The following is a 115,343-nucleotide window of genomic DNA, read 5'->3' as shown; positions in this document are numbered from 1 at the left end:
AGACTCGACAAAACAGGCAAGGCGGATATTTAACGGCAGGCTTTACATCATGACCTATGCAAACATAGTCTTTTCATACGGCATAGACCGATTTGCAGGTGATTTTGGCTTCATCGATGGATTGATACTGGCCGATGTGCCTTACAGGGAATCAAACAGATTCAAAAAACCCTTATCAAAAAAGGGCATAGGCTTTGTGTATTTTGCAACGCCAGAAAGCAGGCAAGAAGAATTGGAAAGATTAAAAAGGGACGCAAACGACTTTATATACTTTGTCTCAATAAGGGGAACAACGGGGGGTGAGTTCAGATTGGATGATGAGACAAAAAGAAAGATAGAGTTTCTCAAAGGGGCAAAGCATAAGGTCATTCTGGGTTTTGGGATAAGAAACAAACAAGACATAGAAAATGCCTGCAGATACGCAGATGGGGTTGTTATAGGAACAGCCGCTGTTGAGGCGATGAGGGGAGATTTTGAGACCTTTCTTTTGTCCCTTAGGGGCTAAAGAAGTTTGCGGGCAATCTAAGTGCATACTTTTCGGCCTCTTTTAAGGATGCCGATGACAATCGCACAAGGTCGGCATCCCTTGCCCTCTGAATGGCCTTCTTTATGCTATAGGTCGTGGGCTCAGCCAGGATAGAAAAACCCTCTTTAGCAACCTCGCCAAGACAGCCAACATCGGTTGTTATGATGGGCAGACCCACACTCATAAACTCGAAGAATACCCTCGGTATAACCTCGCTGCCCACGCTCGATACAACACCCACATCGAAACTGCTCATAATATCCACTATATCGCTGCGCCTCTGATCAATCAAAATCAGCCTATCCCCAACATTCAACTCCTCAGCAAGCCCAAGCAGTTCGTTTTTCTTTAGACCCTTCTCCTGCCCCACTATAACCAAAACGGCATCATCGATACCCGCAAGGGCAAATCCCTCTATGAGCAGATCAAATCCCTTAACCCTGTCCAATCTGCCCACCGCACCGAATACGAATTTATCATCTATCCCCAACTCCCTTCTAACCCTTCTGCGCCCATCCAAAGAGAAGGCAAAGCGCTCCCTATCGACGAAGCTTTTGTGTATGATTACCTTTTCAGCCCTTTTGGGCGGTATGTCTTCCTTTAAAAACTCACAAGGCAGAATAAGAGTATCTATGCAGTTTGGCGGTGTTCTTAGTTGCTTGTCCTCCCCAAACACCCTAAAAAGCCTAAAGTTTAGCGATTTTTTTAGTAAACAGGCAAAAAAAGAGGCATCGCCCCTTATGGTCAAAACAACATCGGGGTTAATCTGCTTTAAAACCTTACTCAAATAGAAAAAACCACCGAGGCTGCTCAAAGGGTTTTTGTTTCTTAGGGGCTTAATCGGCACAACATTCTTTAGGCTTTTATAGACATAGCTATCCTTAAGCGATAAAACAACCGTATCGTGGAATTCCCTTGCAAGATGTTCTATGTTTAAGGCGTAATTCGTTAAGGCGCTATCCCACACCTCATCCAGAATAAACGCTATCCTCATGCCTTGCCCCTTGTTTCTTTCTCCCTTTCGCCCGATATGCCAAACCGCCTCTTTAGCTCACCAAGCACAGCCTCAGGCGGCACATCCTTTTCGGCAAGCCCCACAAGCAGGTGAAAGATAAGGTCTGCAGCCTCATAGACAAGCTCACTCTGGGAGTCGTTCTTAAGAGCAATAATCACCTCGCTTGCCTCCTCACCAATCTTTTTGGCTATCTTATCCGTCCCGCCCCTAAAGAGATTGGCCGTATATGAACCCTCAGGAAGCTCCTCCTTCCTCTTTTTAAGAAGGTCATAAAGCTTGCTTAATATGTCATCGTTCTCCTCTATCCTGTAAATTATACCGTCGAAATCCTCAATTACGGGCTCTATCTCCCTCACCTCACCCCTGTAAAACTCCCTGTAAAAACAGCTGCGGTGGTTTGTGTGGCATGCCGCACCCTTCTGCTCAACCCTATAAAGCAGCGTATCCTCATCGCAATCAAAGAGGATTTGTTTTATCTTCTGCGTATGGCCGCTTGTTTCACCCTTCATCCAGAGCTTGCCCCTTGAGCGGGAGAAGTAATGGGCATATCCGCTTTTTAGGCTCATCTCGATAGCCTCTTTATTGGCATAGGCAAGCATAAGCACCTGGTTGTTGTAAAAATCCACCGTTATAACCGGAATCAACCCCTTCTTATCAAACTTTAGTATATCAGTTAGATTCACCCTTTAACTCCTCCTTGTATGTCTGTTTTATAAAACCCCTCATCCTTTCAAACATAACCCTTCTGTATAGCTTGCTATCCATCCAGTTGGGCTTTGGTCTATAGCCAAACAACGTCTCACCCTTAAAAAACTCAGCCGCCGCTGTGCCGCTTTGCCAGTCCTTATACCTCATATAGGGGTTTTCATGGCATTGAGCGCACCCCTTTGGGCATTTGCTTATTGTATGCGGAACAAACGGCATTATAGCAGACATGTTGTCCACATCGTCAAAAACAAGCTTGCCGTTTTTGTCCTTATATGTCAACCTATACTGAAACAGCGGTCTCCCTATGTAGTATTTGCCGTTTTTGTCTTTAAGAAGCACAAAATACGACCATCTCCTTGCAAGCCAGCCGCTATACCAGATACCCTCTTCCAACTTACCGCTTATATAATCAGGCATAAGAGGCAGAAGCGAACCGTCCCTTAAGGCCCTCCTTAAGAAACGCTCAAGGTAGGGATCCTCCTGATATATCAAATCCTTCCACATGGAATAGTTCTTTGTCTTATCCAAATAGAGATTGAGCTGAAAATGCTCAGACTGCCAGGCGGCATGACATGCAGAACAGTGGAGGTTTTTATGGTATTTATGGGCCTGTGTGTTGGGGTTAAATTGAACAACATCAACAACACGGCCATTTACAAGCCTCATCATATAACCCAAAGGGGTCTTTCTTACATACGATGGATTCGGTTTTTTACTGTATCCACCGTGGCAATCCGAACAGCTAACCTTTACGGCATCCAGCTGTCTTATATACAGCCTGCCATCTCCCATAACATCGCTTTTTTTATGACAATCCACACACATCAGGCCTGCCCGGGCATGCACATCTTTTAAGAGATGGTGCTGGCCTATACCGAATATCCTCCTTTTGAAATAACCGTTGGGCATGATAGGTGAACGGAAGGAACTATGGTAATCCTGAGGAAACATACCAAAATAATCGCTCCCCACAAACTCGTTATTATGACAGGCAAGGCAGTTTGAATCCTTAGGGTGGGCATTAAACCTGTGTATTTTAGAAAAGCCGAATTTGCCCCTCAAAAGCCTGTCGCTTCCCTGGTATCTGCCAGAAAGCGAATACTCCATATGGCATGCAGCACACCCCTTTGCCCTGTGCGTGCCTGCGGTCGTATAGCTGTTATTCTGCAGATGACACCTTAGACATTTACGCCTAAGCAGGTCATCCACAAGGTCTTGCGGTTTTTTTATTATGGACTTTGGTTTAGGTATCTGCTTTAGCCCACTCTGTGCAAAAACACCATAGATCGGGTTCACTGTATCCTGTGCATGCCAGACAAACCGTGTTATATTAATGGCAGATGAAAGCGTGTAATGGAGTGAGTGTTTCAGCCTATCTATATCCGCACGGTGACATGAGCCGCATTGGGCATCGACAAACTCCATCGATGAGGGATTTTTTATTATGGGTTTGTGAGACTTCAAAGGCATCTTTGTATTCTTTGGCAGATGACAAACGGTGCAGCTGAAATTATGCACATCGTCTATCTTCTCTATCCTATGACAGGATGTGCAGTGGGAATAGTCTATGGAGTATGCATAGCTTACAAATAGAAATAAAAAAAGCACAACTATCTTGAACACGGTGTTCTGCCTTCCATAAACAATCTCTTCGAAACATCAAAGTTCAAATAGATTTTATCCGAATAATGCCTATGGCACAATATACAACCGTAAGCCGAGACGATCCTTTTCAAATCAGACCCGCTGAAAGCATGCTGTTTTTTAAAAGAAACACCCTGAAGCTGTTTGCCTTTGCTATCCACAAAGCTATCCAGCGGATGGTCTATGGGAAGGGATGATGACTTTGAATCAAAGAACGGTTTAAAAACGATGCTTTTACCCTTTATATCCATGTTTCCCCTGCCAAGACCCAGGGTGGTCGCATTGAAATGGCAATCCGCACATCCCCTGGCCTTAAGCTGCGTTGTATGGGGATCCCAGGAGGCATAAAACAATCTATGAAACCTCCTTATAGGTTTAATGCCGCCACCGTAAACGGTAACAAATGACTGGCACCCCGGTGCAAAAAGGGCAACCTTGCCATTTTCGTTCCACCCTAATGTCGGATGGGCAAATCGGTTAAACGAGCTAAACTCCCTATAGGCGCCCATCTCAGGCTTATGGGATAACCAATCAAACTGTCTTTTATTCTTGAATGCCGCAACATGGCAACCATAACAGGCGGGCATCCATTGAGAGTGGCAGGCCTGACAAGAAAGCTTTTTATGGATCTTCAATGTGTGGTATGGCTTATTGCTCATTAGCGTTAATTCAAACCTCTTGCCGTCCCTCTTTCTGTAAAAAAACACCCTGCCGTCTTTGGTTTTCTGCAGGTTGTATATGGGCCTGAAGTCCTTTCTCGTGTAGGCTATCTGGATGTCCTTTGATAGCGGAACCGACCCGTTGGTGTCGGCAAGCTTAAAGGCCAGATCGTTGGGTTTGCCAAACTGGGGCTTGTGGCAATCCTCACACTGTATAACCACCTGCTGCTTAAACCTCTTATGGTCATAGCCATCACCCATGATGCCGGCCTCTGTATGGCAATCTATACAATCAAGACCGGCCTTTCTGTAATGCACATCCCCTTTGAGCTTCAAATAATACCTCCCACCGCCTATAATCTGATGGGAGAACCCCCCGTTCTTATAAGGCGTTCCATATCCTGCAGATTGAAACTGCCCAAAATATGCAAGGCCTATCCTATTCGACCTGTTGTGGCACTTTAAGCAATTCCGTGAGGGTATCTTAACGGTTAAGATGGTATGGGGGGTATTCTTATTTTTAACGCCGTGGCAATCTATACACCCACCGCCCCTTATTCTGTTTTTGGGGAATATGGACTGCTTCTGGTCTATGTGGCATGCCGCACACATTTTTCTGAAGTAATCTATCTCAAATGTTCTATTGTCGCTGCTCTTTATTTGCGATATGGATGGATAACTCTCAATACCTTCGTATTTCCTGTTCAAAACGCCTATTATTCCCCTGTTCGTCTCCATAATTGAGTGGCTAACCCTATCTATAATATCGGCATGGCAGTCAAGACAGTACTTCTTTGCATTCTTAAGGCTGGCCGGATTCAACACCATGCCCCTGTGCGCCTCATCTTTTGTGGTGGCATATTTGTTGCCCCCGTGGCATTTGGCACAACCAAAAACAGAGATGGGATGGGATCTGCCCACATCCTTAATGTCGCTGTGGCAATTCAGGCATGAGTCAACCTTCGGTGCTGGCCTATTGGTGTTTCTCCTATACTCAAAAGCAACAACACCAATTATAAACAAGGCACTTATGAAAACAAAAACCCTAAACCAGGCTAATCGCAGCATAGGCAACCATCCAGATAAAAAGCAGAAGATTTAACCAAAACCTAAACCTGCATAGCCTCTTATACAAAAACAGCACAACAAAAGGGAAAAAGCCCGCAAACATAGCCAGATCCACATCAACATTAAGCTTGAGCATATTCTCAACACCCTCAAAGAACCACGGGCCGCTCAAATGCCCAACAGCCATACCAAACGGCACATCGTAAGGCATTTTAAATACAAACACAGCAAGCAGGCTCAACGCCAGCGACACAACCACAAACTCCATTCTGGCCGTAATCCTCTTTGAGTGCAAAAACAACGGATAAACCAAAAACAGGGGCAGGATAATCGCATGCCACAAAAAAAACCTCCAGTAAAAAACAGCCCCATCCTTAAAAAACACAACAGCCCATTTGAATATACGACTATCTGCCAGCATATTTTGAGAAACCAACGCCGCAGATTGGCCGTTTTGGTCAGCCTTCAGAACATAGCCGCTAAACAAAAGAAAAACAACAACCACGGCCGCTATAGCACCAAAGGAAAAATCGACATCCCTGCAGCTCTTTTTTGGATACATGTACAGCTCAACGACAACATGCAGAACAATAAACAAAAGCAACAATTGAGAGGAGAAGTAATGAAGGGACCTTAAAAATCCACCGTAAGGCAAAATATGGGTAATCCTCTGCAGGCTATCGAAGGCCTTTGCCGGGTAATACTCAAATGCAATGGGTATACCACTAACAAGGGCTATTATGAGAAAACCCTGTGCTAACCAGGCTATAAAATAGTCAATCTTCATCCTATAACGAGGTTATTATGAACGACCCTGCAAGTCAATACCTTAAGAGGCTTTCTGGCAGGACCCTTAACCCTCTCACCCTTAATATCAAATACGCTGCCGTGGCAGGGACACTCAAAGCGATTGGATGTGGGGTTGTAATTTACTATGCAACCCATATGGGTGCAATGGGCATCATACGCCTTATAACCTTTTTTGGTCTTTACAACAAACAACGGCGGGTTATCTATAAAAACAACATCCCTATCGATGCTGCTTAGCGGTATACTAATGGTTCTATCCGACGACTTAGATGCAACAAAACGATAAAAGGGGAAAGCCAAACTCGCAAGCCCCGCTGCGGCTGTGAAGCTCAAGGCTTTCCCCAGAAATTCCCTTCGTGTTTTAGCCATACACCCTTAGCAGCCCTCTATCTCTTCCTCTTCGCCTCCGGCAGTCGGTGCCTCAGCAGCTGGTGCTGCCTCCTCCTTCTTTGGTTCAGGTATCCTATTTATATCCCCTCCGGTGATATTAATCAATATCCTATTGTAATTATCCCAGGCGGCCTTGCACCACGGATTCTCCTGAACCGCCTTCTGGGCATAAAGCTTGGCGCTGTACAGATCATCCTTGTTGTAAGCCTGGGTTGACATCTCTATGTATTTCTGGCACAAAGCCTGATTCATGTTATAGTGCTCAGACTGTGAAGCCTTTGTTTTTACCATGAAACCGCCAACAATCAGGGAAACGATTATAGCTATAATAATGCCTTTAACCTTCATTCCTCCACCTCCATTTAATAGTTCAAGCTAACATAATACACATTGGGTTGGGTGCCCTTATCCTCCTGGAGCTTCCAAACCTTCTTTGCATCCCTCAACAATTTGGAAACCTTGCTATCCTTATCGTTCAAGTCGCCAAAATTTCGAGCCTCTCCAACGCAGGTTGCCACACAAGCCGGTTCAAGACCATTGCTGATTCGTGGCAGGCAGAATGTGCATTTATCAACAGCCGTTAGCTCCTCGTTATAATACCTTGCGTTATAGGGGCAGGCCTCCATGCAGGCCTTGCACCCTATACACATGGAGGGCTCCACAAGAACTATGCCGTCCTCTTCCCTTTTATAACTCGCACCTGTTGGGCAAACCTCAACACAGGGAGCATTCTCGCAGTGGTTGCAGAGTATCGGCATAAAAACCACCTTGGGGGTGCCGTCCTCCTTCTCAGACTCAATCTCCAAAACCTCAGTCCTGAACATCTCCCTGTTTAAGGGCACATTCCACTCGGCCTTGCAGGCGCTATAGCAGGCCATACACCCTATACATCTATCCTGAACAATAACCATTGCATATCTATGTTTCCTCTTTGTCTTTTCCATAAATTACCCCCTGACCCTCTTTATCTTGACGAAACCGTTATTTAACGCAGCAGAACCGCTGATCGGGTCAACACCGTCGCTGCACAGCATAGAATCGGAGACACCCTTCTTGTAAGCCACCTCAAGAAATTTAGATATATGACCAAAACCGTGGGCTATAAACAGGCAATCACGCCTTATCCTCTTTGTGGGTTTTACCTTAACCGGCCCAACCTCGACCTTGGTCTTGACATTGTAAAGCATAACCTCATCATGCTCACTCAAGCCCAAGCGCCTTGCCTCCTCCTCGTTGATCCACACCTCGTTCTCGGGGTATATCTCAGCAAGCATGCCGTTATTTTGCGTTCTTGCATGGGTATGCATAGGAACCCTTCCAAACAGCAGCCTATAGGTGCCAGGCTGCTCAGATGTCGGAGGCGGTGTGTATTTGGGAAGAGGATAATACGAATCACCTTTCTCCTTATAAAACCTATCGAGCTTTGTGGAGTAAAGCTCGATCTTACCCGTTGGCGTTTTAAACCTCAACGGCTTGCCTGCTGCCTGCGGGAACGGTTCGACGCCCTCATATACAACTACGCCCTTCTCTTTAAGCTCTTTTTGCTTATCCTTAGGCAGCTGGGAAATAACCTTCTCTATCCTTTCCTCTAAACTCTCCTTGAAGTACTCACCGCATCCCATCCTCTCTGCTATACCCTTTGCAATCTCCCAAGCCCCTTTTGTATCAAACAGAGGCTTAACTGCAGGCTCCCTTATTGCTATAAACGGATAGGCATCTTTTTGTATGTGGGGCAGATCGTATCTTTCCAGATATGTGGATTCTGGGAGCACAACATCGGCAAACATGCTTATATCGTTGGGTATTATGTCTATATCAACGATTAGATCCAGCTTTGGCAAAACCTCATCAACCAACCTATTCATGCCTATGGCCGTTGAGCCTATGGGGTTTGTGCCATACAACAACCACGCCTTGATGGGGTATGGCTTACCGCTTAATGTGGCCTCTATTATGCCGTTTTCCCTGCCCAACGACTTGGGAGCAAGCGGAAAGAGGCTTCCAGCACCGTCTGCCCTTTCAACCGTTGGTCTTGGCGGTTCATCCTCCTTTGGAGGCCTGAATTCAACCTCCCTTATATCGCAGTCACTCCTGTTGTAATTGGCTATTATGTATTTGTACTTGCTCCTTTCCCAGATTCCACCAGGCACACCCCAATTACCAGCCAAAGCGTTGAGTATGGCTATTCCCCTTGAGGTCTGGGTATCGTTTCCGTATCTTGAGAATCTCCTTGGCGGCACTGCCAATACATGGGGCATATTCTCGGCATATTCCCAGGCAATAGCCTGGATGGTTTTTGCATCTATTCCGGTCTCAGAGGATGCCCACTCAGGTGTATACTGCTTTATGAATTCAGACAGCTGACCAAAGCCATAGCAATACTTCTCAACAAAATCTAAATTCACCAGATTATCCCTGATCAACACATGGATTATACCCAATATCAAGGCAAGATCCGTTCCGGGTTTTAGGGGCAACCATCTATAGGCCTTGGATGCCGTCTCAGAGAAGCGTGGATCCACATAAACAAGCTTTGCCCCCCGTGCTATGGCCTCTGTGGCATCCTCAGCCTCCCTTACCTGAAGGGAGCCTAAAAGGTTTCTTCCAAAAGAGATGATGTATTTTGAGTTCTTAAGGTCAAATGTGGAATGACCCGATACACCCGTGCCGTATGTCAAAACCCAGCCAACCTCCCTTGAGCCCATGCATTGGGAGTAGGCGGGTATTACGACATTGGGCGTGCCCAAGGCGTGAGATAGGATAATGAACGGCTCCTCACCCGTGCCGTGCAAGAAGCTAACCAGGCTTTGGGGTCCGTATTTCTCCTTTATGGTCTTTAGCTTCTCTGCTATGTAATCAAAAGCCTCATCCCACGAGGCCTTTTTAAACTTCCCTTCTCCCCTCTTTCCCGTTCTGATTAAGGGATATTTCAGCCTGTTCGGGTCATACAAAGAAAAGATACCCGAATTGCCCTTTGCGCACAGATGCCCCCTGTTGTTGGGGTTATAAGGATTACCCTCTAACTTATGAACAACGCCGTTTCGAGTGTGAGCTATCACGCCGCAGTTCCAAAAGCACATCTCGCAGAAGGTAAAGCTCGTCTTACCCTTGTCGTATTTGAGCATCTTCTTGTTGTATGCATCGATCTTGGAGTTGGCCTTCGAGCCTTTGGGCATACCGCCTATGGTCGCAGCTACAGCTGCGGTTGTCAGTGATGTCTTTATAAAAGCCCTTCTTGATATATTTTTAGCCATGTTCTTCCTCCTCTAAGCGGAGAATACGACTTCCAAGTGTATACATTAAACCTAAAACCCCTATAGAACATATAAAGAGGCTTATCTCCGAAATCGACGGTGCATAGTGGAGTATCTCAGGCTTGGGGAAATAGACGCCATTCACAGGCACAACCTGCCCGGCGATTATGGAGTCATACCTCATAAAGAATATGCCCACTATGGCAGAAAACGCACTAATAAGCGATAGAACGGTTGATCTGAAGCGGCTAAACAGAAGCAGGATAAATGGTATCAAAATACCCATAATAACCTCAAAGAACCAGAAGTTAAAGGCCAGCGACCCTGCAACCAGCTCCCTTGCCGCCTCATAGGTCATGGGCTGTCTTCCATAGAGGAGGCCCACCGTTCTCCAGACCTTTGCAAACGCTATGGCCAGTATCACTATAAATAGCGTCTTTGAAAAAACCTCAAGCGTCTGCTGATATTTCTCATCAGATAAATCACCTCTGTTTACAAACAGGATAATCAAACCCACCGCTGCACCCAATCCAATGGCCGACAGTATAAAGAACAGCGGTATGAAAGGCCCATGCCAGAACGGCCTTGCAATGTTGGCAGAAAAAACAAAACCCATATTGCTATAGGCGCTTATACCCACGATAAACCCTAAAATGCTTGCTATGAATGTGTATTTCTCCTTATTGGCAATAAGCAGAAGCACCTCTATTATCAATATGGGCAGCTCCATTGCATACAAAACAGACATCCACCATATAGGAGATGTCCAGTGAAACGGCACTATGTTGACAACGAATCTCAAGATCTGCAGCCTGTATGGGCCACCCAGATCCCAAAATATGATGAAGAAACCGGCGATTAGTGAGCTTAAGGCTGTCCACATAATCTTTCTGGATAGAACATGAAACCTCTCAAACTTAAATAGATGACCAAAAGCCGCCAAAAGGCTCAATCCTGTGGTTATACCCACAAAGAATGAATAGCCTATTATCAGAAGACCCCACGAGATCTCCCTGCTTACGCCATAGCTGGCCTCCTGACCCTTAAAATAGACACTGGCCATCCCAATGAAACCTATGGCAAAAAGCACGGCATAGAATATGGGCCACTTACCCAAATGAAAACCCTCTTTTTTTAAGATTCCCTCCGACATAGTTCCCCCTCTTTTATATCGTTTATAAGATCAAGGGTGATACGAAGCAGTTTACCATAAATCTTGCTCCTTTGCTCAACGCAGCTATAAAGCCTGCCTATCCAGTCGGTATGCTTGTTAATCATAAAGCAGGCCTCATCAACCATACCTTCATCCAAAAGCCGACAGATAAAGGCGATCTGCAATGAAACATGGTCTGCAGGCATCTTGAACTCATCTTCATTAAAATCAAAGCCGCATGATCTATAAAAATCCTTCAGCTCAATCGCAACATCACCCATCAGGCGCCCCTTTTGCCACCAAGATTCATAAGGGACACACTGGATACTCTCCCTGTTTACATCAAACAGGGCTATGTAATGGGCCTGCAGATCCTCCAAACTCAAACCTTCCAACAACCCTTCCACCTCTTCTGTGGAAATGTTCACCAACCCAAACAGATTCTTCAAATCCTGCCTGATATCCTCATCAGGATAAAAAAGCAGATCGGCACACAGGCCCAACGCCACCGATAGCCCTTTTACATCTAAAGAAAAAGCCCTTCTTCCAGCCAAGAAAGAAGGGCTTGTGTTCGGTCTATCCATACCCGCTTACTTTACACCCTTGCCCATACCTTTTGGTGCACCCTTCTCTATAGGCTCACCGGCCTTCTTCCAGGCCAAGAATCCACCCTTCAGGTTATAGGCCTTGTATCCCAGCTGAACCATGTCGTATGTGGAGATTGAGCCCCTTCCACCGGTCTTGCAGTAAACTATGTATGTCTTTGTCTTGTCGGGGAACCACTTCAAGGCCTTAAAATCCAACAATCCCCTGGGTGCCCAAACAGCTCCAGGAACATGCCCCGCCTTATACTCTGGCAGGCTCCTGACATCAACAAAGATAGCACCTTTCATGTTGGCTGCCTCTTGAACGCTGACCTGCTGGATATGCTGCTTGGCAATCTCCATCTTCCTCTTTGAAACAGGGGTTCCAGCTTGAGCGTTATAGCCACCAAAAGCTATAACCACCGCCATTGCCACGGAAGCATAAAACTTTTTCATAACACCACCTCCTTACAGGTTTAGTTTTCAGGGTGATTTTATATCTAAACTATGGTTTTGTATGTGATTTACATCACAGGAGGGTCAGTTGGAGTCGCAATAGTACTCCAACTTCTTCAAATCCTTTAAAACTATCTGCCTTTGGTGTATATCCAATATACCGTTTTTTCTGAGCTCTGAGAGCACCCTGCAGACCGTCTCCCTGCACACGCCGCTTAGGGATGCAATCTCATTCTGGGTTAACGGTATGATATTGCCGTCCTTATCGCTGAGGATGTAATTCTCATCCATCAAAACCTCATAGATCCTCTTCTTTGCATTACCCAGGGCGACCCTGTGGAGTATGTTGGCCTTTGCAGAAAGCCTCTCGGATACATGGTGGAGTATCCTGGGGTATAGTTCGGGATATTTCTTTAAAATCGACTCCATATCCCTGCGGTTTATGTAATACACCGTCGATCTGTCCACCGACTTGATGTTAGAAACGGCCCTTCCCAAGACATATGCGGCAAGGCAGAACGGCTCCTTTGGTCTTATATACCACAAGGTCAACTTCTTGCCGCTTTCATCATCCCTGTAAACCTCTATCTTGCCGCTCTTTAGTATCATAAACCTATCAACAATATCGCCTTCAAGATAAACTATCTCGTTCTTTGAGTAATGTTTTATTCTAACCCGCTTCTCTATATCTTCTATCTGCTTAAAATTGTTGAATATATCTATCTCTTTTAAAAAAGCTCCTATTTCACCCATCTTACCCCCTTAGGGTGTAATTATACAAAGCAATAGAATTTCTTCAAACAGAAATCAACCGATCTTGATCAATATAACGCCCAAGACAACCAAAAGCGTGGCAAAGAACCTCAAAGAGCCATAGGGCTCCTTGAGTATGAATATACCCATCAAGACCCCAAATAGTGAACTTATCTGTCTTGCGCCAGCCGTTGCAGATACACAGGCAAGCTGCATAGCATACCTATAGCTTAAAAACGATAGGGTCAAAAACACACCGCCTGCAATAACCAAACCCATTGATCTGGATACGCAGTAAAACACCTCTTTTCTTAAAATCCGATTACGGAGTATGTTTAGGCTCATATAGATAAACATAAACACCACAACCCAGTATGTATAGATAAAAAACTCCTTTTTGCCCACACCGATCTTATCCACAACAGCGCCGAATGAATATATAAACCCGGCAAAGGCGGCATAGCGAATGTGTTTCTTCTTTAGATCGATCTTTTTAAACCTCAACTGGCTCAAAGGCACATTCAACTGCAACAGGTATGTCCCAACCAAGGCTAAGGCTATCCCTGTAAATGTAATCACAGTAATCTTTTCGCCTATCAAGACATATGCAAGAAACGGTATATACAAAGGGGCGGTAATACTCAGCGGATAAACAACAGAAAGATCGCCCTCTGCCATAGCATAGGCCTTACCCGTATATACCTGATAGAGCGTAAAGAAAATGGCGGCCAGGGCTGCAAGTATAAGCGTTTTTGAGCTTAAATTATGAAAGATTGCACCCCCACCAAACAACAATGAATATGCAGACATTACGATTATGGAGAAGGCAAACATGCTCCAGAGGTATATAATTTTAAGTTTGCTGCGTTTATAGAGGAAGTTGTATGAGGCGTGCATAAGGGCTGAGAATATAACAAAACTTAGAGCAACAAAACTCATCCTTAGTCCTTTAACTATTGCTTAGGTTGGATTATACAAAGATTTAGTTGCAATTGCAACTTATTAGCAGATATGGCCGTTTTTTATCTTCTCAAAAACAGCCAAAACCTGAGCCTTTGTCCTTTCTATGCCGTCTGAGTTGTCTATAACAATATCTGCCAATCTCTTCTTCTCATCCACAGGCATCTGAAGCCTTATCCTCTTTAGGGCCTCTTCCTTGGATAAGCCGTTGCGCTGCATGAGGCGCTTAAGCTGGGTATCCTCATCAGCCCAGACAACGATCACACAATCAAACAGCGAGGCCAAGTTTTTCTCAAACAACAGCGGCACATCATATATAACTATGGCATTTTTATCCCTTTTTTCTATCTCATCGAGTAATTCCTTTCTCTTCTTTTCAATCTGGGGATGAACAATGCCCTCAAGGAGTCTTAGTTTTTCTCTATCCTTAAGAACAATTCGGCCAAGTTTTTTTCTGTCTATATTACCCTCCTCATCCAGCACGCCATCGCCAAATGCCTTGATTATTTCAAAATAGGCCTTCTCGCCCTTGGCATAAACACCATGGGCAAGCTCATCGGCATCAATTACATAACAACCAAGCTGACCAAACATAGCACCTACAAAGGATTTACCCGTGGCAATAGAGCCCGTTAACCCTATAAACTTCACAACAACCCCTCCAACGGACAACCGCTGCAGTCTGGTCTGGTTTTGCAGAACTCCTTGGCGTTGCGCACAATCAATGCGTGATACTCCTTAAACAGCCCAACATCGCAAGGCAAATTCTCCATAAAGATCCTCTGTATCTGGTCATATTCTGCCTCATGGGCAATGCCGTGTCTTTTTAGCAACCTCTTTGTATAGGCATCAACCACAAATATAGGCCTATCAAAGACATAAAGCAGTATAGAGTCGGCCGTCTCCTTGCCGATACCCTTAACCGACAAAAGCATCTTTCTAAGCCTGGCCGTATCAAGCCTATTTAGTCCATCAAAACCACCGTGCTGACAAAAGAAGGCGGCTATGTTTTTCAGATAGGAGGCCTTCTGGTTGAAGAAACCCGCAGGCTTTATGTTCTCCTTCAACACATCAATGTCTGCACTGTTTATACCATCCAACGAGCAGAGATTAGACCTTTTTAGGTTTTCTATGGCCCTTTCAACATTACGCCATGCGGTATTCTGGGTCAAAACGGCACCTATAACGATCTCATCCTTGGTATCTGCAGGCCACCAGTTCTGATTCGAATACCTATCCAAGAGCCTATGAAAAATATCAATCAACACACCCCTCACAACCCCAATTATACAAAAAACCTCTATACCTTAAAGGCCTTTTTGTGTATACTGCATACGGGGTATAAAGATGAACTTTCACAGCAGATCAATTGTCCATTTAGATAACCTTCACCACAACTTTCAAAAGATAAGCGAATTTGTGGGCAAAAACACAAGCATAATACCCGTGATAAAGGCTGATGCTTACGGACACGGCATCATCAGGATAGCAAAGGAGCTATCGATCTATCCCAATGTGGCCTATTTAGGCATAGCCCACATAAAAGAAGGCGCTATGCTAAGAAAGAGGGGCATAAAGAAACCCATATTAGCCATGAGCTGTCTGGATTCCTTCGATATAAACACGATGCTTGAGTTCAACATAACGCCCGTGGCCCACAACATCTTCCTCTTAGAAAGGCTCATAGAGCATGCAAAAAACAACTCCATAACCATAAAACTCCATCTGAAGTTTGATACGGGTATGGCCAGGCTTGGCATAAGGGAGGAGGAGGTTCAAAAGGCCATAGAGCTGTGCAGGAAAAACTCAAAATACCTAAAGATAGACGGATTGATGTCGCACTTCAGCGACTCAGAATCAGACGCAGACTGGACAAGGCTCCAGCTAAAAAGGTTCAAAGACATAGTATCGCTATTCAACGATTATGGCATATATCCAAGACTCACCCACATAGCCAACTCAGGGGCTATACTATCATCAAAGGAGACACATCTAAACTGCGTAAGGCCGGGTCTTGCCATGTATGGGTATGCACCATCGGAGCCGTTGAAAAAAATTATTGACCTAAAGCCTGTTTTAGAGATACAATCACAACTGATTAACATACACATTCTTAAGAAGGGTGAAGGGATAAGCTATTCGAGAACCTTTGTGGCAGAAAAGGATATGAGGGTGGGCGTGGTGGCGTTTGGCTATGCAGACGGACTCCCCCGCACTATATCCAATAGGTTTAGATGCCTGGTAAATGGGCAGTTTTCAAGATCCATAGGGACTATTTGTATGGATATGTTTATGTGTGATTTAAGCGATATAGACGCTAAGGTCTCAGACGATGTGGTAATATTGGGCCAGCAGAACGGGCTCAGCATAACGGCAGACGAGCTTGCTAAAAAGGCAGGCACCATAGCGTATGAGATATTGACAAATATTGGCAAAAGCATAAGGGTAAAGAGGGTCTATAAACAGTGATGGAGATGATTGCCGCTATTGGCAGGTTTACCATAGACCTCATACGGGAGATGGGCGGTGTGTTCATCCTCTTTGTATCCACCATAAAATCGCTATTTGAGAAACCGAGACTCCATTTAACAGCAGAGCAGATGTATTTTATAGGCGTAAAATCCACCCTCATTGTGGCACTAACCTCGATGTTTGTCGGCATGGTCGAGGTTTTGCAGATCTATCACGGATTCCACAAATTCGGGGCAGAGAGCATGATAGGATACACCGTTGCCGTCTCGCTGGGCAGGGAGCTATCACCCGTTTTAACGGCATTGATGATCGTTGCAAGGAATGTGTCGGCTATGGCAGCAGAGCTTGGCACCATGAGGGTGACACAGCAGATAGACGCCTTAGAGGTCATGGCTGTAAACCCCATAAACTTCCTTGTGGCGCCGAGGGTTATAGCAACAACGGTTATGCTGCCAGCCCTGGTAAGCCTATCAAACGCCATAGGAAACATAGGCGGATACATAGTGGGCATTAACATATTGGGGCTAAACCCCACAACATACACAAAGAACATACAAATTTACATAGAAACAACGGATCTAACATACGGATTGATTAAGGCCGCCGTGTTCGGTCTAATTATATCGCTCATCGGTTGTTATATGGGGCTTGAGACCAGGGGCGGCTCAAAGGGTGTGGGTATATCGACAACAAAGGCCGTGGTGGCAGCAAGTATTTCTGTCCTTGTGGCCGATTACTTCTTAACGGCGTTCCTGTTTTAGTTATGATAAGGGCTGAGAATCTGACAAAGAGCTTTGGCACCCAACGGGTGCTTGATGGCCTAAACCTGACCATAGAGAGGGGCAAGATAACGGTTATCATAGGCAAAAGCGGAGCAGGCAAAAGCGTGCTTTTAAAACACCTGATAGGGCTTTTAAGGCCCGATGAAGGCAAAATCATGTTTGAGGATAAAGATATAACAAAACTATCCGAAAGGGAATTAAAGGCTGTCAGGTTGAATTTCGGTGTCCTGTTTCAGGATGCGGCACTGTTTGATTCCTTAAATGTTTTTGAAAATGTTGCTTTTCCCGTTATTGAGCATAAACTTATAAGGGGAAAGAAGCAGTTAAAAGAGGCTGTAAAGGAGACATTGAGGCTGGTAAATTTAGAAAACATAGAGCATAAGATACCATCTGAACTATCTGGAGGTATGAGAAAGAGGGTGGGGCTTGCAAGGGCTATCATAACCAAACCCAAGGTCATATTCTTCGATGAGCCCACAACAGGCCTGGACCCCATCACATCCATGGCGATAGCAAAACTGATAAAGCAGATGCAGCAGAAACTATCGACCACCTGTTTTATAATCAGCCACGACCTCTCTTTAACATTCAAGATAGCCGACAGGATAGGCTTTCTGCATGAGGGTAAAATTATGGAATTTGGAGACAAACAAACGATCATAAACTCAAAAAACCCCGTGGTAAGGGAATTTCTGGAAAGTTATTTCACAGGAGAAGAAGATGGGTAATAGAAAAGCAGAGGTTATTGTTGGTCTGTTTATATTGTTGGTTTTGGGTGTTCTGACTTGGCTTACAACACAGATGGGCAAACTAAACCTAAACAAGAAACCCACATACACCATCTATGCAACCTTCAGGGATGTATCGGGTCTGGATCTAAACACCAAGGTCAAGGTGGCGGGCGTTGATGTCGGATACATAAAAAACATAGGGCTAAAGGACGGCAAGGCCGTCGTGGTCTTAAGTATTTACAAGCAATACAAAATACCCAAAGACTCAATAGCCATAATAAAGAGCAAGAGTCTATTGGGTGAGAAATACCTGCAGATAAAATTCGGAAACTCCAGTCAATACCTATCAAACGGCGATTACATAGCAAGCACTGTATCACCAACAGATTTAGGGACGCTCATTACAAACATAAACAAGGTATTCAACAACCAGAACAGGCAAAACATCGCCGAAGCATTAAAAGAAATCAGGGTCTTATCACAGCATCTAAACGAATTGGTCGATGAGAATAGAAACGCCATAAAATCGGCCATAGATAACTTCAACACATCGATGGAGACCTTAGCCCAGATATTGAAGGAAAACAGGCAGGATGTAAGGCTGGCTATAGAGAATGCAAAACAGGCGATGAACAAGCTCAACGAGACGCTTGAGAATGTTTACCTCTTAAGCGCCAACCTAAGGCAGGGCAAGGGCAGTTTGGGCAAGCTACTTGTGGATGATGACCTATATAACAACATAGACAACGCCTCACGATACATAGAAAGCATCACCAAAAAGATAGACAGCGGCAAGGGCACCCTGGGCAAACTCGTAAACGATGAGGATGTTTACAATAACCTCAACGACACACTCAAAAGCATAAAGACATACCTAACAAGGGGCGACCAGATAGCCCTGAATATATACGCAGCCAACGAGGCAAATTTCAGGGATTCATACAGCAAGGGTTATGTGTATGCAGACATATACACAATGCCGGATAAGTTTTACAGGGTGGGTGTCGTGTCTGAGAAGGATTACAAAAACACAACAGACCCATCCCACGACGACACAAAAGCCAGATTTATCGCAATGATCGGAAAGCGCTATTACAACATCGTTTTAAGGGGCGGCATAATGGAATCCACCTTCGGATTTGGGGCGGATTACTACATGTTAAACGATCAGCTCAAGGCAAGCTTAGATGTCTTTGACTTCAACCATACAAACGACATAAGGGACAAAAGGGCCCATCTGAAACTCCAGCTAACATACAGGCTCTTAAGGCACTTTGACCTATTTGGAGGGGTTGATGAGATACTCAACTCCAAAACCCGTTCGGCCTTTGCGGGTATCGGCGTTGAGTTTTCAAGCGACGATGCCAAATACCTCATATCGAAGGCACCATCCATATCGCCTAAATAAACTCAAGGGGGCGGTTGTTTGATATAGCCCCGCAGCGATAGGCATAATCAAAAAAAACCTCTATGGCTTTCCTCTTCTCCTGTGTCAAATCATAGGATAGGTTTGATGTTAGGTATTCAAAGCATCCCTTCTCATCAATGAGGTGAGAAAACTCAGAGCAGATGGTTTTTGTTAGCTTTTTGCCCACCTCCTTGGACAGATAGAACTTTTCCTTGATTTTATCATCTAACTCTTTGTTTGTGATCCACACGGCAAAGACAAACGGCAACTGGGTAAAATCAAACCATTCCACAGCCAGATCCAAAACACCCTCCTGGGTGTTTTTTAACCTTTCTAATGCCCTATCACCGATCACCAACTCACAGTCGGCATCACCGTCATAGACATAATCCACGCTTAGGTTGTATTTAAACCTAAAAAGCACCTTTATTAGAGCGACTGAGGTTTTGGAGTTTCTATCAAGCTTAACACGCCTTATCCGGTTTATCGGTTTCTTTAAAAACATAACAACGCTTTTGACCCGTTTATCTGTCGATATACAGCCATCGGATAGTATTCTATATTTTTCGGAGTTTACATATTCCACAACAGACACATTGCTTATATCGACGGCTCCACTAAACAGAAGCCGAGCGCACTGGCTCGGCACCGCAGATATAAATTCAAAATCGTTTTCTATGATACCCTTCTTTAGGGCATAATAGAGGGGAACGGCGTTTAGGAATTCAACTAAGGCTACCTTCATACCCTTCTTGGAACCTTCTTAAGCCATCCTTGCGGGGCTTCTATCTTGCCGGTTTGGATACCTGTATAGTATTCGTATATCCTCTTTGTGTAGTTACCAACCTCGTTATTGCCCACGATTATCGATGTGCCATCCTCAAATACATACTCACCAACAGGCGAAACAACAGCCGCCGTTCCAAATCCGCCCGCCTCAACTATAGCACCGCTCTTTACACCCTCAACAAACTCATCTATTCTAACCCTTTCCTGCTTCACATCTATGCCCATTCTGCCAGAGAGTTCCATAACGCTCTCAGAGGTTATGGAGCGCAAGATCGTGTCGGTAAACTCGGGTATAACGACCGTGCCGTCTGATGTTATGTGGAAATGGTTCATGGCACCCGCTTCTTCTATATACTCGTTGTTTACATCCAAATACAGCACCTGACTTGCACCAAACCTCTTTGCAAACTCACCCGCCTGAAGGCTTGCGGCATAGTTGCCAGCAGCCTTAGCAGAGCCTGTGCCCCCGGGGGCGGCCCTGTGGAATCTCTTTGTTATCAAAAGTTTTATGGGTTTTGTAAAGCCCTGAGGATAATACGGTCCGCTTGGTGAGAGCATAACCATGAACTTATAGCTTACCGAAGGATGAACACCCAAGGAATCCTGTGTGGCAAAGATAAAAGGCCTTATATAGAGGGATGCACCCTCCTGCTTTGGAAACCACAACCTATCCACATCTATCAAGGCCTCTATGGCCTCTATCTGTATATCCTCATCTATCTTCGGTATGCAGAGTATCTCGGCCGATCTATTCATGCGCCTGGCGTTTTTATCTATTCTAAAGGTGTATATCTCGCCATCCTCATGCTGAAAGGCCTTTGCCCCCTCAAATATGGCCTGTCCATAGTGCAAAACAATTGCACCGGGTGGCAGCTCTACAGGGCCATACGGCACTATCCTGGGATTTTTCCACTCACCATCCTCATAGTCCATCACAAACATGTGGTCTGTCCTTAGAAGGCCAAACGGCAGGGGCTTATCTGGCACAAACTCCTCTGTTCTCCGTTGGCTTTTTGGTTTCAATTGATAATCTATCTCCATCCTCCACCTCCATTACAAATTTCTCCTATAATAGGATTTATGTGGAAAAAGTCAAAATAAAGAAAGTACCCCTTGGGATGTGGGAAGGTAAAATCCCAAGGGGCACCGAAGGTGGGCAAATGTGAGACATTGGATTGCAGCTCTATTATATAAAAATGGCATTACCAGTCAAGAATAAAAAATATTACTTGACAATCGCCTGAAAAGTGCTATTATGCATTTTGAATAAAATAAGGGGGGTTATAGTGATGATTAATGTTAGAGACTTGTTAAATAATACGGATTTAAAGGCAACACCCCAAAGGCTGGCAATCTTGGAGGAGATCCACAAGGCAGGCCATATCGATTTAGAAACCATTTACAGAAATATCAGTGAGAGATTCCCCTCTGTTTCTTTAGCAACGGTTTATAAAAACATACACACATTGCGGGATAAGGGCATAATAAAGGAATTGGCCATCAAGGGAGCCAAACCAAAATACGAGATAGCCGCCCAGAAACCGCACCACCACCTCATATGCAAGGTCTGCGGAGAGGTGATAGATGTGGAGATCGATACGAGCTTTCTAAAAGACCAGCTAAAGGATTTAAAGGATTTTGAGATATCGAATTGCGATATATACTGCTACGGCGTATGTAGCAAGTGTAAAAACAAGTCAGATTCCTAAGGCTTTTTTCAGATAATAGGCCGTATAGGTATTAAAGTTTTTGGCAACCTCAACAGGACTGCCCCAGGCGACTATTCTGCCGCCTTTATCGGCACTATCCGGACCTACATCGAGGATATAGTCTGCACTTTTCAAGATGTCGATGTTATGCTCTATAACAACGACACTGTTGCCCTCATCGACCAATCTCCTTAAGACCTCTATGAGTTTTTTGACATCGTCCATATGCAAACCAATTGATGGTTCATCCAACAGATACAGCGTATGTCCCGTCGGTGGTATGATTAAATTCTTGGCTATCTTTATCCTTTGGGCCTCACCGCCAGAAAGCGTTGTGGCCGGCTGACCAAGCTGAAGATAACCCAGGCCCACATCCCTTAAGATCGAGAGTTTTCTTTTTATTTTGGGGACATTCTCGAAGAACTCATACGCCTGATTTATTGTCATCTCCAGCACATCGTAAATGCTTCTGCCCTTATATTTCACATTGAGGGTCGCCTCGTTATAACGCCTCTCTCCACACACATCGCACTTGACATAGACATCGGGCAAAAACTGCATCTCTATCCTTATATACCCCTCACCCTTGCATTTTTCGCACCTTCCACCCTTGATATTGAAACTGAACCTTGAGGCTGTAAAACCCTGAATCCTGGCATCCTCCGTCTGGGCAAATAGCTCCCTTATATCGGTAAACACCGATGTATATGTGGCAGGATTACTCCGTGGCGTTCTGCCTATGGGTGATTGGTCGATCTTTATTATCTTATCGATGCGCTCAAGCCCATCTATACCCCTGCAAACATCGCTCTTTAGCCCCATCTTCGCCCTTGAGGCGTATTCATAGAAACAGTCAAAGATAAGCGAGCTCTTACCAGAGCCCGAAACACCGCTGACACACACAAATACACCAAGCGGCAGATCAACATCGATACCCTTTAGGTTGTGTATATTCGCCCCCTTTATCCTTAAAAAATGGAGCGGTTTTTTATAGTTCTTTCTGGGCTCTATGGTTAGTTTTCCGCTTAAATATTTACCCGTCAGGGATTTCTCGTTCTGCTTTATCTCATCCACACTGCCAGATGCAACAACCTCGCCCCCGAGCCTGCCGCTTGCAGGCCCCATATCGATCACATAGTCGGCAGATTCAATAATAGCAGGGTCATGCTCAACCACCACGACCGTATTGTCGTTATCCTTCAGGTGCTTAAGCGTCTCTATGAGTCTAAATGTATCCCTTGGGTGTAAACCTATTGAAGGCTCATCCAGCACATAGGTAATCCCGCTTAAGCTGCTGCCGGCCTGTGTGGCGAGTCGGATGCGTTGTGCTTCACCGCCAGAAAGCGTGGAGGCAGCCCTATTCAAAGAAAGATAATCCAAACCGACATCCATCAAAAACCTCAATCTAACCTCTATCTCAGATAGAACCCTTTTTGATATTTCAAGCTGCATGGGTGTCAGATGCTCTCTTAGCCCAACAAAGAAGCTATATGCCTCGGAGACCTTAAGCCTGCTAACATCCATAATGTTCTTGCCCATAATCCTAACAGACAGACTCTCTTTATTAAGCCTATCCCCCTTGCAGACAGGGCATACAACCTCCTGCATCAGGGATGTTATCTCGCTTTTTACCTTTGAGCTTTCGGTCTGGTTAAACTGCTCAAGCAATAGATTTATAACCCCTCTAAACTCCCTCCTTACGGTCTTGCCCGATGCAATCTCAAACTCCACAACCTCGTTGGATTTACCGAACAGCACGATATCCTGATGTTGCCTGGGCAGCTCCTCAAAGGGTGTGTATATGTCTATGCCAAACTGCCTGCAGGCCTCTATAAGAAACCTCTGATAGAAGTAATACTTAGGCCTCCTCCACAGCTTAACCACACCCTCCCTGATAGAGAGCGATTTATCCGGCATAACTTTATCCAGATCAAGCTGATGCTTCACACCCAAACCATAGCATTCAGGGCATGCACCCAAGGGGGAGTTAAAGGAAAAGCTCTGGGGTGTTATGGGCTTGTAATTTATGCCACAATAAGGGCAGGAGAAATGCTCAGAAAACAACTCAACATCTTCTGTTTCTATATCCTTAACGGTAAGGATACCACCCCCTATCTTTAGGGCAAGCTCCACAGCCTCTGCTATCCTGCCCCTTGAGCCTTCCCTCACCTTTATCCTGTCAACGACAAGATAGATGTCGTGTTTTTTGTTTTTATCAAGCTCTATATCCTCCTCAAGCAGTCTCTCAACCCCATCAACTAAAACCCTAACAAAACCGTCTTTTCTGAATCGCTCAAACTCGGCCTTAAAAGTCCCCTTTTTATTAATGGCAACAGGGGCAAGGATCAAAAGCTTCTTGCCGATTTTTGAGGCTATCTCATCGACTATCGTTTGTAGGTCTTGCTTTGTAATTCTTCTGCCGCACGAATAGCAATAGGCCTCACCCACATGGGCAAACAGCAACCTCATATAGTCGTAAATCTCTGTTATCGTTCCGACGGTGGAGCGAGGATTAACAGAGATACTCTTCTGGTCTATGCTTATGGCTGGCGATAAGCCCTCTATGCTTTCAACATCGGGTTTTTCTATCTTTTCTAAGAACTGCCTCGCATAGGCGCTTAAGGATTCCAAATACCTCCGCTGACTCTCCGCATATAAAACATCGAAGGCCAGTGTGGATTTGCCGCTGCCTGAGGGGCCTGTTATGACGGTTATTTTGGATTTCGGTATATCGACATCTATACCCTTAAGGTTATGAACCCTGGCTTTGCGTATCTTGATAAATTTCATTTTAGAGTTCGGAGTGTTCTTCGAAGTCTAAATCTTCCTCTGCTTTTTCGCTGTATGAATCGGAGGCGTAATAATCCTCATTATCCTGCAGATTTCTAAAGGCGGCCAACTTGCCTTCAAATTGCAGCTTAATCGTTCCCTGTGGTCCGTTTCTGTGCTTTGCTATTATTATCTCGGCTTTGCCCTTGTCGGGCGAGTTTTTATTGTAAACCTCATCCCTATAGATGAATATAACAAGATCGGCATCCTGCTCAATAGAACCCGACTCCCTCAAATCTGCAGGCGTCGGCCTTTTATCCTCCCTGCTTTCAACAGCCCTGTTGAGCTGGGAGAGCGCTATAACGGGTATCTCAAGCTCCTTGGCCAAAATCTTTAAAGACCTCGAGATCTCAGAAATCTGCTGCGTCCTGTTGGTGATCTGGCTCTGACCCTCTATAAGCTGAAGATAGTCCACAATAAGCAGGTCTATATTCTTCTCCATCTTCATCTTCCTGGCCTTGGTGCGTATGTCTATAGAGCTTAAAAGGGACGAATCATCCATGTAAATCCTTGCATACTTTAGCCTATCAAGCGTCTTTACGACCCTATCCCACTCGTCATTCTCAAAGAAACCCGTTCTTAGTTTACCCATCTCAACCCTGGACATGGACGAGATCATCCTCAAAAGGAGCTGTCTGACGGACATTTCCAACGAAAAGATGCCGACGCTTTTTTGGTAATCCAATGCAGCATTGAGGGCTATGCTCAAAGCAAACGATGTCTTACCCATGCCGGGGCGTCCTGCAACGATTATCAAATCGCCCTCTTGAAAGCCGTTTGTCATTTTATCTAAATCTATAAAACCGCTGGGGATACCCGTTATAATGCTCTTCCTTTCCTTTAGCCTTGAAAGGAACTCAAGCATATCCTCGGATGCCTCTTCGCTGGACTTATACTTGGTGGAGCGGTTGCTTACCACCTCAAACAGCCTCTTTTCTGCTATATTCAATACATCCTCAATATCCTCAGGCTCTTCATAGCACATCGTTGCAATCTCTGTGGACATGGAGATCAACTGCCTCAAAACCGACTTCTTCTTGATAATATTGGCATAGTATTCCGTATTCGCAGGAGCAGGAAGAAACTCCGTAATGCTGGTTATATAGGATGGGCCAACCTTATCTAAAAGCCCCTTTTCCTTTATGGCATTGGAAACCGTAACAAAGTCGAAGGGGACGCCGTTTGCGTAAAGCTCCTTTAAAACCCTGAAAATTATAGAATTCTTCCCATCAAAGAAATCGTCTTCACTTATTATCTCTATTACATCGGTAAATTTGGAATTATCCAGAAAGAGAGAGCACAGCAGTGCCCTCTCTGCCTCTATGGATTGAGGGTAGGCTCTTACGGCATTACTGCTCTTCATTTAGAGGAACGACTTTGACCTTAACGGTCGCCTTAATATCCCTATAGATGGCTATCTCAACCTGGTGCGTCCCCACTTCCTTTATGCCATCCTTGGGCAACCTTATGCTCTTTTTATCAAACTCAGCCTTATCCTTCAGCTGCTCGTATATCTCATTGGCCGTAACAGAACCAAAGAGCTTGCCCTTCTCTCCTGCCCTTGCTGCAACCTCTATCTCAAGACCATCCAGCGCTTCTTTCACCCTGTTTGCCTGCTCGATCTTCTTTTCAATCTTTCTAAGGATAGCCCTTCTTTTCTCCTCAACAAGCTTTAGATTGCTTTTGGTTGCAGCCAAAGCCAGACCCTTGGGTATTAGGTAATTCTTGGCATAACCGTCTTTTACGGTCTTTATATCGCCTGCATAGCCCAATTTATCCACATCTTCAAGGAGCACTATCTTCATTGCATCCCCCTTTAGCCTTTGAGTTTTCTGCTAATAGTAAACGGCATCAAAGCCATAACCCTTGCCCTCTTGATGGCCTTGGTCAACATCCTCTGGTGCTTGGCGCATGTTGCCGTGGTCTTTCTTCCTATGATTTTATACCTCTCCGTCACATACCTCGATAGCGTATCCACATCCTTGTAATCGATCTCCTCTATCTTGTTAGAGCAGAAATGGCAAACCTTCTTTTTTGGGTATCTGAAGTATCTCTTTTTCTTCTTGTTATCCGTCATCTTAAAAACCTCCAATCAACATTAAAATGGTATATCCTCATCCTCAGCAGGCATATCAACAGGAACCTGCTGGGAGCTATCTGCTCTATCCTTAAAGGACAAAAATTGAAAATTATTAAGAACTACTTCGTGTTTTGACCTCTTGTTGCCGTTTGGGTCTTCCCAGGTTCTATAACGCAATCTCCCCTCAATATAAACCAGCGACCCTTTTTTAAGGTATTCTGCTATTGTCTCTGCTTGCCTGCCAAAGGCCACCACATCCACAAAAAGGGTCTCTGTTTTCCTGTTGCCCTGCTCATCCTTACCTATCGGCGTATTTACGGCAATGCCGAAGCTTGCAACCCCCAAACCTGCAGGCGTATATCTCAATTCAGGATCCCTGGTCAGATTGCCTATGAGCATTATTTTATTCAGATTTGCCATCGTCTTCCTTCTTCTGATATGCCTTGATATCCTTCTTTAACATGTAAGTCGTTAAAAACCTCAAGACATCCTCTTTGATCCTTAAATACTCCTCGATCTTTTTGGGAACCTCGGCCTCTGATCTGTAATGAACCAGGATGTAATAACCCTGCTTGAACTTCTTGATGGGATAGGCCAAATTCCTCTTCTGCCACACCTCGTTCTTCAGAATCTCTCCGCCCTCGGCCTCGATCCTCTCCTTAACACCGTTAATAAAGGCCTTCAACTCATCCTCACCCATCGTGGGCCGAACGATGTAAAGCAACTCGTAATACCTCATCCACAACCTCCTTTTGGACTTTTGGCCTCCTGCTAAAAAGCAGAAAGCAAGGATATAGCCTTGTTATGATATACAAAAACAGCTAAAAATCAACATCTTTTAAACCGGGTGTTGACGATAAACAAAAGAAATTGCTTTTAACATTACAGGATAACAACAGCCTGGCTATCTCGTTGATCGTTGACCCCGTGGTAAAGACATCATCCACTATAACCACACGCCTATATGAGGGCGTTTTTGTTAAACCGAATGCCCCTTTAAGGTTAACCTCCCTCTCTTTGGCCGACAAACCGACCTGATGCTTGGTTCTTTTAAGCTTCCTCAAAAGGTAATAATCAACCTTTATGCCTGTGATATCAGAGAGCGCCCTGGCGATAAATACGGCTTGGTTAAAACCCCTCTTGAGGATATCCCTTCTGTGCATAGGCACAGCAAGCAAGCAATCAACACCATCAAATATGCCGCTTTGGATAATCTCTTTTTTGAAATGATAAAGCAACTCCGCCAGACGGTAATACCCCTTAAATTTTAGAAGTTCTATAACCCTCTTTACATTCTCATCTTTATAGTTAAAAAGGGAAAAACCCCTAACAAAAAACCGCTTCTTGGATAGGCAAACAGAACAGACCGCCCCCTTTGCACCTATGGGGCGTGAACAGACCTTACACCTGTTAAAATCGCTTCTTAGGCTGCATAGACAGTCATTGCAAACCAAACCGGTCGTTCTTGCCCCGCACAACAGGCATTTAGGGGCAAATACAATGTCCAGACAGCTATTTACCAGACTCGATAATCTTCCTGCAAGCAATGCAATACTTGGCCGTGGGCTTGGCCTTCATTCTCTCTATTTCTATCTCCTTGCCGCACCTTTTGCAGATGCCGTATGTGCCCTTCTCTATATCATACAAAGATTCTTCTATCTCAATGAGATGCTTTCTATCCTTCTCTATCAGATCATAGATAACCTGGCGGGAGTAAACAGCAGAAGAAAAATCCCCCTCATCGCCCTTTAGTTGAATAGAGTTGACCCTTTCAAGGTTCTCTTTGATTCTTGAGCTTATCTCCTTTTTCAGGCTCAACAGTCTGTCTTTCAATTCCTCCATTGTTGCCTTATCCATATCTTTCCTCCACTAAAAAACTGTAAGAGAATGAACAATATTTTATCTGATTTGTCAAGTGATTTTTATGCAGAAGACCAGATGCTTATTAAGGGAAGCTTATTTTAAAAATGAACTGAAAAGTTAGGTAAAAATAACCTTCAGCAAAAAACTTTATTCTAACCAAACAATTCACTCAGGGGGTTTTGAGCAGCTTGCCTTCCAATTCAGCTGGGATTGAGACTTTTAAGCCGTTTTTCTGTTTTTCGTAATAGATGATATCTATATCTATTTTTTCTGCCAGCATCTCTTTGTGTTTGTATGTGATAGGCTTTAAGCTTACAGGAACATTCCCGATATAACCATCAATGCCCTTTTTCTCATCTTTGGGCATTGAAGGCCTATAATTCAAACCAAACTCCCTGGCAACCCTCTTTAATACAGCCTCCTGAAACCTCAGCCCTATAAAGGTTTTAACAACTACTAAATCTTTAACCCATTTTTTGATCATATCTTCATCAATCCGATCAATTGTTTCCTTAAAACTATCGAGCATCTTCAAAATTTTCTTTGTCGCTTCGTTTATGGAATCCGGATATCTCTCTAAATACCATTCTTCCCATTCCTGAAGCGTTTTTCCTGGGAATTCTTTTATAAGCTCACTCACCTGCCCAACGACTTTGGGCCTTGTTGCTTGAGCATTCTGGTTGGCCAAATTAAGTATCTGGGTCGCATACTTGGGAAATTCTATGTCCTCTATCTCCAACAACCTGCGTATTTCCTCAATCTCTATCTTAAGCTCCATGACTGCTCTCTACCGTGCAACCCCTGTCTCCCCAAAGGAAACACCCATATCACGGTTGCTTTCTAATTTCAAAAATCTCTCCTTCAAATCAAAGTCTAAATCTCTATCTATAGCAGCTAACCCTGCCTTGATCAGATGAGCATTAATAAATATCTTATTCTTGAGATACACATAAGCGCTTACAAGATCACCTTCAGCTATATACCCCTCATCGAACTTAAGATACACCTTTTTTTTCAATACATACTGTCTTAAATAACTTAAAGCCTCATCCAAATTTACTATTATAACCCCCCTTAGTTTTACAACAAGCCCTGTATCCAATTTCAATCTTCCATCTTTTAAAACATCGATTACTTGATACAATTTATCTTTACCAAACTTTAATTTACCCGGCTCAATTACGGGTTTTGCATCTTTTATCCTCGGCCTATAATCTACATCTTTTAGAATTATTGGATTACCCCTTTTGATAACTTCAATCCTCTTCTCAAATATAGATGCATCCTTCACTCTTAATTTTTTTTCTATAGTCTTTAAAAAATCCTTATTTATCTCATAGCCTATGGCATTCCTGCCTAATTCTAACGCCACCCTTGCCGTTGTTCCGCTTCCCAAAAAAGGATCAAGAACCGTTTCGCCAACAAAACTAAACATTTTTATCAACCGTTTAGGCAACTCATCTGGAAACATTGCTTGATGACCTACCTGTCTTGCCCCTCCAAAATACCAATGTCCAGAAAAATACTCCTTCCACTCCTCTTTGCTAAGCTTAGAGTCCTCTTTAATCTCTTTTGAGACCTTTTTACTTTTCCCGGGCTTCTTAAACACAAGTATATGTTCATAATCTATCTCTATCATACCGTTGGGAGGATAGGGATATGAACCCATAACATTCGCCCCGCCTGTCGTATTCATAGTGGTTTTCTTCTGCCACATGATAGAACCCATATAATCAAACCCAATGTCTTCGCACTGGGCAATTATCTCTGCATGGAGGGGTATAATTTTATATCTTCCGTAAACTATGGATCTTGCAAATTGATCTCCTATATTGACAATCAATCGCCTGCCTGGCTCCAACACCCTGTATGATTCTATCCAGACCCTATACAGATCTTTAAGGTACTCATGAAGGGTCTGTCCATATCCAATCTGATTGTTAACACCGTAATCCTTTATTGACCAATAAGGCGGTGATGTAATTATTAAATTTACGGATTGATCCTCTATCTCTATCATTCTGCGACTATCGCCTATTATTATCTTGACCCAATTTCTCATGTCCATTATCTATTTGTATACCATTCCATCCAACAAATCAACCACCCACCTATTCCTTGGCTATACCCAACATCCTTTTTATCTTTCTTATAAACTCCCCTGCCTTTAGGAGTTCCTCAAGTTCAAGCTCAATAGCTCTCTTTGATACTGCGCCCGTCTCCTTGCCCACAACCTCTTTGCCGTTCATAAAATAGGTCAAGGGTGTTGACATTATGTTATATCTTGTGGCAATCTCAGGATTTGAGGAGACATTTAAAACATAAAACTCTATTCCCTTATCTGAATAATCCTTCTCAACTTGCTTCATTAGCTTTTCCATCTGTCTGCAATACGGGCAGTGGTTGCTAACAAACATCAACACATATTTTCCCTTTGTTTCTGGCAATTCCTTTATGCTCTTCATAAAAAACCCTCCCAAAGATCAATTCCGCCACTATTAGCAATACCAAATTTATAGTAAATTTTACAGGATAATCTTTACATGCCTAAATAGGCCTTCTTTATGAGCGGGTCGTTTAGAATACCGTCTCTGTCTGTCTCCTTCAAAATACTCCCAAGCTCCAATATGTAAACCCTATCTGCAACCTCCGAGGCCTTATGGGCATTCTGCTCAGAAAGCAAAATGGTTAACCCTTCTTTATGCAATCTATCTATAACATCAAAAACTATATCAACAAGCTTGGGCATCAAACCCAAAGAAACCTCATCCACCATAAGCAACTTAGGCTCGCCCATCAAGGCCCTTGCCATTGCAAGCATCTGCCTTTCCCCACCAGAAAGGGTGCCTGCGGCCTGATTCAGCCTCTCTTTAAGCCTGGGGAATATCTCATAAACCCTCTTTAGCCTCTGCTTTATCAAATTCTTATCCTTCTCCTTATAAGCACCAAGCAAAAGGTTGCCATAAACACTAATCGAGGGAAAAACCCTCGCACCCTCTGGAACAAAGGATATACCCATCCTTGCTATTGCATGCGTGGCAAGGCCGTCTATCCTGTTGCCCAAAAACACAATCTCGCCTTCCTGTCTTTTTACAAAGCCCATGATGGACTTAAGAAGCGTGCTTTTGCCTGCACCATTTGCGCCGACTATAGCCACACATTCCCCCTTTTTAACCTCGATGGAAACGCCATCTAACGCCTTTATCTTGCCATAACTAACACAAAGATCCCTTATGCTAAGAATACTTCCTTCCAAGGTATGCCTCTATCACCTCTTTGTTATTAACAACATCAACAGGAGAACCCTCGGCAATCTTCTTGCCGTGGTTAATCACCATAACCCTTTTACACAGCTCCATAACTATGGGCATATTGTGCTCTATTATAATGATGCTCAAACCATCCCTATTTAAATCCACAACCAACCCTTTAAGCTCATCTATCTCTGAAAAACTCAACCCCGAAAACGACTCATCAAGCAGGATAACCGATGGATTTAAGGCCAATGCCCTTGCTATCTCAAGTCTCCTTTGAAATCCCAACGGAAGTTGAGAGGCAGGCCTATCCCTAAACTCAATCAGTCCGGTTCTTGAAAGGATTTCATCAACCCTTTCTATATTGCGCCTCTTTCTCCACCCCTGAAACATCAAAAGCGCATTGTCATAAAATTTAACACCGCATGCCACAGCCACATTCTCAAGAACCGTTAAGCTCCTAAAGGGTCTTACAACCTGAAAAGTCCTTCCGATGCCTAACCTTGCAAGCCTGTGGGGACTAAAAGAGGTTATGTCATTCCCTTTGAAAAAGATCCTCCCTTCGGAGGGTTTCAAAACCCCGCTGATTATGTTAAATAGCGTGGTCTTGCCGGCACCGTTGGGCCCAACTATACCGAATATCTCACCCTCTCTTACCGAAAAGTCTATACCGTCCAGCGCCCTTAGGCCGCCGAATTGTTTGGTTATGTTTAGGCCTTTGAGAATCTCCTTATAATCCCCCATACAATTCCCCTCTTGCCGAAAAAGCCATCCGGCTGAAACCTCATCATAAACACAAGCAACAAGCCGTAAAGCAGCATTCTGTAATCATGAATAAATCTGAAAACCTCAGGCAGTATAACCAACAAAATCGAACCGAATATAGGCCCTATGATCGTCGCCTCACCGCCAACCATAACCATGGCAAGTATTGTCACAGATACAGGGAAAGAAAAATCGGCAGCCGATATAAAGCTCATAAAACTCGCATACAAAACGCCGCTAACACCGGCTATAGCAGAACCAATGGCAAAGGATAGAAGCTTAAACCTAATCGGCGACACGGAGCTTACGCTTGCTGCAAGTTCATCATCCTTGATGGCAAAGCTTGCAAGCCCAGCCCATGAACGCTTAAACCCGTAACTGATGGCTATGGTAATAGCAACAAAGCCATACACTATCGACATAAAGGCGAAATTCGAGATCATCTCTCCCCTAAATGTGGGAAACGGTATTCCACCTATGCCCATAGCACCGCCGAAATAGTCAAAGCTATTGAATATACCCTGAACTATGAAGTTTATGCCTATTGTGGTAATGGCAAGGAAATCCTCACTAACCCTCAAGCTGGGAAGCCCCAAAAACACACCCACAAGCGTGGTTATGACAACGGCAAGAACAGCGCTTCCTGCAAAGCCAAGACCGTATTTGGTTGTCAATATAGCAAAGCTGTATGCCCCTATTGCCCAGAAAGCCGCATGTCCCAGCGATATCTGACCTGCATAACCCACAATGATGTTCAAACTCAAGGCAAGAATCATGTATATGCCAACCGTTATAGCAAGCGTTATCAGATAACCACTCATCTTTTAAAAATCCCCACTATTCCAGAAGGCTTTATGAGAAGCATAACCACCATAAAGATAAAAGCCAGCGAATCCCTCGGCAGGGGCACATTAAAAACACCGATAGAGATGGTCTCTAACAACCCTATAATCAGCGCGGCAAAGAAAGCACCCCAGATATTGCTCATACCACCCACAACAATAATGGCGAGCGATTTGTATGCCGGCACATCGCCCATCGATGGATAGACGGAGTTAAAGTAAGCACCAACAAGCAAACCGGCAAGGCCTGCAAAGGCAGAAGAGAAGGCAAAGGCAAGCATTATCATCCACCTTGAGTCTATAGAAACGCTCTCTGCCATCTCTATATCCTCAGAAACGGCTTTTAATGCCAAACCAAGACGGGTTTTTTCGGTCATAAACCATATAAAGAGTATAGACGCCACACTAACCAAAAGCACAACGGCCTGAGAATTGCTCACAACCAGGCCGCCTAAATGATGCTCACCAGAAAACATAGCAGAGGGGAAGGACTTTATATACGGTCCAAAGATCAGCCTAATCCCCTCCTCTATGCTGATAAACACACCTATACTTGCTATCAGGGATATAATCGGAGAATGGTTAAGCAGCGGTGTATAGACAAGCTCCTCTATCAAGACACCCACAACCGCCCCTGTTGCCATAGAAGCCAAAGCAGCAATCATAAAGCTATGGGTAAGCATAAACACATAAAGCCCCGCATAGGCACCAACCACATAAACACCTGCGTGCGCCACATGGATAATGCGCAAGATGCCATACACAAGGGCAAGCCCTATGGCTATTAAGGCATACACGCCGCCTATGGTAAGCCCGTTAACAATCTGCTGAAAAAACACGCTCTCCCCTCTTATAAACCGAATGAACGGGATTCACGCCCACATGATACGGTATGAAAAGATAGCTATTCTCCTTCAACAACACAAAATCGGCCTGTTTGCCTACCTCAAGCGAGCCAACCTGTTTCTCCCTTCCAAGCACATAAGCGCTATTCAGGGTTGATGCGACTATAGCCTCCCTCGGCGTAAGACCCATGCCAAGCACGGCCAGACCAATAGCAAAGGGCATGGACTCAGAATAAGAACTGCCCGGGTTAAAATCGGTGGCTAAAGCCACACCGACGCCGCTATCGATAAGCCTTCTTGCATCAGCAAACCCTTCTTTTAAGCTAAAGGCCGTTATGGGCAGAAGCGTTGCCATCGTGCCAGACCGTCTTAAGGCCTCTATACCGCTTTCTGTTATCTTTAGCAGGTGGTCGCATGAGGAGAGTTTTGTTTTTAACGAAAGCTCGCTGCATCCGATTGATGCTATCTCATCGGCATGTATTTTGGCCTTAAGCGAGTGTTTTAAGCCCGCCTCAATTATCCTTAAGGTCTCTTCGGGTGAATAAACCCCCTCCTCACAGAAGACATCGACAAACTCAGCCAGTTTATGCTCTGCAACAAAAGGTATCATCTTGTTAATCACAAGCTCCACATACTCATCTTTCTTATCCTTAAACTCCTGCGGTATTGCATGAGCCCCAATGAATGTTGCAACTATATCCATAGGGGTCTCCCTCTTTGCAAGCTCTATGGCCTTTAGCATCTTTATCTCGTTCTCAAAATCCAGACCATAGCCGCTTTTTACCTCAAGCGTCGTCGTCCCATACTCAAAGAATGTTCTAATCCTCTTTTTCAGCTCATCTTTAAGCTGCTCAACAGTTGCAGACCTGAGTCTCTTTACGGTATTTAGTATTCCACCCCCAGCCTTTAGTATCTCCATATAGCTTTTGCCAGACAGCCTCATGTCAAACTCTTTTTCCCTTGTTCCAACAAACAGAGCATGGGTGTGGGGGTCAACAAAACCGGGCAATACTGCCTTAAAGCTTGCATCCACTATGCTTTTTGCATCCCTGTGCTTTTTCAATAAATCATCCGTTTTGCCCATATCAACAATAATTCCATCTTTAACGGCTATGGCGCCGTCCTCGATATGGGCAAGCTCATCCATCCTCTTTAAGGTCTTTGGTTTACCATCATCTATGGGAGTAAAGATATTCCCCCTTATAAGCAGAAGGTCAACCATTTTACCTTTTCAACCTCTCTTTTACTATATCGTTTATAAGTTCATCGTCGGCCTCCTGTGGCAATGTTATGGCGCCGTTCTTTGTTGCATTCCACTCAGCCGACACCTCTATCGCATGGGGATTCCTTGCCCAGGCCCTCCTTGAGACACCGACCATGACATCCCAGTCAAGAGCCCTTTCTATAATCCTATCCACACGCTCAGAACCGTCCAAAACAAGCCCAAAGCCGCCGTTTATAGCCTTGCCTATACCCACACCGCCACCGTTTGAAAGCACCACCATGCTCATACCACGCGCAGCATTGCCTGCAAAGCAGTGAACAGCCATATCGGCCATGATGTTGCTGCCATCCTTGATGTTTGCCGTCTCCCTGAACGGAGAATCGGTGCCGCCTGTGTCGTGGTGATCCCTTCCAAGCATCACAGGGCCTATCTCGCCCTTCCTTATCATCTCGTTGAATTTAAGCGCTATCTTTACACGGGTCGGTGCATCGGCATAGAGAATCCTTGCCTCAGTCCCCACAACGAGCTTGTTCTGCTCGGCATTGACAATCCAATGGTGATTGTCTCTATCCTGCATCCTCCTTGTCGGGTCTATGATCTCTGCTGCTGCCTTGTCGGTCTTTATCAAGTCCTCATGCCTGTGGGATAGGCAAACCCACCTGAAAGGCCCATAACCGTAGTCAAAGTAAAGCGGCCCCATGATGTCCTCAACATACGATGGGAAGATGAAGCCCTCATCGGTTGTTTCACCGTTTTTAGCCACCTCTTTAACCCCCGCATCGTAGACGGCCTTTAGGAAGCTATTGCCGTAATCCCAGAAGTAGCCACCCCTAGCGTGGAGTATCTTTATCAGTTCAAAGTGCTTCCTTAAGGACTTGTTCACATACTCAACAAACAGTTCGTGGTTCTCCTTAATCATCCTGCGTGCCTCATCCAGGCTCAAACCCTGAGGAATGTATCCACCATCGTATGGCACATGGCATGATGTCTGATCGCTTATAAGCTCGGGCTTTATGTTGTTTTCAACCATGTACTCAAGCAGATCCACCACATTGCCGTGATAGGCAATCGAGACGGGTTTTTTGGCCTCTAAATACTCACCCGCTATATCAAAAGCATCTTTCAAGCTATCCGTAACCTTGCTCACCCATCCCTGGTTTTTTCTGGTCTCTATCCTTGAATAGTCCACCTCGGCTATTATTCCAACGCCGCCTGCAATCTCTATCGCCTTGGCCTGTGCGCCACTCATACCGCCAAGACCTGAGCTTACAAACAGATGCCCCCTCAAGTCCTGATCCCATGGAACACCCAAAAACAGCCTCGCGGCGTTCAAAATCGTAATGTATGTGCCGTGAACTATGCCCTGAGGGCCTATATACATCCAGCCTCCTGCTGTCATCTGACCGTAATTTGCAACACCAAGCTGTGCGGCTATATGCCAACCATCGGGGTTGTCGAACATACCGACCATCATGGAGTTTGTGTTTATCACCCTTGGCGCTTCCTTGTGAGAGGGAAAAAGACCCAACGGATGGCCGCTCATCACAACAAGCGTCTGATCGTCCCTCATAACCTGTAGGTATTTCTTAACCAGATTATACTGCATCCAGTTTTGAAACACCTGACCGGTCTCGCCATAGGTGACAAGCTCATAAGGATACAGCGCAATATCAAAATCAAGATTGTTATCTATCATAACCTGAAAAGCCTTGCCTTCCAGTGTATTGCCTTCATATTCATCAATGGGCTTTCCCCAAATCCTGCCGTAAGGCCTGTATCTGTATCCGTAAATCCTCCCTCTTGTTATCAACTCATCCAAAAACTCACCTGCTATCTTATCGTGCAGATGCTTCGGTATATACCTCAATGCGTTTTTTAAGGCCAGCTTTGTCTGATACTCGTTCAGATTGTAAAGCCTTGCAGGTGCCCTCCTTATGCCCTCAACAAACTCAGGGTATTCCGGTAATTCATCGGGCAGTGAAACCTTGAAAATCTCCATCGCATCCTCCTCTTTTACTTTCAAAGAGGGGGCAAGCCCCCCTCGCTTTAAGGTGTTATTACATCTTCTTTATCGACAACACCGAAATAGGTAAACTTGCCATTTTCAACCTTCTGCAGAACAACGGGCTTTATGACCTCACCCTTGGCTGTAAAACCGTGTATGTTGCCCGTAACGCCGTTGAAGTCCTTTATCGAGGCAAGAGCCTTCCTGATTTTGGCCGAGTCTGTGCTGCCTGCCCTCTTTATAGCCTCAGCAAGGATATAGACAGCATCAAAGCTCGATGCACCAACCATATCCGGCTCCATTTTAAACTGCTTTCTATACTGGCTTATAAACCATTTTACGATAGGCCTTTTCGAATCCCTGTTTAGGTCTGTTGTAATGATTGTTCCATCTGCTGAGCTTCCTGCGATCTTTAAGAACATCGGCGAGTCAAATCCCTCCTGACCAAAGAGCTGTGCTTTAATACCCAACTGCTTTGCCTGCTTAACGGTTAAAGCGCCTTCGGAGTAATAACCCGTGCAGTATATAAGGTCTGGGTTTAGTTCTTTGATCTTTGTCAAATAAGGCGTCATATCCTTCTCGCCCAAGGCAAAGCTCAAGTTTGCAACGATCTTGGCTCCGTTTTTCTTTGCCTCATTGACAAAACCCTCAGAAAGGGCCTTGCCGAAATCGTTATCCATTGTCAAAACGGCAATCCTTTTGGCATGCAACATCGTCGTTGCCACATAACCGCCAGCTCTGCCTTCCACTTTGGCCAAAAAACCCACCCTGAAGACATAGTTGCCGGCCTTTGTTATGTCTGGATGGGTGGCATAAGCAACGACAAAGGGAATCCTGAAGCGCTGATAGATCGGCGCTGCAGCCCTTGTTGGGGTGGAGTATGAACCGCTAACCACACCCACAACCCTATCCTGCTGTATGAGCTTTCTTGCTATAGCCACAGCTTGCTGGGAGCTCACACCATCATCGTAAACAACCAATTTGACCTTCTTGCCCAAGATACCGCCGTTTGAGTTGATCTTCTGAACTGCAAGCATAGCCCCGTGTTTGGCTGAAGCTCCATCAGCTGCAGCAAATCCCGTCAAAGGCGCAAAGAAGCCTATCTTTATAACGCCCCCCGCAAAAGAAACGGCAGATGTTAAAAATACCAAAACAACCCCCAAAACAAACCCCTTCAGCCTCATGGCCACCTCCTAAACCTTAAAAAAATCGTTAGAGACAACCCCATCCACCAACCTGAACACTATGTATGCTGCAAGCTTTGATGTTGCATTATCCCTATCTAAAACGGGCGAAACCTCAGCTATATCGAAGCTAACGACCTTACCGCTTTTTAAAACAACATAGAACAGGGACAGAAACTCATCAACAAACAAACCAAAGGGCGTTGGCGCACTGACGCCTGGTGCTATACTCTGCGCAAAGACATCGCTGCAGATGGTCAAATGGACATGCTTTTTATCCTTCAAAAAATCGCTCAACTGCTTAATAGCCGCCTTCGAGTTGAACCTTATCATGTCTATATCGATCCAGCTAACCCCCAAGGCCTTTGCCCTCTCAAATAGCTCTATGGTATTTGCAGCCCTCTGTATGCCCACACACATATAGTCAAACCTAAACCCATCCCTGCTATAGAGCCTCTCAAGCTGCCTAAACGGTGTTCCGCTTGTTGCCACATTCTCTTCCCTTAAATCAAAATGGGCATCAAAGTTCACAACAGCCACAGGCTCACCCAAACCGTCATAGACCCCCTTAACACTGCCAAAGGCAACCTCATGGCCACCACCCAAAACTATAGGAAATAGTCCTTTTTTTACTATCTCTGCTATAGCAGATGAGAGCCTTTCTTGTGCATCTTCCAAATTACCCTCTACCTCAATATCACCAACATCATACAGGGCAACATTGCCGAAATGCCATGCAAGCGAGGATAACTGACCCCTTATGGCAGAAGGCCCCTCTTTTGCCCCAACCCTGCCCTTGTTCCTCCTTACGCCCTCATCGCTTGCAAAACCAACGATGCAAAAACCCCTGCCTCTGCTTATCTGTTCTATATCATCCACAACCCTTACAACCTGATGCCACCTCAACTGCTCCCTCTTTTGACCATCAACCCTTCCGGTCCAACTGCTCATAGCCCACCTCAATAGATAGAAAACTCATCCCTCAAAAGGCTGTTTAGCCTTAGATTGCTGTTTACCTTTTCTATAAAATCGCCCTCTTCTATAAGCCTGTGCACCTGGTTTATATCCATTGAGAAAACCCTATCCTCTTTGGCAAAGCTAACCCTCTCCCTTACAACATCATGCACATACTCAACAAGCGGGGTCGACTTTAGCGGTCTTCTAAATTCAAGCGCCTGGGATGCAAGCAACAGCTCAACGGCCAATATATAACCCAAATTATCCAAAACGGCATTAAACTTCCTTGCTGCAATCGAGCCCATGCTCACATGGTCTTCCTGGCCCAACGATGTGGGAATGCTATCTGCACTTGCAGGAAACGACAGGCCCTTATTCTCGCTTGCCAATGCGGCAGTCAAGTATTGAGTTATCATGAAACCCGAATTTATGCCGACATCCTTTAGCAACATCTTAGGCACATCATCATCGCCAGAAAGCAGAAGATAGACCCTTCTGTCTGATATATTACCCATCTCACTTGCGGCTAAAGTGGCATAATCAAGGGGCAGGGCAACAGGTTCACCGTGAAAATTACCCCCGCTTATGACGGTATCCCTATCGATAATAACCGGATTGTCGGTAACGGAGTTCAACTCAACATCAAGCGTCCTTTTAAGCTGCAGGAAGGCCTCCCTTGCTGCACCGTGCACCTGGGGGATACACCTAAAGGAATAGGGATCCTGAACCTTATTACAATTTGCATGGGATCTCACGATCTCAGAATCCTCAAGCAAGAGCCTAACCCTATCTGCAACATACCTGCACCCATCATAAGGCCTTAAATCGTGCAATCTATAATCAAACGGCTTTATTGATGATTTGGTTGCCTCAATGGAAACGGCCGAGATAATATCGGCAGCATCTAAGTATCTTGCAAACCTATAGGCGCCAAAGGTGGCAAAGGCAGAAATAAACTGCGTGCCGTTAATGAGTGCAAGCCCCTCCTTGGGATGAAGCTTCAACGGCTTCAACCCATACTCCTTTAAAACATCTAAAGCCTGCCTTTTTTTACCCCTATAGAAAACCTCACCCAGGCCAATCAAGGGCAAAAACAGATGGGCAAGGGGTGCTAAATCACCGCTTGCACCAACAGAGCCCTTCTCAGGCACAACCGGTATCACATCGTTTTCAATATGCCAGATAATCCGCTCAACGGTATCTAAAGAAACACCAGAATAACCCAAAGCCAGCGAATGAACCTTTATAATCATCATGAGCTTTGCAATTATGGGTTCAACGGGGCTGCCTATGCCGCATGCATGGCTCTTTAGGAGGTTATATTGAAGCCTGGTTGTATCCTCCTTTGAGATAACCGTTCTGCAGAGAACACCGAAGCCTGTGTTTATACCATAAACCGCCTCATCCCTCTTTAGGATCTCACCTATCGCATTAAACCCCTTGATGATATTGGCTTTGGCCTTTTCATTTAGACTGCCCTTTATCCTCCCTTTTGCTATATCGACAGCAATGCCTATAGTAAGCCTATCTATACCGTAAGCAAAGACATCCATGCTCAACCCCTCTCAAAAATGGCCAGCCTTCTGTTGACATCGGGTCTTTCCTGTATAGAAACCCTCAAAAAGCCGTTCTGCTTTAGAATGTTTATTATCAGCGGCTTATCTGCATCAAAATAAACCCTGGCCTTATTCAGTTCGTACTGCTCAACAAAACGCAAAAACAACTCAGCAGCAATCCTGTTATCCACATCGTCTCTATCGCATACAAAAACTAAGTTTTTATCCTTATTGGTCAGCCCTAAAACACAGGCAACAACCTCTCTATCCTTTAAGGCAAACAACAACTTAGCGCCCTTTAATATGCCCTTAAAATCGTTGACAAAGCTCTCCTCAATGCAGCCGAAGTTAAACATCCAATCAAAAAACAGCCTCTTAAGCTGAAGATAAAACTCGCCTCTATAACCCCAAACGACGCTATAATCGGTGTTATTCAACTCCTCCAAAACCCTCTGGCTTAAGCTCTTTTTCTGACAGGCCAGCTCAAACTCCTCCAAAGCCTCAAGCATATACCTGCTGTTGTCTCCCTCATTGAGTATCTCCCTCATCTTGGCCCTTATAAGCTTCCACAAGGGCTTAACCTCAGATAGAAGCTTAAAGGCCTCCTCGGTAAGCTCAACCACCTTGATCCTCTTATCCCCCTTCTGGGAGCCCACCCTAACAAGCCCCTTGCCTTCAAGGGTGGATATGGTCTGGCTTATGGCGGATTGGGTTAAATCCAGCTGCTGGGCTATCTGGCTTATGGTGGTCTTGCCGTGCCTATCCAAAATATAGAATATGGCAAACCAGGACGGCTCAAAGGGTATGTTCTGCGATTTATAGATCAGGGCAACCTCGTTAAAGAACCTATCACTGAGCCTTTTAAACCTGCTGCCCAATATAAGCTCTTTGGCCTGAAGGTAAACCGACATACTTAAGCCCTTAATTAAGTTCTTAAACTTTTTTACAAAAAATCCCCGTCCCTGTCAAGCAAAAACCCAAAATAATGGCGAAACCTTGATTTTAGTTCGTCTTTTTTATAGGATTGAGCCATGAAAAGGTTGGCTATCTTTATTGTGATGTGTCTGACGGTCCTTGCCCTTTCAAGCTGCGGGCATAAGACAGATATAGTGCCGCCAGATGCCAAAACCCACATAACATTTTGAGGAGTCATAAATGGAAGGGACTATAGCCGTAATAGGCAGCGGCGTTGCCGGCTTAAGGGCAGCCATAGAATTGCTTACAAACGGATACAATGTCATGCTATTCTCCAAAGACAAGCTGAGCTATTGCAATACCGACAAAGCCCAAGGCGGAATAGCCGTTGTCCTGAATCCCATGGATAGTTTTGACAAACACATAGAAGACACACTTAAGGCCGGTGCGGGGCTATGCAGGAAAGAGGCCGTGGAGGTTTTGGTCAAAGAAGGACCGGATAGGGTAAAAGAGCTGATAAGCTGGGGTGCCAGTTTTGACAAAAACGACAGGGGCGAGCTGGACTTCACCCGCGAGGCGGCACACTCTGTAAACAGAATACTACACGCCCTGGGGGATGCCACAGGTCATGAGATAGAGCAGACGCTTATTAAAAAGCTTAAGTCCCTAAATGGCGTTGAGGTATTCGAGAATCGCATGCTTTCACATATATTAACGGAAAACAACCAGGTCTATGGGGTGGAGTTTCTTAATCTAAAAACAGACGAATATGAAACATACAAGGTCGATGCGGTAATACTGTCAAGCGGCGGGTATGCAGCCATATACAAGAACACAACAAACCCCCAGATTACCACAGGCGACGGCATAGCTGCAGCCCTATTGGCCGGAGCCGTATTGGAGGATATGGAGTTTGTTCAGTTTCATCCAACGGCATTAAAAAGATACAATGCCCCGCAATTTTTGATAAGTGAGTCCATGAGGGGCGAAGGAGCCGTATTGATAAACGACAGGGGCGAGGAGTTCATGAAGAAATACCACCGACTGGGCGAGCTTGCACCCCGTGATGTGGTGGCCAGATCCATAATATTCGAGATGAAGGATAGAGGAATCGACAAGGTATATTTAGATGCAACAAGAATGGGGGCGGATTTTGTGAAGAAGCGCTTTCCCACCATATACAACGAGTGCTTAAAATACGGACTTGACATATCTAAGGAGGCTATCCCTGTATCCCCGGCTGCCCATTACACGATGGGTGGGGTGAAAACGGACATAGAATCGAAGACATCAATAAAGGGTCTATTTGCGGCGGGTGAGGTGGCATGCAACGGGGTTCACGGAGCAAACAGGCTTGCAAGCAACTCCATGTTAGAGGGATTGGTCTTTGGCAAAAGGGCTGCAGAAAGCGCAATGGAGTTTTTAAAATCACACCAACCGATAAACACAACATTTCAAAAACCCCAAGCCGTAAACTGCAACAAATTGGCACTAAAAAGGAGAATCGAGGACTTGAAAGAGACAATCTGGAATAAATTGGGTGTTGTGAGGCGAATGAAAGAGATGGAGGAGATATTAAACTGCAGCTGGGCCCTGTTTTTGAAGCACAACCTTCCCTATGCGTGCAAAGAAGGCCTCATGCTGCGCAATATGGCGCTCCTTGCTTCGGCTATAGCGTATGCAGGCATATCAAGAAAGGGCAGCGTGGGGGCTCATTACTGCATAGACACACCGCATTCATACGATAACAAAAAGCATATATCGTTCAACATCAATAGCTTAGAGGAAAACCTATGAACATAATAGACGCTATCGGCTCAACGCCTATAGTTAGGCTAAAAAGCGGTATATACGCAAAGCTTGAGTTTTTTAACCCCACAGGCTCTATTAAGGACAGAACGACCTGGGGCATGTTGAAGGACGCCCTTGATAAGAAAATAATAGACAGAAAAAAGGGCATTATTGAGCCAACAAGCGGCAATACAGGCATATCGCTTGCCTTTTTGGGTGCATATCTTGGTATACCCACAACAATAGTAATGCCCGAAAACATGAGCAGACAGAGAATCAAAATGATGGAAAGCTTCGGGGCGAATGTAATATTGACAGCCGCAAAAGGGGGCATGAAGGAAAGCATCAAAAAGGCCATAGAGCTTGCAAAGGAAGGTTATACCTTCCTGGATCAATTCTCAAACAACGCAAACCCGATGATCCATTACAATACAACGGCCATAGAGATTGAAAGACAGATAAAAACGGATATATTGGTATGTGGCATAGGCACAGGCGGCACATTTACAGGGATAGCAAAAAGGCTTAAACAGTCCAATCCAAACATGATAGCCGTTGCTGTCGAGCCCTCAGGCAGCCCCTTTCTAAGCCAGGGAAAAAGCGGCATACACAAGATTCAGGGGCTCGGGGCCGGTTTTGCGCCCTCTGTGCTGGATGTAAACCTGATAGACAGGGTGGTTGCCGTATCGGATGAGGATGCCCTGAATTATCAGGAAAAACTGATTAAGGAAGAGGGAATTTTTGCCGGCATATCCAGCGGGGCTGTCTATTGGGCGGCCTTGAAGATAAAAGAGGAATACAAAGACAAGACGGTGGTTGTAATCTTTGCAGACTCAGCAGACAGATACATCTAAGATGGAAATTGAAGAGAAATTGGGATATACATTCAAAAACAAAGAACTGCTAAAGAGGGCTCTAACGCATCGCTCCTATGTAAAAGACAAGGCCAGATCCAACGAGAGGCTGGAGTTTCTGGGTGATGCGGTTTTGGAGCTTGTTGTCACCGAGTTTCTCATAAACAACTATAAAAACATCGATGAGGGCAAGCTATCCAAGATAAGGGCAGCAAGTGTCAACACAAAAACCCTTTCTCTCCTTGCAAGAAGATTGGGCTTATCGGAGCATATCCTTGTGGGCAAAAGTGAAAAGAAGGAAGGCATAACAAACAACGACAGCATCTTAGAGGACGCATTTGAGGCAATCGTCGGGGCTATTTATTTAGACGGCGGCCTGGATAAGGCACGAAGGTTTGTTGAGGGGATGCTGAAAGACACCATAATAGCCATAGTGGAAAACGGAATAATATTCGACTATAAAACCCATCTGCAGGAGATAACGCAAAAGCGGTTTGGTTGCTTGCCCGAATATGTGATAGTAAAGGAAGAGGGACAGGAGCATAACAAAACTTTCTATTGCGATTGCATGATAAAAGGGGTAAAATATGGTTTTGGCATCGGCAAGAGCAAAAAAGAAGCAGAAAAAAACGCAGCCAAAGAGGCTGTAAAAAAACTGGAGAAAAACGATGTTTAAGTCTGGATTTGTCGCAATTATAGGAAAACCCAATGTAGGAAAATCAACACTCCTAAATCTATTGATAGGCGAAAAGATCGCCATAGTATCGCCCAAACCACAGGCAACAAGGAAATCGGTCAGGGGTATTTTAAACGGTGAGGACTATCAGGTTATATTCGTGGATACACCCGGTGTCCATGAATCAGAGAAGAAGCTAAATCAAGTGATGAAAAAATACATAGACGAGGCGTTAGAGGATTTCGATTTAGCCGTCGTGATGACAGACAACCACGGCGAAATCGACGAGGTGCTTGAGGAATACCTATCCAAGATAAAGGAGAAAAGCAAAAAGGCTATACTCATCATAAACAAAACGGATCTCATGAACAAGGAGCAGATAGAACAGATAAAATCAAGCTTTACATCGAGGGCGGATTTTGAAGAAATCATAGAGACATCGCTTATCAGCGCACCCGATGCAAAGGAGAAGATTCTAAAGGCGATCTTAAAGCTCTTACCGGAAGGCCCCAAATATTACGAGGACGACATAATAAGCACAGAAACCGAGCGGTTTATAATAGCCGAGATAATACGAGAGAAGGTCATGAACAATGTGGCAAAGGAGATACCATACCACATAGCCGTAACCGTTGAGGAGATGAAATACAGGCAGGAAAAGGACCTATATTACATAAAGGCGAATATTATCGTTGAAAGAAGGGCGCATAAGATGATCATCATCGGAGAGGGCGGAAAGAAGATTAAAGAGATAGGAAAACAGGCCAGACAGGATATAGAGGCATTCTTAGGAACAAAGGTGTATCTGGAGCTGTGGGTAAAGATAAAGGAACACTGGACAAAGAAGGAAGCCCTGATCAAAGAATACATAGACCCGAGGTTTTAAATGGCAAAGGAGCATGTCGAGACCCGAATGATACTCCAGACGGTAAGGAAGTTTATTCGCAAAGAGGCCACCGATAATGTGGCAAAGATACTAAAAAAACTCCACCCAGCCGATATAGCAAAGGTTGTCCAAAATCTGGCCCCCGATGAGAGGGCGTTTGCCATAAAAGCCATAGATAACCTCGAACTGAAGGCAGAGGCCATAGAGTATTTAGACGATTACACCATCGCAGCAGAGATACTGGAGCAGCTCCCGCCTCAAAATGCAGCCAAGATCATACAGAGCATATCTGTGGATAAGGCTGTGGATATTTTAGAGGAACTGGATGAGGAGTTTGCCGATGAGGTCTATAAATACTTAGACGACAAGTTCAAGGAAGAGATAAACAGCCTGTCGAGGTATCCGGAGGATACCGCAGGCGGCATCATGAATCCGGACTTCTTCGCCATCGACAAGGACATCACTGTAAAAGAGGCCTTAGACAAGATAAGAAAGGCCAGCAAGGAGAAGAAGATAATCTATGTCTATGTTATAGATAAATTCGGCCACCTAATCGGCGTTGTCACATTGAGGGCCCTAATTACGGCCGATGAGAACGAAAAGATAGAAAACATCACAAACACAAACATCATCTCGGTCAGAACAGACATGGATCAGGAAGAGGTGGCAAAGCTGGTTGAAAAGTACGACCTGCTGTGCGTGCCTGTTGTGGACAATAAAAACAGGCTTGTGGGTATAATTACGGTCGATGACATCATCGATGTTATCCGCGAAGAAACAACCGAGGACATCTACAAACTAATCGGTACCTCTGAGGAGGAGTTTGAAGAAAAAAACATACTCAACATAATAAAATACAGAGCCCCCTGGCTCATTATGAGCCTGATTGGTGAGTCGATTTCAGGAAGCGTTCTTAAGTTCTTTGACGGAACGCTAAAAACCGCCATATCGTTATCCTTTTTTATGCCGTTAATCATGGCGCTTGGTGGCAACACCGGACAGCAGTCGCAAACAATCGTTGTCAGGGCGCTGGCACTCGGTAAATTTGACGAAAGCGGCATTTGGATAATCATAAAAAGACAGATAAAAACGGCCATCTCGATAGGCCTTCTGTTTGCCATTCTTGGTTTCTTTATGGCGTTGGTGTTTCAGAAAAACCCGTATTTAGCCGTTGTTGTGGGATCTTCGTTGTTTATGTCAATGTTTTTATCCACGATGATAGGCGCACTTTTGCCCTTAGGCTTAAAAAAGCTCAATGTCGACCCGGCAGTTGCCGCAAGCCCGTTTATTTCGGCCATGAACGACATAATGGGGCTTTTGATATATCTATCCATAGCAACGCTAACAATAAGGTATTTCGGGGTTAAGCTATGAAGCTGTTTGGAACAGACGGTATAAGGGGAAAGGCCAATACATACCCGATGGTGGGCGATGTGGCCTATAAATTAGGCAAGGCGCTTGTCTATGCCTTAGACGGCAAAACAGACAGGAAAAGGAAGATAATCATAGGTAAAGATACAAGGCTATCCGGTTATATGCTTGAGAGTGCCATAACAAGCGGCATAGTATCGATGGGTGCCGATGCTTATCTTGTCGGCCCGATGCCCACACCGGCTATAGCGTTTCTTGTCAGGAGCATGCGAGGCGATGCCGGCGTTGTAATATCTGCAAGCCACAACCCATACGACGATAACGGTATAAAGATATTCTCCAATAAGGGGTTGAAGCTGGATGATGAGCTTGAGGGTTTGATAGAGGAGTTGATCTTAACGGATAAGCTCAACAACATGGGGGCTGTCGGTGATAGAATCGGCAGGGCATACAGAATCAGAGACACACTGGGCAGATACATAGTCTTTGCCAAAGATACACTGCCCTATAGCGTATCGCTGGAGGGTTTGAGGGTTGTCCTGGATTGTGCAAACGGCGCTACATACAAGGTTGCCCCGATGATTTTTGAGGAGTTAGGCGCTGAGGTAATAGCTATAAACAACCAGCCAAACGGTATTAACATAAACGACAAATGCGGTTCAACCTATCCAAAGGCCATTGTTGAGGCCACAAAGCTCTACAGGGCCGATGTGGGCATAGCGTTCGATGGCGACGGCGATAGGGTCTTGATGGTGGATGAAAAATACAACCTCATAGACGGTGATGTGATCCTGGCTATCCTTGCAAGGCAGATGAAAAAGAACAATACACTTAAGGGCAACAAGGTCGTAGGCACCGTAATGACAAATTTCGGCCTGGAGATATTTTTAAGAAACCTGGGTGTTGAACTGGAAAGGGTCGATGTGGGAGATAAGAATATAGTGAAGAGGATAATGGAAAAGGGGCTTAACCTGGGCGGCGAGCAGTCGGGACACATAGTCCTATGGGACTTTAACACTACAGGCGATGGCATTGTTACGGCATTGGCCGTGCTTTCCATAATGAAGCAGGAGAATGCAACCCTATCGGAATTGGCCCAGGATTTCAAAAGAATCCCCCAGAAAACCGTGAATGTTATGGTTAAGGAAAAGCCACCCCTGGAAGAGATAGCGCAGATCAAGGAGGCCATAGCAAAGGCCGAAGATAAACTATCAAAAAGCGGCAGGATCGTGGTTAGATACTCAGGCACAGAACCGCTTTTGAGGATAACTGTTGAATCGTTCGAAGCCGCTTTAGTGGATGAGTGTTTAAACATAGTTGCCGATGCGGCCTTTAAATCCATAGGAGGTAAGCCGTGAAAAGGCTATTTCTGGTTTTGGTTGTTGTTTTATTTACCTCTATCTCCTGGGCAAGAAACATAAGCATAGGCCTGGATTCACCGTTTTTTGACAATTCAACCCACACAAACACGATTTACTATGTGGGCAAAAAGCCGCTGATGTTGATATTCTTCTATCCAGAGTGCACGCCGTGCGAAAAGAGCGTGCCCATATTAAACGACCTATACAAAACATACAAAGATAAGATTTACATAATTGGCATAAGCCTAAGCAGGGATAGGTATGAGATTGGGGATTTCATAAGGGATAACCATCCGCTCTATCCGATATACCGAATCTCAGACAAAGACGATCTGAGGAATGTGGGGGGCATACTTGCAACACCCACCGTTGTCATAATAGATAAAAACGGCAAGATAGTCAGCAAGCTGATGGGCAAGCACGGCTGCAGCCTGTTAAAAAAGGAGATAAACAAAATCATAAGAAGGGGTGATGGCTAATGTATAGGGTTGTTGTATGCGATACCATATCCGATGCGGGTATAAAGATACTGCAAAATGAGAAGGATATAGAGCTTCAGATAAAAAGCGATGTGGACAAAAAGGAGCTTCCCAGACATCTGACCGATGCCGATGCCATAATAACAAGAAGCTCAACCACTATAGATAAGGAATTCCTAAGTTATTGTAAAAACCTAAAGGTCATAGGCAGGGCCGGTGTTGGTGTGGATAACATCGACTTGGATGAGGCATCAAAAAGGGGCATCGTCGTTTTGAACATGCCAACGGGCAATACGCTTGCCGCAACAGAACATACAATGACGCACATGCTAAACTGTCTCCGCTTCATGCCCAATGCAAATTACGAGCTTAAATACAAACATACCTGGAATAGAAAGAAGTGGATGGGCATTGAGCTTTACGGTAAAACCTTAGGCATCATCGGCATGGGTAGGATTGGAACCAGGGTTGCGATAAGGGCAATGAGCTTTGGTGCCAATGTTGTTGTCTATGACCCGTATATTCCGAAGGAGAAGGCAACAAAGATCGGCGCAAGGATAGTGGACGATTTAGATGAACTGCTCAAATCATCAGACATCATAACGATACACACACCGAAAACCGAAGAGACATACAACATGATAGACAAGGAAGAGATCGAAAAGATGAAAGACGGCGTAATCCTGATAAACTGCGCCCGCGGTGGATTGTACAACGAAAAGGCGCTTTATGAGGGCCTAAAGAGTGGCAAGATCAGGGCGTTGGGTATAGATGTGTTTGAGAACGAGCCACAGCCCAACCACCCGTTGTTTGAGTTTGACAATGTGTTTGTAACACCCCATTTAGGCGCAAACACCTATGAGTCTCAAGTCAGGGTCGGTGAGGGTATAGCCCGTTCGGTGATAGATGCGCTTAAGGGCAGGGGTTATGAGAACGCCGTCAACATAAAGATGGAAGAGGAAGAGATTACAGAGTTAGGCAAACAGTTCTTGGGCCTTGCAGAGCGTATGGGCTCGTTTTTGTCCCAATACATCAAAAGCTTCATCAAGAAGGTCGAGGTTTATGCTCACGGAGAGATAGAAAACTGCATGAACTCTTTAGGGCTGTTCAGTAGCGTGGGCATACTAAAGAACATGATCGATGAGCATGTAAACTATGTCAATGCCCCCTATTTAGCAAAGGAGCGGGGATTGCAGGTTGAGACCAAAATCTATACAAAAACCACTGAATTTAAGAATTACCTGCTATTGGCGGCAGAATACGACGATAACAAGAGGATAGAAATCGGCGGAACGGTGTTTGAGCCGAACAAGGCCCGCATCGTTTACATGGACGGCTTCGACATGGAGATAGAGTTGACGGGCAACATAATCGTCTTCAAAAACCACGACAAGCCCGGTGTTATCGGTAAGGTCGGTCTAATTTTGGGTAAGCACAACATAAACATAGCAGACTTTAGACTCGGCAGAAAAAAAGATCTGGGTGAGGCGCTATCGTTTATCAAGGTTGACCAAGAGGTGAGCGACTCCATCCTGAAGGAGATTTTAGATATAGACGGCGCTATATCGATAGCAAAGGTCAAGCTCTAATTTGCACCTGTTATCGATTTGATTTTTTCCATAAGCATGTTGTACTCGTTTATCATGCCCATCTCTTTGTAGCAAAGCGCGATCTTTGTTAATGTTTTTATCTTATCGTCAGAATACTGCAAATACTCCTCAAACGCCTTAAAAGCCTTTTCATACTCTCCGAATTCGTAATAGAGATTGCCCAATGTATCCAAAACCCCGGGCTTTAGGTCGGGGTTCATGCTTACAGCCTTCTCCAAATTCTCCTTTGCTGCAACATAATCCTCTTTTTCTATGTATAATTTGCCCAGAGCTAAATACACAAGCGGCTGATAAGGAATGAGCTCAACGGCCTCTTTTAGGTAATTTTCAGCCTTGTCAAATTCCTTTTTGTCGATATAGATGCTGCCAAGCAAAAACGGAATATCGGCAAAGTTGCCGTATTTGTCGTATAGTTCCTTCAATATGTCAAAGGCTTTATCCATCTGCTCCTTTTTGACAAACTCAATGGCCGTTTTGTATTTCTCAAACGCCTCACCCTCAAGCTCAAGCTGCTTTAGGAGCAAATTCTGCCTCTGGGCGTTCTTTGTAACCGTTGCAAGCTCATTTATTACATCCTTCCATCTCTTTAGCTTTTCGTTTTCCGGTTCATAATCAAGCGCCCTCTCAATGAGCCTTCTTGCCGACATGTAGTCCTTCCTCTCTGCGGCACTCTTTGCAAGTATCATGTGTGATTGAACCATCTTCTTTTCGACTTCGTAATCAAACAGGGCCTTTTCGAAGTTCGGGTCAAGCTCTAAAGCCCTTTCAAAGTTCTTTAGCGCCTCCTTGTGCATAAACCTGTTCAGTGTGCAGTATTTTGCTCTCCAGTAATACAGCCTTGCATCGTCTGGGTATAGTTTCAGCGCCTCATCAATAAATTCAATACCTGTGTATAAATCCTTAAAATCAAAGTACAATTCGGCAAGCCTGAGAAGCCTATCCTTATCCTTTAAAAATTTATCTCTATTTGAGACATAGGCCTTCTCAAGCTTTAGAAACTCAAGCAATTCATCGATTAATCTCTTCGTCTGAATGGTCTTTTCCTTTATCAGGCTAAAGTATTTAATCGATTGCTCTATTCTCTTCTTTGTATCCTGCCCTTCTATGTCGATCTCCTCCCTGTGAAATTCATAGAACTCCTTGAAATAGAAATTCTGCGCCGTGGAACTAAAGACCTCATCAAATGTTATCTCATCGTTTAATTTATTTACCTTATCAACATCGGCACGAATCTCATCGACATTCTTGTTTTTTATCCACTTCTTTAACACCTTATTGTTTATCGATAGGGCTTTTGTGGCCTTCTTTATCACCACACCAAGCCTATCGCTGATCTCTTGAGTTCTTTTTATAAAATCATCGTATCGAGGCTTAACCTCTTTAAGCATAAAGCCTTTCTCTATCGGTTCTTTTAAGTATTCCTCCATAACATCCTTAAACCTCATAACCTCTGTACCGTTTATATAGGCTCCACCCTCAGTTGCGTTAATGTATGTTATGCCTTCGTTCTTTGTTGCTCCCACTATATCTTCTACGATTTTTAAGCCAGCATACAATGTCTGATCGGTTGGCACCCTATCTTCATAATTACCCTTCACCCATATTACATTGCTATGAGCAAAACCATCTAAGACAACACCAGAAATATGATCCTCACCGCCGGAAAAAGCCCAATCCTGACCAACGAAAATTATGGGATTACAACCCATCTGATATGCAAACTGAACGGCAAGATGGGTAACAGCGTTAAAGGAAAAGTGCTTTTTTGTTTTTTGTCCCAAAAAATTCTTATACAAAGATACAAAGTTATTCATTGAATACTCAACGAATGTCTTTTTAAACAACTTGGGCAAGACATAATTGATGCCATCTGCGGCAATAAATACATAGTCGGACTTTTCCTTTTCTTTAAATATAGGGGTGTATTTGATTTGATTTACCTCCTGATAGTCAACACCACACACAAAATCCGGCTCTATGTTCATACTCTTAAGAACAGATATAACACTATCAACGGCAATGATTACGGATTTACCCTTAACCTTTTTTAGATATTCTATGTTCTTTGACAGAGAAGGTCCGCTTGCAACAACAATAGCGGGTTTACCCTTAAATGCGTCATAGAAATATCCAACATCACCATTCTTTGCAACTTCAGGCAAATTCTTAACCGTGTTTTCGAAAATTACTCTCGATCTTGATATAAGTGTCGCCCTGTTTACAAGAATTGCAATTAAGTATTTATCCAATATGAGCTTTATACTGTCTACATCGTAAAAACCAGTCTCTCTGTATCCCGGTGTTGTAAACTGAACGACCTCTCCCCAATAAATCCTCCTCTCAAGGAGAGAGATCAGGGTTTTAATGTTATCTTCTAAGTTTCCCTGACTCAATATTACAGGTATGGTCTTATTATCTAAAACATCAGAAAAATCCTTGTAAGATAAGGCCTCCTTTATGATGCAAGGATTTGTCTCAAGCACCACAAAAACAGTTTTTGGAAACTTCTTTTTTAATTTCCTCAAAATATTTCCCATACCAAAACCGTGTATAAAAACCGTATCTATGCTTTTTATATTGTCCTCTTTTACAGGCATATCTTCATCTATCTCCATATCCTTATAATACATCCTACCGTCTTTTATATTTATGTTTGGATCACCTTTGCAGTTTTCTATAATATCAAGAATACCTTTTTCTTTGAGTAATTTTCTGTTAGCCCCCAACATAAACCAGCCCCCTTTTTGTTTTGTCCTCTAATAGCAATAGTCGTTCCTAAAATTTTATGCAAAAAAGTTTAAAGTTTTTACCTCAATCGCCGATTGAATAGATGAGGCAACTTTAGAGGAAAAGGAGGTGATGCCCCTTAAGCGAAATTTAGCCGCAAGGCTCTTAAGGGTTTGGGAATTTATGTTTAACCCCTTAAAGAAATTGCAAGGAGGTAGCAATGGGACTCAGGATTAATACCAATGTTTCGGCTCAGTATGCAGTATTCAACCTCAACAACACAAATGACAAACTTTCTCTCTCACTCAACAGGCTCTCGACGGGTCTGAGGATTACAAAAGCGGCAGACGATGCTGCTGGCATGACGATCGCAGACGGTCTTAAGTTTCAGTCTATGAACTTAGGCCAGGCAATCAACAACGGCAACAACGCTATTAAACTCATCCAGATTGCAGACATGGCTCTGCAGAAATCCATCGACATCGTGCAGACAATCTCCCAGAAGGCAGCCCAGGCTGCAAACGCCACAGAGGATCCATCATCCAGAGAGGCACTCCAGGCAGAAATCAACAAACTCATCCAAGAGGTCAACAACATCGCCGAGACAACATCTTACAAAGACACAAAGCTGTTGGATGGAACCTTCACAAACAAAATCGTTCACATCGGCGCCTACATGAACCAGACACTCTCTATAGGTGCCCAGAGAACTGCAGCCGACTCCATTGGTTGGGTTGCAAACGGCACATTAGAGGCTGACTGGACAGAGAAAATACAGGAAACAAGTGCTACCTCTAATCCAACAGTACAATACAATGCTAATACAAACTTTGTAGAATTAAAAGATGAAGATTTAACAATTAATGGCGTTGCAGTTGCAAATGACCTTGCTGGCATAGATAAAACAAGGCAGCTTTCTGCTAAAACACTGGCTGCAGCCATAAACTCCGTTCAATTAGAAACAGGTGGAGTTGAGGCAAGGGCATCCAATGTTGTCACAGGAAACAACGCAATTACAGCAGGAGTAATCAATGCTGGTGATTTCTGGATCAATGGTGTAAATATAGGCTATGTTAATGTTGGAGCTAATGACTCAAATGGTGCATTAGTAGACGCTATAAACAGATATACAGATGAAACCGGAGTTGTTGCAAGCGTCAATAACAATGGACAACTTGTCCTAACTTCTACTGACGGAAGAAATATAGCTATAGAGCTACATGGAAACGCAGCTCAGATCACAGGTTTAAGCAACGCCGAAACAACCTTAACTGGTGCCGACGGTGGAAGTTTAGCAGCAGCATTTTCATTCTATATGAATGGCGTAAAACTTGTTATCGACAAAGATTTATCAGCAGCCCAAGCAGCCCAATCTTTAAACGCGCAGCTTCAGGCAGCAGGTATAAGTACAGATGATATTAGGTTTAGTGCAACAGCAAGTAGTGGTGGTGTATTAAAAACCATCGTTAGAGATGGGGAAGATCTAAACATACATGTTGCAAGCGCCCAGGCAAAGGCAAGTCATCTAAATTTCCTTGGGTTAGACGCTACAAACGCCAATCATGAAATTTACTATCTTGCCAATGAATCCAACAGAGGAAGGGTAATTCTTACAAGTACAGATAATATAACAATAGCTGGCAACAAACCTTCTGTTGGAGGTTTAGCTGCAGGTGTCATAGCCCCAACACACAAATTAGAGGATGTGAATGTCACCACGGTAAACGGCGCTGAGCTTGCAATCAAGATTGCGCAATCTGCTCTTAAAGACTTAGACGCAGTCAGGTCCAGCCTCGGTGCAATCCAGAACCAGATCCAGGCAACGGTTGAGAACATCTCCGTAACACAGATCAACATCAACGGTGCTGAGTCAACGATCAGGGATGTCAACTTCGCACAAGAGTCCTCAAACTTCTCCAAGCTCCAGATCCTTGCACAGTCCGGTACCTACGCACTGGCTCAGGCAAACGCTGTCCAGCAGAATGTTCTAAGACTGCTGCAGTAATCATCACCCAATCCGCCCCGCTTTCTGCGGGGCTTTTTATTTTTGACGAAATCAACATATTTTGATAGCTTTAAAAACAAGGTTAAATTGTTAAAGAGAGCAGTGGCATAGTGTCAGATAGACTGGATTTTTATTTAAAAGAAGCAGGCATTCATATAGAAAGGTTGGAGGATGTTTTAGGAAGACTTAAGAATGTATATCCATTGGACATCAACAGATTTGAAAACCTAAATTCCTATGAAAAAGATATGTTAGATACACTTGCCTTCAGGTTTGCGAAGTTGCAGGATTTGATAGGCAGCAGGATTTTCAGGGAATTTTTAAAAGAGATGGGCTATATAGTGGAAGAGAAGACCTTTTTTGATATCTTGAAGGAGATAGAAAAAGAGGGTATAATAGACATAGATAGTTGGAATGAGTTTAGAAAAGTAAGAAATTTTCTATCACACGAATATCCTTATTCTTTTGAAGATAGGATTGAGGCTATAAACTATCTCATAGAGAAAACACCAGAGTTAATTGAGGTGATCAAGAAAATTGAAGATAAGGTTGAGCGAGGAAGAGATTAAAACCATAAGGGATTTGGCTGAGAAGGTTTTTGGCAAGTGCGAGGTATATATATTTGGAAGCAGATTGAAGGAGAAAAAGGGCGGGGATATCGACATTTTTGTTGTGCCAGATGAAAGGGAGAAGCTCTTTGAAAAGCGGATTAAATTAGAAGCGAAATTAGAAAATTTATTGGGAAAACCTGTGGATGTTGTTGTCAGTAGGGACTTTAACAGACCAATAGAAAAGGAAGCCCTAAAAGGTGTTAGGATAAATTGACCCTACAAAATGGCAAGAGGAGATAAGAAGCGATAGAAACACTAAAGATTTTAAATCCCTTTGAATCTTGAATTATGGGCTGAGTAGCTGTTCAAAAACCCCCTCAACAGCCTCAAAGACAAACTCCAAATCATCCCTTTCCATGCAAGGATAAACGGGTAAACTCAACTCTCTTCTATAAAACTCCTCTGCATTCGGGCAATGGACATTAGACACCAACCTTCTATAAAACGGCTGTCTGTAAATGGGTATATAGTGCACCTGAACGCCAACGCCCTTTGACCTTAAATTTTTAAAAATCTCCTGCTTTTTCTCAACAAAGCCGTCCTTTAGCAAGACAGGCAAGAGATGATAACCACTCTTTGCGCCCTTTGTCTCTTCGGTAAAATCAAAAAACCCTTTGTTCTCAAACCTATCCTTATAAAGTTTTACAATTTCTCTGCGCTTTTCTGTGAAACTATTTAGCTTCTTTAATTGGCTCAAACCCAAAGCTGCCTGCATATCGCTAATCCGCCCATTGAAGGACAAAAACTGCATCTCATAGTACCAATCGCCGTCAGGCTCAGATATAAAATCCTTCGCACTTTTTGTTATACCGTGGTTTCTGAACATCAAAAGCTTTTTATAAAGAGTCTCGTCGTTTGTTAGTGCCGCACCGCCCTCTGCCGTCGTTATGGGCTTTACCGGATGAAAGCTAAACACCGTAATATCGCAAAACTCACAGGAGCCGATCCTTTTGCCTTTATACTCTGCACCTAAAGCATGTGATGCATCATCGATGAGCTTTAGCCCATACTTTTCTGCAATGCTTTTAAGCTTATCCCACTTAAGCGGATTGCCACCATAATCAACACCTATGATCAACCTTGTGTCTTTCTCAATCAGATCCTCAACTAAATCGACATCCATGTTGCCCGTGTTTTTTTCAATATCACAAAAAATAGGCCCTGCTCCACAATAGACTCCGGCATTTGCCGTGGATACAAAGCTAATCGGTGTTGTTATGAAGCTATCGTTTTTACCTAAGCCCAAAGCAAAGCAAGAGGCATAAAGCGCCGTTGTTGCAGAGTTGAATGCCACGCAGTACTTTGCAGAGCAGTAATCGGCCAAAGCCTTTTCGAACGCTTCAATCTTTGGTCCCTGCGTTAAAAAATCCGTCCGCAAGACCTCAACAACTGCTTCTATATCGTCCTCATCGATGCATTGATGGGAATACGGTATCATACATCGACATCCTTAAGTTTATCCCTTAAATCATCGACAGACAACCATCTATCGTTATTATCCGATGAAAACCTAAAACCAAACTCCTTTCTTATCCCCTTTTCTCCTTTGGGATTAACAAAATAGTCGGGCCTGCCTGTCACATGGATCAAAGGCTGAATTACAAAATACTCACCAAACTCAATCGTATTATAGGACTCATCCACAGAGATCAAAGTCTCATGCAACTTCTCGCCAGGCCTTATGCCAATTATCTCAAATTCAGCATCAGGGTTAATAGCCTTTGCTAAGTCGGTTATCTTCATCGACGGAATCTTTGGAACAAAGATCTCGCCGCCCTGCATCGTCTCAAATGCCATCATGACAAACCTAACGGCCTCATCCAGTGTTATCCAAAATCGTGTCATATCGGGGTGCGTTATGGGCAGCTTCTTTGCGCCTTCTTTGGTTAGCCTCATAAAGAGCGGAATCACACTGCCTCGAGAAGCCATGACATTGCCGTATCTAACGACGCTGAACTTAATTGGCCTTGCTCCTTTTATGTTGTTTGCTGCAATAAAAAGCTTATCCGCCGCAAGCTTTGTTGCGCCGTATAGGTTTATCGGGTTTACCGCCTTGTCCGTCGATAGGGCTATCACCTTTTTAACGCCCGATTCAATCGCTGCGTCTATTACATTGTTTGCGCCAAGTACATTGGTTTTTATAGCCTCCATAGGGTTGTATTCTGCGATTGGCACATGCTTCAAGGCCGCAGCATGGACAACATAATCAACGCCCTCCATAGCCCTTAAAAGCCTGTCTTTGTCCCTCACATCTCCGATAAAATAGCGCATGCACCTGTCGTTAAAGGTTTTACTCATCTCGAACTGTTTGAACTCATCCCTTGAGTATATTATGACCTTTTTGGGTTTGTAATTCTCAAGCAATATCTGGGTGAATTTCTTACCAAAGCTCCCTGTGCCGCCTGTTATGAAGATAACCTTATCGTTAAACACAGCTCACCCCCTAACGCTTGTTAAACAAATATAACACAGATTTAGCAAACTTTAAAAGCAAAATCTACTTAATCAAAAACTCGCACTCTATCACTTGCTCTAAATCGTTTGGCTTGAATGTTTCGTCCATCTCTTGGGCCGAGTATTGGAGTCTAAAGAAGTATGTGTTGTCGATAGGCAGGAAGAATATCGAGGGTATCAGCGCACTTAAGGTCTGATTGTGCAAAAATGTCAGCTGTTTGTCTTTGTCTCCTATGACAATTGAGCCTTTCGTTGCTCCGAGGCCGTGTTTTGCAGAGATGAGCACAGACAGGCTTTGCGAGTGCGCCACAGGTTCATTTTTAAGCTCAAACCGCTCTGGCAGTAGAGAGCCGTTGTGCGTTTCAAAGAATAGGCTGTTTTTATCAAACGCTTCGGGGTTAAAGGTGATGTTTAGGGGATGAATAATCGCAAAATCCCTCTTGGGTAGGGTGATTTTCATGTAAATTTTTAGTGCGTCTTCAAAAATCTCGTAGATCCTCAAAAACTCTGCATTCCTATCCAGACACCTGCTTTCGATTTTGACCCTGCGGTCATCAATGGTTAATCTACATTCCGACGCGCACAGGTTTGTAAGCTTGTGCTCGCCTGGTTTTTCTATAATAGAGTGGAGCGAGAAGAAATCAGCGCCAAGAGAAATATCATCGTAATATCCATGTGGAAGCGTGCCAATCAGGGGTCTCTGGGACTTTTCCTTGAATATCACAGCTTTTGCTGTGTAGCCCTTCTTTTTGTTGAAAACGCATTTTATTTTCTTTGTCTCAACCGTTAGGAAAAACAGGTTTTCTTTTATGTCGAAATTAACCTTGTTGCTCGGATAGGAAAGATAAACAGGCTTTGCATCCCATTTTTTAACGAAATCATCGAGCTCTTTTTTGAAGGTGCGCCACCTCTTTTGCGTTATATGTGTCCTAAAATCGCTCGATGCAAAGTAGAGCAGCCTTTTCCAGTCCTCTTTTGTGGGTTTGCTGTATTCAAACGCCTTTACAAGCCTAAAAATGTCTGTGTTTATCTCAAGATCACCCCTGCCGGTCAAAGCCCACCTGTTTATGTTGTACTTTTCCTGCTTTTTAACGGGTATCGGCTGCTGTGGCGATTCAAGGTTTAGTATGTTGTTTTGCTTGTGTTTTAGGGTGTCTTTTAAAAACACAAACTCAGAGCCCTTGTTTTTTATAACACTTAATAGTTTCTTTATCCTTCTCCACTCATCGAACTGTAAATTGGCTTCTGTTTCATATCTGCCCGGCCTAAAGTTAAAGATCTCAGCATCGTTGGCATAAAGTGGAAAGAATCTAACCCTTTTAGAGTCGTGTGATTTCAGGTAATAGAAGTATTCCTTTAGCGACATCTCCCCATGTGCGTATCTTTGAAACTTCTGAAACGCTATTGAATCCGCCCAGATTATGGGTATATCACTTTTTACTCCCTTTGCAATCTGTGGAAAATACGCCCAATCCTTGCTCCACTCCTTGTGAAACCTATACGGATTATTCCACTCCATTACAATGGCTTCATAACCCGCCTCTTTGTAAATATCAACCAAGCCTTTAGAGTAGGCCATCTCGTTAACAAGCGCAATTTTTGGTCTAATGCCAAGTAGATTTTGGTAGACCTCAAGCCCGATCAATTGATTTTGGATGTTCAATTCATAGGGCATCAACGGCCCGATGATCTGTGAGTACCCGCTTCCAATGAGCTCGATTTTGTTTTCTTTTAAGAGTTTTTTGAACTCCTCGACCCATTCAGGCTTTATCTTTTGTATTAACTCAAGCGTCAAGCCGCTTAACTCTATACTTATCGGAACGCCGTCTTCTGCAATCTCAAGTAGCGGGTAATAGCACCTGTCTATAACAACGCCTCTTTCGTCTTCCTCGATGGATGAATACATTAAATTCAAATGAAAAAGGGCGTAAAAGTAGAGCATCACACTATCTCTACAACTGTATCTTCATAGGTCTTTTTAATAGTTGAGGCCACCTCTTGTCTATTGTTTGCTGCTATTATAAAAAAACCCAATCGTTCAGGGTGAGATTTAATGGGGTAGTTGGCTTTATCTCCGATTTTATAGTAAAAATCGTAAACTATTACTTCATTTTTTTCTTTAAACCATTCAGGAAATCTGAGTCTTTTTATTGTACCCTTTTTATTCGGAAAAATATATCTTAAAGCAACATACTTTTTTATGGTGTATCTCAAATTATCAGGGTTGACTTTCTCGCCCAGAGACATCTGAATTGCATACCTCAAAAAATCCACACCTGTGTTTAGTGGTATTTCAACAGACGAAAAATGCCCGCCTGATAGCCTTAATGCCACCTCTATGACGAAAACCTTGCCATCGTGAATTACAAGATCGCCCTTGATTATTCCATTTCTTACACCAAAGGCTTCTGCGCACCTTGAGATTTGCTCGTCAATCTCTTTTCTTTGTTTATTGTTTAATGGTGGTGGTAAATCACCGCCGTTTTCTATTATAAAAGGTGCAAATTTGTCCAAAAATTCGTAATTTCTTTCAGATAACCCGACCGTATATACCCTTCCATCGACTATAAAGCTTTCAGAACTTATCTGCATGCCGTCTAAAAATTTCTCAAGTATCAAGTATCCGTTTTTAGAAAACGATTTGGAATATTCGAAAGCCCATTTAAGATCAACATCTTCAGTGATCCTTAAAACTCCCCTTGCACCACTGTTATCAACGGGTTTTAAAACACATGGATAACCGAAATCCTTGGTTTTTTTTGCTAAATCTTCAAATGTTTCAATCTTTGAGAAGTTAGGTAATCTTACGCCATACTCTTTCATTCTCTTTTTTGCTTTGTATTTATCTTTGGATAGAAGGGCAGTTTCATAATCTGTATAATAAAAGACACCCTTGAGTTCTGCTACTCTTGCCAGTATTTCAGGAATGTCAACACCAAAGGCAATCACACCGTCAATCGGATTGTTGTATTTTTCTATAAACTCTACAACTTCTTTCTCATCCTTTATGTTGACTTTATAGAATTCATCCACAAGTCTTGCGCCGCCAGAGAATTCGTTTATATCAAGCCCAACCGTGTATAATCCCATCTCTTTGGCTTTTTCTATGCCAAAAACCTGATCTTTACCTGTGCCTAAAATGAGGAGTGTTTTTAGGTCTGTTACCAATTTTTGTCCTTTTCATACCCTAATTTTATCAATGTATCACCCGCTATTTCTTTAAATATTTCCTTATGTTTTTCAGTGAAGTAGTTTTTCCAATCACCTATTTTTCCCTTTCTTAGGTGTGAAGGAGATTTTTCTTTCATCTTTTTAAAGGAAAGAATTTCTTTAAATTCAGTGTATTTTCTCTCAAGATTAAAAATTTTTAGAATTTTAAGAAAATCCTCACCGCCGTTTATGAGTTTTTCATATCTTATTTCCGTGAAAAATTCTTTATAGGGTAGATAGTTTTCCACATGGTCATTCCACATTCTGACATACTTCTCGAATATATCCAGCCTGCTATATAGCTCTTTTGCATCGTTAATTTTGAATTCTGGGTAATACTTTAAAACTTTTGCGGAAGTGTTTGCGTGTATAAGAGAGTTTATTGCGTCCCTGCCGTCCCTGATAATGTAAAATCTAACTCCGAAATTTAGAAAAAAAGGATAAAGCTCGTTTGGCTTTGAATGACTCCAAACTAAAGAAGAAAATTGTAGCAAAGCTGTTGGCTGAACCTCAACTAATCTCAGGTTTTCCACCGGAAACAGGAAACTTAAGTATAGTTTATCGTTTACGACCCTTATGTCATCCACATCCATACTATCTTCAAACAACTCTTCTAAATTGTACATTTTATAAAGCTCAGTATAGACATATGATAAACCAATGGTGTTTTTATAAGTTTTGAATACACCTAACTCTTTTAAACATAATGTTATGAGTTTATTAAGTAAAGAATTACCAGATTTAGGAAAACCTATTTGAATAATTTTCAGATATTCCAGCTCCATGGTTTTTATCTCCTTTCTGCAATGAATAAATTAAACCCCATGACTAAACAACATTCCACCGTTCACATTTATTGTTTGTCCAGTTATATAAGAGGCCTCATCGCTTATAAGAAAAGTTACTACATCAGCTACCTCTTCTGGCGTTGCTATTCTTCCCAAGGGTATGTTTTCAACTTTCTTTTTCCCTGTTTCTGTTTCTAACTCATTTTTTGACATATCGGTTGCAACAAGCCCAGGAGAGACAGCATTGCTCGTTATACCGAATCTTGAATAAATTTTTGCTATGGAGTGTGTTAAACTTATAAGTCCGGCTTTTGATGCTGCATAATGCACCTGATTGTAGCCTCCCCACTGGCCACCTACGGAGACAATATTAACAATTCTGCCCCACCCCTTTTCTTTCATGTAAGGCAGACATTCCTGGATTAATCCAAAAGGTCCTTGCAGATTGGTTTTTAACATCAATTCCCAATCATCGTCCGTTATCGTTTCAAATGGTTTTTCTTGGGAAATTGCAGCATTGTTTATCAATATATCTACGCCACCAAATATTTCGTGTATCCCTTTTATAACGGCTTTTATCTCGTTCCTATTGGATTGATCAAGCTTAAAGCACTCTGTTTCATATCCCTTATTCTTCAGGCTTTCTTTTATTTGTAAAGCCTTTTCTTTGTTTTTTTTGTATGTAAAAACCACGCAACCAACCATAGGGGCGATTTTTTCTACTATAGCCCCTCCTATGCCCCTTGACCCACCTGTGACCAACGCCACCTTATCCTTTAATCTCATTTATCACCTCTTTAGCTGTATTTTCTATTGATGATTCATCTATGCCATATAGTTTAGCAAGTTCTATAGGGTCTCCTGATTTTCCAAATTTGTCTTGAACCCCCATTTTTATCAGCTTTGTACAAAGCCCATTTCCTGAAATTACACTGCCAATAAGGTCTCCAAGACCCCCAATGATATTGTGATCCTCTACAGTAATCGCAATCTTAGCTGGTTTTAAAACATTAACAAAATCTTCTCTGTTTATTGGTTTGAGTGTTGGCACATTTACAGCAGTTATGCCGAGTTTTTTTGCTACATTTAAGACCCTGTGAGATGTTATCCCGCAGCCAAAAAGGATAATGTCTTTTTCCCCCTCAAATATTACATCTGGGTTTCCAAGATTGAATTTGTACCCTTCCTCATGAATAGTCGGCACAGGGCTTCTGCCTGTTCTTATATATACCGGGCCTTTGTGGTCAAGTGCACAATTTAAGCATTGTTTTAGCTCAATGTCATCAGCAGGAGATAGAACAACAAAGTTTGGTATCGATCTGTATATTGCCAAATCCTCTATTGCCTGATGAGTAGCTCCATCAGGGCCGGTATCGATTCCTGGATGAGATGCTACGATTTTTACATTGAAATTGGGGTAAGCAATAGAGTTTCTCGCCTGTTCAATGGCCCTCATTGAAGCAAAAACAGCATAGGTTGTAACAATAGGAATGATACCCAACGTTGACAGACCAGCTGCAACACCAAACATATTTTGTTCTGCTATGCCGCATTCCACAAAACGCTCAGGGTATTTATCTCTAAACCAGTGTGTAAATGTTCCGCCTGCAACATCCGCATCGAGAACAAAGAAATCATCTCTATTCCTTGCCAATTCTAATAAGTATTTTCCGAAAGCCTCTCTTAAAGAAATCATTCTTCACCCAATTCCTTCAGCGCTTGTCTTAACTCTTCCTCTGTCAAGCCTCTACTTCCATGCCAAGCTGGGTTGTTTTCCATAAATGATACACCTTTGCCCTTGATTGTATGCGCAATAATGCATGTGGGTTTGCCTTTTGTTCTTCTTGCAACTTTGAAGGCGTTCTCTATTTCTTTGAAATCATGGCCATTTATCTCTAAGACATGCCACCCAAATGCTTTCCATTTTTCGTTTAGAGGAGACAAGGCTGTAACATTGTCGCAATTGCTGTCGCTTTGTAGGTTATTGTAATCTACTATTGCAACCAAGTTGTCTAACTTATGGAAAGCACCAAACATAGCTCCTTCCCAAACCTGACCTTCGTTACACTCGCCATCCCCAAGAATCACATAAACCCTAAAACTTTTGTTCAGTCTCTTTGCCCCCAATGCTATACCAAGTGCTGCAGAGAACCCTTGTCCCAATGACCCTGAAACAACTTCTATACCAGGTATTCCAATCTCTGGATGCCCCTGCAGAAGAGCACCTGTTTTTCTCAAATTCCAGAGTTCTTTTTTTTCTATGAACCCCTTTTCTGCTAACACTGCATACAAAGCGGGGCAGGCATGACCTTTGGACAAAACAAACCTATCTCTGTTAGGATCTCGCCAGTCTTTTATATTCATCTCTTTGAAGTATAGATAAACCAGAATACCGACTATTGATAGTGAGCCACCAGGATGACCAGAGTCAGCATAATGGATTGATTTTAAAGTGCCTATTCTAATTTTTGCTGCTATTTTATTCATACCAGTTTCCATTATATTATACAGCATACAAAACTGTGTCGAGTAAATTCTGAGAATGATGACCTAAATACAGTCTGTATTGACTGTTTAATCTTTTAATTAACAGAGGAATTTCCCACAAATCATTGTATAGGTGATAAATACAAATTGCCAACTTTGGTTTGAATCTTTCTATAGTTTTCTTGCTTCCTTCTAATGCTTTATATTCGGAGCCTTCTATATCCATTTTTATGAAATCGATTTTTGAGATATTCTCTTGTTTAATGAAAATATCTATAGAAATCATTTCTATTGCTTTGCCAGTATTTGTAGTTCGGATTTGAAATTGCATATCGTTATCAACATTTGTATCTATAAACAGGGTGCATTCCTTGTTGTAAAGGCCTTTTTTTATTGGAAAAACAGTGTTCTGAAGCTTATGCTTATAGATACTGTTTTTCAATTTATTAAAATTATTTTCCTCTGGTTCAAATGAATATATAGTGCATCTGTTTTTTAATTTTGAAGCAAAATTAATACATGTATCTCCATGCCAAGCACCGCCATCTATAATAACATCATTTTTTTTTGGACTTGCCAAGGGGTGGAAATAATTGTCATAAGAAGCCTTCAACAAAATATCGGGTTTTAGCGTCCTTCTATACTCTAATATAGAATCAAACACTTCTTTGGATTCAATGTCTTCAAATAATTCTCTTGCTTCATTAATTTTATCAATATTTTTGTTAATTAGCTCAAGATCAAAATGTTCGATCCATCGATTTAGATCAAAACTATAAGAAAAATCACAATATTCTTCAATTCCCATGCTTTTAAGTTGAGATGCTATTTCTTTAGCATACATACTTGTTATTAAAACAGGCAGATTTTTATCTTTTATTTTGTCGGGCGGTATAATTTCTATACCGTTTACTTTAGTTCCATGTAAATTTTTATTATTATCGGAAATATATGCTACTTCAATGCTTAATTTACTAAGTTCGTTGATTGCATAAGATAACAATCCACCCGCGCCGAACAGAATCACTGTCTTTTCGCCCAACAATCTCCTATCTTCTATTTTGTTAATGCTCATTTTGTTTTTACCTCCTCAGAGTATATCTTTGTAAAAAAATAACATAACAAATAGCTCTTCCTCTGTTTACCCAGCAACCATTTTAGTAACCCCTAAATGAATCAATTGTTTGGCAATTTCTTTCCACCAGGCACTACCAATAATCACTATGTCTTCCTTTTCTATAGCATCAGGACTTTTTATTTCTATATCTTCTATTTTTTTACCCCATTTTTTTTTATCGTTATCAACAAAAAAGTTGAATTTTATTCCTTTAGAAAGCAAGTATTTAAATATTGCTATTCCACGGGCACTGGCTCCGAATATTATAACTCTCTCTTGTGTATTTTCTCTTGTGTACTCTAAAAATTCTTCTGTTGTTCTAAAATTGGAAAAAAACCATTTGAATATTTGTTTGTTAAAGTTAATATCAAGTTTTTCAGAAACACGTAGCATCGTATTTACAACACGAAATGGATCAAATGAAAAACCACTTAAACTATCATTATTTATGTATCTTACAACCAAAGGCTCCTCTATAAAGCTAAATAGAAATTTTTCAGAAATTCTAACCCATAAATCCCATGCTTCACCAGCATAAATTTTTTCATCAAATAAACCGACCTTTTCAAAAACTTTTTTCTTTACTAAAACTGAAGAGGGTAATACGAAGTCGCCTTTTTTTAATTCTTCATAGATATTACCTTCTAATTTTTCTACAGAATCAATAAAAGGGTTTGTTATTTTTCTGCCGTTCAAGTTATCCCAAACTTGCGTGTATCCTGTATATACTACCCCAACATTTTCTTTGGAATTTTCTACAAGGTTAACTTGTTTCTTGAGCTTATCTCTAATCCATTCGTCATCTGAATCTAAAAAAGCTATATATTTTCCTCTTGAAATTTTTATTCCTGAATTCCTTGCAGCCGATCTTTCCCTATTCTCATTGTATCTTACATATACTATTCTTTCGTCTTTAAATTTATTCACTATTTCTTTTGTATTATCAGTAGAACCATCATCAATTATTATTAATTCAAAATCTGTAAAAGTTTGAGCAAGGACACTTTCAATTGCTCTTGAAACTGTTTTTTCTCTGTTGTATGTAGGTAAAATTACACTCACTTTCGGTATTTTGCTGTAGACAAAACCGCCCTTTTTTATCATTATTTCCTCCTTACATTGCCTACTATTTTTTATTTGAAAACATCGCCTTTTCTCCCACATAAGTTCTTAGGGTTTAACGGTTTCTTACTTACCTACTCGGATGATAGAATTAAAACTTGAGATTGTCAAATAACTTTAATCAGGCCTGCCGTGAAATGCTCCCTTATTGATTTTTCCGTCCATTACTGCTAAAATTTTATTGCTATGAAAAAACTCCCAATAGGCATTCAGACCTTTAGCGAGATTATACAGGAAGGTTATTACTATGTTGACAAAACAGAGTTTGCATACAAACTCTTGATAAAGGGCAAGTATTACTTCCTCTCCCGCCCCAGACGCTTCGGCAAATCACTCTTCCTTGACACATTAGCAGAGATATTTTTAGGCAACAAAGACCTATTCAAAGGGCTATACATCTATGACAAGTATGACTTCAAACCCCACCCTGTTATAAGAATATCATTTGGCAGTGGGGATTACTCTTTGGATGAGAGTCAGACAATTGACGAGATAAGAAGAATCCTAAAAAGGAACCAAAGGGGATATAATATAGAATGTGAAGAGATAGACGACTATAAATCCTGCTTTGAGGAATTAATAATCAAACTTTATGAAAAGCACAAAACCAATGTCGTCATCCTCATAGACGAATACGACAAACCCATCCTTGACAACATCACAAACAAGGATATGGCAAAAAGGGCAAGAAACATACTAAAGAACTTCTACTCTGTGATAAAGGATAGCGACAGATACATCAGGTTTGTCTTTATCACTGGAGTAAGCAAATTCTCAAAGCTCAACCTATTCAGTGGGTTGAACAACTTAGAGGATATTACAATTGACGAGAACTATGCAGAAATCTGCGGCTATACACATGATGACCTGTTGACTGTCTTCAAAGACAGAATAGAGGGTATAGATTTAGAGTTGGTCAAGAGGTGGTATAACGGCTACAACTACTTTGGCAAACCACTATACAACCCATTTGACATACTTCTGTTTCTTTCCAAAAACCATGAGTTTAGAAACTACTGGTGGCAGACAGGAAACCCATCATTTCTGATAGAGAAGCTAAAGGAAGAAAACCACTATATCCCTGAAATTGAGAATGCCCTTGTTCCTGAAGAGGCTTTGAATGCCTTTGATGTGGAATACATTGACTTTAGAGCACTCCTCTGGCAGACGGGGTATTTGACGATAAAAGGGAAATTGACGGATGATACAGGAGGCAACCTATATAGGCTTTCTATCCCCAATCTTGAGGTTCAACTCTCTTTAAACAGGCTATTTATAGATTATCTGACAAACCAGAGAATAGAAAAGACAAGGTATGAACTTAACATAAAGAACGCCCTAAAGACCAACGACTTTCCCTCCTTCATCAACCACCTAAAGACCATCTTTGCAACCATTCCCTATCAGAACTATGCAAACAACATCATATCCAGGTATGAGGGATACTATAGCAGTGTGATCTTTGTCTACCTGATGGCTTTGGGCTATGATGTGATACCTGAGGATATAACAAACAAGGGAAGGATTGATTTAACAGTTAAGATGAAGGATAAGATCCTCATCTTAGAGTTCAAAGTGGATCAAGAGAAAGACAAACCGATAAAGCAGATAAAAGAGAGAAGATACTATGAGAAATACTTGGATGAGAACAAAGAGATATACCTCATTGGGATGGTGTTTGATTCAAGGGAGAGGAATATTAGTCAGTGGGAGATTGAGAGGGTGAAGGGGTAGAGTTTGCCTTTTTTTGCACCTCGTAGGTGCAAAAAAAGGTGGGAGTTTTCGCTGTGGGGGTTTCACTCATCGTTGATTATCAGTCTACACCTGTTTTTTAAAGTCCTGCATCCCGTTTTATTTTCCTCAGTATGACCCACACAAATGAACGGAATGTTCAAATAGATCAGCTCATATACCGTTACGCCAAAAGTCGCAAGGGCAAGGTCGCCTTCCAATAGCATATTTGGACTGTATGGCAAAATTTTAAAATTATCGGGCAAATTCAAGCTCCGCAGTCTTTCTTTGTGTTTAAATGCTTCTCCAATTAGAACCAAAACCTCCCTTTTGCAACCTTTGAGCCAATCCAAGAATTTGAACAACATGCCAGAGGGATCGCTTCCGCCGGTCGTTATAACAATTTTACCTATTTCCTTAGGCAGTGCGCTTTTGGGCTTTAACTTAAACACCTCTTTGTTAATCAAAACCCAGCCCCAGCCCCAGACGATATTGTTAAAGGTTGAATGCTTTTTCGGCTCAAAGTGCGCATTGGGTATAATAATTCTGTCGCATATCTCATAACCCTCACCGATAAAGTCCAGCGACACAAAGCGAGCAAACTCTTGCCATCTTTTTACATCGCTTATGTTATAAGCCCTTTTCTCGTCAACGACTATAACATCGGGCTTGTATTTCTCAACTAAATCATCGACAAATGCTTCATCTGAATCAAACCTATTTATCTCAAACCTAAAGCCTTCCTTATTTAATCTTTCTTTGGCGTATTCAAAGTCGTTAATTGCAAAAACCACATCAGCTTTTGCGTCTTTTAAGATCCAGCCAAGCGTTATCATCCTCGACAGATGCCCAAGACCAATATCCCTTGATGCCTTGAGCTTTAAAATAACCCTGTCTGTGCCTATTTCACGGGTATAGTTCTGCTTGATTTTCTCAAAATTAATAGGTGAAGGTGCAAATTTAATATTTAAAAGGCGTTTTTCTATCTCATCAATGTCTATTTTTCTAACTGTTTCAGCCATTTGATCCTTGTTTGTTTTAGGGGCCTTAGACCATCTGTAGGATCTGCTCGCCAGTTCCTCTCTTCAAGCTCGTTTTCCTGTGGCGCCTTGATTCCGTTCCCATCTGCTAAAAATCCATTTCTTGCCATCTTTATCAGGTTTTTGACCCTATTTGGCAACCAGCAGTGCCCGAATTTGTACTCCTCACCCCTTTCATCCAAATCGAAGTGGAACTCGATCATCTCTGCATTCCATCTGTGGATAGCGCGCAGTATGACGCCCTCGTTTACCGAATGGTCAGACCAGCCGAATTTAAGCCTTACACCTTCGGGCGCTTTAATCGCATTTCTCATTGTCTTAATTGCCGATAAATTGCACTGATCAGGTGGCGTCGGATAACTCGATGTGCACTGCAAGACCGTTATGTCTCTGCATCCATTTTTAATGAGTACATCCACAGCGTTCTTGACCTCATCGAGCGTTGCCATGCCAGTTGACACAATAACGGGCTTTCCCGTTGATGCGCATTTTTTAAAAAGGTCGTGCCACAAAAGCTCATAAGACGCAATCTTGTATACATCAACATAAGGCTCAAGCTCATCAACGGCATCCAAATAAAACGGTGTGCAAACAAACTTTATTCCGACCTCTTTGCATTTTCTTGAGATTTCGGGCAAAAACTCAACAGGCAACTCCCATTCCTTTCTTTTCCTGTGCTCTTCACTGTATTTTAGAATCTCAGGCGCAAACAGTTGGTCAATTTTAAACAGCTGGAACTTAACACCATCACAACCGCTCCTTTTCGCCTCTTCCACAAACTTTAAGCATCTGTTCAAATCCCCATTATGATTACTCGAAACCTCCGCAACAAACTCAACCATTTTTCACCTCGCAGATACTGTGTCATTTGTCAACCCCTTTTAAGTCTATATCCTCGTGTTTTATGTTTATTACCTCGCTTATCCTTGCCCCTATAAACCTGAGAGTAAGGAATACGAGCCAATAGCGCCCTCTTGTGCGTCTTTTTATGTCCGATATGTCTTGACTGTTCTATTTCTTCTTCTGACTGTTTTTCTGTAAGGTATTTGATGAAATCTAAAACCTTTACCTGTTTATCTTCGGGTAATAGCTCAAGCTCCTTGTATATTTTACCTGCTATGCTCATACTGGCCTCCTGCAATAGTTAAAGCAGTCGTGCAGGTGATAAGCTATAAGCATGCCTTTATTTGCTTTTCTCAAATATCTTCTCCGATATCCACATCTTTATTAGGGACTGCCTTGTAACCCCTATCTTTTTCGCCTCTTTGTCTAATAAGTCAACTATGTATGAGGGGAAATCAACATTAACCCTTTTGATTTTATATCTGCTTTCAAATTCATCCAAAGACATGGAGTTATCTGTATCAAGGTATTCTGTTATGTCTTCTCCTTTATCGAAAAGATCATCAAACTCTTTATTGGTTATTTTTCCTGCTTTTCTTTTCATACAGCTCCTCCTCCTTCTTTCTACACCTACGGACACTTATTATCCTGTAGGCATTGTTCCTCAATGTAAAAATACATATCAAACATTTACCGTTTAACTTGCCTATGAGAGCAAACCTACTTTCTCCTTTTACATTCTTTGCAGGAACGATCAATAGGTTTTTATCCTTCCAAAGTTTCTCCGCCTCAATAAAATCTATGCCGTGTTTCTCCTTATTGGCTTTACTCTTGTTTGGGTCGAACTCAAACTTAATATCATATAGAAATTATACAATAAATATATATTTTTGGAAAGTTAAAACACACTTCCTCCCTAAACTGCCAAAATTCTTGTTTTTTCAAGATTTAATGTAGTATGTAGTTAATTATAACACACAAGGAGGAGACAGATATGCGAACAGTTTTGTCTATACATTTGCCAGAAAACCCCTATAAGAGGTTGGATTCTTTTGCCAAAGAGACAGGGAGAAACAAAAGCGATGTGGTAAGAGAGTCTGTCAATTTTTACCTTTGGGAAAAGAGATTTGAAAAAGCCAAAAGCAAGATAAAGCCGCTTGCCAAGAAAGCTGGTGTCATTGCGGAAGAAGATGTTTTTGAGCATGTATCATGAGAATAGTGTTTGGCACGAATGCTTTTATCTCTGCCTTTGCTACGGAGGGTGTATGTTCTGCTCTTTTAAAAAGAGCAAGGCTAAAAGAGTTTGAATTGTTTGTGTGTCCAGTAATAATCGAGGAAGTAAAGAGTGCAAAAGCATAAAGATCATCTCACCGAGGGATTTTGAAGCATTATTCTGATGAAGAGCAATTTCAGAGAAAAACATAAAGTATTGGCGTTGATCTCTATCGCTGAAGCATTAGGAATCTACCTGTTCTATGTTATAGTCGTGTGTAAGGTGCAAAGTTGCTATATAAGATTGAAAACCCAGCGCATTTTTTCTTTATATTTTGTGGTATTAATCTAATCTCTTAGAAACGGTGTCGTAAAATCTTGCTTTTATCTCTCTTGCCTATGCCCTATATCTGCACTACTTCTATTTTGTCTTCTATGATCCTGTAAACTATTCGGTATTTCCTTTTGTAGAAATAGAGCTTGTAAAAAACCCGTTAAATCCTTTCCTGCCTTGTTGGATAAAAGCTTGCCTATGTAGGGATTTTCGGAGAGCTTATCAATCTTCTTCTTGGCTTGGATTTTTAAAGATCTGTCCAGCTCATCGAAATCTTTAGGGCTTCAGGAATGAATTCTATCTTATAAGCCATATTTTTCTTTTACCTTTTCCCATGATACATTTTTTTCTGGATTGTAATTTTTCATTCTTTCCCTAATCTGATCTGCTATTTCCATATCTTCTAATAGGTTTAGAAGCTCAGATATTTTCTTATACTCTTCAGCTGACAGTATAACGGCGGAGATATTGTTTCTTCTGCTAACAAACACTGGTTTTTCCTCTTTCTCTAACTGTCTTATTATCCTTGGGAGGTTCTTTTGGAGCTCCGCTATTCCTACAATTCTGTCTGTATCTACTAACATGGCTTATCCTCCTAATAAGTATTTATCTAAGTAATATTATAAGTATAAATGGGAATAAAGTCAATTTGATATTTCGTGGTATTAATCGTTTAAATATTGACTTTGTTATCATTTTTGATAACATATTACAGTGAAGTGGGAAATAGAGTTTTTCAACGAAAAAGTGAAACAGGATACCTTAAACTTTCCTCCTAAAATATTGGGAAAACTTTTCTTTATTAAGAAAACTCAGAAAACTCCAAAGAGGGAATTTGAAATTGCTTTAAGCAGAAAAAAGGAGGTGGACAATGAGTAGGCCAACTTTTGAAGAGTTTAAGAAAGAGGCTTTAAGCAATCCTGAAGTAAAAAAAGAGTACGATAGATTGGCTCCTATTTTCAGGATAAAAAAGGAACTTCTGACTGCAAGACTAAAGAAAGGACTTACTCAAGAAGAGGTAGCAAGGAGAATGAAAACCTCAAAATCAAACATATCAAGACTTGAAAGCCTCAATAACACCTATGCTCCGAGCCTCAATACACTCATAAAATACGCAGAAGCTCTTGATTGTGAGATTGAGGTTGTTTTAAAGTAATTTGATGTATTTTATTAATCGTCTTTAAAAATTTTTGCGTGAGAGCCTATCCTTACAAGCGTAAGATATTCTTCGTCTATTTTGTAAACTAAAATCAAATCCCCGCCCAGATGAAATTCTCTAAAATCTTTCCAATTACCCACCAAAGGGTGATCGTATGCCTCTTTTGGGAGTTCTTTACCCTCTTGGAGCCTTGCTATATAGGATATGTATTTCTGATACTGATGATCCGTCATTTTTACTTTTTTTAAATCCTTCACGAAGGTTTTTTCTCTTCTTATTTTAAGCACTGCTTGGCTTCCTCTTTGAGCTGGTCAAGTGTAACTTCCTCTAAGTTCTCTCCTTTTCTTACATTTTCCATAGCTTTAACTGTTTCTTCGTTTGGTATCTCTACTCTGAAGGGAATACCGTTAGAGTAAATACTCTGATAAAGAAAGATGTTTACAGCCTCGCTCAAACTGAGACCGTATTTTTCAAATATTTTCCTTGCTTTTTCTTTGGCTTCCTTATCGAGAGATAGGTTAGTTCTGATTCTTTCCTTACTTACGGAACTCATTTTATCACCTCCGTTTTTATACAATACACAATAAGTGTGTATGAATCAAGTCTATATTTTACATATTGTAGTATTTCAAAAATATGGTCTCTTTTATATCAACTCCACCCTAAGCTCTTTCCCTAAGGCGCCGGCGATTTTCTTGAGCGTAGATATTTTTATATCTTCAGCGTGGTTTTCTATTCTCGATATGGATGTTTTCTTAGTGTTAATCAGTTTAGCGAGCTCCTCCTGAGTAAGACCAGCTTCCTGTCTTGCCATTTTCAGTAAAATCCCTATTTTAAACTCCTCATACCCAGAATCAAATCCCTCTCTAAATTCTTTATCTTTAGCTTTTCTCTTCTTCATGTATCTTTGCAAATCGCTCATCGTTTACCCCCCCTTTGAAATTTCCACAATAAAGGATTATAATGGCTGATAGGGAGCCTTCCCTATTTTACCTTGTATACAGACAGCTTCTTATAAAAAGAAGCGTTCCGGCTACTGTTCAAACTTAGGGAAGGTTGGGTCAATCTGCGAATCGAGCTGTTTATCCCTTAACAGGGATAAACGCTCCAGGTGCAAAGGGCCACACCTTCCCTATCAGCCCTATATTAGAATAATAACACAGATGATGGGCTGGTGGGAATAACATACAAGGTGGAAAAGGTTGAAGGTGGTGCGCCTGGAGGGACTCGAACCCCCAACCCGCAGATCCGAAGTCTGCTGCTCTATCCAATTAAGCTACAGGCGCCTTTGGGATTTTTATTTATACACAACGGGAGATGTAAGTCAAACAAAACCCGCGCAGAGCGCGCGGGCATTAACATCAATATGTCTCCACTTCCGGATCGTTTAGATCCTTCTCTTCAATGGGCTTTCTAAACAACAAATGAGCCCAGATCTGATAAGCTATAACTATAGGCACAAATATAGCAGCAACTATAAACATAATCTTAAGCGTGTATGGGCTTGCAGATGAATTAAAGATGGTCAGATTGTATTTAGGATCGATGCTTGACGGTATAAGATTCGGATACAACCCTATAATACCGGTAAAGGTTATACCCACTATAGTCAAACACGAAGCAAAGAACGCCTTAACAGGTGATTTATTTATCAACCCACCAATAGACAACAGGCTCAAGACAGCCACCGCAGGCACAACAAGCCATACGGGATTTTTCAGATAATTATCATACAAATGCGTTGCAAACTTTGTGTAAACGAGGAACACAACGGCCACTATGACCAGAATAGGCCAGGTCTTTTTGGCTGCACCCTTGGATCTTTCTGCAACATCGCCGGTAGCCTTAAAGGAAAGCCACAAAGCCCCATGCTCTAAAAACAACAACACAAACAAAATCCCCGTCAACAAGCCATAGGGATTCAATAGGCTAAACAGCGTGCCGTGATATCCGTTTGCATCCATAGGTATGCCCTCAAATATGTTTCCAAAGGCCACACCAAACAACAGAGCCGGCAAAAACGAAAACAGGAATATAACAAAATCCCACAACTTCTTCCAACCCTCAGAATGGATCTTTCCCCTAAATTCAAACGAAACGCCCCTTAGAATTAACGACATAAGAATCAAAAATAGCGGTGTGTACAGATAGCTAAACATATACGCATAGGTCGTTGGGAATGCAGCAAAGGTAACACCACCTGCAGTAATGAGCCAAACCTCATTACCGTCCCACACAGGCCCCAATGTATTTATTACCATTCTCCTTTCCGTATCATTCTTGGCCACGAATGGATGGAGGATTCCCGCACCAAAATCAAAACCGTCCAACATAAAGTAAACCGCCCACAACAACCCCCACAAGGCAAACCACACACTATTCAGAGTCATCTTTAGCGACCTCCTTCCACCGCTTCAGGTAATTGTCTTGCGTATTTCACAAGCAGATATATATCGATAATACCCAAAATGCTATAGAACAAAACAAATCCAACAAGGCTCATGATAATCTGCGGCACGCTAACGGCCGTTGATGTGGCATCGGCTGTTCTCATTAATCCATAAACAATCCAGGGTTGCCTTCCAACCTCAGCAACAATCCAACCCAGCTCTATGGCAATATAGGGCAGTGGTATGGCAAGAATCATGAGCTTTAAAAACCACCTCTTATTTAGCAGAAGGTCCTTCTTTGCATAGTAAAAGGCCAAAAGAACAAGCAATACAAACAGGCTTCCCAAGGCAACCATTGTCCTAAACGACACAAAGGTTATGGTGACAGGGGGCCTATCGTTTTTGGGGAAATCCTTAAGACCCTTTACAGTCGCATTGGGGTCGTGATAGGCTATTATACTCAACATCTTTGGAATGCCAAACAACTCAACCGCATTCTTCTGATGCTTCTCATCAGGAACCAAAAACAGATACATAGGCGCACCCTTCTGGGTTTCCCAGATAGACTCCATAGCAGCAAGCTTGGTCGGCTGGGTCTTTGCCACCTCACCGGCATGGAGATCGCCAATAATAAACACCGCAATAGCCGCAAACAGACCAAATGAAGCCCCTATCTTGAAGGCCCTCTTGAATAGGTCAACCTCTTGATTCCTCAAAAGGTGATAAGCAGAAACACCCATAACAAAGAACGCACCCACCACATAGCCGGCCGTTATGGTGTGGAGGAATTTGAGTATGGCATAAGGCTGCGTCGCCACAGCCCAGAAATCAACAAACTCCGCCCTTCCGTTCCTTATAACATAACCAACAGGATGCTGCATCCAAGCGTTTGCAATGAGTATCCATAAAGCCGAAATGTTTGTTCCGAATGCCACAAGCCACATGCTTATGGCGTGCATCTTTTTGGAGACCTTTTTCCATCCAAATATCCACACACCCAAAAAGGTTGATTCCAAAAAGAACGCCAGTGTCGCCTCTATGGCCAAAGGCGCACCAAAGATGTCGCCAACAAACTTCGAATATCTGGCCCAGTTCATACCAAACTCAAACTCCAGCGTAATACCCGTAACCAAACCTAAAGCAAAGTTGATTAGAAAAAGCTTTCCAAAGAACTTGGTCATCCTTAAATACACCGGGTTGTCGGTTTTAACATAGATGGTCTCCATTATGGCAACCAAAAAAGATAAACCAAGCGTTAGCGGAACAAAGATAAAATGAAACAGTGCAGTCAATGCAAATTGCCAACGCGCCAACAATACTGCGTCCATAGACTCCTCCCCTTAAAAAAATTATTAAAATTGCTACCTTAAATTTATTTTAATTTGATTGATTACAAAGTCAAGAGAAAATTTATATATTATCTGTTGAAAAATTTTATCATGAAGAAAATCCTAAAGCCCCCAATCCCTCAGATAGCGGAAGTCTATATTGATTGTCCTTTTGCTTATTTTAGCTATAATTGGCGGAAGGCGCTTAAACTGATTCCTTCTGACTCTATCTGCTATACCCTTCACAAGCTTCTCTGAAAAGCCCAACCCAACAACCTCATCAACCGTGCAATTCAGATCATAGAGATGATAAAGCACAACATCCGCCTCATCGTAAGTAAAACCCAGCTCATCCTCATCGCTCTGGCCAACCCATAAGTCGGCAGACGGTTTCTTCTTTATAATGCTCTCAGGCACACCCAAGTATCTGGCAAGCTGGTATATCTGGTTCTTGTAAAGATCCCCTATGGGGTTTAAGCTTGAGGCCATATCGCCATACCAGGTGCCATAGCCCAACAGCAATTCCGTTTTGTTGCTTGTGCCGACGACCAATGCCTTATAAAGGGATGAGTGGTCAAAGAGCGTAATCATCCTCATCCTTGCAAAGACATTACCCTTTCTGAGCTTATCCATCTGCTCAAACTGCTCTATATACGCATCAGCAGGAGCTGTAATCTCAAATATCTTATGATTAATGCCGGTATCCTCAACCACCTTTAAGGCATCCTCAACGCTCTCCTTGCTTGAGAGCTTATACGGCATAAGAATGGCATAAACATTCTCCTTACCTAAGGCCTCTTTGGCCAGATAGGCAACAACAGCAGAATCGATACCACCAGACAACCCCAACACAGCCCTAACCAATCCGGTCTTTGTTATCTCCTGGCGCAAAAACTCAACCAGATAGGTAAAAACCACATCACAATCTATCTTCAGTTTATCTATTAACCTTTTATCCATAGCCTTTCCTCGTTTTTCAAAATAGGCAGTCTCAATTTAGCCCTCTCAATATCCCTATAATCAAGCTCAACAATCAACAGCTCTTCCTTCAAAAACACGGCTTCTTTTATTATATTCCCCATCGGATCGACCACAAAAGACCTTCCAAAGAAACCCACACCGTCTTCAAAACCCGTTCTGTTTGCAAACAGAACAAAGCTTGAATTGAGCTGGGCATAGGTTTTGGATAGATTCTCCCACATCTGCCACTTCATACTCCTATAATCCGACCAAAAGGGGCTTGCAGAGAGTATTATCAGCAACTCCGTCTGGTTGGCAAAGGCCTCATAGTGCGAAGATACATGGAAGGCATCCTCACATATCAATATCGTGGTGTTGCCCATCCTTGTCTTAAATGTATCTATAGAAAGCCCCCTGCTGAAGTATCTTGCCTCCTCAAACATGCCGTAATCGGGCAGATAGTTCTTCTTGTGTATATGAACAACATCCCCGCCGCTTAGATACATGGCGCTGTTGAAGTAATAACCGTTCTCCTTCTGGGCAAATCCAACGGCGATATCTATGTAAGCGCTCCTATTTGCCAAATCCCTAACAACATTACCATCCTGCTCTATTGCCACCTCATAAACCAGATCCCTCAAATTATAGCCACTTAGGGCCAATTCAGGAAAAACAACAAGCTCACAACCCTTCTCAACAGCCATATCGATGTAATGCTCTATCTTGTTGAGGTTTTTGGAAACATCACCCAAAACAGTATCTATCTGGCCAATAGCTATCTTCATCTATCACTCCAGCTTCATGTTTATATCAACCCAACAGGCATGGTGTATTATAGACCCAGAAGAGATGTAATCAATGCCGATTTCTGCTATATCCCTTAAGTTGTCCTCGTTTATATTGCCGCTTGCCTCAAACACAACCTCGCCCCTAAACAGGCTCACAACCTCCTTCATCTGCCCCAAACTCATATTGTCGAGCATCACTATATCCACACCTGAGGCGATGGCCTCCTCAACCTCGCCTATATCGGAGCATTCAACCTCTATCTTTGTTGTAAACGAAACACCCCGCCTTGCAAGTTCAACGGCCCTCTTTATACCGCCTGCCGCCTTGATGTGGTTGTCCTTAATAAGCACAGCATCGAACAGGCCCATCCTGTGGTTCTTACCTCCGCCCACGGATACGGCATACTTCTCAAAGAAACGAAAACCCGGCGTCGTTTTCCTTGTGTCTGTTATCCTGGTTTTGTATGGTTTTAATATATCGGCAAAGGTGTATGCCTTTGTTGCTATGCCGGATAGGCGTTGAAGTATGTTCAAACAGGTCCTTTCAATATACAAAAGTGCCCTGTCGGTTGATTCCACCTCGGCTATCGCATCACCTGCCCTTACACTATCACCGTCATGCTTGAATAGCTCAACGCAGAAAGCCTCATCCATCAACTTAAGCAGAGGCTCAATAAAAATAGAACCGGCTAAAACAAAATCCTCCTTTGCCCTTATGATGGCCTTTGCCGGTCTGTTTGAGCAGATGCTGTCGGTGGTGATATCGCTGTAATAGGTATCCTCCAACAAGAACGCCTTTAGACTATCCTTAACAAACAAGGGGTTCATCTTAGTTTCTCTTTATGGAAATCATCCTCTCAATGGGTTTTTTAGCAAGCTCAATAGTCTCAGGATCAAGGATTATCTGATGTTTTTCATCCCTCAAAGACTCATACAAACTCTCAAGCGTGATCTTCTTCATGTTGAAACAGACAGCACTTCCGCCTATCACATGGAAGTTCTTGGTCGGATTATTCAGTCTCAACTCATACAGTATACCCTCTTCGGTGCCTATAATAAAATCATCCCCATCCGTCTTTGACACATAATCGATAATGCCGCTTGTTGAGCCAACAAAATCGGCTGCATCCCTTACCGCCTTGGGCGATTCGGGATGTACGGCAATTCTGGCCTCAGGATAAGCCTTTTTAAGCTCATTGAGTTGCTCTATCTTAAACTCCTCATGCGTAGGACAATAGCCATCCCACAAAAAGACCTCTTTGTCTTTTACATTCTCCTTAACAAACTCACCCAAGTTTCTGTCAGGAACAAACAACACCCTCTTCTCTTTTAGGCTCTTTACGACATTGACTGCATTGGCGGATGTGCAACATATATCGGAAACGGTTTTGACATCAACATTGGTATTTACATAGGAGACAACCACAACATCGCCCAATTCTTCTTTTTTCTTTAACACCGCCTCCTTTGTTGCCATATCGGCCAGTGGACAGTCGGCATCCATAACAGGCAATAGAACCTTCTTTGAGGGGGATACAACCTTGGCCGTCTCTGCCATAAACCTAACGCCGCAGAAAACTATAATATCCGCATCCAGCCTTGAGGCCTCTATGGCCAAAGCCAGAGAATCCCCACGAATATCGGCTATCTGCTGTATATCGTCGTTCTGGTAATAATGGGCCAATATTACCGCATTCTTTTGCTTTTTTAGCTTGACTATCTCTTCCTTCAGACGATTCTTATCCATAAAAATCCCCCACTAAAAAGCTATCAAAGGATATTAAAAGAAATAAGCAAAATCAAGAAAAATAACAAAACGCTATCTATCGACTATCTCAAAATCAAAACCGTCTAAATCCCTGGCTATGCCGTATCCTTTGTTCCTGATAAGCTCCAACACACCCTTATCGGTCGAATAGAACCTAACGCCTACACCCTTCTTTGTCAGATGATACGCTAAATCAAAAAACAGCTCTGCATTCTCTTCAGAATTCAGCCTAAACAGCGCCTTTTTGGGCTTTTCGTCTATTCTTATCTGGTGAACATCCGCATTTATCTGCATAAGCTCGGGCTTTTCAATCAATAACTCAACGGAGTTTTTGAGGTCAAAAGCCTTGCCTTTAGATTTAAGCCCATCAAAAACAGCATTCATAAACTCTAAATCTGCAAGCGTATCAACAGAGATCCTGTGATTCACCTTGTAAAAGATATCTTCACATTCAATACAGTCTATCTTAAATAGATCGCTCCTCAAACCCACAACGGGAAAATGGTGCTCCCTCAAGTTTGGCTTATCAGACAGTCTATCCGCTAACTCCCAACACCTTCTCCTATAAACACCGACACTTGAATGTATGGGGTATTGACCATCCTTTTTACAAAAACCAACATAGTCAAGCTCTTTGTTTGTTGAAATCTTCTCTATACGCTTTGTTACGGTTTCAGGCCAAATCAGCGGACAATCACCGCTCACAAGAATTGGAATATCAGCTTCAAACTCGATGGCCGCTTTAGTCAACCTGCCCACCACATCACTAACTTCACCCCTATACCAAAATAGCTTCACCTTATGCTCCTTTGCCACATCAATTAACGGTCTATTGTCCTCCTCATCTACCGTTGCAATAACAATATCGTCCAAATACTTTACCTGCTTGATAAAGTGGATTGTCCAATCGATCATTCGTCTGTCGCCTATGGTCTTTAGGTGCTTATTGGGCAACCTTGAAGAGGATAGCCTTGCAACAATAAACGCAACAACACGCTCATCTTTCACCATATCGTCCACCCACCATCCACAACCAAGTTATGACCCGCTACAAAGGATGATGCATCACTTGCAAGAAAGACCAAAGCTCCCTTTAATTCCTCGGGATCGCCAATCCTTCCTAAGGGTACCTTTGACTTGAGTTTCTCAATAAATCCATCGAACTTCTGAACGAATTTGGACGGAAAAGGACCCGGCGATATGCAGTTCACCCTGATGCCCTTTTTTGCCAACTTAACGGCATAGTAGCGCGTCATCTGTATGACACCGGATTTTGCAGCACCGTAGTGTGGCGGACTCATGAATTGCTCAAAGCCCTTATAGATCTCAAAATCCGGTGAAACCATGCCATACATCGATGCAATATTGATTATGCTTGCACCACTTTCCATAAAGGGCACAACCTCTCTTATACACCTAAAAACGCTGTTCAAAACGCCATCAACTCCCTTATTCCACGTTTCATCATCCATAAACGCCGATCCAAAATCAAGCGATACGGCATTGTTAACCAAAATATCAATCTTAACATTCTCCTTATGCACAGAAGAAAAGGCCTCTTTTATCGAGTTTGTATCCAGAATATTCAAATAGACAAACTCAATACCTTTTATTCCCTTAAAAACTTCCAAGAATCTATCCCTGCTCCTTGCTGCAACATAGACCTTGGCGTGCGCTTCATGCAAAGCCTCAACAAATGCCCTGCCCAAATGACCATATCCGCCTGTAACTATAGCAATCTTACCATCGAGCCTGAAACTATCCAAAACGTTCAATTGAACCTCCAATTCACAGGCAAGATAATTTTCTCATCATCTTCCTTAAAATAATCCCAATCAATAGACCTTACCTTTTCAACTATACTATCGTCCAAATCTGTGTTTTTCTTAAATTGATCAAACGAATCCACACCAACAATGACCCTATCAACACATTCATTACTCAATGCCCAAGACAGCAGTAATCTTTCTAAAGGTATACCCAAATCACGTGAAATCTGCTGGATCTCTTTAATCTTTTCTCTAACAGGATAAAAAAACTCGGGCAACCCATCGACCTCAACAAAAAACAAACCCTGTAAAAAGACAGACCTCACATGTATTTCAACGCCCCTATCCCTTAAAGCACAGAAATACCCCTCGAACCTTCTATCAAAGATGTTGTAAGGAACCTGAATTAGGTCAAACTCTATGAATTTTTCCAAAAGGAAATCGAGTTCGTCCAAAAAATAAAGCGAAAAACCCACCTTCTCTGTTAGTCCTCTATCCTTTAAATCCAAAACCTTTCCCCAGACAGCCAAATTGTTCTTTAAAGATTCAAAATGGTGGCATAAATATCCGTAAAAACGCTCAATCTTCAACCTCTTAAGGCTAATGTCTATGGCAATTCCAGGATCCAAATCCTTGGGAAACTTGGAAACAACCTTGAAATGCCCCAAACCACTAAACCTACCAAGAACGGTTTCGCTTTCGCCGTAAGAATAGGCCGTATCAATAAGATCAATCCCTTTGCTCAAGGCATAATTTAGGATCTTTTGAACCTCGTTTTCCTTAACCCTTCCAAATTTGTTGTTTATGCCATAGTCCAGTCCAAACTGAACAGTCCCCAAACCTATTTTCTCAACAATGTCCACAGTTAAAGCCCTTCCTTCAAAAAACCCTACTTTCTGCTCCGAGAGACATTATTAAACGCCTCTTTTAGACTTATATTTCAACAAAGAACACAAGTCAACAGCTAAAAAGGCGGTAGTGTACAATATCTTGTGTAATCCCTAAGGATTGGGTATCCTCCCAGGGACAACACCCAATCCCCAGGAGGAGGTTTGAAATGACAGAACTGAAAAATGTCCTACCAGACCTCATAAAAGAGGTGGTAACACAAACCCTATCGGCTATTATGTTAGCCGAAAGAGATGTATTTGTCAAAGAACATGGTGGAATGAAAAATGGATTCTATGAGAGGAGTTTGGATACGACCATCGGAAGGCTTGAGAATTGAATTTAAAGATTCCAAGGGACAGAGAGGGGAGATTCAGAACAAAGCTTATAGAACCATACAAAAGAAGGGATATGGATCTTGAGGATCTAATCTTAGGGATGTTTGCCTCTGGAATGAGCTTAAGATCTGTATCACAAGCCTTGGAGAGTATATTTGAACTAAAGTACTCACCTTCAACAATAAGCCAGATATCCCAGATTACCGAAGAGGAGATAAACAGTTGGAAAAAGAGGAAACTAAAGAAAAGATACACACTGATAATGCTCGATGGCATGTGGCTATCTGTCAGGAGGAATACTACAGCAAAAGAGGTCGTCCTTTTCGTTTTAGGGATAGATGAAAACGGCTACAGAGAGATACTTGACTTTGAGGTCAACCCCTCTGAGGGAGTAGAAAGCTATTCTGAGATAATAAGAAGACTGTATGAGAGGGGAGTAAGAGAGGTTCTCCTCTTTGTGGCAGATGGCGTTGTTGGCCTTGAGGAGAGGATAAAGGAGTACTTTCCAAAAGCAGATTTTCAATCATGCATAGTTCACAAAATCAGGAACACTTTAAGCAAAGTAAGAGCCAAAGACAGGAAAGAGATAGCAGATGACCTAAAAAGGATATATCAGGTTTCAAACAAAAAAGAGGCTTTAAAAGGATTTGAGATATTCAAGAAGAAGTGGAGCTCCAAATACCCCAATGTAGTCAAATCTTGGGAGAGGGAGCTTTATAAACTCCTTGCATTTCTTAAGTATCCTGAGCCTATCCAGAGGGTTGTATATACGACAAATTTAATAGAGAGAACAATAAAAGAAATCAGAAGAAGAGTTAAGGTGATAGGCGCTCTACCTTCTGTTAAATCTGTTGAAAAGTTCGTTTATCTGAGGGTGGCAATGCTCAATGACAGGTGGTCTAACAGAATAGTAAATGGCTTCTTGGAAGCAAGGGAAGAAATCAGAGAGATGTTCCTTGGGAGGTACTCATAGGTGGATTACACAAAAATCTTGACACGATTTCCAATTCGATAAGCCTCTTATCGCCTATGGTTTTTAACTGTTTTCCAAAAAGCCTCGATGAGGAGAGCCTGGCAACCACAAAGGCCACAACCCTCTTTGAGTTTATCATCTCAACCTCCCACTATCTTCTCCCTAATATAAATCGGCAGAATAGCAAAAACGAAAAGCCTTAAAAATGGAGTCTTTCCACAGGCAACATCAGATGCATCCTTCCCTCGCCGTTGCAGACCACAGAAAGCGGTTTGGCCTTGAAGCTATCACTCTTAAGCCTGATCTCATAAGCCCCACGGTTGAGCCTTATACTTTTTGCCTCCTCAGGCGGGTATTTCTCCTTGGGGAATCTATAGATCCTAAAAACGGGGCTTTCTATCTGCAAAGGCTCAAATGTGTCCTTATCCACAAAATCAACATCTATATTGCAAGTATCGGTTTTCTGTTTGGCCTTATCCAAAAACCTAAACAGAAGAAACTCAGCAAGCCTGACCCTACCTGCCCTAAAAAGGTGTTCAACAATGTCCTTATTTACCGTTAGAGGTTTATCCTGATGCATACAAAGGTTCAAAAAATCGCAATAGTGTGGATTGCCGTATTTCTCATACACCCACGACTCAACGGGCTGGGTGAGCAAAAACAGAAAATAATCCCTGCACAGCTGCAGGCGTTTCTTCGAAAAATACACCCTGTTGCTACCGCTTTCTGCCCATATGCTTTCAACAACAGGGTTATGCGCATCTATCACCCACCTAACAACAAGCTCAAACCGGTCGCTTTTTAGCACCTTCGTTAGTTGATTAAGGCTTAAGTTAGAATCAACCTCCCTTATATGACCGTCAACGCCCAGCGATACAAAATCCTTTTCGGTTTTTAAAGAAAAACCGCAAGGCACAGCGCCGTTTTTAACGCCATTTGAGTTGTTGTAAAAAAATATATAATCCCCTTTGGCCGTCTTTATGCCCAAAAACAGGCCGTCACAGTCGGATTTAGCAGACACAACCACCTCTATCCGACTGCAACCTATATCAGCCCTTTTCAAATTCAGGCTGCACTGTTTATCCTTCTTGCACGACGCCGTTATGACAAAAACAAATAAGACAGAGGCTATACCTATTACTTTTCCAATCTCAAGAATACGCCAAATACCTTATACTCCCCGTTGTTTTTTAGATACTCAAAATCAAAACCCAGATGGCGAGGCTGTGTCGGATAATAACCCACTATCTTCAGAACACCGTTGCTTTTAATCTTGCTCGATTTTATGACGGGCTTCATGTTGGGTATATCGTTCCAGTTGATATTGACACCCTTAAACTGACTAAAAACGGATTTTATCTTCTCAAGGGCAACACTCCTTTGGAACTGTCTCGATGTGGAGCGGTAAAAGCCCTCATAATCGTCGTTCATTATGGCATAAACCAAGCCGACCATTGTCTTATGGACAAGCGCATCATAAGAGGCTTTGGGGGCTTTTGGCTGGTTGTTGCTTTGTTGATTCACCGTCAAACCAGATGGCGGCAGCTTTATATAGTTAATCTTCCACTGGTCGTTTTCCTTTATGAGCCTTATGGTTATAGGCAGCTTTGAGCCATCGTCAAACTCCAAAACGCCCTTGAGTTTACCCGTGCCGTCGGCGTTTACCTCCCTGACATTGAAGGAATAGCCGCTGTAATGCTTAAACCTCTCATAGGGCAGTGCGGCTTTTAGCCTATATACAGGCGTTGCGCTTTTGAAATTCTCAGATAGATACTCTGCTGCCTTGTTGTAATCGTTGTTTTTTATGGCCTTAAAGAAATCATCTGCCGTCTGAGGCAGGCTCGATGTAAAGAAAAACGCAGCAGCAACGGCAATTGCACCCAAAACCAACAGAAATACCAAAAACTTAAACAGCTTCTTCATATCAACCTCCGCATTAATTCTTTAAATCCTTATACAAAAAGTTTAAATAAAAATCAAATCCAAACGCTCATTATGGAATATTTTTTAATTTTTCTAACTATTTTTTATGTATGAACCAAAAAAGGGCAGCATAAGATTGTTGTCTTAGTAAGGCATCATAATGCATATTTAGCAATAGAACATTCTCTATTAGTTTGGTATACTTTAAAAGGAGAGTTGTGCCAAAGCCATTTTAAAGGCAAAAAACTTTTAAATTAAGAGCTCTAAGGAGGGCAAAAACCATGTATGAGAAAGAGATCGAGTCGAAAATCCAGGAACTTCCTGAAAACCTAAAGAAAGAGGTTTTAGATTATATAGATTTTCTATGCATGAAGTATAAAAACAAAAACACCAGATCAAAAGGCTTTAAGTTTAACTGGGAGGGCGGCCTGTCTGAAGTAAAGGATGAATTTACTTCCGTTGAGTTGCAGCACAAGGCTTCGGAGTGGAGATAAGCAGTGTTTCTAATAGATACAAACATATTTTTAGAAATACTTTTAGACCAGGATAAGAAAGAGAGCTGCAAAAAATTCTTAAGCAGTAATGCCGATAAATTAAATATAACAGATTTTTCCTTGCACTCAATTGGCGTAATACTATTATAGCAGCAAGACAAAAGCCCTTCTCATTCCACAATCTTATATGAACTAACAGAAAAAGCTTTACAACAAATGAATAAAATGTAAACTCATAAGTAATCGAATACAAAAGGGGCAAGGCGTGGATGGGATTATCTCAGCCATAGAGTCCTGTTTAGGCGAGATATCAAAGGGCTTCAAAAGGCTTTTAGAAGGCAACTCAAAGCTGAAAAACGGCTCTGTTGATTTAGGCAACGCAACAGATATACTCATCGAGGATTTTGTCTATTTCCTAAGCAAGAAACAGCTAACCCAGAGCCAGCTAAACAGGTATCAGTCGGCTGATGCCCCCTTTGAGATACTCATAAACCGCATCGATTTACTCAAAGGGGTTGTCTTAGAAAACCTAAAACCAAAGCTAACGCTAAACGAGATAGAAACCTTAATAAAATCGTTTGAGGCCTTTAGAAACAATATAGCTAAATTCTTCATAAAAAAGCAACTTGAAAACCTTGCCGAGCTATCGGATTCGTTTTTCAAGAAATACCTCCTGTTTGACGGCGTTCTGCAGTGCCTAAAAAGGATAGTCGATTCCCTCTCAAAAGACGATCTATCATCCTATCCCCTAATCTCACCTGCCGAATGCCAATTCACAAGACACCTGCTGTATCCCGAAGCCTTAATGGTATGCCTAAAGAAAGACCTATGCCTCTATCTGCACACAACCCACCAAACCATTCACCATCTGGCCAACTCGCTATATGCATACTACTCCAAGGGGCTATTTGTTGAGTCCTATCTGATTTTGAAAAACTTAAAGGAAGAGGTGTTGAAGTTCAACAACACCCTATCGGAACTATATTTCATTGCCTTCTCGGATAAGGAATACAGCTTCTTCTCGCTATGCGAGCTCCTTTCAAGGACAAAAGACCAGTTTATAACGATGATAGACATACAAAACCTAAAGGGTCTAAACTCTATTTACGGTGAAGACACCATAAACAAACTCATCGAGTCCGCAGAAGAGGCTCTGAATAGCTTTATGAGGTCAAACAGGGAGACATCGACGATAATCAGGGGCATAGTATCAAACTTCTACATCCTATCCATCGACATAGACGAAGAGCTATACAAAAACATAATACGCAAGATCAGCCAAATCCTAAAAAGCAGCTTCATCATAAACAAGCAGCGGATAGAAAACATAAAATACACCATCGTCGGCTTAAAGATAGAAAAGGACCTAAACCTAAAAACCAAAGACATAATAAAAACCCTTCTGTTTTTAAAAGAGAAGGCAAAATTAGAAAAAGACAGCACATACCTTGCCATAACCCAAAAGGATAAGCAAGAGATACTCTCCTTCCTTACAGAGAAATACAACGAGGTCTTCATAGAGACAAAACTAAAAAACAGAGAGGTCGATGTCGAGTTTCAGCCCATATATACAACAAACGACAGAAGTATTTACGCCTTAGAGGCCCTGGGGCGTATAAAAGACGACGATAAGCTCATTCCGGCAGGCCTGTTTATAGACAGGGTTTACAAGATAAACAGAATAGAAACATTCGATAGGCTCATACTCCAGGCATTAATCGAAAAGAAGGATAGGATAAAACTCATAACAGACAGGCTGTTTGTTAATGCCAGCTTCAACTCACTACTAAACGCATCATACCTAAATGAACTAAAGCACCTGCTTGATGCATTTGACCTGTATGTCGTAATAGAGTTAACAGAGCAGAAGTTTGTGGGGAATATAGGCATAATAAACGATGTCTACAAGAGATTCAAAACGGTTTTTGCCGTCGATGATTTCGGAGCGGGATACTCCTCACTAAAAAGCGTTATAGATTTGGCAAAAACGGGCGGCCTGAAGGTGTTAAAGATAGACGGCAGCCTGATAAAAGACATAGATAAGAACAAATACACAAGAAAAACTGTAAAAATCATAAGCAATCTGTCGAAGGAGTTAGGGCTTCTAACCGTTGCTGAGTTTGTTGACAACGAAAGCACGCTGTCGTTTCTAAAGGAGGCGGGCATAGAACTGTGCCAGGGTTATCTGCTATCCAAGCCCATGCCTATTGAGGATCTTATCTTGAACAAAACCATAAAGGACAAGCCAAACCTGAACATCTTTATGGCATAGGCTTATAGCTCAACGATCTTGGCCTCTATCCACGGCTCATTATCCCTATCGGATGTGTAATAGACCACAAACAGATTATCACCATCTATCTCAACAAAATCGCCATAACCGCCGTTGTATAGATCGCCGCTGTATGAGTGGATCCTAAAGACATCCCAGTCAATACCGTCTTTGCTTTTTGCAAGACCAACCCCCCATGAGTCGGCCTCTAAATGCCTAAAAACCATACAGAACATGGAGTTTTTAAGCCGCCTGACCATGGGTGCATGCCCTAATATTTCCAGCCTTTTGGGCTCTGACCAAACAATCAGATCATCGCTCAAAGAATAGTAAAGCTCATACGACGGCTCCCTTGAGCGCATAATAGCCAGAAAGCCCCTATCGGTTTTTACGATGGATGTTTCGTTGAGGTTGGGCTCAAAACCGTCGGGCGTAATGGCCGAGAGGAAGGAAAACTCAAGCCAATCCTCTGTATACAGAAGAAGAGGCGAGGGCTTTTTGTTGTATGCGCCATACGCCGTTGCCACAAACCCATCCTTGAAGGGAATGGGATGCCCAAAGAAGGCAGCAATATCGACACCCTCTATCTGAACCCTTCGTCTATTTTGAGGCAGCTCATCAACGCTAAAACTGCTAACATAGCTTTCGTTTCTTAGACCGTGCTCATAGCTCCTGCTAAACAAAACAAGCCTCTCATCAAAAGGCCCTGAGATGATAGCATCAAGCTCATTATCCCTAAACGGCGTATCAAACACCACAAACTCCTTAAAATCCCTGCTCCTTAGAAGCCTAACCATGCCGCTTGAGCCGTGGGGCTTGGTTGGATCAACAACCCCATCCCTATACGCAACAACGACACCGTCGTTTAGCCTAACTGCAGTGGGGAAGGCCTTATACCTGCCTTTCTGTTTCTTTGCAAGAACGATCGTCTCTTTAATATTCATCACACCGCTCCTCTTTTTCTGCTTCGATGAGCCTATCAACCCTGACAACACCAGACCAGCCGTTTCTTACAAACTCACCCTCCACCTTAACGACATTGCAGGCAAGCCCTTTTATCTTCTCCTTTAGCTTACCCTTCACCAAATAGCTAACCCTCGAGCGGCTTCTGTAATTCGTTATGATAAACACATCATCCCCGTAAACCTTAACAAGCCCCGTCAACACACCTTCCCTTGCATTCAGGTTTTTCCTTGTTGCGTTATCGGCACCGCAGGCAACAACACCAAAACCGACAAACAAAATCAACACAACGCCAACCATATACCTCATCATCCACCTCCATGTTTAAAATATAAATTAATCTATTTACAAAAGCAACCGATTGGAGTATAAGGTAGTGTAAAATTACTTGTGTCACCCTTTGAAGGGAGAGGGGTTATATGTTATAACCCCTCTTTGACACTAACCCTTCAAAGGAGGAAAAACACATGTATGATTTGATTTTTACACAATTGAAGGAAGAATTCAAGTCAATGATTGAAAGGATCATGAAAGAGGAAAGAGACGGGTACTTAGAAGAGAACAAATCAACAAGGGCAAATGGATATTACACAAGGTCACCAAAAACAATATTAGGTCAGATGGAGCTTTCCATCCCCAGAACAAGGGACGGCAAGTTCAAAAGCGATGTATTGCCTGAGAGAAAGAGGGTGATGTTTCTCCTTGATGACATAATAAGGGCAATGTTCGTGTCTGGAGTCTCATCAAGGAAGGCAGGCAAGGTTTTAGAAAATCTCATTGGATGTTCCATATCATCCCAGTTTGCAAGCTATATTTCCGACATACCAAAAGAGGTCATAGAGGAGTTCAAAAACAGAAGGTTGGATGATGAGTATCCAGTCCTATACATAGATGCAACATACCTGCCTCTGAAGAGGGACAGTGTAGAAAAAGAGGCAGTTTATGCTGTTCTGGGATTGAGATACGACGGCAGAAGAAACATACTTGCATACTTCCTACCTGGAGGCAATGAGAATACACAGATGTGGAGAGAGATATTTGAGGACCTAAAATCAAGGGGACTAAAGAATGTCAGAATGATAATCAGCGATGATCTAAAAGGGCTCTCAAGATCAATAGAGGAGGCATTCCCCAAAGCAAAGCATCAGCTATGCTGGTTTCATCTGAAGAAGAACATAAAAAGCAAGGTGAGAAAGAGACACTGGGATGAGATGCTGAAAGAGCTAAACCAGATAATGGAGGCTAAGACCCAAGAGGAGGCAGAACTCTTGATGAATGAGTTCATCGACAAATGGAGTAGGCTCTATAAATCCCTAAACAGCCTAAAAAGTAAAGTCAAGAACTATACACACTTCTCAAACCTCAATGAAAAGATAAAGGTATACTTTTCAACAACAAACTGGATGGAGAGGTGTTTCAAGGAATTAAAGGATTCTTTAAGAATTAGGGGTTATCTCCATTCTGAGGACAGTGCTGAAAAGTTCCTTTACCTTTTCTTCAAAGATAAGGATGAGAAGTATTCATCAAGAAAGCTCAGATACTCTGAATACCTGATGGAGGCTTTTGGATAGATGGGGAAACTAAGTGAACCAAACAGGAAGAGGGGTGACACAAAAAAGTTGACATTGCCGAGTATAAAATGGGTAAGATGAGGTTTGTTTTAATAATAGGCACCATACTCATAATATCCATAAAAGCCTTCGGGGTTGGTTATTCAAACCCACAGGTAAAAAGGGACGGCAACTATTTAGTCTTCTACTACGACTTAGACGGAAACCCCAATCAAGAGGCCGTTGTCGGATTGCAAATAAGGGTAAAAAACCGCATCTATACAACCAGAAACCTCCACCTTGAGGGCGATATAGGTCTAACGCCTCCAGGCCCAAATAAGCGCATATACTGGGATGTGTTCAAGGATTTTCCAAACGGCCTGCCAAAGGACGCAAAGTGGTCCTTGCTGGTTAGACCAACGCATTACACAAACCCCCTGGGCATGAAGTTTGTCTATATACCCGGCGGATGCTTCGAAATGGGCGCAAACCCGCACGATAAGTGGGCGCAAAAAGACGAAAAGCCACCCCATAAGGTCTGCTTAAGCGGCTTCTTTATAGGGCAATACGAGGTAACCAACAGGCAATACAACATGTTCGACCCAAAACACGACAGCGGCGGTGGCAAGCTATACGATTTGAGTAAGCCCAACCAACCGGTGGTAAATGTATCGTGGGATGAGATACAAAAGTTTATAAAATGGCTCTATACAAAAACCGGCGAGGTTTACAGATTGCCAACGGAGGCAGAATGGGAATACGCAGCAAGGGGCGGCCTAAAGAGGGATACATACTGGGATGATGCAAAACAAGCATGCAAATACGCCAATGTTTACGATGAAACGGCATTTGAGAAGCTAAAAAGATACAAAACATCAAAGGTTCACTTCCCATGCAAGGACGGCTACATAGGAACAGCCCCTGTGGGCAGCTTTCTGCCCAACTCATTCGGTCTATACGATATGATAGGAAATGCGGCGGAGTGGTGTTATGACACCTACTATGCAGAGGCTTATAAATACATGAAAAACGCCAAAGACCCGGTCTATCTAAATCCGTATATATCCCTGGCCAAGGTCATAAGAGGGGGAAACTGGCTAACGGCCTACAGATACAACAGGCTATCGGCACGGAGCAACTACCTGCCCGGCTTAAGGGACGATTTTATCGGGTTTCGCCTCGTCTTAGAACCCTAACAAGCCAGTCGAGGGCATACAGATAACCATCAAAACCAAACCCAGATATAACACCCAGGGCTATATCGCTAAAATAGGATTTATGCCTAAACGGCTCTCTTTCAAAGATGTTCGATATATGAACCTCAACAAAAGGCAACCCTACAGCCAAAACAGCATCCCTTAAGGCTATTGAATAGTGGCTAAATGCTGCAGGGTTAAACAGAAAACCGTCAGACTTGCCTTTTAATGCGTGTATGTGTTCTATCAGCTCGCCCTCAAAGTTGGATTGAAAAAATCCAACCTCAACACCCAAAACCCTCGCTTTATCCTCAACCATATTTTTCAAATCATCGAGGGTTTTAGTCCCGTATATATGTGGTTCCCTTTGGCCCAGCATATTGAGATTTGGGCCGTTTATCACCGCTATCCTCATACGGTAAAGGCCATCTTCTTACCGCCAAGCAGATGCATGTGAATGTGGAATACCTCCTGGCCTGAGTCTGGACCGTTATTTATCAAAACCCTATAGCCGCTTTTATCTATACCCAACTCCTTTGCAATCTTGTTGGCTATAACGGCCATATCGCCAATTATATGTTTATTGGAGTCATCTATGTCTGAGAGGTATTCTATGTGCTGCTTGGGGATAATGAGTATATGAACAGGCGCCTTCGGATTAATATCCTTAAAGGCCAAATAATTCTCATCCTCATAAACCTTCTGGCACGGCAACTCTCCATTTACAATCTTGCAAAATACACACATAAATTACCTCCTGATCGTCTCTTCCCTTTTTGCACCGGTGGATATTATTTTGAATTTCGCCCCTACGGTCTTTTCTATGAACTCTATATACCTTCTGGCGTTTTCTGGCAGATCCTCGTATCTTTCTATGCCCTTTGTATTATCCCACCCCTTAAAGCTCTTATAGACGGGCTTGCATTTTGCAAACTCCTCAAGCTGGGACGGAATAAAGCCGATCCTTCTGCCCTCATACTCATAACCAACGCAGACCTTGATCTCATCCATACCGTCAAGCACATCCAGCTTTGTTAAGGCCAGCTCATCCACACCGTTAATCATAACGGCATACTTCACCACTATCAAATCCAGCCAGCCGCACCTTCTTGGCCTGCCCGTCGTCGCACCGTATTCTGCGCCGTTATCCCTGATTCTTTGACCAATCTCATCGGTCAGCTCAGTTGGGAATGGGCCATTTCCTACCCTTGTTGTATACGCCTTAACAACCGCCATAACACTATCCAAGGCCTTAAACGGCAGGCCCGTGCCGATGAATGCCCCTCCAACGGTCGGATTTGAGGAGGTTACAAATGGGTATGTGCCAAAATCCACATCCAACATAGAGCCCTGAGCACTTTCAAAGAGTATACTCCTGCCGTTTCTGTATGCCCCGTTTAGATAATAGACGGTATTGCGGATGTGGGGCTTAAGCTTTTCGGCATAGCCCAAATACTCATCGTATATGGCTTTAGCATCAAACGGTTCTATGGAATACAGCTCACAAAGCCTGTTTATCTCTTTAACATTGGCCTCTATCTTCTCCTTCAAGACATCTGGCAGGAGGAGGTCGCAAACCCTTATGCCAATCCTTGCGTGCTTATCGGTGTATGCAGGCCCTATTCCCCTTTTCGTCGTGCCTATCTTGTTCTCACCCAAGATAGCCTCTTTCCTTGCGTCAAACTCCTTATGGTAAGGCATGACAAGATGTGCCTTCTCGCTTATCATCAACCTCTCATCCACCCTTATGCCCAACCCCTCAAGCGTCGCCTTCTCCTCAACAAAGCTCTTCGGGTCTATAACAACGCCGTTTCCTATAACGCAGATCTTATCCTCCCTCAAAATGCCTGAGGGTATTAAATGCAAAATAAACTTCTTATCGCCAACACAAACCGTATGGCCTGCATTGCTTCCACCCTGATACCTGACAACCAAATCGGCCTCTTCTGTCAATATATCAACAATCTTACCCTTGCCTTCATCACCCCACTGGCTACCTATAACCAACCTGTTCATCTGGAATTCTCCTTCTCATACAAAAAATAACTCAACTCATTCAAATCTATGGCAAACCCGGTGGCAGGTATGTATTTACCAAGCTTCTTTGTTATATTACCGTATCTGCCGCCAACTGCAAGTTTTTTGTTCTCTGCAAATATCTCAAAGGTTATACCGTGGTGATACAGCGGGTATTCACAGTAAAACAGATCGCAGAAAACACCTACATTGCGGTATTTCTCCTTTATCCTCAGCGACAGATCGGCAGCATCAAACCCGCTATCAGCAAGCCTGTCTATATCCATACCGCTTAGGGAGTTAAGCTTCTCAATCCTCTCAATCAAGGCGCTATCAAACCCCTCTTTCTTTATATGGGAGATGTTTTTTAAAAATACAAGCTCTCTTAGTCTATCGGCCCTATCGCCGCTTAAGCCAAACTCACCTATAAGGTTCTCTATTATGTAAGTATCTGAAACCCTGACATACAACCCCTCAATACCCATCAAGGATAGGCTATCTATAGCCAGGCTGACAACCTCAAAATCGGCATCGAGCTCCTTTATACCAAACAGCTCAACGCCTATCTGCTTAAACTCCCTCTTCTTGCCCAAATGCTCCTTTATATCCCTGTAAACATTCTGGGCATAGCAGAGCCTTGCCGGCATCTTGAAATCACCCAGTAAAACCGCCTGCGTTATCTGCAGGGTTATGTCGGCCCTTAAGATCATCGTCTGGCCGCTGTTTTTATCGACTATTTTAAACAGCTTGTTCTTCAGCGGTTCAAACAAAAACTCACTTACGCTATCCTCATAGACAAAGGTCGGGGTTATTATCTCCTCATACCCCTTCGACTTAAAAAACTCAATTATTGTATTCTCCGCTTTCCTTCTTATAGAGGTTAAAGGCTCAAAAAACTGAACAACGCCTGATGGAATCCTATTCATCGGCAAATATCTCCATAGCCCTCTTTATACCCTCACCAAATGCCGCATCCACGCCAAGCCTCTTTAGGGCTATCTCAAGCGTCGATATACCCATGAGTATATCTGCCTTGTCAAAGTATCCAAGATGGGCAATCCTGAATATCTTACCCTTCAGATGCCCCTGGCCGTTTGATATCTCAACGCCGTAATCCCTCATAACGCTTATAATCTTTGATGAATCTATGCCATCCGGCGCATATATAGCCGTTAATGAGTTTGCAGGCCTTTTAGACAAAAGCCTCAAACCCAGGGCCCTGCAGGCCTCCTGCGTTGCTTTTGCCAAGAGCGCATGCCTTCTAAAGACATTCTCAAGCCCCTCATCAAGCAATCTCTTAAATGCGGCATTCAAACCCATAACAAGGCTAACCGCCGGTGTAAACTTGCCCGCACCGGCCTCGATTTCGCCCAATATGTCAAAATAGTAATACCTGTTCTTTGTCTTCTTTATCTTCTCTTTGGCCTTATCCGAAACGGCAAGCAGGGATAAACCGGGCGGCAGCATCAACGCCTTTTGAGAGCCTGTTATGGCTATGTCTATGCCCCACTCATCGGTCTTTACATCGATGGCGCCGTATGCCGTTATACCGTCCACAACAAACAAAACATCGGGGTAATACTCCTTCAACATCAGGCCTATCTCATCTATAGGATGGTATGTGGCTGTTGAGGTCTCCGATGCCTGTATATAGACGGCCTTTACATCGCCGTTGTCATCCAAGGCCTTCTTTATATCCTCAGGCTTTGCATAATCGCCGTATTCATAGGTTAACTCAATCGGATTAGCGCCAAAGGCCCTTACAAGCTTTGTCCACCTCTCGCCAAACTTACCGGCATTTACCGTTATAGCCTTCTCATTTTCGTTCAAGACATTTGAAACGGCCGCTTCCATGGCGCCTGAGCCGCTTGAGGCAAACACAACCACATCGTTTCTCGTCTGGAATATGGGTTTTGCAAGCTCTATTGTTTCTGCAAACACCTGCTTAAACTCTTTAGTCCTGTGGTGGATTATGGGTCTTGCCATAGTTAGCGCTATATCCTCAGGCACCGGAGTAGGCCCGGGCGTCAAGAGATGTCTTTTCATAGCTATACTCCTACCAGTTTATGGATTTTACATTACCGAGGCAGGTTATATGAAACCTATTCAGATCTATTAAGTCTATTACCTGTTGAATATCATCTAAGCTCACCTTGTTGATCCTGTCCATGATGTAATCCTCACTGACATAATCGCCGTATAGAATCGTATCTATGGCCTGTTTTACCATAACGGAATAGGAGGATTCAAGCGATAAGGCATAGCCGCCGTTGAAGTTGGTCTTTGCGTTCTCAAGCTCCTCTTTGGTCAGTCCGTCCTTCTTTAGCTTTTCAAGCTCGTATCTAATCGCATCGATGAGGTGTTGAGCCCTGTCGTTGGAGGTTGCAGCAAATATCAGAAACATCCCGCCCTTGCTGTAAAGCTTCACAGAGGAATAGATGCTATAGCACAACGATTTCTCCTCCCTTATCGACTGAAACAGCCTTGAGCTCATTGTGGCACCGAAGCTGCTGTTTAGAAGCGAAGCGGCATACTTTCTATCATCATAAACACTAAACAGTTCACACCCCATCACAACATTGGCCTGGGCTATATCCCTTTCGATAACATCAACACCGCTTTTAAATTCAAACCTCAACTCCACCTCTGGCCTGGGCTGGACATACTCATCAAAGAAGAACCTATCGCCAACATCAAAATCAAACCTATCCACATCACCGCCGACGGCCGAGATTATCATCTCCTCAGGCCTGTAAAACTTACCCAAAAACCTAAGCAAATCCTCCCTGGTGTATGAGAGTATATGCTCCTTTGTGCCTAAAATGGGCTTGCCGAAGCTTGTGGGTATGGCGTTTTCCAAAAACGCCTCATAAACAGCATCGTCGGGGTTGTCGTTGGTCATGTTGATTTCCTCTATTATTACACCCTTCTCCTTTTCAAGCTCCACTGCATCTATAACGGAGTTGGTAATTATGTCGGCAAGCACATCGAAGGCCATCGGTATATAGTCCTTCAACACCTTTATATAAAAACCCGTATACTCAGTGGATGTAAAGGCGTTTATAACGCCCCCCAGCTTATCTATATCGGCCGCTATCTCCTTATAGCTTCGTCTCTTTGTGCCCTTAAAGAGCATATGTTCAATAAAATGGGCAAGACCCCTCTCTTTTTCATTCTCAAAGGCACTCCCGGCAGGCACAAATATACCCACCGAGGCGCTCTTTGTGTCTTTCTTAATTCTTTTTATCTTCATCAGGATTTTCGTTCAAAAGAATCTTTCTGCTTAAGGCTATTCTGCCAAGCTCGTCTATGTTTGTAACCTTAACCTTTACCCTATCGCCTATGCGCAAAACATCGTAAATGTTTGAGATTCTATCGTTGGAGATCTGAGAGATGTGCAGCAGCCCTTCCTTGTTGGGCAGAAGCTTTATGAAGGCGCCGTATTTCTCAATCCTCGTCACAACACCCTCAACTATGTCGCCCTCTTTGATGGTGGTCGTTATCTCCTTTATTATCTCCATCGCCTCATCGAGCTTAGAATCCATCGTGCCGTAAACATTGATCTTGCCATCGGGATTTATATCTATCTTAACATTGGTTCTCTCTATGATCGATTTTATCGTCTTGCCGCCAGGGCCAATAAGGTCTTTTATCTTCTCTGGATCTATGTTCAAGGTTCTGATCTGTGGCGCATACTTAGATATGGATGGTCTTGGACTATCCAAAACGGCAAGCATCTTATTCAGAATAAACAGCCTTGCCTCTTTTGCCCTCTGCAGGGCCTCCTTAAGCAGGGCAGCATCAACGCCGGTTATCTTTATATCCATCTGTAGGGCCGTTATGCCGTCCTTTGTGCCTGCAACCTTGAAGTCCATATCGCCGTAATGGTCCTCATCGCCCAGGATGTCTGTAAGTATCACATACCCGCCTTCGTATTTTATCAAGCCCATGGCAACACCGCTTACGGGCTTCTTGATAGGAACACCGGCATCCATCAACGAGAGCGTCGAACCACAAACCGTGGCCATGGAGCTTGAACCGTTGGATTCGAGGATATCCGAAACCACCCTTATGGCGTAGGGGAATTCATCCTCACTGGGCAACACAGGCTCTATAGCCCTCTTTGCCAGATTGCCGTGGCCTATCTCCCTCCTGCCAGGAGGGCCTAAACGCTTAACCTCACCCGTTGAGAACGGCAGGAAGTTGTAATGGAGCATAAACCTCTCATAGCCCTCTTCTGATACATCGTCTATAATCTGGGCATCCTCCCTTGAGCCAAGCGTCGTTGCAACCAGAGCCTGCGTTTCACCCCTGGTGAAGACCGCAGAACCGTGAGCCCTGGGTAAAACACCCACCTCGCAGGTGATAGGCCTTATCTCATCCAGACCCCTTCCGTCTATTCTTGTTCCTGTGTTTATGATCTTGGTTCTAACGATGTTTTTAACAACATCCTCAAAGGCTGCGGCCGTCTTTTCCTCGATGAATTCCTCATCCTCAAATTCTGATACAACCTTCTCTTTCACATTGTTGAAGATCGCCTCTATCGTTGAATTCCTCTTTTTCTTCTCCTTTATGTTTACAGCCTCCATCAACTCATCTGCTGCAAGCTCCTCGATCTTGTTGACTATCTGCTCAGAAACATCGATGGGTATGTACTCCCTTTTGGGCTTTGCCGCCTTTTGTATGATCTCCTCCTGTGCATCAAGCAGGGCATCCAGATGCTTCTTGCCGAACATGATGGCCTCAACCATCTCGTCCTCATCAAGCTCCACCGCCCCTGCCTCAATCATATTGATGGCATCTTTTGTTCCTGCCAAAACCAGGTTGAGCCTGGAGGCCTCTAAATCCTTCAATGAAGCAAACACATCGAATCTATTGTCTATCTTGGAGACCCTAACACCGGCAACAGGCCCCAAGAACGGTATATCAGACAGGCACAAAGCGCAACTTGCAGCCAGGATACTGATAACGGCCGGGTCGTTTTCCTGATCTGCGCTTATCGTTGTGACTATCACCTGTATCTCTTGTTTGTAATCCTTGGGAAACAAAGGCCTGATGGAGCGGTCTATCAGTCTTGAGACAAGCGTCTCATGCACAGAGGGTTTACCCTCCCTTTTCACAAAACCGCCTGGAATCTTGCCGGCTGCATAGAATCGCTCCTGATAATTGACAGTCAACGGCAAGAAGTCCAAAAACTCCTTGGGTGGCTCCTTTGACGATACGGCGGTGGCAAGCACCATGGTATCGCCCATCCTAACCACACAGGCACCATCGGCCTGTTTTGCATACCACCCCGTCTCTATTGAAAGTTTCTTTCCATTTATGGTTCTTTCGACAATGGTCATAGGCTTAGCCCTTTAGACCAAGTTCTGTAACGACCTTCTTATACTCTTCGAAATTGTAATTCCTCAGATACTTAAGCAGCTTCCTTCTTCTGCCAACGAGCTTCAACAATCCCCTTCTTGAGTGGAAGTCCTTTGGATGCTCCTTGAAGTGCTCCGTCAGGTATTTTATCCTTGCCGTCAACAGGGCTATCTGAACAGCAGGGGAACCCGTATCGTTCTCATTGGCTCCAAATTTCTTGATTATCTCCTGCTTCTGTTGTTTGTCTAACGCCATACTCCTCTCCTTCCAAAAATTTTCCACGCTTATATTATACAAAAGGCCTGTCTTTGTAAAGTTTTTTATAATCCAAACCAGCAAACAAAATACCAGTATCAGGCAAAAAAATCAACCGCCGAATTTTTAGCTTTTTTTCTTGCCCAACGACAAAGTCATGTTCTATACTAAACTACGGTAAAAAAATGTAAGGGGAGTTTTTATGGCAAAGAAATACATATTTATAACGGGCGGCGTTGTTTCATCCCTGGGAAAGGGCATAACAAGCGCATCGTTGGGTTTTTTGCTTCTATCTTACGGTCTTAAGGTCTCCATAGTAAAGATAGACCCATACATAAATGTCGACCCAGGCACAATGAATCCGTATCAGCACGGTGAGGTCTATGTGTTAGACGATGGGGCAGAGACCGATTTAGACTTGGGCCATTACGAAAGATTCACCAACCTAACGCTTTCCAAAAAAAACAACTTCACCACCGGGCAGGTCTATTTTACCGTCATAACAAAGGAACGCAGGGGCGATTATTTGGGTAAGACCGTTCAGGTTATACCCCACATAACAAACGAGATAAAAAGGAGAATAAAAGAGGCAGGCAAGGATAAGGATGTATTGATAGTGGAAATCGGCGGAACGATAGGCGATATAGAGGGTCTGCCCTTCCTTGAGGCGATACGCCAGATGGGATACGATGTCGGCAGGCAAAACTGCCTTTACATACACCTAACCCTCGTGCCTTACATAAAAACAGCGGGTGAGCTAAAAACCAAACCCACGCAGCACAGTGTAAAGGAGCTTCAATCACTCGGTATATCGCCCGACATCATCGTCTGCAGGAGTGAAAAAAGGCTAAACAACGAATCAAAAGAGAAGATAGCGATGTTCTGCAATGTGGAAAAGAGGGCTGTTATAAACGCCGTCGATGTCAGCACGGTCTATGAGATTCCCCTAAAATTCAAAGAGGAGGGGCTTGATAGACTCATCATAGAGAAATTAGGTATCGAGACAAACAAAGAGGACGATTTAGACGAATGGAAGGAGATGGTAAACTCCATAAAAAAACCCAAAGACAGCACAACAATAGCCTTTGTGGGCAAGTATGTCGGCCTAAAGGAGTCATACAAGAGCCTGATAGAATCGTTTATACATGCAGGCGCCAGCATGAACATAAAGGTCAACCTAAAATGGATAGAGGCGGAGGATTTAGAAGAGGAAGGGGCGCTGGAGAATCTGTTGGCCGATGTGGACGGCATCCTGGTGCCTGGCGGATTTGGCTCAAGGGGAATCGAGGGCAAGATAAAGGCCGTAAGGTATGCAAGGGAAAACAAGATACCGTTTTTGGGCATCTGCCTGGGTATGCAGACGGCCGTTGTCGAGTTTGCCAGACATGTGGCAGGCCTAAAAGGAGCCCATTCGTCTGAATTTGACAAAGAGGCAGAACATAAGGTTATACACCTTGCAACAAAATGGGAAAAGGAAGGTCAGATCATAGAAAGGGATGAGACATCCGACAAGGGTGGCACGATGAGATTGGGCGCATATCCGTGTCAGATAAAAACAGGAACGCTGGCATGGAATATATATAAGAAAAAGAACATATCCGAAAGGCACAGACATAGGTATGAGTTCAATAACGCATACAGGGACATACTCTCTCAACATGGACTAACAATAAGTGGTGAAAGTCCGGATGGCGAATTCGTGGAGATAATCGAGTTGAAAGACCACCCGTTCTTTATCGGCGTGCAGTTCCATCCGGAGTTTAAATCAAGACCACTAAAGCCACACCCTGTAATCAAGGCGTTTGTGGAAAAGAGCTATGAATCAAAGACAGCTAAAGACAGCCATCAATAGCGGCAAGGTCTCAAATCTATACATATTTTGCGGTGAGGACTATTTCTTAAAAAACCTCTATGTAAAGAGGATAGCCAAAACAAAGAATGCCACTGTAAAAAGGATAGCAATAGAAACAGAAGAAGAGCTAAAGGAGGCCAACGCAAGGGCATTATCGGGCTCTCTGTTTGAGAAAAAACCGACCTTATTCCACTGCCTTCTGGGTTTTGAGCCTAAAAAAAACACCATCAAACCCCCTCATTTCAATATATTGATACTGGATGTTGAGTCATGCAAAAAGGAAGACGAATACACGGTAAAATTCGAGCCACCTAAAAGGTCAGAGATAGCCTCGTTTATCAAGGGGGTCGTATCAAAAGCAAAAAAGGATATATCGAATGAAGCAATAGAACTGCTAACGGCCGCATTCGAGGGAAAAAGCACCGCTATGCTGAAAAACACGCTCGATGAGATACTGCTTCTAAGCCTGAATAAACAAAAAATAGAGGCAGACGATGTGAAGGCGTGCCTGAAAATCACATCAAACATAGACATCAAGGAGATTATAGACCTAACAAGAAAGGGCAGCCTGCAACAGATAACAGAACGGCTGGATGAGATACTATCCCAGATGCCTCCACAGCTTTTTATTCACATATTCTCCTCTGAAATCACAAAGATTATCGCAAGCTGCTATTTGAGTGACAACTGCCTAAAGGAGCATTTACGGGTTTACTATCCATCCAATTATAAACAGCTGTGCAAAAGGATCGGCAAAAACAACCTCTTAAAGCTTGTAAAATCCCTCTATGAGATAGACAAGATATTGAAAAGCTCATCGGAGGAATCAACAGAAACAATAATAAAGGCGAGGTTGATGTTATGGGCGCAGGGGTTTTAGAAAAAGACGGCTTTTACCTTCTATACAACGACGCTTTCGAAATAAAAATAAATCCGGAATCGGCCGCCATGGAGGAGTGGCTCATCAAGACAAAACAGATAAGCCTTTTAAACAAACCCTCCTGTGTCGACCTGATCGACTCAAAACCCGTAAAACCGTATTATTTGACTTCGACAACCACCTCCATAACCTTTGAATATCAAACCCACTTTGGCCTTATCAAGAAGGTATACAGCATAGACCACATAAGGCTAATTGTCGATATATACTTAATCTCTTCTTCGGCGGTAAAGCTATCGTATTGCACACAACTCAACATAGAACCACAAAACCTGAGCATATTTATGGTTGGAAAGGAAGAGTTTAATATAGAAAAACAATCAATCGAGGCAGAGGATCTTTTACTAATCAACAAACCAAAGGACATGTATCTGGGTTTTATATTTAAAGAAAAGGCACATCTAAACATTATACCCTCGGACTCTTTGCAGTTCAGCCTGACAACGGATGTATCCCTTTTGCCCAATGATATGTTCATGATTTCTTATACATCCTCGCTTGTTTAAAATTTTAAACTTGATTTATTCATAAATTTGGGTTATGTTCATAATAGTGAAAGTTTTTTAAAAAGAAAACAAACCAAAGGAGGTGTGCCATGCGCAACACAATCGCAAGGGTTCCATTACCAACCAACGAGCCGGTATATTCTTATGCACCGGGAACTGAAGAGAGGGAGAAGCTAAAGGAAGCCATCAGGGAAATAAAATCTCAGCAGATAGAGATACCCATAATCATTGGTGGAGAAGAAATCAAAACGGGCAACACAAAGGAGATCGTCGAGCCCCACGATAAAAGCTCGGTGCTTGGTGTCTATCATGTTGCAGGCGAAAAAGAGATAAAAATGGCCATCGAGGCCGCTATGGAGGCCTCCAAGAAGTGGAGGGAGTACGACTGGGTTGACAGGGCAGCAATATTCCTAAAGGCTGCAGAGCTTCTAAGCGGTAAATACAGATACCTTATAAACGCCGCAACGATGCTCTCTTTGAGTAAAAATATATTCCAGGCAGAGATAGACTCAGCCTGCGAGCTTACAGATTTTCTAAGATTCAACCTCTATTACATGCAGAAGATCTATGAGGAGCAGCCGCTCTATTCACCCAGGGGCACATGGAACATAATGCAGTATAGACCCCTTGAGGGCTTTATATTCGCCGTTCCTCCATTTAACTTCGTATCCATCTCAGGCAACCTGCCAACAGCACCAGCCATGATGGGTAATGTCGTTCTGTGGAAACCGGCCTCAAGCTCTGTTTATGCACCATACATCTTCATGAAGATACTTCAGGAGGCAGGATTGCCAGACGGCGTTATAAACTTCATACCATCCAAGGGCTCCGTTGTGGGTAATATCGTATTCTCCTCTGAGTATTTTGCAGGCATCCACTTCACAGGCAGCGTTGACACATTTAACAGGATGTGGAAGATGATGGCAGAGAACCTGCCCAAATACAAGGCATATCCAAGGATAGTCGGCGAGACAGGCGGTAAGGATTATATATTCGCCCACAAATCGGCAAACACAAAGAAGCTCATCACAGCCATCATAAGGGGCGCATACGAGTATCAGGGTCAGAAATGCTCCGCCGTATCGAGGGTTTATCTGCCAAGATCCATGTGGAATGAGATCAAAGACGACCTATTCAAAGAGATAGACAAGATAAAGATGGGCTCTCCTGAGGATTTCACCAACTTCATGAATGCCGTAATCGACGAAGAGGCTTACAAAAAGATCGTCAACTATATAGAGTATGCAAGGAGCGCCTCGGATGCCGAGATCATCAAGGGCGGCGGATACGATGATTCGAAGGGCTGGTTCGTTGAGCCTACAATCATTTACACAGAGAATCCGCACTTCAAGACGATGGAGGAGGAGATCTTCGGACCTGTTGTAACGATTTACCCATACGACGATGATAAGTATGTTGAGACACTCCATCTCTGCGATCAGACAAGCCCATACGGATTGACAGGCGCCATCTTCTCAGAGGATAGGGATGCCACAAGGGTGGCCTTAGACATATTGGAGGGCAGCGCAGGCAACTTCTACATCAACGACAAGCCCACAGGAGCGGTTGTTGGTCAGCAGCCATTCGGCGGTGCAAGGGCAAGCGGAACAAACGACAAGGCTGGAAGCCACTTGAACCTCTTAAGGTGGATTACCCCAAGGGCTATAAAGGAAAACTTTGTTGCACCTGAAAGCTTTGAATATCCATTTATGAAAGAGGAGTAAAAAATGTCGCTTTTTAACAAAAGCGTAAGTATGTTCATAGATAAGGTTCCGCCATCCACAATAGCCGTATTCGCCAAGCGCTATATCGCAGGCCCCAATTTAGAGGATGCAGTAAGGGTCACAAAACAGCTAAACGCCCAGGGGGCCATGACCACAATAGATGTGTTGGGCGAATTCGTATCAAACAAGGAAGAGACGGAGCACTTCAGGGATTTAGCCATAAAGGTCTTGGAAGCCATAGATAGCCACCAACTCGATGCAAACCTCTCGCTCAAACTTACGCAGATGGGCCTTAACCTCTCTAAGGCCCTCTGCCTCGACAACATAGAAAAGATATTCAAAAGGGCCAAAGAGTTGGGCATCTTTGTCAGGATCGATATGGAGGATTCAAGCTGCACGGATGACACCCTGGAAATCTACAGAAACTACAGGGACGAATTCAACATAGGCACGGTGCTTCAGGCTTACATGAGGCGCACGATAGACGACATAGAAAGACTGTCTGACGGCAGGCTGAACTTCAGGCTCTGTAAAGGTATTTACATAGAGCCCAGGAAGATAGCGTATCAGGAAAAAGACATAGTCAGGGATAACTTCATCTATTGCCTGGAGACGCTGTTTAAGAAGAAGGCCTATGTGGGCATAGCAACCCACGATGAATATTTGGTATTCCATGCAGAAAGGCTCATAAGGGAATATGGCCTAAAGAGGGATGAATACGAATTCCAGATGCTGTTGGGCGTCGATGAGGAGTTAAGACAGATAATACTCAGCAGGGGTCATCGCCTGAGGGTTTATGTGCCGTTTGGAAGGGATTGGTTGCCATATTCCATAAGAAGACTTAAGGAAAACCCCAACATCATAAAATCGGCCATCGAGGGGTATTTAAAATAGAAAAAAGCCCCGCCTCAGTGCGGGGTTATACCCTTTTCGTATATGCGATAGGTCTTGTAATGCTCAGCACCCATCTTTAGAATGGGCTTGTTTATAGCATCGTTGTCCTCAAGCGTCCAGGAGAGCTCTCCTCCCTTACCACCTCTTCTTTTTACCACCTCAAAGCTTTTAACATACAACAGAAGGTCAACGCCAAGCTTCCTGCATTCAGGCAGCACGCCTAAGGTTATGAGCCTGTAATTGTCTATCCTTTTCATCCTATAGAGCAGCTTTAAGGCGTTAAACGGCGTAATCCTGCCGCCCATACCCTTAAGGGCCTGATTAAAATCCGGTATAATGGCAGAAAATCCGCACGGCTGCCCGTCCTTCTGGGCTATGATTATTAACTCCTCAGGCACCATACTCTTAAAATCCTTGGTGCCGTAATAAAACTCCTCAAATGTGGGCGGCACAAAACCCCAGTTATCCTTCCACGCCTCACAATAAAGCCTGTGTATAACCTTAAGGTCGTTTTCAAAGTTTTTCTTAGAAAAATATCTCAACTGTATAGAAAACTTCTCCTTGGCATACAGAGCAAGCCTTTTTAGCTTCTCCTTGGGCTCGTTGCTCACAGAAAGGTAGAAGGCAAACAGATCCTTTACCTTCTTAAAGCCGCTCTTTTCAATTAAATCGCTGTAATAGGCCTTGTTATACGGCATCATAAAAACCGGCGGGGCAAAAAAACCACCAATCAACAACCCGCTAACATCGTTCATGGATGGGCTTACAGGCCCCCTTATACGATTCAAGCCCTCTTTTGATAGGTAATCCTCGGCAGCCTCAAACAAACCCTTAGCAACACCTAAATCATCAATCGATTCAAAAAAGCCAAAAAAACCCACCTTATCGTTGTGCGTCTTGTTGTGTCTATGGTTTACGATGGCAGCAATCCTTCCTGCTGGTTTTTTGTCTTTGTATGCTATAAACAACTTCCTCTTTGCGTTTTTATAGAAGGGGTTGTCTTTTTCGTTTAAGAGTTTTTTCTCCTCATTCAAAAGCTGCTGAACATAAAATGGGTCTCCTTTATAGATGATTTTAGCGGGAAAATCCAGAAATAGCTCTAAATCCTCGCTTTCGGTTACGCTAATCATATAACCCCTAAAACTTTACCCACCTTGTTGAGCTTGTCCAAAGCAAAATCTATCTGCTCAAAGGTGTGCGTTGCCATCAGACTCAATCTAATCAAAGCCTTATTCGGCGGAACGGCAGGGGATAAGACCGGGTTAACAAAAAGCCCCTCGTCAAAGAGCATTCTTCTCATCTTCAGCACGGTCTCATTATCGCCCACAATAAGCGGAATTATGGGCGTGCAGCTTGTGCCTATGTCATAACCCATCTCCACAACACCCTTTCTCATCCTCTCCGTATTGGCCCACAGTTTGTCTATCAATTCAGGCTCGTTTTCCATTATATCCAAAGCCGCTAAAACAGCAGCTGTTGATGCAGGCGTTATGCTTGCAGAGAAAATAACGCTCCTTGCAAAGTGCCTTAGGTAATCTATAACCTCCTTATCTGCAGCTATAAAACCACCCAACGAGGCAAACGATTTGCTGAAAGTGCCCATGATGATGTCAACCTCATCCTCAAGACCGAAGTGGTTGGCCGTGCCTCGCCCATTTTTACCCAAAACACCAAAGGAGTGGGCATCATCAACCATCAACCGAGCGTTGTATTGCTTCTTTAGCTTAACCATCTCGGGCAGGTTGGCTATATCGCCGTCCATGCTATAGACACCATCAACAACAATGAGCTTGCCAGCATCCCTATCGATGGATTCCAGCACCTTCTTTAAGGAGTTCATGTCGTTGTGAATAAACCTTTTCACCTCTCCATAGGAAAGCCTTGAGCCGTCCACTATGCTTGCATGGTCTGATTTATCCAGGATAACATACTCACCCTTGCCAACCAGACCGGCTATTGCACCAAGATTGGCCTGAAAGCCCGTGCTGAACAGAAGCGCATCATCCTTATTCACAAAGGCCGCAAGCCTCTCCTCAAGCTCTTCGTGTATATCAAGCGTTCCGTTCAAAAACCTTGAGCCTGCACAGCCCGTTCCGTATTTCTCTATGGCGTCTATTGCGGCTTTTTTAACCTTGGGATGAACGGTAAGACCAAGATAGCTATTAGAACCAAGCATTAATATTCTTCTTCCGTTTATTATAACCTCTGTATCCTGTTCTGAGGAGATGGGCTGAAAGTAAGGATAAAGGCCAAGCTGTCTAATCTCTTGAGCTTCCTTAAAGTTATAACATTTATCAAAAAGGTCCATTCTTCACTCCCCTTGCAAAATGATTTAACTTTTTATAACAAAACTGTTTTTTTGTCAAGCAACGAGCCAAAACAACGGCAATGTCAACTTTTTTGTGTCACCCCTCTTCCTGTTTGGTTCACTTAGTTTCCCCATCTATCCAAAAGCCTCCATCAGGTATTCAGAGTATCTGAGCTTTCTTGATGAATACTTCTCATCCTTATCTTTGAAGAAAAGGTAAAGGAACTTTTCAGCACTGTCCTCAGAATGGAGATAACCCCTAATTCTTAAAGAATCCTTTAATTCCTTGAAACACCTCTCCATCCAGTTTGTTGTTGAAAAGTATACCTTTATCTTTTCATTGAGGTTTGAGAAGTGTGTATAGTTCTTGACTTTACTTTTTAGGCTGTTTAGGGATTTATAGAGCCTACTCCATTTGTCGATGAACTCATTCATCAAGAGTTCTGCCTCCTCTTGGGTCTTAGCCTCCATTATCTGGTTTAGCTCTTTCAGCATCTCATCCCAGTGTCTCTTTCTCACCTTGCTTTTTATGTTCTTCTTCAGATGAAACCAGCATAGCTGATGCTTTGCTTTGGGGAATGCCTCCTCTATTGATCTTGAGAGCCCTTTTAGATCATCGCTGATTATCATTCTGACATTCTTTAGTCCCCTTGATTTTAGGTCCTCAAATATCTCTCTCCACATCTGTGTATTCTCATTGCCTCCAGGTAGGAAGTATGCAAGTATGTTTCTTCTGCCGTCGTATCTCAATCCCAGAACAGCATAAACTGCCTCTTTTTCTACACTGTCCCTCTTCAGAGGCAGGTATGTTGCATCTATGTATAGGACTGGATACTCATCATCCAACCTTCTGTTTTTGAACTCCTCTATGACCTCTTTTGGTATGTCGGAAATATAGCTTGCAAACTGGGATGATATGGAACATCCAATGAGATTTTCTAAAACCTTGCCTGCCTTCCTTGATGAGACTCCAGACACGAACATTGCCCTTATTATGTCATCAAGGAGAAACATCACCCTCTTTCTCTCAGGCAATACATCGCTTTTGAACTTGCCGTCCCTTGTTCTGGGGATGGAAAGCTCCATCTGACCTAATATTGTTTTTGGTGACCTTGTGTAATATCCATTTGCCCTTGTTGATTTGTTCTCTTCCAGATACCTGTCTCTTTCCTCTTTCATGATCCTTTCAATCATTGACTTGAATTCTTCCTTCAATTGTGTAAAAATCAAATCATACATGTGTTTTTCCTCCTTTGAAGGGTTAGTGTCAAAGAGGGGTTATAACATATAACCCCTCTCCCTTCAAAGGGTGACACAAGTAATTTTACACTACCAAAACAACACTCGAAAACATCAAAGCACTAATGAAATAATTAACAAAATAACAAGAAAATAAGCATAACGCCAAACATAATTATTACCTTTTTTCCACCTACGAGGTGCAAGAAAAGGGGTATTGGTGGAGCACTGACATGAGATATATTAAACATCAGATATAAAAATTAATTTTACTTTTGAAAATATATTTAAAATTTAACTTGAATTCTTCTATATTATAGTTTACGATTACACTTAATATTTTACAAGTCTTTCTCAGGAAAGCTTGTAAAGGACGAGGTTGTTTAGTAAAAAGTAAAAGCAAGGAGGAGTTAGGAGATGAATCTAAAAAGCGTTGGAGCAAAGATTTCTCTGCTGGCTGTGCTTTCTTTGATTTTTGTCAGCGCACTTATAGTTGCCTTTACACAAGTTAAGTTCTCCAATTCGCTATCCAGTGCCAGATTCGACCAGCTGCAATCCGTTGTAGCCGCCAAGAAAGATGGGCTTGATAAGTATTTCAACGACATCAAGGCCTTAATTACCTCAACAGCTGAAAGCAGGACAGCCATTGAGGGGGTTGCCCTTTTAAGCAACTCGTTTCACAACCTCTCTGCAGATGTTGCCATAAATATAAACCAGGCGAAACAGGCTTTAATTGAGCATTACAACAAATACTATTTAAATAGGGTAAATTACGACATTCCTGGCGTTAGCCCAAGAAAGCCAACAGAATACTATCTCCCAAAATCAACGGAGGGCATCATTGCCCAATACCTCTATATTGTCAAGAATAAATACCCCGTTGGGCAAAAAAATAAACTAATTGCAAGCAACGACATATCCACTTACTCCGGCATTCATAGGATGTATCATCCAACCTTCAATAAGCTTTTAGAAAAATTCGGTTTATACGACATATTTTTGATAGACAACAAAGGGTATGTGGTTTATACGGATTTTAAAGAAAAAGATTTTGCAACAAATTTAATAAACGGCCCTTACGCCAACTCTGGTTTGGCAAAGGCATATAAAAAAGCTCTAAATCTAAGCAAGGGTCAAATAGCTTTTGAAGACTTCAAGCCATACATGCCAAGTTATAATGTGCCGGCTGCCTTTATTGCAACACCAATCTTTAGAGACAATAGAAAAATAGGTGTTCTTGCTTTCCAATTCCCCGTGGGTGAGATTAACAAAATTATGAGTTTCAATGGACACTACAAAGAGGTGGGTCTTGGCCAAACCGGTGAAGTTTATTTAGTTGGGCCAGATAAAAAAATGAGGAACGATAGCAGATTCATAAACACCATAAACAACCCTTTGGTTAAAAAACTAAAAACCACAATAGGCGTGTTCAAAATAGATACGCCTTCTGTCAGACAGGCGCTGGCTGGAAAGAGTGGCGGATGGATAATAAAAGATTACAGGGGCACCCCCGTTTTAAGCGTATATGCGCCCCTAAAGGTATACGATAAAAGATGGGCAATAATAGGAGAAATCGACAAATCAGAGGCATTGGCAGATGTCAAGAAAACATTAATGTCAACCGTATTTATAGCAATATTGATAGCAATTGTATTCATAGTTGCCTCATTGGTTTTTGTTAAGAAGATGATTGTGTTAAGGTTAGAAAAATTTGAAGATGCCGTAAAAGACCTGGTGCAAGGCGAAGGAGATCTAACCAGACGAATAGACATAAACACAGATGATGAGTTTGGCAGGCTTGCTGCATGGTTTAACAAATTCATAGAAAAAACACAGCACATGATCAAAGAAATAAAAGACAAGACAAAACTTTTAGAGTCTGAATCGCACAACCTATCCTCTGCATCAGCCGAAATGTCTGCTGCCTCCCAGCAGGTAAACAATAACACCCAGGAAGTAGCAACGGCTATAGAAAGCGTGGCTCAAGCTATAGATGGCGTTGCAAGATCTTCTGAGAATATCAATATACTGGCAACGGATGTAAGCGAGATTAATGAAAAATTACTGCAAGACATAGAAGATAGGGTTAAAAGAATGCAAGAAAACGCACAACTTGCAAAGGATGCAATAGAGCAAATAAATACGGTTGGAGAGGCTTCCAAGGAAATAGGGCAAATCGTTAATGTAATTAACGAAATAGCAGACCAGACCAACCTGCTTGCGCTGAATGCTGCCATTGAAGCGGCAAGGGCTGGTGAGGCAGGACGGGGCTTTGCCGTTGTTGCCGATGAGGTTAGAAAGTTAGCAGAGAGAACCCAGAGGGCAACCGAGGAGATAAAAGGCACTATTAATAAAATGCAAAAATACACAACCGAGGCAGTGGAAAAAACAGAAAAGACAGCCAGCGTGATATTGGAGGAAAGTGAGAGAGCAAAAACGGATAAGGATACTATAGAAAATGTTGTATCGAAAACAAACGATGTCATAAATGAAGTAAACTCTACCTCCGCAGCAACAGAGGAACTCTCTTCCACCGTGGCTGAGATAAACATGCAGATGCAAGAGATAAAAAAGGCCACAGAGGAGAATACCAAGGTTATAGAAAATGTCTCAAAAGCCGCAGATGAATTAAACGCCATAGCGGATAATGTAGGAAAACTCATAAACAGATTTAAAGTCTAATCCACTTCTGCCAGCCCTTCAGAAGGGCTGGCAAGCCTTGCCCTAAGATGCTAATTCTTTCACCTATTTATTCAAGTGCGCTTGACTTTTAGAGTATATGGTATAGAATACCTAATATGAAAGCTGAAACCTTATTAAGAACAAAAACTATCGACAAAAACAGAACCTTACGGAATTAAATATTCTCTCGTTTACATAGAAAACGGCAAAAGGGTTGTCGGATATGACAACTATGAAAAGAAGGGCGACCATAAGCACTATTTCGAGAAGGAAATCAAGTATAAATTTGAAAGTGTGGATAAACTCATCAGGGATTTTCTCAACGATATAAAAAAACACAAAAGAGGTGAGTTATGAGAGTAAAGAACATAAAAATAGGGATAAAATCAACTGAAGACAGCTTAAATGAGTTCAAGGATTACTGGAAGAAAATAGAAAAAGGTGAAGAAGTAGAGAGAAAAGAGGCTTTGTATTTTGAAAGTTTAAATGCTTTAAGGAGCGTCTTAACAACCAAAAGGATTGAACTCCTTAAAGCAATAGCCAAGCACAAACCAAAATCGATATACGAGCTCTCAAAGATAGTGAACAGGGATTTGAAAAATGTCAATGAGGATGTGAAGCTCCTTTCTGAACTCGGGCTTTTAGAGTTAAAGAAAAGCAAGACAGACAAAGAAAGAACAAAGCCCGTCATAGAATACGATAGAATAATGATTGAGATAGATTTGGATGAGAAGATAGCCTGATATTCCGATTTTTCCCACCTAAGAGGTGCAAAAAAAGGGGGAAGGTAGGATAAAAAATTGACATAAAAGACAACTATAGTATTATCTAAGAAAATAGGTTTCGGAGGTCAAAATGAAATACAGAGTTATCATAGAACAAGATGAAGATGGAATGTTTATAGCTGAAGTTCCATCTCTTCCTGGCTGTATCTCTCAGGGAAAAACGAGACAGGAAGCCTTGACAAACATCAAAGAGGCAATTGATGTTTATCTTGAGAGTCTTAAAGAACATAATGAACCCATCCCTCCATCAATAGACGAAGAAGTCGTAGAAGTTGCAGGATGAGTAATCTTCCAAGGATATCAGGGCGTGAACTTGCGGCAGCCTTATCAAAAATTGGATATGTAAAGGACAGACAAAAGGGCAGCCATATGGTTTTGCGTCAGATAGCTTATCCTCACAGGCGTATTGTTGTTCCAGACCATAGTGAGATAGCAAAAGGAACACTGAGAAAAATAATAAAAGAAACAGGCCTAACTGTAGAAGAGTTTAAAAACTTACTTTAAAATACAACCCTAAAACCTATAAATTTATTATATCGTCAACAAGTATCGAATATATATCAAGCAAAAACGATTTTTCCCACCTGCAAGGTGCAAAAAGGGGGGTGTTTTAGAACAAAATGCCATTTTTTGACCGTTTTTAATATTATTAGCAATCAATTTTCTTGCTGCTATATATATTATTATATATTTAACAAATTATATTATGGTTAGCTTTTCTGCTTGACATAGATCATTAAATTTGTATTATTTGGGGAAAATAAGTTGTGAAGGCAATTAATTGAGAAATCGTTAGGGGAGGTTTAGAATGGGATGGTTTGGGAATACCTTGGAAGAATGGATAGAAGGGTTGATTGATGATATATATTTTGTGCTCAGGGAGCTTTATAAAAGTATAGTCAACGATCCACTTAAGTTACTTGAGTATGCATTGTTTCCTTTTGCTCTCTCAAATGAAATTGAAAAATTACTCAAAAAGGAAAGTATCTTGATATATGGACCCAGCGAAAGCGGAAAAACAACTTTGGCTAGATTTTTAGCCACTGGAGAAATTACTTATAATGCACATGAAAAAACTCGGATAATAGAAGGATATAAACCAAATAAAAATGTGTTAAA

General features: G+C 42.8%; 124 protein-coding genes and 1 tRNA gene (2 of these 125 running past the window's edge). 40 read left to right on the top strand and 85 right to left on the bottom strand.

What is annotated here, in order from left to right:
- Window positions 1-505, top strand: the 3' portion of a protein-coding gene (trpA, locus tag D891_RS0101210) for a tryptophan synthase subunit alpha (RefSeq protein ID WP_025209222.1). 197 nt of this gene lie to the left of the window's left edge; 505 of the gene's 702 nt are visible here — the last part of the coding sequence; its start codon lies off the left edge, out of view; the stop codon is at window positions 503-505.
- On the opposite strand, the gene D891_RS0101205 is transcribed toward trpA, so the two are convergent.
- The 16 genes from D891_RS0101205 to D891_RS0101130 form a co-directional block, all read right to left on the bottom strand.
- A complete protein-coding gene (locus tag D891_RS0101205; RefSeq protein WP_025209221.1) occupies window positions 495-1,520 on the bottom strand; it encodes a glycosyltransferase in 1,026 nt (341 codons plus the stop codon). The two genes, trpA and D891_RS0101205, sit on opposite strands and share 11 nt — an antisense overlap.
- Window positions 1,517-2,224: a bifunctional phosphoribosyl-AMP cyclohydrolase/phosphoribosyl-ATP diphosphatase HisIE gene (gene hisIE / locus D891_RS0101200; RefSeq protein ID WP_025209220.1), complete on the bottom strand. Its 708-nt coding sequence runs from the start codon at window positions 2,222-2,224 to the stop codon at window positions 1,517-1,519. Before hisIE ends, D891_RS0101205 begins: the two co-directional genes overlap by 4 nt.
- Window positions 2,211-3,872, bottom strand: coding sequence for a hypothetical protein (locus tag D891_RS0101195; RefSeq protein ID WP_025209219.1), 1,662 nt, complete (start codon window positions 3,870-3,872; stop codon window positions 2,211-2,213). The genes hisIE and D891_RS0101195 overlap by 14 nt, the downstream gene beginning before the upstream one ends.
- Window positions 3,860-5,620, bottom strand: a complete 1,761-nt coding sequence (locus D891_RS0101190; RefSeq protein ID WP_025209218.1) for a hypothetical protein — start codon at window positions 5,618-5,620, stop codon at window positions 3,860-3,862. The genes D891_RS0101195 and D891_RS0101190 overlap by 13 nt, the downstream gene beginning before the upstream one ends.
- Entirely contained in the window at window positions 5,598-6,407 is an 810-nt protein-coding gene (locus D891_RS0101185; RefSeq protein WP_025209217.1) for a cytochrome b N-terminal domain-containing protein, read from the bottom strand. Before D891_RS0101185 ends, D891_RS0101190 begins: the two co-directional genes overlap by 23 nt.
- Window positions 6,404-6,799: a QcrA and Rieske domain-containing protein gene (locus tag D891_RS09360; RefSeq protein WP_025209216.1), complete on the bottom strand. Its 396-nt coding sequence runs from the start codon at window positions 6,797-6,799 to the stop codon at window positions 6,404-6,406. Before D891_RS09360 ends, D891_RS0101185 begins: the two co-directional genes overlap by 4 nt.
- Window positions 6,800-6,805: 6 nt before the next feature.
- The gene (locus D891_RS0101175; protein WP_025209215.1) at window positions 6,806-7,168 is read right to left on the bottom strand and encodes a hypothetical protein; all 363 of its coding nucleotides are present in this window, start codon (window positions 7,166-7,168) and stop codon (window positions 6,806-6,808) included.
- Between the two features lie 14 nt (window positions 7,169-7,182).
- The gene (locus tag D891_RS0101170) at window positions 7,183-7,764 is read right to left on the bottom strand and encodes a 4Fe-4S dicluster domain-containing protein (protein ID WP_025209214.1); all 582 of its coding nucleotides are present in this window, start codon (window positions 7,762-7,764) and stop codon (window positions 7,183-7,185) included.
- Between the two features lie 3 nt (window positions 7,765-7,767).
- Window positions 7,768-10,074, bottom strand: coding sequence for a molybdopterin-containing oxidoreductase family protein (locus D891_RS0101165; RefSeq protein ID WP_025209213.1), 2,307 nt, complete (start codon window positions 10,072-10,074; stop codon window positions 7,768-7,770).
- A complete protein-coding gene (nrfD, locus tag D891_RS0101160) occupies window positions 10,067-11,227 on the bottom strand; it encodes an NrfD/PsrC family molybdoenzyme membrane anchor subunit (protein ID WP_025209212.1) in 1,161 nt (386 codons plus the stop codon). Before nrfD ends, D891_RS0101165 begins: the two co-directional genes overlap by 8 nt.
- Window positions 11,209-11,811 (bottom strand): TorD/DmsD family molecular chaperone, encoded by a 603-nt coding sequence (locus D891_RS0101155; protein ID WP_025209211.1) that lies wholly within the window; start codon window positions 11,809-11,811, stop codon window positions 11,209-11,211. Before D891_RS0101155 ends, nrfD begins: the two co-directional genes overlap by 19 nt.
- Window positions 11,812-11,817: 6 nt before the next feature.
- On the bottom strand, window positions 11,818-12,267 hold the full coding sequence (locus D891_RS0101150; RefSeq protein ID WP_025209210.1) for a rhodanese-like domain-containing protein: 450 nt from the start codon (window positions 12,265-12,267) through the stop codon (window positions 11,818-11,820).
- A gap of 84 nt (window positions 12,268-12,351) precedes the next feature.
- Window positions 12,352-13,020: a Crp/Fnr family transcriptional regulator gene (locus tag D891_RS0101145; protein WP_025209209.1), complete on the bottom strand. Its 669-nt coding sequence runs from the start codon at window positions 13,018-13,020 to the stop codon at window positions 12,352-12,354.
- A 54-nt stretch (window positions 13,021-13,074) separates the two neighbouring features.
- A complete protein-coding gene (locus D891_RS0101140; protein WP_025209208.1) occupies window positions 13,075-13,959 on the bottom strand; it encodes a DMT family transporter in 885 nt (294 codons plus the stop codon).
- Between the two features lie 63 nt (window positions 13,960-14,022).
- Window positions 14,023-14,631, bottom strand: a complete 609-nt coding sequence (gene coaE, locus D891_RS0101135) for a dephospho-CoA kinase (RefSeq protein ID WP_025209207.1) — start codon at window positions 14,629-14,631, stop codon at window positions 14,023-14,025.
- A complete protein-coding gene (locus D891_RS0101130) occupies window positions 14,628-15,257 on the bottom strand; it encodes an endonuclease III domain-containing protein (RefSeq protein ID WP_029951874.1) in 630 nt (209 codons plus the stop codon). The genes coaE and D891_RS0101130 overlap by 4 nt, the downstream gene beginning before the upstream one ends.
- Window positions 15,258-15,327: 70 nt before the next feature.
- Between D891_RS0101130 and alr the strand changes: the two genes are divergently transcribed.
- Genes alr through D891_RS0101110 form a run of 4 tightly spaced genes read left to right on the top strand, consistent with a single transcriptional unit; the run spans window position 15,328 to window position 19,373 of the window.
- On the top strand, window positions 15,328-16,449 hold the full coding sequence (gene alr / locus D891_RS0101125) for an alanine racemase (protein WP_025209205.1): 1,122 nt from the start codon (window positions 15,328-15,330) through the stop codon (window positions 16,447-16,449).
- A complete protein-coding gene (locus D891_RS0101120; protein WP_025209204.1) occupies window positions 16,449-17,213 on the top strand; it encodes an MlaE family ABC transporter permease in 765 nt (254 codons plus the stop codon). Before alr ends, D891_RS0101120 begins: the two co-directional genes overlap by 1 nt.
- Window positions 17,214-17,215: 2 nt before the next feature.
- Window positions 17,216-17,962 carry an ABC transporter ATP-binding protein gene (locus D891_RS0101115; RefSeq protein WP_025209203.1) on the top strand — a complete coding sequence of 249 codons (747 nt, stop codon included), beginning with the start codon at window positions 17,216-17,218 and terminating at the stop codon, window positions 17,960-17,962.
- Entirely contained in the window at window positions 17,955-19,373 is a 1,419-nt protein-coding gene (locus tag D891_RS0101110) for an MlaD family protein (RefSeq protein ID WP_025209202.1), read from the top strand. Before D891_RS0101115 ends, D891_RS0101110 begins: the two co-directional genes overlap by 8 nt.
- Here D891_RS0101110 and D891_RS0101105 read toward each other — a convergent pair.
- Entirely contained in the window at window positions 19,366-20,118 is a 753-nt protein-coding gene (locus tag D891_RS0101105; RefSeq protein WP_025209201.1) for a menaquinone biosynthetic enzyme MqnA/MqnD family protein, read from the bottom strand. The two genes, D891_RS0101110 and D891_RS0101105, sit on opposite strands and share 8 nt — an antisense overlap.
- Window positions 20,115-21,203 carry a branched-chain amino acid aminotransferase gene (locus D891_RS0101100; protein WP_025209200.1) on the bottom strand — a complete coding sequence of 363 codons (1,089 nt, stop codon included), beginning with the start codon at window positions 21,201-21,203 and terminating at the stop codon, window positions 20,115-20,117. The genes D891_RS0101105 and D891_RS0101100 overlap by 4 nt, the downstream gene beginning before the upstream one ends.
- A 248-nt stretch (window positions 21,204-21,451) precedes the next feature.
- Between D891_RS0101100 and D891_RS0101095 the strand changes: the two genes are divergently transcribed.
- On the top strand, window positions 21,452-21,871 hold the full coding sequence (locus D891_RS0101095) for a Fur family transcriptional regulator (protein ID WP_025209199.1): 420 nt from the start codon (window positions 21,452-21,454) through the stop codon (window positions 21,869-21,871).
- On the opposite strand, the gene uvrA is transcribed toward D891_RS0101095, so the two are convergent.
- From uvrA to D891_RS09340, 21 genes are all read right to left on the bottom strand, one after another.
- The gene (gene uvrA, locus D891_RS0101090; protein WP_025209198.1) at window positions 21,860-24,661 is read right to left on the bottom strand and encodes an excinuclease ABC subunit UvrA; all 2,802 of its coding nucleotides are present in this window, start codon (window positions 24,659-24,661) and stop codon (window positions 21,860-21,862) included. The two genes, D891_RS0101095 and uvrA, sit on opposite strands and share 12 nt — an antisense overlap.
- A gap of 1 nt (window position 24,662) precedes the next feature.
- Window positions 24,663-26,063 carry a replicative DNA helicase gene (gene dnaB, locus D891_RS0101085; RefSeq protein ID WP_025209197.1) on the bottom strand — a complete coding sequence of 467 codons (1,401 nt, stop codon included), beginning with the start codon at window positions 26,061-26,063 and terminating at the stop codon, window positions 24,663-24,665.
- Entirely contained in the window at window positions 26,050-26,505 is a 456-nt protein-coding gene (gene rplI / locus D891_RS0101080; RefSeq protein WP_025209196.1) for a 50S ribosomal protein L9, read from the bottom strand. Before rplI ends, dnaB begins: the two co-directional genes overlap by 14 nt.
- Before the next feature lie 11 nt (window positions 26,506-26,516).
- Window positions 26,517-26,777, bottom strand: coding sequence for a 30S ribosomal protein S18 (rpsR, locus tag D891_RS0101075; RefSeq protein WP_025209195.1), 261 nt, complete (start codon window positions 26,775-26,777; stop codon window positions 26,517-26,519).
- A gap of 21 nt (window positions 26,778-26,798) precedes the next feature.
- Window positions 26,799-27,200 (bottom strand): single-stranded DNA-binding protein, encoded by a 402-nt coding sequence (locus tag D891_RS0101070; RefSeq protein ID WP_025270775.1) that lies wholly within the window; start codon window positions 27,198-27,200, stop codon window positions 26,799-26,801.
- Entirely contained in the window at window positions 27,184-27,519 is a 336-nt protein-coding gene (rpsF, locus tag D891_RS09680; protein WP_025209194.1) for a 30S ribosomal protein S6, read from the bottom strand. Before rpsF ends, D891_RS0101070 begins: the two co-directional genes overlap by 17 nt.
- Before the next feature lie 82 nt (window positions 27,520-27,601).
- Window positions 27,602-28,327, bottom strand: coding sequence for a ComF family protein (locus tag D891_RS09350; RefSeq protein WP_156919046.1), 726 nt, complete (start codon window positions 28,325-28,327; stop codon window positions 27,602-27,604).
- Window positions 28,293-28,637, bottom strand: a complete 345-nt coding sequence (locus tag D891_RS10015) for a TraR/DksA family transcriptional regulator (RefSeq protein WP_025209192.1) — start codon at window positions 28,635-28,637, stop codon at window positions 28,293-28,295. Before D891_RS10015 ends, D891_RS09350 begins: the two co-directional genes overlap by 35 nt.
- 175 nt (window positions 28,638-28,812) lie before the next feature.
- On the bottom strand, window positions 28,813-29,421 hold the full coding sequence (locus tag D891_RS0101050) for an MjaI family restriction endonuclease (protein WP_025209191.1): 609 nt from the start codon (window positions 29,419-29,421) through the stop codon (window positions 28,813-28,815).
- 9 nt (window positions 29,422-29,430) lie between these two features.
- Window positions 29,431-30,663 (bottom strand): DNA methyltransferase, encoded by a 1,233-nt coding sequence (locus tag D891_RS0101045; RefSeq protein WP_232227873.1) that lies wholly within the window; start codon window positions 30,661-30,663, stop codon window positions 29,431-29,433.
- A 91-nt stretch (window positions 30,664-30,754) separates the two neighbouring features.
- Window positions 30,755-31,108, bottom strand: coding sequence for a thioredoxin family protein (locus D891_RS09345; protein WP_025209189.1), 354 nt, complete (start codon window positions 31,106-31,108; stop codon window positions 30,755-30,757).
- 74 nt (window positions 31,109-31,182) lie between these two features.
- Window positions 31,183-31,899 (bottom strand): ABC transporter ATP-binding protein, encoded by a 717-nt coding sequence (locus D891_RS0101035; protein ID WP_029951868.1) that lies wholly within the window; start codon window positions 31,897-31,899, stop codon window positions 31,183-31,185.
- Window positions 31,880-32,641: an ABC transporter ATP-binding protein gene (locus D891_RS0101030; RefSeq protein WP_025209187.1), complete on the bottom strand. Its 762-nt coding sequence runs from the start codon at window positions 32,639-32,641 to the stop codon at window positions 31,880-31,882. Before D891_RS0101030 ends, D891_RS0101035 begins: the two co-directional genes overlap by 20 nt.
- Window positions 32,608-33,483, bottom strand: coding sequence for a branched-chain amino acid ABC transporter permease (locus tag D891_RS0101025; RefSeq protein WP_025209186.1), 876 nt, complete (start codon window positions 33,481-33,483; stop codon window positions 32,608-32,610). Before D891_RS0101025 ends, D891_RS0101030 begins: the two co-directional genes overlap by 34 nt.
- Entirely contained in the window at window positions 33,480-34,343 is an 864-nt protein-coding gene (locus tag D891_RS0101020; protein WP_025209185.1) for a branched-chain amino acid ABC transporter permease, read from the bottom strand. Before D891_RS0101020 ends, D891_RS0101025 begins: the two co-directional genes overlap by 4 nt.
- Entirely contained in the window at window positions 34,321-35,571 is a 1,251-nt protein-coding gene (gene hutI, locus D891_RS0101015; RefSeq protein ID WP_025209184.1) for an imidazolonepropionase, read from the bottom strand. Before hutI ends, D891_RS0101020 begins: the two co-directional genes overlap by 23 nt.
- A 1-nt stretch (window position 35,572) precedes the next feature.
- The gene (locus D891_RS0101010) at window positions 35,573-37,573 is read right to left on the bottom strand and encodes a urocanate hydratase (RefSeq protein WP_025209183.1); all 2,001 of its coding nucleotides are present in this window, start codon (window positions 37,571-37,573) and stop codon (window positions 35,573-35,575) included.
- 47 nt (window positions 37,574-37,620) lie between these two features.
- Window positions 37,621-38,763 carry an ABC transporter substrate-binding protein gene (locus D891_RS0101005; protein ID WP_025209182.1) on the bottom strand — a complete coding sequence of 381 codons (1,143 nt, stop codon included), beginning with the start codon at window positions 38,761-38,763 and terminating at the stop codon, window positions 37,621-37,623.
- A gap of 9 nt (window positions 38,764-38,772) precedes the next feature.
- Complete coding sequence (gene hutG / locus D891_RS0101000) at window positions 38,773-39,714, bottom strand: formimidoylglutamase (protein ID WP_025209181.1); 942 nt, start codon at window positions 39,712-39,714, stop codon at window positions 38,773-38,775.
- Window positions 39,715-39,722: 8 nt separating this feature from the next.
- The gene (gene hutH / locus D891_RS0100995; RefSeq protein ID WP_025209180.1) at window positions 39,723-41,273 is read right to left on the bottom strand and encodes a histidine ammonia-lyase; all 1,551 of its coding nucleotides are present in this window, start codon (window positions 41,271-41,273) and stop codon (window positions 39,723-39,725) included.
- A gap of 2 nt (window positions 41,274-41,275) precedes the next feature.
- Window positions 41,276-42,187: a MarR family winged helix-turn-helix transcriptional regulator gene (locus D891_RS09340; protein ID WP_025209179.1), complete on the bottom strand. Its 912-nt coding sequence runs from the start codon at window positions 42,185-42,187 to the stop codon at window positions 41,276-41,278.
- A 120-nt stretch (window positions 42,188-42,307) separates the two neighbouring features.
- On the opposite strand from D891_RS09340, the gene lptM reads away from it, so the two are divergent.
- From lptM to serA, 9 genes are read left to right on the top strand one after another with little or no spacing between them, the layout of a single operon-like run.
- Window positions 42,308-42,421, top strand: a complete 114-nt coding sequence (lptM, locus tag D891_RS10085; protein WP_442905277.1) for an LPS translocon maturation chaperone LptM — start codon at window positions 42,308-42,310, stop codon at window positions 42,419-42,421.
- Between the two features lie 10 nt (window positions 42,422-42,431).
- Window positions 42,432-43,988, top strand: a complete 1,557-nt coding sequence (nadB, locus tag D891_RS0100980) for an L-aspartate oxidase (RefSeq protein ID WP_025209177.1) — start codon at window positions 42,432-42,434, stop codon at window positions 43,986-43,988.
- Window positions 43,985-44,836, top strand: a complete 852-nt coding sequence (locus D891_RS0100975) for a PLP-dependent cysteine synthase family protein (RefSeq protein WP_025209176.1) — start codon at window positions 43,985-43,987, stop codon at window positions 44,834-44,836. The genes nadB and D891_RS0100975 overlap by 4 nt, the downstream gene beginning before the upstream one ends.
- Before the next feature lies 1 nt (window position 44,837).
- Window positions 44,838-45,512 (top strand): ribonuclease III, encoded by a 675-nt coding sequence (gene rnc, locus D891_RS0100970; protein WP_029951865.1) that lies wholly within the window; start codon window positions 44,838-44,840, stop codon window positions 45,510-45,512.
- A complete protein-coding gene (gene era, locus D891_RS0100965; protein WP_025209174.1) occupies window positions 45,505-46,398 on the top strand; it encodes a GTPase Era in 894 nt (297 codons plus the stop codon). Before rnc ends, era begins: the two co-directional genes overlap by 8 nt.
- The gene (gene mgtE, locus D891_RS0100960) at window positions 46,399-47,772 is read left to right on the top strand and encodes a magnesium transporter (RefSeq protein ID WP_025209173.1); all 1,374 of its coding nucleotides are present in this window, start codon (window positions 46,399-46,401) and stop codon (window positions 47,770-47,772) included. It begins immediately after the preceding gene.
- Window positions 47,769-49,127 carry a phosphoglucosamine mutase gene (gene glmM, locus D891_RS0100955; protein ID WP_025209172.1) on the top strand — a complete coding sequence of 453 codons (1,359 nt, stop codon included), beginning with the start codon at window positions 47,769-47,771 and terminating at the stop codon, window positions 49,125-49,127. Before mgtE ends, glmM begins: the two co-directional genes overlap by 4 nt.
- A complete protein-coding gene (locus D891_RS0100950; RefSeq protein ID WP_025209171.1) occupies window positions 49,124-49,609 on the top strand; it encodes a TlpA family protein disulfide reductase in 486 nt (161 codons plus the stop codon). The genes glmM and D891_RS0100950 overlap by 4 nt, the downstream gene beginning before the upstream one ends.
- Window positions 49,609-51,198 (top strand): phosphoglycerate dehydrogenase, encoded by a 1,590-nt coding sequence (gene serA, locus D891_RS0100945; RefSeq protein ID WP_025209170.1) that lies wholly within the window; start codon window positions 49,609-49,611, stop codon window positions 51,196-51,198. Before D891_RS0100950 ends, serA begins: the two co-directional genes overlap by 1 nt.
- Here the strand turns inward: serA and D891_RS0100940 are convergent.
- Window positions 51,195-53,948 (bottom strand): 6-hydroxymethylpterin diphosphokinase MptE-like protein, encoded by a 2,754-nt coding sequence (locus D891_RS0100940; RefSeq protein WP_025209169.1) that lies wholly within the window; start codon window positions 53,946-53,948, stop codon window positions 51,195-51,197. The genes serA and D891_RS0100940 overlap by 4 nt on opposite strands.
- 218 nt (window positions 53,949-54,166) lie before the next feature.
- Here D891_RS0100940 and D891_RS0100930 point away from each other — a divergent pair, with 218 nt between their 5' ends.
- The 3 genes from D891_RS0100930 (at window position 54,167) to D891_RS0100920 (ending at window position 56,776) form a co-directional block, all read left to right on the top strand.
- Entirely contained in the window at window positions 54,167-55,951 is a 1,785-nt protein-coding gene (locus tag D891_RS0100930) for a flagellin N-terminal helical domain-containing protein (protein WP_025209168.1), read from the top strand.
- Between the two features lie 110 nt (window positions 55,952-56,061).
- Complete coding sequence (locus D891_RS0100925) at window positions 56,062-56,520, top strand: hypothetical protein (protein WP_025209167.1); 459 nt, start codon at window positions 56,062-56,064, stop codon at window positions 56,518-56,520.
- Between the two features lie 13 nt (window positions 56,521-56,533).
- Window positions 56,534-56,776: a nucleotidyltransferase family protein gene (locus tag D891_RS0100920; protein WP_198014763.1), complete on the top strand. Its 243-nt coding sequence runs from the start codon at window positions 56,534-56,536 to the stop codon at window positions 56,774-56,776.
- Window positions 56,777-56,848: 72 nt separating this feature from the next.
- On the opposite strand, the gene pseC is transcribed toward D891_RS0100920, so the two are convergent.
- The 10 genes from pseC to D891_RS09325 form a co-directional block, all read right to left on the bottom strand.
- On the bottom strand, window positions 56,849-58,000 hold the full coding sequence (gene pseC / locus D891_RS0100915) for a UDP-4-amino-4,6-dideoxy-N-acetyl-beta-L-altrosamine transaminase (RefSeq protein WP_025209165.1): 1,152 nt from the start codon (window positions 57,998-58,000) through the stop codon (window positions 56,849-56,851).
- Window positions 57,997-58,995, bottom strand: a complete 999-nt coding sequence (pseB, locus tag D891_RS0100910) for a UDP-N-acetylglucosamine 4,6-dehydratase (inverting) (RefSeq protein ID WP_025209164.1) — start codon at window positions 58,993-58,995, stop codon at window positions 57,997-57,999. Before pseB ends, pseC begins: the two co-directional genes overlap by 4 nt.
- A 64-nt stretch (window positions 58,996-59,059) precedes the next feature.
- Window positions 59,060-60,958: a hypothetical protein gene (locus D891_RS09060; RefSeq protein ID WP_051453542.1), complete on the bottom strand. Its 1,899-nt coding sequence runs from the start codon at window positions 60,956-60,958 to the stop codon at window positions 59,060-59,062.
- Window positions 60,958-62,184: an ATP-grasp domain-containing protein gene (locus D891_RS0100900; RefSeq protein ID WP_025209162.1), complete on the bottom strand. Its 1,227-nt coding sequence runs from the start codon at window positions 62,182-62,184 to the stop codon at window positions 60,958-60,960. The genes D891_RS09060 and D891_RS0100900 overlap by 1 nt, the downstream gene beginning before the upstream one ends.
- Window positions 62,178-63,011 carry a sulfotransferase domain-containing protein gene (locus tag D891_RS09335; RefSeq protein WP_025209161.1) on the bottom strand — a complete coding sequence of 278 codons (834 nt, stop codon included), beginning with the start codon at window positions 63,009-63,011 and terminating at the stop codon, window positions 62,178-62,180. The genes D891_RS0100900 and D891_RS09335 overlap by 7 nt, the downstream gene beginning before the upstream one ends.
- Window positions 63,012-63,041: 30 nt before the next feature.
- A complete protein-coding gene (locus D891_RS0100890; protein ID WP_025209160.1) occupies window positions 63,042-63,800 on the bottom strand; it encodes an SDR family NAD(P)-dependent oxidoreductase in 759 nt (252 codons plus the stop codon).
- Complete coding sequence (locus D891_RS0100885) at window positions 63,784-64,710, bottom strand: transketolase family protein (RefSeq protein ID WP_025209159.1); 927 nt, start codon at window positions 64,708-64,710, stop codon at window positions 63,784-63,786. The genes D891_RS0100890 and D891_RS0100885 overlap by 17 nt, the downstream gene beginning before the upstream one ends.
- Window positions 64,707-65,513 (bottom strand): transketolase, encoded by an 807-nt coding sequence (locus D891_RS0100880; RefSeq protein WP_025209158.1) that lies wholly within the window; start codon window positions 65,511-65,513, stop codon window positions 64,707-64,709. The genes D891_RS0100885 and D891_RS0100880 overlap by 4 nt, the downstream gene beginning before the upstream one ends.
- Before the next feature lie 4 nt (window positions 65,514-65,517).
- Window positions 65,518-66,576 carry an FkbM family methyltransferase gene (locus tag D891_RS09330; protein ID WP_025209157.1) on the bottom strand — a complete coding sequence of 353 codons (1,059 nt, stop codon included), beginning with the start codon at window positions 66,574-66,576 and terminating at the stop codon, window positions 65,518-65,520.
- Between the two features lie 66 nt (window positions 66,577-66,642).
- On the bottom strand, window positions 66,643-67,722 hold the full coding sequence (locus tag D891_RS09325; protein WP_025209156.1) for a glycosyltransferase: 1,080 nt from the start codon (window positions 67,720-67,722) through the stop codon (window positions 66,643-66,645).
- 204 nt (window positions 67,723-67,926) lie between these two features.
- Between D891_RS09325 and D891_RS0100860 the strand changes: the two genes are divergently transcribed.
- Window positions 67,927-69,474 carry an ATP-binding protein gene (locus tag D891_RS0100860; protein WP_025209155.1) on the top strand — a complete coding sequence of 516 codons (1,548 nt, stop codon included), beginning with the start codon at window positions 67,927-67,929 and terminating at the stop codon, window positions 69,472-69,474.
- Between the two features lie 62 nt (window positions 69,475-69,536).
- On the opposite strand, the gene D891_RS0100855 is transcribed toward D891_RS0100860, so the two are convergent.
- Genes D891_RS0100855 through D891_RS10080 form a run of 5 tightly spaced genes read right to left on the bottom strand, consistent with a single transcriptional unit; the run spans window position 69,537 to window position 72,211 of the window.
- On the bottom strand, window positions 69,537-70,493 hold the full coding sequence (locus D891_RS0100855; RefSeq protein WP_025209154.1) for a hypothetical protein: 957 nt from the start codon (window positions 70,491-70,493) through the stop codon (window positions 69,537-69,539).
- Window positions 70,469-71,353, bottom strand: coding sequence for an N-acetylneuraminate synthase family protein (locus D891_RS0100850; RefSeq protein WP_025209153.1), 885 nt, complete (start codon window positions 71,351-71,353; stop codon window positions 70,469-70,471). Before D891_RS0100850 ends, D891_RS0100855 begins: the two co-directional genes overlap by 25 nt.
- Before the next feature lie 29 nt (window positions 71,354-71,382).
- Window positions 71,383-71,637: a DUF2281 domain-containing protein gene (locus tag D891_RS0100845; protein WP_025209152.1), complete on the bottom strand. Its 255-nt coding sequence runs from the start codon at window positions 71,635-71,637 to the stop codon at window positions 71,383-71,385.
- Between the two features lie 57 nt (window positions 71,638-71,694).
- Window positions 71,695-71,958 carry a type II toxin-antitoxin system BrnA family antitoxin gene (gene brnA / locus D891_RS0100840; protein ID WP_029951859.1) on the bottom strand — a complete coding sequence of 88 codons (264 nt, stop codon included), beginning with the start codon at window positions 71,956-71,958 and terminating at the stop codon, window positions 71,695-71,697.
- Entirely contained in the window at window positions 71,927-72,211 is a 285-nt protein-coding gene (locus tag D891_RS10080; RefSeq protein WP_084042276.1) for a BrnT family toxin, read from the bottom strand. The genes brnA and D891_RS10080 overlap by 32 nt, the downstream gene beginning before the upstream one ends.
- A 137-nt stretch (window positions 72,212-72,348) precedes the next feature.
- Here D891_RS10080 and D891_RS0100835 point away from each other — a divergent pair, with 137 nt between their 5' ends.
- Together D891_RS0100835 and D891_RS09805 are read left to right on the top strand one after the other, a co-directional pair.
- Window positions 72,349-72,567: a ribbon-helix-helix domain-containing protein gene (locus tag D891_RS0100835; RefSeq protein ID WP_025209150.1), complete on the top strand. Its 219-nt coding sequence runs from the start codon at window positions 72,349-72,351 to the stop codon at window positions 72,565-72,567.
- Window positions 72,564-72,713 carry a hypothetical protein gene (locus D891_RS09805; RefSeq protein WP_156919044.1) on the top strand — a complete coding sequence of 50 codons (150 nt, stop codon included), beginning with the start codon at window positions 72,564-72,566 and terminating at the stop codon, window positions 72,711-72,713. The genes D891_RS0100835 and D891_RS09805 overlap by 4 nt, the downstream gene beginning before the upstream one ends.
- A gap of 489 nt (window positions 72,714-73,202) precedes the next feature.
- On the opposite strand, the gene D891_RS0100825 is transcribed toward D891_RS09805, so the two are convergent.
- On the bottom strand, window positions 73,203-73,484 hold the full coding sequence (locus D891_RS0100825) for a type II toxin-antitoxin system Phd/YefM family antitoxin (RefSeq protein WP_025209149.1): 282 nt from the start codon (window positions 73,482-73,484) through the stop codon (window positions 73,203-73,205).
- A gap of 130 nt (window positions 73,485-73,614) precedes the next feature.
- Here D891_RS0100825 and D891_RS09895 point away from each other — a divergent pair, with 130 nt between their 5' ends.
- A complete protein-coding gene (locus tag D891_RS09895) occupies window positions 73,615-73,779 on the top strand; it encodes a hypothetical protein (RefSeq protein WP_198014762.1) in 165 nt (54 codons plus the stop codon).
- Entirely contained in the window at window positions 73,772-74,056 is a 285-nt protein-coding gene (locus D891_RS0100815; RefSeq protein ID WP_025209148.1) for a helix-turn-helix domain-containing protein, read from the top strand. Before D891_RS09895 ends, D891_RS0100815 begins: the two co-directional genes overlap by 8 nt.
- 14 nt (window positions 74,057-74,070) lie before the next feature.
- Here the strand turns inward: D891_RS0100815 and D891_RS0100810 are convergent, their stop codons facing one another.
- From D891_RS0100810 to D891_RS0100750, 13 genes are all read right to left on the bottom strand, one after another.
- Window positions 74,071-74,346, bottom strand: coding sequence for a type II toxin-antitoxin system RelE/ParE family toxin (locus D891_RS0100810; RefSeq protein ID WP_025209147.1), 276 nt, complete (start codon window positions 74,344-74,346; stop codon window positions 74,071-74,073).
- Window positions 74,334-74,612 carry a type II toxin-antitoxin system RelB/DinJ family antitoxin gene (locus D891_RS0100805; RefSeq protein ID WP_025209146.1) on the bottom strand — a complete coding sequence of 93 codons (279 nt, stop codon included), beginning with the start codon at window positions 74,610-74,612 and terminating at the stop codon, window positions 74,334-74,336. The genes D891_RS0100810 and D891_RS0100805 overlap by 13 nt, the downstream gene beginning before the upstream one ends.
- Before the next feature lie 93 nt (window positions 74,613-74,705).
- Window positions 74,706-74,981, bottom strand: a complete 276-nt coding sequence (locus D891_RS0100800) for a helix-turn-helix domain-containing protein (protein WP_025209145.1) — start codon at window positions 74,979-74,981, stop codon at window positions 74,706-74,708.
- A 287-nt stretch (window positions 74,982-75,268) separates the two neighbouring features.
- Window positions 75,269-75,345: transfer RNA gene (locus tag D891_RS0100795), tRNA-Arg, on the bottom strand.
- 75 nt (window positions 75,346-75,420) lie between these two features.
- Window positions 75,421-76,449 carry a cytochrome d ubiquinol oxidase subunit II gene (gene cydB, locus D891_RS0100790; protein ID WP_025209144.1) on the bottom strand — a complete coding sequence of 343 codons (1,029 nt, stop codon included), beginning with the start codon at window positions 76,447-76,449 and terminating at the stop codon, window positions 75,421-75,423.
- Window positions 76,450-76,451: 2 nt separating this feature from the next.
- Window positions 76,452-77,777 carry a cytochrome ubiquinol oxidase subunit I gene (locus tag D891_RS0100785; RefSeq protein ID WP_025209143.1) on the bottom strand — a complete coding sequence of 442 codons (1,326 nt, stop codon included), beginning with the start codon at window positions 77,775-77,777 and terminating at the stop codon, window positions 76,452-76,454.
- Window positions 77,778-77,900: 123 nt separating this feature from the next.
- The gene (locus tag D891_RS0100780; protein ID WP_025209142.1) at window positions 77,901-78,737 is read right to left on the bottom strand and encodes an NAD+ synthase; all 837 of its coding nucleotides are present in this window, start codon (window positions 78,735-78,737) and stop codon (window positions 77,901-77,903) included.
- Window positions 78,722-79,522 carry a nitrilase-related carbon-nitrogen hydrolase gene (locus D891_RS0100775; RefSeq protein WP_025209141.1) on the bottom strand — a complete coding sequence of 267 codons (801 nt, stop codon included), beginning with the start codon at window positions 79,520-79,522 and terminating at the stop codon, window positions 78,722-78,724. The genes D891_RS0100780 and D891_RS0100775 overlap by 16 nt, the downstream gene beginning before the upstream one ends.
- Before the next feature lie 3 nt (window positions 79,523-79,525).
- Window positions 79,526-80,353, bottom strand: coding sequence for a carboxylating nicotinate-nucleotide diphosphorylase (nadC, locus tag D891_RS0100770; protein WP_025209140.1), 828 nt, complete (start codon window positions 80,351-80,353; stop codon window positions 79,526-79,528).
- 1 nt (window position 80,354) lies between these two features.
- Entirely contained in the window at window positions 80,355-81,272 is a 918-nt protein-coding gene (nadA, locus tag D891_RS0100765; RefSeq protein WP_025209139.1) for a quinolinate synthase NadA, read from the bottom strand.
- Between the two features lie 72 nt (window positions 81,273-81,344).
- Entirely contained in the window at window positions 81,345-82,304 is a 960-nt protein-coding gene (locus tag D891_RS0100760) for a cytidylyltransferase domain-containing protein (RefSeq protein ID WP_025209138.1), read from the bottom strand.
- The gene (locus D891_RS0100755; protein WP_025209137.1) at window positions 82,298-83,068 is read right to left on the bottom strand and encodes an SDR family oxidoreductase; all 771 of its coding nucleotides are present in this window, start codon (window positions 83,066-83,068) and stop codon (window positions 82,298-82,300) included. Before D891_RS0100755 ends, D891_RS0100760 begins: the two co-directional genes overlap by 7 nt.
- On the bottom strand, window positions 83,065-83,925 hold the full coding sequence (locus tag D891_RS0100750) for an aldo/keto reductase (protein ID WP_025209136.1): 861 nt from the start codon (window positions 83,923-83,925) through the stop codon (window positions 83,065-83,067). The genes D891_RS0100755 and D891_RS0100750 overlap by 4 nt, the downstream gene beginning before the upstream one ends.
- Before the next feature lie 194 nt (window positions 83,926-84,119).
- Between D891_RS0100750 and D891_RS09800 the strand changes: the two genes are divergently transcribed.
- Complete coding sequence (locus tag D891_RS09800; protein ID WP_156919041.1) at window positions 84,120-84,290, top strand: hypothetical protein; 171 nt, start codon at window positions 84,120-84,122, stop codon at window positions 84,288-84,290.
- Entirely contained in the window at window positions 84,287-85,261 is a 975-nt protein-coding gene (locus tag D891_RS09045; protein ID WP_156919042.1) for an IS256 family transposase, read from the top strand. Before D891_RS09800 ends, D891_RS09045 begins: the two co-directional genes overlap by 4 nt.
- Here D891_RS09045 and D891_RS09795 read toward each other — a convergent pair.
- The 3 genes from D891_RS09795 to D891_RS0100730 form a co-directional block, all read right to left on the bottom strand.
- On the bottom strand, window positions 85,230-85,400 hold the full coding sequence (locus D891_RS09795) for a cytidylyltransferase domain-containing protein (protein ID WP_156919043.1): 171 nt from the start codon (window positions 85,398-85,400) through the stop codon (window positions 85,230-85,232). The two genes, D891_RS09045 and D891_RS09795, sit on opposite strands and share 32 nt — an antisense overlap.
- Window positions 85,401-85,460: 60 nt before the next feature.
- Window positions 85,461-86,324 (bottom strand): hypothetical protein, encoded by an 864-nt coding sequence (locus D891_RS0100735; RefSeq protein WP_025209135.1) that lies wholly within the window; start codon window positions 86,322-86,324, stop codon window positions 85,461-85,463.
- A gap of 74 nt (window positions 86,325-86,398) precedes the next feature.
- On the bottom strand, window positions 86,399-87,184 hold the full coding sequence (locus D891_RS0100730) for a DUF4878 domain-containing protein (RefSeq protein WP_025209134.1): 786 nt from the start codon (window positions 87,182-87,184) through the stop codon (window positions 86,399-86,401).
- 281 nt (window positions 87,185-87,465) lie between these two features.
- Here D891_RS0100730 and D891_RS0100725 point away from each other — a divergent pair, with 281 nt between their 5' ends.
- Both D891_RS0100725 and D891_RS0100715 read left to right on the top strand, forming a co-directional pair.
- Window positions 87,466-87,678, top strand: a complete 213-nt coding sequence (locus D891_RS0100725; RefSeq protein ID WP_025209133.1) for a DUF2281 domain-containing protein — start codon at window positions 87,466-87,468, stop codon at window positions 87,676-87,678.
- Between the two features lie 265 nt (window positions 87,679-87,943).
- Window positions 87,944-89,950 carry an EAL domain-containing protein gene (locus D891_RS0100715; RefSeq protein ID WP_025209132.1) on the top strand — a complete coding sequence of 669 codons (2,007 nt, stop codon included), beginning with the start codon at window positions 87,944-87,946 and terminating at the stop codon, window positions 89,948-89,950.
- A 2-nt stretch (window positions 89,951-89,952) separates the two neighbouring features.
- On the opposite strand, the gene D891_RS0100710 is transcribed toward D891_RS0100715, so the two are convergent.
- Together D891_RS0100710 and D891_RS0100705 are read right to left on the bottom strand one after the other, a co-directional pair.
- Window positions 89,953-90,894: a sialidase family protein gene (locus D891_RS0100710; RefSeq protein WP_025209131.1), complete on the bottom strand. Its 942-nt coding sequence runs from the start codon at window positions 90,892-90,894 to the stop codon at window positions 89,953-89,955.
- Window positions 90,884-91,222 carry a hypothetical protein gene (locus tag D891_RS0100705; RefSeq protein ID WP_025209130.1) on the bottom strand — a complete coding sequence of 113 codons (339 nt, stop codon included), beginning with the start codon at window positions 91,220-91,222 and terminating at the stop codon, window positions 90,884-90,886. The genes D891_RS0100710 and D891_RS0100705 overlap by 11 nt, the downstream gene beginning before the upstream one ends.
- A 158-nt stretch (window positions 91,223-91,380) precedes the next feature.
- On the opposite strand from D891_RS0100705, the gene D891_RS0100700 reads away from it, so the two are divergent.
- Both D891_RS0100700 and D891_RS0100690 read left to right on the top strand, forming a co-directional pair.
- A complete protein-coding gene (locus tag D891_RS0100700; RefSeq protein WP_025209129.1) occupies window positions 91,381-92,484 on the top strand; it encodes an IS256 family transposase in 1,104 nt (367 codons plus the stop codon).
- 77 nt (window positions 92,485-92,561) lie between these two features.
- Window positions 92,562-93,659 carry a formylglycine-generating enzyme family protein gene (locus D891_RS0100690; protein WP_025209128.1) on the top strand — a complete coding sequence of 366 codons (1,098 nt, stop codon included), beginning with the start codon at window positions 92,562-92,564 and terminating at the stop codon, window positions 93,657-93,659.
- Here D891_RS0100690 and aroQ read toward each other — a convergent pair.
- Genes aroQ through rpsO form a run of 8 tightly spaced genes read right to left on the bottom strand, consistent with a single transcriptional unit; the run spans window position 93,628 to window position 101,294 of the window.
- The gene (aroQ, locus tag D891_RS0100685; protein WP_025209127.1) at window positions 93,628-94,074 is read right to left on the bottom strand and encodes a type II 3-dehydroquinate dehydratase; all 447 of its coding nucleotides are present in this window, start codon (window positions 94,072-94,074) and stop codon (window positions 93,628-93,630) included. The genes D891_RS0100690 and aroQ overlap by 32 nt on opposite strands.
- Window positions 94,071-94,406 carry a histidine triad nucleotide-binding protein gene (locus tag D891_RS0100680; protein WP_025209126.1) on the bottom strand — a complete coding sequence of 112 codons (336 nt, stop codon included), beginning with the start codon at window positions 94,404-94,406 and terminating at the stop codon, window positions 94,071-94,073. Before D891_RS0100680 ends, aroQ begins: the two co-directional genes overlap by 4 nt.
- A gap of 3 nt (window positions 94,407-94,409) precedes the next feature.
- A complete protein-coding gene (locus D891_RS0100675) occupies window positions 94,410-95,675 on the bottom strand; it encodes an adenylosuccinate synthase (protein ID WP_025209125.1) in 1,266 nt (421 codons plus the stop codon).
- Entirely contained in the window at window positions 95,672-96,601 is a 930-nt protein-coding gene (locus tag D891_RS0100670; protein WP_025209124.1) for an ATP phosphoribosyltransferase regulatory subunit, read from the bottom strand. Before D891_RS0100670 ends, D891_RS0100675 begins: the two co-directional genes overlap by 4 nt.
- The gene (locus tag D891_RS0100665) at window positions 96,594-97,721 is read right to left on the bottom strand and encodes a pyridoxal-phosphate-dependent aminotransferase family protein (protein ID WP_029951858.1); all 1,128 of its coding nucleotides are present in this window, start codon (window positions 97,719-97,721) and stop codon (window positions 96,594-96,596) included. Before D891_RS0100665 ends, D891_RS0100670 begins: the two co-directional genes overlap by 8 nt.
- A gap of 10 nt (window positions 97,722-97,731) precedes the next feature.
- Window positions 97,732-98,928, bottom strand: coding sequence for a M16 family metallopeptidase (locus D891_RS0100660; protein WP_025209122.1), 1,197 nt, complete (start codon window positions 98,926-98,928; stop codon window positions 97,732-97,734).
- Complete coding sequence (gene pnp / locus D891_RS0100655; protein ID WP_025209121.1) at window positions 98,909-101,020, bottom strand: polyribonucleotide nucleotidyltransferase; 2,112 nt, start codon at window positions 101,018-101,020, stop codon at window positions 98,909-98,911. Before pnp ends, D891_RS0100660 begins: the two co-directional genes overlap by 20 nt.
- 4 nt (window positions 101,021-101,024) lie before the next feature.
- Complete coding sequence (gene rpsO, locus D891_RS0100650; RefSeq protein WP_025209120.1) at window positions 101,025-101,294, bottom strand: 30S ribosomal protein S15; 270 nt, start codon at window positions 101,292-101,294, stop codon at window positions 101,025-101,027.
- 202 nt (window positions 101,295-101,496) lie between these two features.
- Here rpsO and D891_RS0100645 point away from each other — a divergent pair, with 202 nt between their 5' ends.
- The 5 genes from D891_RS0100645 to D891_RS0100625 all read left to right on the top strand — a co-directional run bounded on the left by D891_RS0100645 (window position 101,497) and on the right by D891_RS0100625 (window position 107,210).
- Window positions 101,497-103,146: a CTP synthase gene (locus D891_RS0100645; RefSeq protein ID WP_025209119.1), complete on the top strand. Its 1,650-nt coding sequence runs from the start codon at window positions 101,497-101,499 to the stop codon at window positions 103,144-103,146.
- The gene (locus D891_RS0100640) at window positions 103,112-104,026 is read left to right on the top strand and encodes a DNA polymerase III subunit delta (RefSeq protein WP_025209118.1); all 915 of its coding nucleotides are present in this window, start codon (window positions 103,112-103,114) and stop codon (window positions 104,024-104,026) included. Before D891_RS0100645 ends, D891_RS0100640 begins: the two co-directional genes overlap by 35 nt.
- Window positions 104,008-104,592: a hypothetical protein gene (locus D891_RS0100635; RefSeq protein WP_025209117.1), complete on the top strand. Its 585-nt coding sequence runs from the start codon at window positions 104,008-104,010 to the stop codon at window positions 104,590-104,592. Before D891_RS0100640 ends, D891_RS0100635 begins: the two co-directional genes overlap by 19 nt.
- 89 nt (window positions 104,593-104,681) lie before the next feature.
- Window positions 104,682-106,316 carry an L-glutamate gamma-semialdehyde dehydrogenase gene (pruA, locus tag D891_RS0100630; protein ID WP_025209116.1) on the top strand — a complete coding sequence of 545 codons (1,635 nt, stop codon included), beginning with the start codon at window positions 104,682-104,684 and terminating at the stop codon, window positions 106,314-106,316.
- 3 nt (window positions 106,317-106,319) lie between these two features.
- Window positions 106,320-107,210 carry a proline dehydrogenase family protein gene (locus tag D891_RS0100625; protein ID WP_025209115.1) on the top strand — a complete coding sequence of 297 codons (891 nt, stop codon included), beginning with the start codon at window positions 106,320-106,322 and terminating at the stop codon, window positions 107,208-107,210.
- A gap of 14 nt (window positions 107,211-107,224) precedes the next feature.
- Here D891_RS0100625 and D891_RS0100620 read toward each other — a convergent pair whose 3' ends face one another.
- The 3 genes from D891_RS0100620 to D891_RS0100605 all read right to left on the bottom strand — a co-directional run bounded on the left by D891_RS0100620 (window position 107,225) and on the right by D891_RS0100605 (window position 110,757).
- On the bottom strand, window positions 107,225-108,340 hold the full coding sequence (locus D891_RS0100620; RefSeq protein ID WP_025209114.1) for a hypothetical protein: 1,116 nt from the start codon (window positions 108,338-108,340) through the stop codon (window positions 107,225-107,227).
- Complete coding sequence (locus D891_RS0100615) at window positions 108,337-109,518, bottom strand: aminotransferase class I/II-fold pyridoxal phosphate-dependent enzyme (RefSeq protein WP_025209113.1); 1,182 nt, start codon at window positions 109,516-109,518, stop codon at window positions 108,337-108,339. The genes D891_RS0100620 and D891_RS0100615 overlap by 4 nt, the downstream gene beginning before the upstream one ends.
- Before the next feature lie 135 nt (window positions 109,519-109,653).
- Window positions 109,654-110,757, bottom strand: coding sequence for an IS256 family transposase (locus D891_RS0100605; RefSeq protein WP_025209016.1), 1,104 nt, complete (start codon window positions 110,755-110,757; stop codon window positions 109,654-109,656).
- A gap of 417 nt (window positions 110,758-111,174) precedes the next feature.
- Between D891_RS0100605 and D891_RS0100600 the strand changes: the two genes are divergently transcribed.
- The 6 genes from D891_RS0100600 to D891_RS0100580 form a co-directional block, all read left to right on the top strand.
- The gene (locus D891_RS0100600) at window positions 111,175-113,439 is read left to right on the top strand and encodes a methyl-accepting chemotaxis protein (protein WP_025209112.1); all 2,265 of its coding nucleotides are present in this window, start codon (window positions 111,175-111,177) and stop codon (window positions 113,437-113,439) included.
- Between the two features lie 174 nt (window positions 113,440-113,613).
- Window positions 113,614-113,796 carry a toxin-antitoxin system TumE family protein gene (locus D891_RS10075; protein ID WP_442905299.1) on the top strand — a complete coding sequence of 61 codons (183 nt, stop codon included), beginning with the start codon at window positions 113,614-113,616 and terminating at the stop codon, window positions 113,794-113,796.
- A complete protein-coding gene (locus D891_RS0100595; protein WP_025209111.1) occupies window positions 113,793-114,182 on the top strand; it encodes an HVO_A0114 family putative DNA-binding protein in 390 nt (129 codons plus the stop codon). Before D891_RS10075 ends, D891_RS0100595 begins: the two co-directional genes overlap by 4 nt.
- 112 nt (window positions 114,183-114,294) lie before the next feature.
- Window positions 114,295-114,507: a type II toxin-antitoxin system HicB family antitoxin gene (locus D891_RS0100590; protein WP_025209110.1), complete on the top strand. Its 213-nt coding sequence runs from the start codon at window positions 114,295-114,297 to the stop codon at window positions 114,505-114,507.
- Complete coding sequence (locus D891_RS0100585) at window positions 114,504-114,728, top strand: type II toxin-antitoxin system HicA family toxin (RefSeq protein ID WP_025209109.1); 225 nt, start codon at window positions 114,504-114,506, stop codon at window positions 114,726-114,728. The genes D891_RS0100590 and D891_RS0100585 overlap by 4 nt, the downstream gene beginning before the upstream one ends.
- 304 nt (window positions 114,729-115,032) lie before the next feature.
- Window positions 115,033-115,343, top strand: partial view of a GTPase domain-containing protein gene (locus D891_RS0100580; RefSeq protein ID WP_025209108.1) — the 5' portion only. The gene runs 466 nt beyond the window's last position; only the first 311 of its 777 coding nucleotides appear in the window; it begins with the start codon at window positions 115,033-115,035; its stop codon lies off the right edge, out of view.

It is taken from the genome of Hippea sp. KM1, assembly GCF_000526195.1.
Lineage (GTDB): Bacteria > Campylobacterota_A > Desulfurellia > Desulfurellales > Hippeaceae > Hippea.
Note: the sequence above shows the minus strand (reverse complement) of the source record. Positions and strands in the feature narration are given on the sequence as shown.

Coding starts and splice junctions, on each gene's coding strand:
- rpsR (WP_025209195.1), bottom strand. CDS start 26,777: ATGACGGATAACAAGAAGAAAAAGAGATACTTCAGATACCCAAAAAAG.
- D891_RS0101095 (WP_025209199.1), top strand. CDS start 21,452: ATGATTAATGTTAGAGACTTGTTAAATAATACGGATTTAAAGGCAACA.
- D891_RS0100940 (WP_025209169.1), bottom strand. CDS start 53,948: ATGTTGGGGGCTAACAGAAAATTACTCAAAGAAAAAGGTATTCTTGAT.
- D891_RS0101050 (WP_025209191.1), bottom strand. CDS start 29,421: ATGGAGCTTAAGATAGAGATTGAGGAAATACGCAGGTTGTTGGAGATA.
- alr (WP_025209205.1), top strand. CDS start 15,328: ATGAACTTTCACAGCAGATCAATTGTCCATTTAGATAACCTTCACCAC.
- D891_RS0101115 (WP_025209203.1), top strand. CDS start 17,216: ATGATAAGGGCTGAGAATCTGACAAAGAGCTTTGGCACCCAACGGGTG.
- D891_RS0100635 (WP_025209117.1), top strand. CDS start 104,008: ATGGGCGCAGGGGTTTTAGAAAAAGACGGCTTTTACCTTCTATACAAC.
- D891_RS0100705 (WP_025209130.1), bottom strand. CDS start 91,222: ATGAGGTATATGGTTGGCGTTGTGTTGATTTTGTTTGTCGGTTTTGGT.
- D891_RS0100595 (WP_025209111.1), top strand. CDS start 113,793: ATGAGAGTAAAGAACATAAAAATAGGGATAAAATCAACTGAAGACAGC.
- D891_RS09800 (WP_156919041.1), top strand. CDS start 84,120: ATGACAGAACTGAAAAATGTCCTACCAGACCTCATAAAAGAGGTGGTA.
- pruA (WP_025209116.1), top strand. CDS start 104,682: ATGCGCAACACAATCGCAAGGGTTCCATTACCAACCAACGAGCCGGTA.
- D891_RS0101145 (WP_025209209.1), bottom strand. CDS start 13,020: ATGGGTGAAATAGGAGCTTTTTTAAAAGAGATAGATATATTCAACAAT.
- D891_RS0100825 (WP_025209149.1), bottom strand. CDS start 73,484: ATGTTAGTAGATACAGACAGAATTGTAGGAATAGCGGAGCTCCAAAAG.
- pnp (WP_025209121.1), bottom strand. CDS start 101,020: ATGACCATTGTCGAAAGAACCATAAATGGAAAGAAACTTTCAATAGAG.
- D891_RS0101105 (WP_025209201.1), bottom strand. CDS start 20,118: ATGAAGGTAGCCTTAGTTGAATTCCTAAACGCCGTTCCCCTCTATTAT.
- hutH (WP_025209180.1), bottom strand. CDS start 41,273: ATGGATGTCTTTGCTTACGGTATAGATAGGCTTACTATAGGCATTGCT.
- serA (WP_025209170.1), top strand. CDS start 49,609: ATGTATAGGGTTGTTGTATGCGATACCATATCCGATGCGGGTATAAAG.
- D891_RS0101205 (WP_025209221.1), bottom strand. CDS start 1,520: ATGAGGATAGCGTTTATTCTGGATGAGGTGTGGGATAGCGCCTTAACG.
- D891_RS0100710 (WP_025209131.1), bottom strand. CDS start 90,894: ATGAATATTAAAGAGACGATCGTTCTTGCAAAGAAACAGAAAGGCAGG.
- D891_RS09345 (WP_025209189.1), bottom strand. CDS start 31,108: ATGAAGAGCATAAAGGAATTGCCAGAAACAAAGGGAAAATATGTGTTG.
- D891_RS0100680 (WP_025209126.1), bottom strand. CDS start 94,406: ATGTGTGTATTTTGCAAGATTGTAAATGGAGAGTTGCCGTGCCAGAAG.
- pseC (WP_025209165.1), bottom strand. CDS start 58,000: ATGATACCGTATTCCCATCAATGCATCGATGAGGACGATATAGAAGCA.
- nrfD (WP_025209212.1), bottom strand. CDS start 11,227: ATGTCGGAGGGAATCTTAAAAAAAGAGGGTTTTCATTTGGGTAAGTGG.
- D891_RS0100775 (WP_025209141.1), bottom strand. CDS start 79,522: ATGAAGATAGCTATTGGCCAGATAGATACTGTTTTGGGTGATGTTTCC.
- brnA (WP_029951859.1), bottom strand. CDS start 71,958: ATGAAAAGAAAAGCAGGAAAAATAACCAATAAAGAGTTTGATGATCTT.
- D891_RS09325 (WP_025209156.1), bottom strand. CDS start 67,722: ATGATAAAAAAGGGCGGTTTTGTCTACAGCAAAATACCGAAAGTGAGT.
- D891_RS09795 (WP_156919043.1), bottom strand. CDS start 85,400: ATGATAAACTCAAAGAGGGTTGTGGCCTTTGTGGTTGCCAGGCTCTCC.
- D891_RS0100855 (WP_025209154.1), bottom strand. CDS start 70,493: ATGGCTGAAACAGTTAGAAAAATAGACATTGATGAGATAGAAAAACGC.
- nadA (WP_025209139.1), bottom strand. CDS start 81,272: ATGGATAAGAATCGTCTGAAGGAAGAGATAGTCAAGCTAAAAAAGCAA.
- D891_RS0101190 (WP_025209218.1), bottom strand. CDS start 5,620: ATGCTGCGATTAGCCTGGTTTAGGGTTTTTGTTTTCATAAGTGCCTTG.
- D891_RS0100615 (WP_025209113.1), bottom strand. CDS start 109,518: ATGGACCTTTTTGATAAATGTTATAACTTTAAGGAAGCTCAAGAGATT.
- D891_RS0100690 (WP_025209128.1), top strand. CDS start 92,562: ATGAGGTTTGTTTTAATAATAGGCACCATACTCATAATATCCATAAAA.
- D891_RS0100815 (WP_025209148.1), top strand. CDS start 73,772: ATGAGTAGGCCAACTTTTGAAGAGTTTAAGAAAGAGGCTTTAAGCAAT.
- rpsO (WP_025209120.1), bottom strand. CDS start 101,294: ATGGCGTTAGACAAACAACAGAAGCAGGAGATAATCAAGAAATTTGGA.
- mgtE (WP_025209173.1), top strand. CDS start 46,399: ATGGCAAAGGAGCATGTCGAGACCCGAATGATACTCCAGACGGTAAGG.
- D891_RS0100645 (WP_025209119.1), top strand. CDS start 101,497: ATGGCAAAGAAATACATATTTATAACGGGCGGCGTTGTTTCATCCCTG.
- D891_RS0101150 (WP_025209210.1), bottom strand. CDS start 12,267: ATGAAAAAGTTTTATGCTTCCGTGGCAATGGCGGTGGTTATAGCTTTT.
- lptM (WP_442905277.1), top strand. CDS start 42,308: ATGAAAAGGTTGGCTATCTTTATTGTGATGTGTCTGACGGTCCTTGCC.
- D891_RS0100975 (WP_025209176.1), top strand. CDS start 43,985: ATGAACATAATAGACGCTATCGGCTCAACGCCTATAGTTAGGCTAAAA.
- D891_RS0101120 (WP_025209204.1), top strand. CDS start 16,449: ATGGAGATGATTGCCGCTATTGGCAGGTTTACCATAGACCTCATACGG.
- hutG (WP_025209181.1), bottom strand. CDS start 39,714: ATGAGCAGTTGGACCGGAAGGGTTGATGGTCAAAAGAGGGAGCAGTTG.
- glmM (WP_025209172.1), top strand. CDS start 47,769: ATGAAGCTGTTTGGAACAGACGGTATAAGGGGAAAGGCCAATACATAC.
- D891_RS0100725 (WP_025209133.1), top strand. CDS start 87,466: ATGTATGAGAAAGAGATCGAGTCGAAAATCCAGGAACTTCCTGAAAAC.
- D891_RS0101110 (WP_025209202.1), top strand. CDS start 17,955: ATGGGTAATAGAAAAGCAGAGGTTATTGTTGGTCTGTTTATATTGTTG.
- D891_RS0100850 (WP_025209153.1), bottom strand. CDS start 71,353: ATGGTTGAGTTTGTTGCGGAGGTTTCGAGTAATCATAATGGGGATTTG.
- aroQ (WP_025209127.1), bottom strand. CDS start 94,074: ATGAGGATAGCGGTGATAAACGGCCCAAATCTCAATATGCTGGGCCAA.
- D891_RS09330 (WP_025209157.1), bottom strand. CDS start 66,576: ATGAGCATTAACAAAATAGAAGATAGGAGATTGTTGGGCGAAAAGACA.
- cydB (WP_025209144.1), bottom strand. CDS start 76,449: ATGACTCTGAATAGTGTGTGGTTTGCCTTGTGGGGGTTGTTGTGGGCG.
- D891_RS0100785 (WP_025209143.1), bottom strand. CDS start 77,777: ATGGACGCAGTATTGTTGGCGCGTTGGCAATTTGCATTGACTGCACTG.
- D891_RS0100930 (WP_025209168.1), top strand. CDS start 54,167: ATGGGACTCAGGATTAATACCAATGTTTCGGCTCAGTATGCAGTATTC.
- D891_RS0100885 (WP_025209159.1), bottom strand. CDS start 64,710: ATGATTTCTTTAAGAGAGGCTTTCGGAAAATACTTATTAGAATTGGCA.
- D891_RS0100660 (WP_025209122.1), bottom strand. CDS start 98,928: ATGAAGATAAAAAGAATTAAGAAAGACACAAAGAGCGCCTCGGTGGGT.
- D891_RS09060 (WP_051453542.1), bottom strand. CDS start 60,958: ATGCTCTACTTTTACGCCCTTTTTCATTTGAATTTAATGTATTCATCC.
- nadB (WP_025209177.1), top strand. CDS start 42,432: ATGGAAGGGACTATAGCCGTAATAGGCAGCGGCGTTGCCGGCTTAAGG.
- D891_RS0100670 (WP_025209124.1), bottom strand. CDS start 96,601: ATGAATAGGATTCCATCAGGCGTTGTTCAGTTTTTTGAGCCTTTAACC.
- D891_RS0101175 (WP_025209215.1), bottom strand. CDS start 7,168: ATGAAGGTTAAAGGCATTATTATAGCTATAATCGTTTCCCTGATTGTT.
- D891_RS0101045 (WP_232227873.1), bottom strand. CDS start 30,663: ATGATAGAGATAGAGGATCAATCCGTAAATTTAATAATTACATCACCG.
- D891_RS0101010 (WP_025209183.1), bottom strand. CDS start 37,573: ATGGAGATTTTCAAGGTTTCACTGCCCGATGAATTACCGGAATACCCT.
- D891_RS0100675 (WP_025209125.1), bottom strand. CDS start 95,675: ATGAACAGGTTGGTTATAGGTAGCCAGTGGGGTGATGAAGGCAAGGGT.
- D891_RS0100860 (WP_025209155.1), top strand. CDS start 67,927: ATGAAAAAACTCCCAATAGGCATTCAGACCTTTAGCGAGATTATACAG.
- D891_RS0100590 (WP_025209110.1), top strand. CDS start 114,295: ATGAAATACAGAGTTATCATAGAACAAGATGAAGATGGAATGTTTATA.
- D891_RS0101165 (WP_025209213.1), bottom strand. CDS start 10,074: ATGGCTAAAAATATATCAAGAAGGGCTTTTATAAAGACATCACTGACA.
- D891_RS09360 (WP_025209216.1), bottom strand. CDS start 6,799: ATGGCTAAAACACGAAGGGAATTTCTGGGGAAAGCCTTGAGCTTCACA.
- D891_RS0100730 (WP_025209134.1), bottom strand. CDS start 87,184: ATGAAGAAGCTGTTTAAGTTTTTGGTATTTCTGTTGGTTTTGGGTGCA.
- D891_RS0100805 (WP_025209146.1), bottom strand. CDS start 74,612: ATGAGTTCCGTAAGTAAGGAAAGAATCAGAACTAACCTATCTCTCGAT.
- uvrA (WP_025209198.1), bottom strand. CDS start 24,661: ATGAAATTTATCAAGATACGCAAAGCCAGGGTTCATAACCTTAAGGGT.
- D891_RS0101100 (WP_025209200.1), bottom strand. CDS start 21,203: ATGGAGATAGATTATCAATTGAAACCAAAAAGCCAACGGAGAACAGAG.
- rnc (WP_029951865.1), top strand. CDS start 44,838: ATGGAAATTGAAGAGAAATTGGGATATACATTCAAAAACAAAGAACTG.
- D891_RS09805 (WP_156919044.1), top strand. CDS start 72,564: ATGAGAATAGTGTTTGGCACGAATGCTTTTATCTCTGCCTTTGCTACG.
- D891_RS0100700 (WP_025209129.1), top strand. CDS start 91,381: ATGTATGATTTGATTTTTACACAATTGAAGGAAGAATTCAAGTCAATG.
- D891_RS0100835 (WP_025209150.1), top strand. CDS start 72,349: ATGCGAACAGTTTTGTCTATACATTTGCCAGAAAACCCCTATAAGAGG.
- D891_RS0100800 (WP_025209145.1), bottom strand. CDS start 74,981: ATGAGCGATTTGCAAAGATACATGAAGAAGAGAAAAGCTAAAGATAAA.
- D891_RS0101005 (WP_025209182.1), bottom strand. CDS start 38,763: ATGAGGCTGAAGGGGTTTGTTTTGGGGGTTGTTTTGGTATTTTTAACA.
- D891_RS10015 (WP_025209192.1), bottom strand. CDS start 28,637: ATGGATAAGGCAACAATGGAGGAATTGAAAGACAGACTGTTGAGCCTG.
- D891_RS09340 (WP_025209179.1), bottom strand. CDS start 42,187: ATGTCGGTTTACCTTCAGGCCAAAGAGCTTATATTGGGCAGCAGGTTT.
- D891_RS0101070 (WP_025270775.1), bottom strand. CDS start 27,200: ATGGCAAATCTGAATAAAATAATGCTCATAGGCAATCTGACCAGGGAT.
- D891_RS0101140 (WP_025209208.1), bottom strand. CDS start 13,959: ATGAGTTTTGTTGCTCTAAGTTTTGTTATATTCTCAGCCCTTATGCAC.
- rpsF (WP_025209194.1), bottom strand. CDS start 27,519: ATGAGGTATTACGAGTTGCTTTACATCGTTCGGCCCACGATGGGTGAG.
- D891_RS0100845 (WP_025209152.1), bottom strand. CDS start 71,637: ATGAGCATAGCAGGTAAAATATACAAGGAGCTTGAGCTATTACCCGAA.
- D891_RS0101185 (WP_025209217.1), bottom strand. CDS start 6,407: ATGAAGATTGACTATTTTATAGCCTGGTTAGCACAGGGTTTTCTCATA.
- D891_RS0100605 (WP_025209016.1), bottom strand. CDS start 110,757: ATGTATGATTTGATTTTTACACAATTGAAGGAAGAATTCAAGTCAATG.
- D891_RS0101155 (WP_025209211.1), bottom strand. CDS start 11,811: ATGGATAGACCGAACACAAGCCCTTCTTTCTTGGCTGGAAGAAGGGCT.
- D891_RS0100585 (WP_025209109.1), top strand. CDS start 114,504: ATGAGTAATCTTCCAAGGATATCAGGGCGTGAACTTGCGGCAGCCTTA.
- D891_RS0100625 (WP_025209115.1), top strand. CDS start 106,320: ATGTCGCTTTTTAACAAAAGCGTAAGTATGTTCATAGATAAGGTTCCG.
- D891_RS0100760 (WP_025209138.1), bottom strand. CDS start 82,304: ATGGTGAAAGATGAGCGTGTTGTTGCGTTTATTGTTGCAAGGCTATCC.
- hutI (WP_025209184.1), bottom strand. CDS start 35,571: ATGGTTGACCTTCTGCTTATAAGGGGGAATATCTTTACTCCCATAGAT.
- era (WP_025209174.1), top strand. CDS start 45,505: ATGTTTAAGTCTGGATTTGTCGCAATTATAGGAAAACCCAATGTAGGA.
- D891_RS0100600 (WP_025209112.1), top strand. CDS start 111,175: ATGAATCTAAAAAGCGTTGGAGCAAAGATTTCTCTGCTGGCTGTGCTT.
- D891_RS09335 (WP_025209161.1), bottom strand. CDS start 63,011: ATGGAGCTGGAATATCTGAAAATTATTCAAATAGGTTTTCCTAAATCT.
- D891_RS0100880 (WP_025209158.1), bottom strand. CDS start 65,513: ATGGAAACTGGTATGAATAAAATAGCAGCAAAAATTAGAATAGGCACT.
- D891_RS0101030 (WP_025209187.1), bottom strand. CDS start 32,641: ATGGGGGATTATAAGGAGATTCTCAAAGGCCTAAACATAACCAAACAA.
- rplI (WP_025209196.1), bottom strand. CDS start 26,505: ATGAAGATAGTGCTCCTTGAAGATGTGGATAAATTGGGCTATGCAGGC.
- D891_RS0100665 (WP_029951858.1), bottom strand. CDS start 97,721: ATGAAAAGACATCTCTTGACGCCCGGGCCTACTCCGGTGCCTGAGGAT.
- D891_RS0101025 (WP_025209186.1), bottom strand. CDS start 33,483: ATGAGTGGTTATCTGATAACGCTTGCTATAACGGTTGGCATATACATG.
- D891_RS0100620 (WP_025209114.1), bottom strand. CDS start 108,340: ATGATTAGCGTAACCGAAAGCGAGGATTTAGAGCTATTTCTGGATTTT.
- D891_RS0101170 (WP_025209214.1), bottom strand. CDS start 7,764: ATGGAAAAGACAAAGAGGAAACATAGATATGCAATGGTTATTGTTCAG.
- dnaB (WP_025209197.1), bottom strand. CDS start 26,063: ATGAAGAGCAGTAATGCCGTAAGAGCCTACCCTCAATCCATAGAGGCA.
- nadC (WP_025209140.1), bottom strand. CDS start 80,353: ATGAACCCCTTGTTTGTTAAGGATAGTCTAAAGGCGTTCTTGTTGGAG.
- D891_RS0100890 (WP_025209160.1), bottom strand. CDS start 63,800: ATGAGATTAAAGGATAAGGTGGCGTTGGTCACAGGTGGGTCAAGGGGC.
- D891_RS0100780 (WP_025209142.1), bottom strand. CDS start 78,737: ATGGATAAAAGGTTAATAGATAAACTGAAGATAGATTGTGATGTGGTT.
- D891_RS0100640 (WP_025209118.1), top strand. CDS start 103,112: ATGAATCAAAGACAGCTAAAGACAGCCATCAATAGCGGCAAGGTCTCA.